Consider the following 115,343-nt stretch of genomic DNA (forward strand, 5'->3'; position numbering starts at 1 on the left):
CAATGCCAGTCCGGCCTCTACCGAGACGCGGGCACGCACTGCTGCGGGCAATACCGACTCGCGGTAAGCCTCGTCCTGCTTCTGGAACCACTCAACACACGGAACTGAAACAACACGGGCTGCAATACCTTCAGAAGCCAATGCTTCGCGAGCCTGTACGGCAAGCTGCACTTCAGAACCGGTACCCAAAAGGATGACGTCAGGGGTGACGTTCGCGCCGTCGCGAGTTGCCTCGGCAAGAACGTAAGCTCCCTTTGCGGTTCCGGCTGCGGACCCGAAGGTCTCGCCGTCGGCAACACCTTCACCACGTGCATACGTGGGGATGTTCTGACGCGTCAAGACGATGCCAGCAGGGTTGGAGTGGTTCTCCAGCATGGTCTTCCACGCTACCGAAACCTCGTTGGCATCACCCGGACGGACGACGTCGAGACCTGGGATTGCGCGCAGCGACGCCAACTGTTCTACCGGCTGGTGTGTGGGTCCGTCTTCACCCAAACCGATGGAGTCGTGGGTCCATACGTACAGGGATCCGATCCCCATCAACGCGCCGAGGCGGATAGCCGGGCGCTGGTAGTCAGAGAAGATCAAGAAGGTGCCAGAGAACGCGCGAGTGTCACCGTGCAAGCTGATGCCGTTGACGATGGAAGCTGCTGCGTGCTCGCGAATACCAAAGTGCAGCACACGGCCGTACGGGTTACCGGACCATGCATCCGTCTGACGGGACACCGGAATGAAGGAGGCTGATCCTTCAATAGTGGTGTTGTTGGACTCTGCAAGGTCAGCGGAACCGCCCCAAAGCTCGGGGAGTACCGGGCCGATGGCGTTAAGGACCTTTCCTGAAGCGGCACGAGTGGAAACTTCCTTGCCAGCTTCGAAGACCGGCAAAGCGGCATCGAGTTCGGCCGGGAGCTCGTGGGCCTTGGTGCGCTCAAGCAGTGCGGCGCCTTCAGGGTTGGAGCTCTTCCATGCTTCGAAGGACTTGTCCCATTCGGCGTGTTGTTCCGCACCGCGAGCGATTGCCTGGCGGGTGTGGTCCAGGACTGCCGGGTCAACGTCGAAGGACTTCTCCGGGTCAAAGCCAAGCACCGTCTTCAGCCCGGCTACTTCGTCAGCACCAAGTGCCGAACCGTGAATCTTGCCGGTGTTCTGCTTCTTCGGTGCAGGCCAGCCGATGATGGTGCGCAGGGAAATGATGGACGGCTTGGTGGTCTCAGCCTTTGCTGCGGCGAGAGCTGCGTGCAATTCCTGTACGTCTTCGACGTACTCTCCGGTGCGGGTCCAGTCCACGCGCTGAGTGTGCCAGCCGTAGGCTTCGTAGCGCTTGAGTACGTCTTCGGTGAAGGCAATGTCAGTGTCGTCTTCGATCGAGATGTGGTTCTCGTCGTAGATCACTACGAGGTTGCCCAATTGCTGGTGACCAGCGAGCGAGGAGGCTTCAGAGGTGACGCCTTCCTGAAGGTCTCCGTCAGAGGCGATAACCCAGATGGTGTGATCAAAGGGGCTGGTTCCTTCAGCTGCGTCTGCGTCGTAGAGGCCGCGCATACGGCGCTGCGAGTATGCGAACCCAACCGAGGAAGCCAAGCCTTGGCCCAAGGGACCGGTGGTGATCTCTACACCTGCAGTGTGCTTGTATTCGGGGTGTCCGGGGGTCAATGAGCCCCAAGTACGCAGTGCTTCAAGGTCCTTGAGCTCCAAACCGTATCCGGAGAGGAAAAGCTGAATGTAGAGCGTCAGTGACGTGTGACCGGGGGAGAGGATAAAGCGGTCACGGCCCAACCAATCCGGGTTCTTAGGATCGTGGCGCATGAACTTCTGGAACAGCAGGTAAGCGGCCGGGGCCAAGCTCATTGCGGTACCTGGGTGGCCGTTGCCAACCTTTTCAACCGCGTCCGCGGCCAGAACGCGAACGGTGTCAACCGCGCGCTGGTCCAGATCTGTCCAGTTCAATTCCTGCTCTTGCATGTGTGGCACGTAAACCGAGCCCCTCTCTGTGCTGACGGACTGCCACATTCTCGCTACACCGAGGTATGAACTCGGCACTGCGTCCCGCTTTGGGCGCGTGACAGCCGTTCACCATTGAATCGTTGATCGTTGACCAGGGCGGGCACCAGAACCTTCAACTCGCGAGTCGAATAGGATGCCGCCTGCTGTTCTGCAATTCAGCTTACCCCTACACATTAGAAGCGCACATCGTGTATTCCAGCAGTTGGACGAAAATTCGCCAGTATGAAGTAAAAAGTGCTGGTGAAACGTTCACTATCGGCGATATTCCAAAGATCTCACCACTTTCAAACAGGGACTGTGAGGTTTTGAAATCTTTCCCCCAAGAGTGCGCGCGGTATGATATTTAAGGCTGCGGTCTGCGCCGCCAACCTCTTGACGTAGAACTGAGTGAGAACCACAGTGAGTGCCACTAAGACGCCTGCCGGCGTCGCCCCTGTCTCTGCTGGAATGTCTGTGGGACGAAAGGTCCGCGCGTATTTTGCGCTCACCAAGCCCCGGGTTATTGAGTTACTGCTGGTTAGTACCTTGCCGACCATGATTTATGCACAGCGAGGCTTCCCCTCGATTGGGCTCATTTTGGCAACCCTTGTTGGTGGGGCATTTGCTGCTGGCAGCGCCGGAGCATTCAATTGCTACATTGACCGCGACATTGACAAGTTGATGCACCGCACAGAAAACCGGCCGTTGGTCACCGGCGAAGTCACGCCTCGCGAGGCCCTCATTTTCTCTTGGGCGCTGGGCATAGCAGCTATCGCCATCCTCTGGTTCGGGGCCAACCCGCTCGCCGCGCTTCTGGGCGTAGCAGCTATCTTCTTCTACGTAGTCATCTACACGCTGATTCTTAAGCGCCGCACAGCCCAAAACATTGTGTGGGGCGGCGCCGCGGGTTGTTTCCCAGTTTTGATCGCTTGGGCTGCCGTCACCAACACCGTGGAATGGCCCGCCTTCGTACTGTTTATGGTGATTTTTCTCTGGACCCCGCCGCACTACTGGCCGCTGTCCATGCGTTACGGCGAGGACTACCGCAACGCTCAGGTTCCGATGCTGGGCGCCATTGCCGGGGCAAAGGTTGTGTCCGTTCAGGTGGTTCTCTACGCGTGGGCCATGGTGGCTTGCTCGCTCTTGATGATCCCGGTAGGTGGGGCGGGCTGGGTTTACACAATCGTGGCGCTTGGTGCCGGCGCCTGGTTCCTGTACGAGTCGCATGCGCTCTACGCCCGTGCACAGCGTGAAGATATCGAGAACAAGAAGGCTATGAAGGTCTTCCACGGTTCTATTAGCTACTTGACCTTGCTGTTTATTGCACTCGCTGTGGATCCCTTTATTGGTTCAGCAATAGTCTCTCACTAGCCAAACTGTTCCGGCAGACCAGCAAGTCAAGAGCAACCTGACGTTCCAGTACACGCGCCGTACTAAGAACAACAAAAAGACTTTGGGTCCCCAGCCACTGGCTGGGGACCCAAAGTCTTTTTCGCATCGGGAGATTTTAGCTCTTGGGGCTATGGCGGGCTATGTCGGCGGTATTGGTCGCTGCAGCCATCAGCAGCGCTGCGCACACCATGTGTATACCCACCAATAACGCCGGAATCCCATTGAAGTACTGCGTGAATCCGATAACGGCTTGAAGAACGGTGACCACAAGAAGCAGCAACACCGAGGTGCGGAACTCTCCGCGAATCCCACGGCGGAGCACCACGTAAAAGGCAAACAGTGTTCCGGCGGTGATCACGTATGCAGGAACTGCGTGGAAGTGGCTCACCAGGTCCCAGTCCAGGCCGTTGCGTGGCGCATTCGCGTCACCAGCGTGCGGGCCGGCACCCGTAACAACAACACCGAGGATCACCGCAAGCGCCGAGAATCCCGCCACTACTCGCATCAACGGTGCCATGACTGCTGGGACGGCCGTGAGTCTGCGATTCATTGCCTGTCCGGTTCTACCGTAAGTGCGGTTGACCAGCAGCGTTGCGAATACTACTAAGGCCATGGAGACCAAAAAGTGCAGCCCGACGATCCACGGGTTTAGACCAGTGAGGACAGTGATACCGCCAATGATCGCTTGGGCAGGGATGCTCGCCAGCAGTCCAACGGCCAGCAAAAACAGGTCTTTGCGTTCTTTGCGAAGATTCCATAAATAAACAAGCATGAGCCCGGCAATAAGTGCCAACACAAAGGTGAGTGTCCGGTTGCCGAATTCGATAACACCGTGAATACCGCTTTCTGGGGTGTTTACAAGCGAACCGTCGGTGCATCGTGGCCAGGTGGGGCAACCAAGACCGGATGACGTCAGACGCACAGCACCACCAGTGCCAATGAGTACGGTTTGCCCAATCAAGGACAACACCGAAAGCCGGCGCACCGTGGTGTTCACTTCACGAGGCAGTCTTGAGGAAATCTTCTGACCGAGGGTGGGCTGGGGAGAAATGATGGTCACCTGTACTTCTAGTTTTTCGTACCGCTGATGAACTGAGCTGGGAAATTCCGAAGGTCACATAATGTCTAGTTCCATTTGAACCATTTGGCTGCCGCGATTCCAGCGCCGACTGTCCAGAGGAGCAGTACGACGACGGCGCCGACGTTGAGGGAACCGTGCAAAAGTGCGTCACGCAAGGCGTCGCCCAAAGCGCCGGAGGGTAAAAATGGCACCATTGCGCCGAGCAGGCCAGGCAGATGGCTGCCGGGAACAATCATTCCGCCCATGGCTCCCAGCAGGATCCAGAGGAGGTTGGTGATGGCCAGTGTTGCTTCGGGCCGCACTGTACCGGCGACCAACAGCCCTAGGGCTGTGAATGCAGCAGCGCCGAGCACTAGAACGGGGATGCCGATCAGCAAGCCCCAACCGTTGGGGTGCCAGCCCATCAGTGCACCACAAAGGCCAATGATGATGACTTGCAGGGCAAGCACCGCGAGGACTGCAAGGATCTTTCCGCACATTAAGCCAAGGCGGCCTAATGGTGTGGTGGAGAGAAACCGCAATACGCCGTAACGCCGGTCAAAACCGGTGGCGATTCCTTGCCCGGTGAAGGCCGTGGATAGCGCACACAGAGCCAAGATGCCAGGAACGGCAACATCCACACGAGCTACACCCACGTTGTCCAGGAGGGGGGTAAATACCAAGGCGAAGAGTGCCAAGAGCGGCATCACAACGGCAAGCACCAATTGCTCACCATTGCGGAGCATGGTTGAGGTTTCGTACAGTCCTTGGCGCAAAATCCTGACGGGCAGAGGTGCCGGAGTCTGGATACTAGTGCCTAAAGGTGCCGAAGTAAGGCTCATGATTTCTTCCCGGAGATATCGAGGAACACGTCTTCAAGATCACGTGCGTCTAAGCGAATGGAAGTAGGCATAACCCCTGCTGCGGCCCACGCTTCTGCAAGGCGCAGCAAATCCGCGGGAGTTAATTCGCCTCGAACTAGGTAGTGTCCTGGGCGGGTTTCTTGCAGCCCAATGTCTGGGCGCGTAACTGTGCTGAAGTCCATGGCCGGCGGCGCTGCAAACTCCAAGCTCCGGTGGGATGTGCTGGAGCCTGGGCCTGTTTCTTGACGAGCGAGCAGTTCGGAAACAGTGCCTTCGGCAACGATCCGGCCAGCATCCACAATGTACACGTAGTCAGCCAGACGTTGTGCGTCATCCATTAAGTGGGTGGTCAGGACAATGCCCATGCCGGAATCCCGCAGCTCGCGGATCAGTTCAAAAACTAGTTGGCGTGATTGTGGGTCTAGCCCTGCGCTCGGCTCATCAAGGAACAGCAGTTCAGGACGGCCAACAAGCGCAGCTGCTAGGGCCAAGCGCTGTTTCTGCCCGCCAGAAAGCCTGCGAACGCTGCTTCGGGCGAAGTCGTTGATACCAAGGCGTTCTACAAGATCTTCAACCGGCCACGGGTTGGTGTACATCGAGGCGATGTGACGCAAGAGTGGAATGGGGTGCGCAGCTGGCGGGAGACCACCATCCTGAAGCATCACACCAATCCGGGCGCGCAACTCGGCACCGGCAGTGTCTGGGTCTTGTCCCAACACAGTGATGGTGCCACCGGTACGTTTTTGCAGGCCTTGCGCGCATTCAAGGGTGGTTGTTTTGCCCGCGCCATTGGCGCCAAGTAGAGCCGTTACTTCACCTGCGCGAGCTTGCATAGACAAGCCAGCGACCACGCGCATCATTTTGGAATCGAGGGCGGGAACCGGGCCAACGTCCTTAATGAGCGAGTCGATAATAAGCACGGGAGGGGCCTCAGAATCCACAGAAACATTCTACGCGATGTAGTAGTGGTGCCCCTTACCGCTTACACAGCCAAGCCTTACTGGAGTTCGGGACTAAATTAGGACATGCTTGTGTTGTGTATTCTGTGAAGAAGTCCGCATCTGCGCTTGCCGTAGATCCTGAATTGAGTGCCCCTGCGGGCGCCGGCTTAGCAGCCAGCGCTCCATATGGCGCCGAGTCAGCTGACTCTGAGGACCGCACCAGCTCCGAGGAGCGGACCAGAGACCGGGTCAGAATCGCTGTTCTTGAACATGGTCCAGTGACCGCGGCCGAACTTGGCCGTCGCTTGGGTTTCACACCCGCAGCTGTTCGCCGCCACTTAGACCACTTGTCTAGGGCTGGCGTTATTGAAGTGAAGACTTCCGGCCGTTCCCGTGTTGGCACACGAGCCGGGCGCCCCGCACGGCACTATGTTTTGAGCCAGCAAGGCCAGTCAGGCCTTGGTGATGACTACTTGGACATTGCCCGCACTGCGCTCAAGCGCCTTGCCGAGCTCTCTGGTCCAGCTGCTGTTGAAGCCTTCGCAGAAGAGCGCTTCGCCGCAATGGAAGAGCGGTACCGTCCCATCGTGGAGGCTGCTGGAAGCGAAGTCGGAGACCGCGCCAAGGCACTCGCTGTAGCACTTAACGGCGACGGTTTTGTAGCCTCCACCACCAGCATCGGCGCTAACGGTTCATTGCCGGCCGCTTTGGCGGCGGAGCAACTATGCCAGGGACACTGCCCAGTGCAGCAACTGGCCGCTGAGTTCCCCATTTTTTGCGACAAAGAAACGGAAGTGTTCGCAAGACTCGTGGGTGTAGATGTTCGTCGGCTTTCAACATTGGCCGGTGGCGGACACGTCTGCACCACCCACATACCCACCGGAAGGCCTGTAGGAGCGCAACAAGCTGTGCTGCTTCAGTCCCCGGCGATTAATCAGGTAAGTAATCATCAGCAAGAAAGGCCGTGATGACGGACCAACTAGCAGAGAAAGCAGTGGCGGAAGGTACGGTGATTTCGGAGATTCTCGAGAAGAATCCCGAACTAAACGGTATTGGAACCTACGAGTACGGCTGGGCCGATAAGAACGACGCCGGTGCTAACGCGCGGCGTGGACTTAGCGACGAAGTCGTCAAGGACATCTCGTCCAAAAAGAGCGAGCCTCAGTGGATGCTCGATCTGCGACTCAAGGGTTTGAAGTACTTCGACCGTAAGCCCATGCCCACTTGGGGTGCGGACCTTTCCGGCATCGACTTCGACAACATCAAGTACTTTGTGCGCTCCACCGAGAAGCAGGCAGCCACATGGGAAGACTTGCCTGAGGACATCCGGAACACCTACGAGAAGCTGGGTATCCCGGAAGCTGAGCGTAGCCGTTTGGTTTCTGGTGTTGCAGCACAGTACGAGTCTGAAGTGGTTTACCACCAGATTCGCGAAGATCTGGAACAGCAGGGTGTTATCTTCTTGGACACCGATACCGCGTTGAAGGAACACCCGGAGATCTTCCAGGAGTACTTCGGCACTGTCATTCCGGTAGGCGATAACAAGTTTGCTTCGCTCAACACCGCGGTGTGGTCCGGCGGATCCTTTGTCTACGTACCTAAGGGCGTACACGTAGACATCCCTCTGCAGGCGTACTTCCGTATCAACACGGAAAACATGGGACAGTTCGAACGCACGCTCATCATTGCTGATGAGGACTCTTACGTTCACTACATTGAAGGTTGCACGGCTCCGATTTACACCTCGGACTCGTTGCACTCTGCAGTGGTGGAAATCATTGTGAAGAAGGGCGCACGCGTCCGCTACACAACCATCCAGAACTGGTCTAACAACGTGTACAACCTGGTAACCAAGCGTGCTATCTGTGAAGAAGGCGCCACCATGGAATGGATCGATGGAAACATCGGTTCCAAGGTCACCATGAAGTACCCGGCTGTTTACTTGGTAGGCGAGCACGCCAAGGGTGAAACCCTGTCCATCGCATTCGCCGGTGAAGGCCAACACCAGGACACGGGCTCCAAGATGGTCCACATTGCACCGAATACCAAGAGCTCGATCGTTTCCAAGTCGGTAGCCCGCGGTGGCGGCCGAGCTGCTTACCGCGGTTTGGTTCAGGTTCGCGAAGGTGCCAAGCACTCAGCAAACACCGTCCGCTGTGACGCACTCTTGGTGGACACCATCTCTCGCTCTGACACCTACCCCTACATCGACATTCGCGAAGACGATGTAGTTATGGGCCACGAGGCGACAGTTTCTCGCGTCAGTGAAGAGCAGTTGTTCTACCTGATGTCCCGCGGTATGCCCGAGGACGAGGCCATGGCCATGATCGTACGTGGATTCATTGAGCCAATCGCTCGTGAGCTGCCTATGGAGTATGCCCTTGAGCTCAACCGCCTCATTGAACTTCAGATGGAAGGATCCGTCGGTTAGCGATGACTGAAATCACTACAGAAAAGGCGCGCATCGGCGCCCCCTCAGCACAGCCGTTTATTGACGGTTTTACCGAAGAAGGCGAGAGCCTTTCTCCGATCAACGTGGACAAATCTGCGGACGCTTCGGCACCGGCGGCTAATGCCCCCGTGGCAGGCCCTCTAGGTGGCGCATCGTCTAAGAGCCACTCCCACGGTGGCGGCGTTGGAATCCCGGACAGCTCACGCGCTGGCCGCCTGACGTCCTACAAGCTCAACGACTTCAAGGCGTTGACTGGTATGGAAGAAGACTGGCGCTTTACACCGTTGAAGCGTCTGCGTGGTTTGCACACTGATGCTTTGACAGGTGCTGCACCTGTTGTTGAGGTAACAGCACCCGAGGGTGTCATCGTGGAAACGGTTGACCGCACGGACGCTCGCATTGGATCAGCGGCAATCCCGGAGGACCGTGTCTCAGCCAATGCGTGGGAAAACTTCGCTCAGGCAACCGTCATCACCATCCCTAAAGAGCACGTCGCCAGCGGCGAGGTCTCCGTGGTGGTTACCGGTGCCGGCACTGACCCCGCGGCTTCGCACCTGCTGATTGTTGCTGAGCAGTTCTCCAAGGCCACCATCGTTCTTGAACACCATGGCTCGGCAGTTTTGTCCGAGAACGTGGAAATTCTGGTTAAGGACGGTGCAGATCTGACCGTCATTTCCTTGCAGGAATGGGAAGACGATGCTGTTCACGCGTCTTCGCAGCAGGCCAAGCTAGGCCGTGATGCCAAGTTCAAGCACATTGTGGTGAGCTTGGGCGGCGATCTGGTTCGCCTGACTCCTTCAGCTCGTTTCACTGGTACTGGCGCAGAGGCACAGCTCTTCGGGCTGTACTTTGCTGATGCTGGCCAGCACTTGGAACAGCGTTTGTTCGTTGATCACGCAGTGGCTAACTGCAAGTCCAACGTTTTGTACAAGGGTGCTCTTCAGGGCCGTAACGCCCACACCGTATGGGTTGGCGACGTGCTCATCCGTAAGGAAGCTGAAGGCACTGATACTTACGAGGCAAACCGTAACCTGGTCCTGACGGATGGGGCGCGCGCCGATTCGGTACCTAACCTTGAAATTGAGACGGGTCTCATTGAAGGTGCCGGACACGCAAGTGCAACCGGTCGGTTCGACGACGAGCACTTGTTCTACCTCATGGCTCGCGGTATCTCTGAGGAAGTTGCACGCCGCTTGGTGGTACGCGGCTTCTTGAACGAGATCATTCAGCAGATCCACGTCCCGGCGCTTGAAGAACGACTCACCGAAGCCGTAGAGCGCGAACTCGCCGCAAGCGAAAACTAGAACAGGCAAGGACTGCGATTATGGGCGAAAAGCCAAGCGGTGAGTTGGTCTGCAAGGCAAGCGAGATTCAGGTAAAGCAAGCGTTGCGCATCCTGATCAATGACTTCCCGGTAGCAATCGTCAAAGATTCCATGGGCCAGATCCATGCCATCGGCGACACTTGCTCGCACGCAGATGTTTCGCTCTCCGAGGGTGAAGTTGAAGGTTGCACGATTGAATGCTGGGGCCACGGTTCACAGTTCGATCTGCGAAGCGGTGCTCCGCTGCAACTTCCTGCCTATGATCCGGTTCCTGTTTTCGCCGTCGAAATTCTCGACGACGAGGTGTACGTGGACGTTACAAGTGTCCTCAACGGCGCACCGCTCACGAACTTCTAGGTGACCGCCGAAGAGGCGATCACCAAGTTTTCAATATTTTTCGACTGACCCAGAAGAAAGAACAGCATGTCTACTCTTGAAATCAAGGACCTGCACGTCAGCATTGACGTCGAGCAGGGCACCAAAGAAATCCTCAAGGGCGTTAGCCTCGTCATCAACACGGGCGAAACCCACGCAATTATGGGCCCCAACGGCTCGGGCAAGTCCACCTTGGCATCCACCATCGCCGGACACCCGCGCTATAACGTCACTTCCGGTTCCATCACTTTGGATGGCGAAGACGTTCTGGCAATGAGCGTTGACGAGCGTGCCCGGGCTGGCCTGTTCCTCGCCATGCAGTACCCGGTTGAGGTCCCTGGCGTTTCCATGACCAACTTTTTGCGCACCGCCAAGACTGCTATCGATGGCACGGCTCCGGCTCTTCGTACCTGGACCAAGGACGTCAAGGCTGCCATGGACAAGTTGCGCATCGACGCTGACTTTGCACAGCGCAACGTCAACGAGGGTTTCTCCGGTGGTGAGAAGAAGCGCGTTGAGATCTTGCAGCTTGAGCTCTTCGGCCCCAAGTTCGCCATTCTGGACGAGACTGACTCTGGCTTGGACGTTGACGCACTCAAGATCGTCTCGGAGGGTGTGAACCGCGCTCACTCCAAGGGCGAGATGGGCACCTTGCTCATCACCCACTACACCCGCATCTTGCGCTACATCAAGCCCGAGTTCGTCCACGTATTCGTAGACGGCAAGGTTGTAGAGCAGGGTGGCCCCGAGCTCGCAGACCGCTTGGAAGACGAAGGCTACGACCGCTACCTTCCCGGTGCCGGCGCTGCGAGCGTTCCCGAAGCTGCTGCGGCTCAGGCCTAAGGAACTGAGATGACTGAAGTCAATGCAGCGCAGACGTCCCTTGAGGACGTTGAAGAAGCGCTAAAGGACGTGATTGACCCCGAACTCGGTGTCAACGTGGTGGACTTGGGCCTTCTCTATGGCCTCAAGTACTCCGAAGAAGACGGCGCTCTGCTGATCGACATGACACTCACCACTGCAGCATGCCCCTTGACCGATGTGCTCGAAGAGCAGGTTGGTAAGGCCCTTGAATCCATCGTGGATGATTGGCGCCTGAACTGGGTATGGATGCCGCCTTGGGGTCCGGAGCGGATCACTGATGACGGCAAAGACCAGATGCGGGCCCTCGGCTTCAACATCTAAGCATCACCAGCGTTAAAGTACGACGGCGGCCTGTGACCAAAGATTCTTTGGTCACCGGCCGCCGTCGTACTTGTTTAAGTTTCCTGCCTAGAGCGTTGTGGTGCTGAAGGTGTTGCACTTGTTGATATCGCCAGTGCTGTAACCCTGGTAATACCAACGCTGGCGCTGAGCACTTGACCCGTGTGTCCACGACTCCGGGTTCGTTTGGCCGGTGGCTGCCTTCTGAATCCGGTCGTCACCAACTGCCTGTGCTGCCGAGAGCGCGTCGTTGAGGTCTTGCTTAGTGAGCGCTTCCAAATAGGGGGTGCCAGTATTGGGGTCTTTTTGAGTGGTTGCGTAACGCGTCCAGATTCCCGCGTAGCAATCTGCTTGGAGTTCTGTGCGAACGGCAGCCGACTGGGCGCCCTGAGGATCCTGCTGGGCCGCGCCCAAGTCACCCAGAATGTCCTGGACGTGGTGCCCAAACTCATGTGCCACCACGTACTCCTGAGCCAATGGTCCACCTGAGGAACCAAAGCGGGTGACCAATTCGTCAAAGAAGCCTGGATCAAAGTACGCAGTGACGTCTGTGGGGCAGTAGAAAGGTCCCACATCTGAGGTAGCCGCTCCACAACCGGTGTTGGTTTGGCCGTCAAAAATCACTGTCTTGGGTTGCGTGTACTTCACGTTGTATTTCGCTAGGTAGGCCGGCCAGAAGGCGTTGAGGCTGTTCACCGTGCCAGTGATACGGCAGTCCACGCGCTGATCGGCTTGGGCGCCGGTTTTGCACTCAGCGGTACTGCCAGCACCGGTGTTTTGTACCACCGGACCGGAATCGCCAGAACCAGTGAGGCCGTCTAGCAGCCCTGGGTTAATACCGAGCAGGCTCAAAACAAGCACCAGAATGCCGCCACCAATGCCACCGCCGATCTTTGTCCCGCGGCCCATGCCGCCACCACCACCGCGTCGGTCTTCCACTTGGGTTGGGTCCAGTTGGACCCCGTCATTGAAGCTCATAAAGTCACAATAGCCGGTGGGCCCCACTGAGCGCGTTACTCTGCAGCTAAAATTGCGGAATGCCTTTCCTGAACCGCCTCCGGCGCTGGAGCCAAGAGCGTGCAAGCGCGCCAGCCGTGGCCATTGGCGATTCTCGTTGGAGCTGGGAGCAATTGGTTGAGCAAGCCACTCTGCGGCTGAGTTCTGAGCCGCTGACTATCCTTGAGTCAGAGAACTCCCTAGACTTTGTGGCCCGCTGGGTCGCTGGGGTAGCAGGAAGTGGTGTTTGCGCTGTTCTGGACCCCAAAAGCCCTGCTACAGTGACCGAACAGATACGCGTCAAACTTTCCGAGGTCAGGGCTTCAGCGGATGGTAGCTCTCCTGGGAATCCACCCACAGGAACGTTTGAAGATGGTCCCGCGGGAAGCCCGTTTTTGATTGGTTTGACGTCCGGAACTGCCTCGGTCCCCAAAGGGTTTTTGCGTTCACGCGGTTCATGGCAGGCATCGTTTGACTCGTCGATCAACTTTTTTGGTCTGCGTGACAGTGACAGGACTCTCGCTCCGGGCCCACTGTATTCAAGCTTGAATCTTTATGCGCTTTCTGAGTGCCTTTATGCTGGCTCACCGTTCTTTGGGCTCGATGTCTTTGATGTTGGCGAGGCGCATGCGTCAATTGTTTATGACGGCATCACCCGGCTTGTTGTGGCTCCCACGGCTCTGCGCCTTTTGAGCGAGCGCGGCATTCAAGGTTCTGTTGACGCTTCTTCGCTGCGCACCATTGTGTGTGCCGGTGCCAAACTTGATGCGCGCACCCTGGATGCCGCACGCCGCTGGGCACCCAACGCCGACATCTTTGAGTATTACGGTGCAGCAGAGCTGAGCTTTGTCAGCGGTACCCGAACACCGGCGGGCCCAGCGGGGGATGGCCCCGTGCCGGCGTCGCTATTGGGCGAACCTTTCCCCGGTGTTGAGCTTCGAATTCAGGACGACGACGGGACACCAGTACCGCCTGGCACTGAAGGCAGCATCGCGGTGCGTAGCCCAATGATCAGCGACGGTTATTTGTGGGGCGATGACGGACGAGCCTTCCGACGAAACGGTGACTGGGCCACAGTAGGGGACAGAGGCTACATAGGCGAGGATGGTCTCCACTTTTTGGGCCGATCATCAGACATGATGAACTCCGCTGGGCGCAATGTTTATCCGCAAGAAGTGGAAGTGGCACTGAGCTCACTTCCGGGTGTTGAAGCAGCCGTTGTGACGTCAGTCAAGGATGAAATGCGCGGCGAACGCATCATTGCTGCGATTGTTCCTTCGCACGGCGCCGTGAGTGCCGCGCAACTGCGCCTTGGGCTCGATTCGGTTCTGGACAAGTCCAAACAACCACTCCAGTTTTATTCGCTGAGCACCTTGCCGTTGACCGATCGAGGCAAAGTCAGCCGTGCTATTTTGCGCGAGTGGGTTACTAACAACGCATCATTACTGAGGCTCCTGTTGTGACGCGGTTCCCTGCTGCTGTTCAGCAACCTTTAGCTGGGGACCCGCAGCGAATCCCTGTAGTGGTGGCCGGACTACGCACTCCCATCTGCCGCGCCGGCGGCCAACTGCGGAACGTCAAGGTCCACGAGCTTATGGCAGCCGTGTGGGAAGGACTCCTCAACACCACTGACATTCCCGGCACGAGCATCACAGAAGTCCTTATGGGCAATGCTGTGGGCGGCAGCGGTAACCCGGCCAGGCTGTCACTTTTAGAAGCCGGGATACCTCCATCAGTTCCTGCTCTCACGGTAGACCGGCAGTGCACCTCCGGGCTGGACGCGATCGTTATGGCTGCCCGGTACATTCAAGCTGGCGCTGGGGAAATCTACCTGGCTGGTGGCGGCGAGAGCATCTCAACTGCTCCACTTCGTGCCACACGCGGAGCAGACAATTCTTTGACGCCGTATTCGCGGGCACAATTTGCACCAATTGCCGCCGATGGAAGCGGGGATCCAGACATGGGCATTGCTGCGGAGAACGTTGCAGTATTTTCGAAAATCTCGCGGCAGTCCCAAGACGAATTCGCTTTGAGGAGCCATCAGCACGCTCTTGAATCGATCACTCGCGGTACGTTCGCGGGAGAAACTACCCAGGGTCAGTGGTGCCTCGCGCATGACGACGGTCCACGAGCGAGTCTCACCGCTGGAATTCTCAGTCGTTTTCCGCCCGCTTTTGTTTCAGGCGGGACGGTAACAGCAGGGAACTCATGTTTTGATGCCGACGCTGCTGCTGGCGTTCTGGTGATGTCCCTTGCACAAGCTCAACAATTTGGGATCAGTTCCGGCATGGTCTTTGTTGAAGCTGCAAGTGCCGGAGTTAGCCCGGAACTACTAGGCCTAGGCGCAGCTGCAGCCGCCAAAAAACTTAGGGTCAGTGGGGGAATGGAGGACGAAAGTCATTGGCCGGCTGGTTCTCTGATCGAGTTCAACGAGGCATTTGCCGCTCAGACACTTGCTTGTTTGTATGAACTGGGCCTTGATCCTTCGCAGGCCAACCGTAGCGGTGGCGCTCTTGCCCTAGGCCACGCCTACGGTGCATCAGGAGCCATCCTTGTAGTGCGATTAATGTCCCAGCTCCACCACAACCGTATAAACGGTCAGGAAGCACTCGCGTTGATGAGCGGGGCAGGTGGATTGGGAGTGGCCGCCCACTTTCAGTACGCACTGGATCTCGCTGCGATCTAGTCACCCAAACTGCTAGTCACCCAGACCCCGGGCGGCGAGTGCTTCGCCAGTACGCCGTGCGTAAGCCACAGCAGTAATAAAGGTGGGAAGCAGAAGAGCACGCGGGCTGCGTTCAAGCCCCCGAGCACGAGCTGCATCCCGCACCTGGGCAAACGTTCCTAGTAGGTAGGGGATGCTGCGGAGCATAATCGCAACGGCCAGGGCGAACCTTTCTGGGTCTGCACCGAGGCGTTGAAACGGCTTCGCAGCGGAGACCAACCCATCAATCAGCACTGTCAAAGGCGTTGTTGCTGTCAAAATCGCAGCGCACACCACACACAGAAAAATGTTCAGCACTATGGTGGCAGCCGCGGCTAAGCCGATCTGCCACCACTGGATCACACCAATCAACACCAGCACCACCCCAGAGGTCACAACTAAGCGCCCTAAACTACGTAGCCCCATCCCGGAACTCAGAAACGCTAGCAGAGCAAGCAGCACTAGTCCGCCGCTGATCAAGGGATCCCGCACCACAAAAGTGCACAACCCGGCCGCCACGCAGCCCAAGACCTTCGCCCACAACGGTGCTCTGTGCAACCAAGACGTGCCAGGAACGTAGTTGCCTATAGCTAAAGAGCGGGGGTTCATCCAGCACCACACAAGTGACGGTAAAAGTCCACGCCTGCTGAAGGGACGCCGTCGAACACTACGGTTCCGTTCTCAACCACCAGAACCCGATCCATATCAGTAGCGAGCTCCAAATCGTGAGTGGAAACGATGAGTTGTTGGGGGAGCGCGGACAGTGTTCGGCGAAGTAGCTCACGGTTGCGTAGGTCTAGAAGTGTGGATGGTTCGTCCAAAACAACCACCTCAGGTTCGGTGGCCAACACTGAGGCTAGCGCCATGAGCTGGCGTTCACCTCCGGAGAGTTCATACACGCTCTGATCGGCGAGCCGGCTGAGCCCAAAACGCTCCAGAACGGCCTTTGCTTGTTCACGCCTATCGTCAATGCGACGGTGCTTTTTCCGTAGAGATAATTCGATATCTTCACGCCCAGTGGGCATCACCAGTTGAGACAGAGGATCGGTGAAAACAAAACCAACAACTTCCCGTATGGCGCGCCCGTGCCGTTGTGTGTCCAAGGAATCCACCATCACCCGCCCGGACGTTGGCAGTACCAAGCCGTTGACCATACGCAGGAGCGTTGATTTGCCGGAACCATTGGCCCCAATCACGGCCGTCCTAGAATTGCTCAGTTCCAGTGAAATCTTGGACAAAACGGTTTTATACCCCGCGTAAACATCTGAGGCTGCTGGTCTTTTGTTGGACGCAGGGTCCAGCGGAATACTCAGCGAGATGTCCTCAAAGGAAATTTTCGGCATAGATTACTGGGCGTCCTGAGCAAGCCTGGCGTTTTCGCCATTACGGTGTTGCTTGCTTTTCCGCAACGAAGGCTGGACCAATACATCCGGGAAAGCCCTGTGCAGTGCTGTGGCAACCACTGCGGCGAGAATGTTTTTGATCACATCGCCCGGGTAAAAAACAAGGTCGGAAAGAAATGCCTGGCCAAGAGTCGCTTTGGTATTGATAGCGATCCCTAGAGAACCCAAAGTGTGGATCAAAAGGATGCTGCTAAGAATGCCGCAGGCGAAGAGCCACAGCACCCTAGGGGTGAGGCCGCGGCGGAGAACATAGCTGGCAAAGAATCCGGCCAGAGCAGCCGCAAAGGGGAAAGCGATGATGTAGCCAGCCGACGGGCCTGCTAGAACGCCTAAACCTGCGCGGCCCATACTGAAAATTGGCACCCCTGCCAGTCCCAGCAAAACATAAAGACACACGGCGGCAAAAGCCCGCGGTCCGCCCAAGACCATTCCCGTTAACAACACGGCAAAGGTCTGCAGAGTGATGGGCACACCTACTCCCCCCAGGGGGATGCCCGGAACGGCAACTGAGGCGGCAACGATGGCAGCAAAGACAGCGATAAGCGCCAAGTCTTTGGCACGAGAAGTGGAATCGGTCACGGAAGTCCTGTCCAAAAAAACTGTGTTCATGGGGTAAAAACGTTCTAAACACGAGGTTATGTGGCTATGACACAACGCACTTTGTAGAACAACTACTAAGGGATGGTCCCCAGTCTGGAGTGAACAGACACATGTGGCCGGTAGACTTGTACAGGCCGTCCTCCGGCACCATCCCTTTGAAAGGCTCGTTCTGTAGTGATTACTGTCCAAGATCTTGAATTGCGCGCCGGCGCCCGGCTGCTGATGGATCAGGTCAGCTTCCGGATCGACAAAGGCGACAAGATTGGTCTGGTGGGCCGTAACGGTGCCGGTAAGACCACATTAACCAGGGTGCTCGCTGGTGAAGGTCTTCCCGCGGCAGGAAAAGTCACTCGTTCCGGCGAAATTGGCTACTTGCCGCAGGACCCACGTACGCCTGACATGGAGCAGCTGGCCCGGGATCGTATTTTGGCAGCCCGTGGCTTGGATGTTGCGGTGGCCAAACTGCGGGTTGCACAAGAGGAAATGGCCAGCGAGGATGAGGCAGTCCAGCGCAAGGCCATGAACGCCTACGACCGTCTGGAATCAGAGTTCCTCTCGGCTGGTGGATACGCTGCCGAGGCTGAAGCCGCAGCCATTTGCTCTAACCTTGCTCTGCCGGACAGGATCCTGAACCAGCCGCTGAAGACGCTCTCTGGTGGTCAGCGTCGCCGCGTGGAATTGGCACGGATTTTGTACTCGGATGCTGAGACAATGCTTCTTGATGAACCAACTAACCACCTTGATGCTGACTCCATCGCTTGGTTGCGTGATTTCCTCAAGAATCACCAAGGTGGTCTGATTGTGATCAGCCACGATACTGAGCTCCTTGAAGCCACTGTTAACAAGGTTTTCCTCCTGGACGCTAACCGCGCTCAGATCGACTTTTACAACATGGACTGGAAGCGTTATTTGCTCCAGCGCGAGACTGACGAACGTGCGCGCCGTCGCGAACGCGCCAACGCGGAGAAGAAGGCTCAGGTCCTCTTTGACCAGGCCAACAAGATGCGTGCCAAAGCCACCAAGGCTGTTGCAGCGCAGAACATGGCCAAGCGCGCCGAGCGTTTACTCAGCGGTTTGGAAGCAGTCCGGGAAAACGATCGGGTTGCAGCGTTGCGCTTCCCTGATCCTTCACCCTGTGGCAAAACACCTCTCACCGCTGAAGGCTTGAGCAAAACCTACGGTTCGCTTGAAATCTTTACCAACGTGGATCTTGCGATTGACCGCGGTTCCAAGGTGGTCATCTTAGGACTCAATGGTGCCGGTAAAACCACTTTGCTGCGCATGCTTGCAGGGGTGGACAAGCCGGACACCGGCAAGGTGGTTGCTGGTCACGGCCTGAAGATCGGCTACTACGCTCAGGAACACGACACTCTGGACGTAAACCGTTCCGTGCTTGAGAACATGCGCTCCTCGGCGCCGGATATGCAAGACTCGGAGGTGCGAGGCATCCTAGGTTCCTTCTTGTTTTCCGGAGACGACGTAGACAAACCCGCTGGCGTTCTCTCCGGTGGTGAGAAAACGCGTTTGGCACTGGCCACCATTGTGGCCTCGAGCGCAAACGTACTACTGCTCGATGAGCCTACTAACAACTTGGACCCGGCCAGCCGCGCCGAGATCTTGGGCGCGCTGCGGAACTATAGTGGCGCCGTCGTACTGGTTAGCCACGATGAAGGCGCTGTTGAAGCCCTTAACCCAGAGCGTGTGGTCCTCCTGCCGGACGGTGTGGAAGACCACTGGAACCAGGATTACCTGGATCTCATCACCCTGGCCTAAAGGCCGCTTTCAGGAACTTTTAGAACCCCTGCGCGTCGAGGAGAGCATCTTCTTCTTCCTCGGCCGTGGGGCGTTTTCCTTTACGAGCAGATGACGGCTTTGAATTCCAGTTCCGTGATGCACGCGCCTCATGGACGTACCCAGTCTTGCCATTGGCTGCTTCTTCAGCGTCCAGTGCATCCAGTGCTGCGTTTTTGACCTGCTGACGCGCCGCATAACCAAAGGCAACAAACATCAGCACACCAAAAGCGAACCACTGCAAGGAATAGGACAAGTGCGTTCCCTCATCCACGGATGGCATGGGGAACGGTGAAGGCATCTGCGCAACCGCAGGGGATTCGCTAGCCAGCTGCCCGTAGGCTCCGGTCAGTACCGGGTAGCCCAGTTGGCGGGCGTAATCTGGCAGGTCAATTGAAGCGATTTGGCCAGCTGGTGCGCCGCGGTTGAGTGCCGGCTCGCCGGGTTTCAAACGTACGACGACGGTAACCTCGCCTGAGGGCGGTGCTGGAATCGAGTCCGGGCGGCCAGCCTCACGGTTACCGATGGGCAACCACCCACGGTCCACAATCACTGTGTTGCCGTCAGCGGTCTTAAATGGCACCACTACTTCGTAGCCAGGCTGGCCATTGAGCGGACGGTTGCGCACCACGCGGGTGCCGGCAACGTCATAGTGACCCTGCAATTTAACTTGAGTCCATTCCCGGGCGGGATCTAACTGCTTGAACTGCTCTTTAGCGGCGCTGAACTCGATAGGAGTTGCCGAATAGTTCTGGGTAATACGTTCAATTCCGGCAAGCGTCTCGGCGCGCCGGTCCATTTGCCAACGGCCCAAAAAGACACAGGCTGTGGCGAAGATCAGAGCAAGCACAAAGTAGCCCACCCACTTGCTGGAAAAAAGAAAGCGGTACATTCAGGCCTTCGACTCTTGCGGGGTCACAGGAATTGTTTCCTTCCATAGCCCCCGGGTTTGCAAATAATCTTCGAGCCATGCGCGGTGATCCTGGCATGCCAGCCAAATCTTACGACGCTCAGGTGTGTGAATCTTGGGGTTATTCCACAAGAGTTGCCAATCGGCCGCAGCCTTGCAGCCTTTGCGTGAGCAACGTTGATCTTCAACGGCCGTTCTGCCCGCTGAAACGGATGACTTGGGCTGGCCGCTCGGAGGCAGCATGTCGAAGAGGTTCATAGCCCGGACTTCCCCGTGGTCTTATCCGTGATCTTATCGGTGGTCTTATCCGTGGGCTGGTCGTCGCTGGGCACAATTTCACCAATGAGCGTCTCGGGAGTGGGTATGGGCTCGTCCGTAAAAGATGTTGCAGTGGGGGTCAGTGGGGAATCGAGTTCCCGCTGTGGAACCGCGTCAAGGAGGGAGTCGCTAAGCACTTCGGCTTTGTCTCCACCGTTGGCAATAACCACGGCGAACCATGGCAAAAACACGGCGCCAGCTACCATCAGAATCTTGAACCAGCCGTCCACCACAAAGATCAGGCCGAGGCAAACGATACGGATTCCCATGGCAAGTGCGTAACGAATCATTCGTTGGCGCATTTCCTCGGAATGGGCTGTGCCGGCGTCGGTAATTGTGTGGACAGCAATTTCTGGGTTGCCAGAATTGCCACTGCTCTTGTTGAACCTGCTGTGTTGCGGACTCACGACTAAAAATTCACACTCCAAAGGACATGTTCATTCTCTCACCAGTGACCTTGAGGCCAAAAACCCGTGGGCAGATAGGATTCAGTGCGAAAGACTTTTCTGCTGGGACCATGCCAAGGGCATAGGTTTCGGTGGGCACCATGAACACAAGAGTTGGAGACAGGTATGTCAGAGGCACAGCAAACGGGCCGGAGTGTATTGATCACTGGCGGCAACCGAGGGATCGGGCTAGCCATTGCCAAAGAGTTTTTGGCCAACGGTGACAAGGTTGCTGTGACCTTCCGCAGCCCCAGCGAATTACCCGAAGGCATTCTGGGCGTTCAAGCTGACGTTACGGACCAAGCGTCATTGGACGCTGCGTTCACTGAGGTTGAGGCTGCTCATGGCCCTGTAGAGGTATTGGTGGCCAACGCTGGCATCACCAAGGACACTCTCCTGCTGCGCATGAGCGAGGATGACTTCACCTCGGTGATCGACACGAATCTCAGCGGTGCATTTCGAGTGATTAAGCGCGCTTCCAAGGGCATGATCCGTATGCGCAAGGGAAGGGTTGTGTTGATCTCGTCCGTTTCCGGGTTGTATGGAGCACCCGGCCAAATCAATTACTCCGCTTCCAAGGCCGGGCTCCTAGGAATCGCCCGGTCGTTGACTCGCGAGCTCGGTTCCCGTGGGATCACCGCAAACGTGGTTGCTCCAGGCTTCATTCGTACTGATATGACTGCCGAGCTACCTGAGGAAACTCAGAAGCAGTACCTCTCCACAATTCCCGCTGGCCGCTACGCCGAAGCTGAAGAGGTGGCCAAGGTGGTGCGGTGGATCTCAAGCGATGAGGCTTCGTACATTTCCGGTGCTGTGATCCCGGTTGACGGTGGCCTTGGTATGGGTCACTGATTTCAAAAACTAGCTCAATACAATCCAAAACTTTTCAAGCCAACACGAAGGAGCCCACATGGGACTGCTCGATAACAAAACAGCAATTGTCACTGGATCATCTCGCGGAATTGGCGCCGATATTGCCAAGATCCTCGCCGGTGAAGGCGCTGCCGTCGTCGTTAATTACCGGCAGAAGGCACCGCGCGCCAACAAAGTTGTTGCCGAAATTCAGGCCGCTGGCGGCCGCGCTGCTGCTGTTGGTGCAGACCTCACCACCCAAGAGGGTGTTCAGGCTCTGGCAAGTGCCGCTATGGAGAACTTCGGTTCTTTGGACGTGCTGGTGCTGAACGCGTCTGGCGGTATGGAAACTGGTATGGGTGAGGATTACGCACTCAAGCTGAACCGTGATGCACAGATCAACATGCTTAACGCTGCTGTGCCGCTGATGCAGGAAGGCTCACGAGTGGTGTTTGTTACAAGCCACCAGGCGCACTTCATCAACAGCGTCCCCACCATGCCGGAATACGAGCCTGTGGCCCGCAGCAAGCGTGCAGGTGAAGACGCACTGCGTGAGCTGGTGCCCAACCTTGAGGACAAGGGCATCTCGCTAGTTGTGGTCTCCGGCGACATGATCGAAGGAACCGTCACGGCAACACTGCTGGACCGCTCCAACCCGGGTGCAATCGAAGCTCGCCGCGCACAGGCCGGCAAGTTGTATTCAGTTCAGGAATTCGCCGCCGAGGTAGCCGCAATGGTTACGGCAGACGTTGAATCCGGTCACACGGAATACGTCGGCGGAAACGATTACCGCGAAGCTGCAGCCGCCGCTGAAGCCGAAAAAGCAAACAGCGATGAGAGCAACTCAGACGCCAGCTAGGTAACGAACAACATCCAAGTCAGGGATGTTGATGGCAGCATCGGCGGCCGCGCGGACAGCGGGTTTAGCGTTAAACGCAACCCCCAGTCCCGCGGCCGCAAGCATATCCAAATCATTGGCGCCGTCACCAACGGCAATGGTGTTCTCGGCCGCGATACCAGCCGCTATTGAGTACTCGCGCAACATCCGTGCTTTGGTAGCGCGGTCAACGATGGCTCCACTGACCTGCCCGGTTAGCTGACTGTCAACGATCTCAAGGTCATTCGCTAGGTAATTTGTGATGCCCAGGTCTGCGGCGATCGGTGCCAAAATTTGGCTGAAGCCGCCCGAAACTAGTGCCACCACATGACCAGCCTGGTGGAATGCTTCAACCAGGCTCCTGGCCCCACGACTCAATACCACTTCATGGCGGACTTGATCCAGCACACTTTCAGGCAGGCCCGCCAAAACGGCAACCCGGGCTCGCAAGCTCTCCGCAAAATCAAGCTCTCCTTGCATGGCAGCTTCGGTGACTGCGGCAACCTCTTCCCGTTTGCCGGCGTAGGCGGCAATGAGTTCGATCACTTCTTGTTGGATCAGTGTGGAGTCCACATCCATGATCAAAAGTTTCCGCTCAGATTGACGCAAGGTGTTTGCCACCAAGGCAACATCAACCTCGCCAGTTGCGGAAGGTGCGACGGCGGAACGCAGCGCTGCGAGTGCTGTTGCCTCGTCTTGGGGGTGCTTGAGTTCCATGCTTACAAGGTCAAAAAACTCTGTTCTCTGACGCTTTTCCGGTTCAACAGTGGCCCCGGAAGCCATAAAAACAGCTTGAATCTGATTAATGTCAGCGGGGGAGACGGACGGACCATAAACGAGAGCGGTGAGCACAGAGGGCATGGCTGCAATCTTAGCGAGCGTTGCGGTTATCAAAAGAACCGAGTTTTAACCTAGTGTCTTCTGTTATGAGTGATGTTTTGGAACTGGCTGGCGTCAACGTTGTTCGTGGATCGAAAAAATTGTTGGCGGGGATCAACTGGCAAGTCAACGAAGGCGAACGCTGGGTAGTGCTTGGGCCCAACGGTGCAGGTAAAACCACTCTTCTCCAAATTGCTGCGGCCCGGCTGCACCCTTCTTCCGGCGAAGTGGGCATCCTTGATGAGGTGCTTGGCGCCGTCGACGTTTTTGAATTGCGCCCCCGTATCGGCTTGTCCTCAGCAGCACTGGCCAACAACATCCCAGGCGACGAAACTGTGCTGAACGTGGTGGTGACTGCCGCTTACGGCGTGACCGGCCGTTGGCAAGAAGGCTACGAGAAGGACGACGAGCGTCGAGCCTTCGCTTTGCTCAACGACTGGGGAATGGGCCCCATGTTGAACCGAAAGTTTTTTACCCTCAGCGAAGGTGAACGTAAGCGTGTTCAGATTGCACGTGCGCTGATGACGGACCCTGAACTTTTGCTCCTGGATGAGCCCGGCGCAGGCTTGGACTTGGCCGGTCGTGAAGATTTGGTCCGTCAGTTGAGCGAATTGGCCAAGGATCCGCTGGCGCCTGCGATGGTGCTTGTAACGCACCACCTTGAAGAAGTACCGCCAGGATTCACTCACGCACTGCTTCTGCGCGACGGCGAAATTGTCGCCGCAGGACCGTTGGCGCAGACCCTCTCGCAAGAAAATTTGAGTGAGACTTTTGGTCTTTCTCTGACGTTAGTGGAGAACAACGGGCGTTACACCGCCACAGCCAGCAACTAATAATGGAGTTGTGGCACTCCTTACTGGTATTTTTCGCTGGCCTTTGGGCCGGAACCATCAACAGCGTGGTGGGCTCTGGAACGCTTGTAACGTTCCCCGTGCTCGTAGCCATTGGGGTGGCCCCGGTCTCAGCATCGGTGAGCAACGCCATGGGGTTGGTGGCCGGGAACGTCTCCGGCGCATGGGGTTACCGGAAACAACTCGTTGGCACGCGCAACGTTTTATTGAAACTGATGCCAGCGTCTGTTCTCGGTGGTATCACCGGCGCTTGGCTCTTATTGCACCTACCTGAAACTGTTTTTCAATATGCTGCACCAGTTCTGATTGTTGTGGCACTTTTAATGGTTCTCTTTCAGCCACGGCTCCAACGGTGGGTTCAGCTGCGCAGGGATGACCCCAAGGTTGTCAGCGAGCAGGGAAAGCACGGCGTTGCCCTCGTGACGTTGGTGTTCCTCGCAGGCGTCTATGGCGGGTATTTTTTTGCTGCTCAAGGCATTCTGCTCGTTGGCATCCTGGGCATTTTTATGGCTGGTTCCATCCAAGTCGCTAACGCAATGAAGAATGTTCTTGTTCTAGCGGTGAACATGGTGGCTGCCATCTCTTACCTGCTTTTCGCCTTTGGCAGGATCAATTGGCACGTAGTTCTTTTGATTGCTGTCAGCTCCCTGATCGGCGGCATTGTGGGTTCTAAGGTGGGACAGAGGTTGAAGCCTTCTGTGCTGCGCGGGGTCATCTTCGCTTTGGGCGTGGTGGCCCTTGTGGTCATGATTTCAAAGTTGCTTGCCTGAGCTGGCCGTAGCGTGGCGTGCGGATGAAATAATCAAACGTGCCTTTTCACTATCTTGACTCTGCCGATGACCCACGTGTTCGTGACTACACACAGCTGACTGACGTACATTTGCGGAAAATTCGTGAACCACGCGAGGGCCTTTACATCGCAGAATCCTCGCGAGTCTTACGCCGCGCCATCGCCGCAGGCCACACTCCGCGTTCGTTTTTTCTTGCGGAAAAGTGGAAAGAGGATTTGACGGATCTCTTTGAGCAGTTCCCCGATGTTCCCGCCTATGTGGGGAGCCCCGGATTGCTCGAAGAGATAACCGGCTTCCATTTGCACCGGGGCGCCATGGCGGCCATGGAACGTCCCGAGGCTTTGAGTCTGGATGATGTTCTTGCCAATGCCTCGCGAATTGCCATCTTGGAAGACATTGTTGATCACACGAACGTGGGAGCTATCTTCCGCTCCGCTGCAGCGCTGGACGTTGACGCTGTGCTGGTTAGCCCTCGCTGTGGCGACCCTTTGTACCGGCGCAGTATTCGGGTGAGTATGGGGACGGTATTTCAGGTGCCGTGGTTGCGCTTGCTGGACTGGGAAGCTGACTTAGCGGCTATTAGACGGCGGGGCTTCACTATTGCGGCAATGGAGCTGGCGGACGATGCGATTGATCTGGATGACCTCGCAGCTCGTCGCCCGGAGCGGCTTGCCCTGGTCTTGGGCACGGAGGGCGCTGGGGTGAGCGCGGAAACCTTGAGCATTGCCGACCTGGCTGTCAAGATTCCTATGCGAAATGGCGTGGATTCTCTCAACGTCGCTGCTGCCTCAGCCGTGGCGTTTTGGGAACTGAGGCCGAGAATTTGATCTCCGAACTTTGAGCTTTAGGGCTGCGTGTTTGTCCCATAGTGGGGCATTTGGAGGCCATGTGACTTTCGCCCCAAGCGAGGGCGTGCTACAACCGAAGAAGCCTGTGGATAACTTCTACATCGATTTTCCAAATTGATTAGGCTGAGTGAAGCTAGGCCAGAGCCGACGACCGGGGGACTCCTCTTATGACCACATTCGCACCGTTCACCAAGGGATTGACCAGTAAGCGCACGGCACTCGGGGCCGCTGCTGTTGTACTGATGATGGGCCTGGCTGGCTGCAATAGCCCGGCACCGTCGCCGTCTAGTTCGGGCTCCTCGGCTTCTTCGTCTAGTTCGGCTACTACTGCCAGTACGACGCCGACTGCCGCACATACCGCTACTGCCGTGTACAAGCCGGCCACCGCGAAGGGCAAAGCGCAGAACGTACCGTTGCCCGTTCTGCCATCCGAGGGAAAGACGAACACCAAAGAAGGTGCCGAGGCGTTCGTGAAGTACTGGTACTCGCTCCTGAGCTACGCATATGAGACGGGTGCTACGAAGCCTTGGCGGTCACTGGCTGCGTCGACGTGTCAGGCCTGCGACATTGTTACGGATGGCATTGTGACGAATTCAAAGTTAGGGAGGTGGATGACGGGCGGAAAGATTACCGTCCCGTCGGTATCGGCGAAACTACCGGACGGCTCCCCGACCCAAAAGGTAGTGGTGCAGATACTCCAGGCTTCTGTTGGCTACTACGACCCAGACGGCTCAGTAGCCGCAAAACCTTCGCCGGCCTCAAATAGTGCGTCCGGTCTAGATCTTTCCTACGAAAATGGCTCGTGGCGAGTCGACGATTATGGCCTTCTTAAGTAAGTTATCGAGACTACCCCGCGGGCTCCTGGCAGTGTTCGTTGCTGCGTCGATGCTCGGGGTGGCCATTCCTGCATCGCATGCGGACTCTGACATCCGAGGTGGTGCGGCTTATGAGGAAGGCGGTGCGAAGGCAGCGATTTGGATGGTTGATCCAGGTAGCGATCTGCCAGTCTCCGCAACCCCTGGCTACGTTCCTGCTGACCCGTATCAATACAAGGCGGATCTTCACTGCCAAAGTCAAACGGATGAGCTCGACGTCGGGTGCCTGCCAAATCAACTGAAATGCCCAAAGAGACCGGGCGATGAAAAACCGGGTGTCCCGGTCGTTTGGAAGTATGCGCCCAAATCGATCGTTAACCCTGCATGGACAGATTGGTCTTCAAAGGGGGAAGCGTCATGTCTTTACGACATCCGACCTGAAGAATTGCTAAAGCTTATTGCTGCGCGAATCTCGAGCGCCTTTGAGAAGCTGCCTTTCTCACCTTCCAAGGTATCGCTTCAACCCGCGCCACACACCCTCAAGGGCGCCGAGACCAACATCTATGCCGAAGCAAGTAAGCAAGACTTCGATATCACTTTGCTTGGCCAGTCCGTGCACCTAACAGCTACACCCGTTGAGTACACCTATAACTACGGCGATGGCTCCACGCTTGGTCCCACGCCAGTCTCCGGCGGACCGTTGCCGGAAGACGAGTGGGGAACCAAAACCCGGACCAGCCATGTGTACACGGCTACGGGCAATTATCCCGTCAGTGTCACTACCTCCTTTACCGGTACGTACTCGGTGAACGGTGGTCCACCGCTACCCATCACCGGCCGAGGTTCTGCCACAAGTGCTCCTCAAACCATCCAGGTCTGGCGTTCCATCACCAAGAACTATGCGGATAACTGCATCCAGAATCCCCACGGCGAGGGTTGTTGAAACCAAAGCTGTTCTAAGCGCCGCGATCAGGACTCCAAGAGACGAAGCGCCCTACTTCACTGGTTCGCGAGCAACGTCTACATCCGGTAGTATTAGTAGCTGGCCTGCGGGCCATCCCATTCATACCTGGCGGCTGGCCAAATCCAGTTGCGTGAACAAAGGTCCACTTATGAAGTCTGATACACACCCGAAGTACGAAGCAGTCGTTTTCAATGACTTGGCTTCTGGCGTTAAGTTCCTCACCCGCTCCACCGTTTCCTCGAGCAAGACCATCGAGTGGGAAGACGGCAACACCTACCCGGTAATCGACGTCGAAATTTCCTCCGAGTCCCACCCGTTCTACACGGGTAAGCAGCGCATCATGGACTCCGCCGGTCGTGTGGAGCGCTTCAACGCTCGCTTCAAGGGCTTCGGCAAGAAGTAATTCCTTCGCCTCAAGCTTTTCTCACAAACCCCGCACCATAGGTGCGGGGTTTGTTTGTTTTAACACCCAGCCGAGTGACCTAGGCTTGAACTATGGTTATGCGTCATGGCGAATACAAGGTACCCGGCGGCAAGCTCGTGGTGGTGGATCTAGACGACGACGGCGGTCAGCTCAGCAAGGTATCGCTGAGCGGCGATTTCTTCCTAGAACCGGACGAAGCTCTCGACACCATCAACGCAGCCCTTGAGGGCTTGCCCAGTAACTCCAGCAACGTCCAGCTCTCCAAAGCAGTGAGTGATTCTCTCCCTGCAGATGCACATCTATTTGGGTTTTCACCCGAGGCTGTTGCCATCACCATTCGCAGGGCCTTGGGCTATGCCAGCTCATGGGCTGACCACCAGTGGGAAGTTATCCGCCCCACCGTGCAGCCAACCAACATCAACGTTGCACTCGACGAAGTACTCACTCAGGCCGTAGGAGCCGGCAAACACCAGCCCACGCTCAGGTTCTGGGATTGGGAAGAGCCCTCGGTTGTGATCGGCAGCTTTCAGTCCTACCGGAATGAGTTGCACCCCGAAGGCGTTCAGAAGCACAACATCTCTGTGGTGCGTCGTGTTACCGGCGGTGGCGCCATGTTTATGGAAGGAGGAAACTGCATCACCTACTCGCTCTACCTGCCGCAGACGCTCGTGGACGGGCTCAGTTTTGAAGAGTCGTACGCTTTCCTTGACGCCTGGGTGATGGCTGCGCTCAAACGGCTGGGGATAGAAGCGTTCTATGTTCCGCTTAATGACATTGCCACCGATCAAGGAAAAATCGGGGGAGCGGCCCAGAAGCGTCTCGCCAACGGTGGCATGCTCCACCACGTGACGATGAGCTACAACATCGACGCTGACAAGATGGTCGAGGTCCTGCGCATCGGCAAAGAGAAACTCTCCGACAAGGGCACACGCAGCGCCAAGAAGCGCGTAGACCCGCTCCGCCGCCAAACCGGCCTAACTCGCGAAGAGATCATCAACACCATGATCGAAGTCTTTAAGGAACGCTACGGTGCTACTGAAACAACTCTGTCCGAAGCAGAGTTTTCTGCAGCGCAACAACGCGTCATCGAAAAATTCGGCACCGAGGAATGGCTGCACCGAGTCCCTTAAAGAACACCTGCCAGGGTTTCTAGACCAGAGCGCTTAAGCTGCGGCCTGAGCCGTTAGCGCCCGGAGCAAGTGGCTCCGCTGCTCTACGATGATTCGAATCAGGGCTCGTGGAGCATCGGTGTTGGCGGCAAGCCACTCATCGCTAGCAACAATGACCGGGTGTTCCTCGGGGCTAGCAGCGGAACCCAAATCCTGGTGCGCCGGGTACAAACCGCGAACAATCCGGCTAGCCAGTTCAATGCTCAACGAAGCCCACACAGATCGAAGCTGCGCAAAGTACGGTTCCTGATACGGTGCGAGTAGTTCGCTCCTTGACGTCATAAAGCCAGCAATCGTGGCGCTCAGCAGGCTATTGGACAGGCTAGTGGACGCTCCCAGTTCTGCCCATGCCGCAGCTTTGACGGATGAATCCGGACGAGCTGCCAACGCGGTTGCAAGACCAGCTTGGCCCGAGGCAGTTTTGTCCAGGGCTGCCTCAGCTTGAAGCTGAGCTTCGGTGGCCTGGCCATGGGCGGCCAGTGCGTGCCAGAACTGCCAGCGAAGCTCCGAATCTACCACTAGTCCCGGAAGCTCTGCCGAACTGTCTAGGAGGCCGTGCAAGGTGCTCAGAGCCACTGCAGAGGAACGGCTCACAGAGCCCAGCGCACGTGCCCACGCCAATTGGGCATCGGAGCTGGGCTCCGCAGCTTGAAGCTGTGCCAGCGCATGAGCAGCAAAAGCGTCCTGCAACTCGTGTCGTCGCGCTGCAGGAACGTAATTATCAAGGGCAACCTGGGCGTTAGCCAACACTGCTTGGAGTACCCCAACCCCGGTTTCGTGATGCGCAAAACGCGTCACCGCATCCACATAGAGTTCGGCGGGTGTGACGCCATCACGGGCAGAATCCCACAGTGCGTTCCATGCGAGGGCACGGGCCATGGGATCTTCAATCCGGTCCATGGCCGAACGTACTGTGGCCTCAGAGGCAGCATCCAAACGAATTTTGGCGTAGCTTAGGTCATCGTCGTTGAGTAACAGTAGCGGTGCAACGTCCTGTCCGGTCAGAGCATCCACTGCAGTTTCGGGGCCAGCTGCATCTAATTCAATGCTCTTGGTGCGCAGCAACGCCCCAGTTTCATCAAAGTTATAGACGCCAATGCGCAGGCGGTGGGGTCTCTCTGCCTTGCGTCCTGTTACCGGGTCGGTAGCCGTCTGAACGATTCCGGCTGCGGTGATGACGCCGTCGTTCACGTCCATCTCCAAACTCAGGGTGGAAATCCCGGAGGTCTGCAACCACTGCTGCGCCCACTGTGTTAGGTCCCGGCCGGATGCCTTTGAGAGCTCAACCAGCAAGTCCGTCAATGTGGTGTTACTGAACTCATGGGCGCGGAAGTAGCTGCGGGCCCCAGCAATAAACGCCTCAAAACCCACAAACGCCACGAGTTGCTTGAGAACTGAAGCGCCCTTCGCGTACGTGATTCCGTCAAAGTTTTGCTTCGCCGCTTCCAAGTCAACAATGTCAGCAACAATCGGGTGGGTAGTGGGCAGCTGGTCCTGGAGGTAGGCCCACGCTTTGCGTTTGTTGGCAAAGTTCACCCAGGCGCTATCCCAATCAGTTGCCTGGTCCACTGCCAAAGTTCCCATGTAGTCGGCGAACGATTCCTTGAGCCACAAGTCATCCCACCAGGACATAGTGACAAGGTCGCCGAACCACATGTGCGCCATCTCGTGCATCAGAGTGTTGGCTCGGCCCTGGTACTGAGCGTCGGTGGCACGGGAGGTGAAAACGTAGTCCTCGGTGAAGGTGACAAGTCCCGGATTCTCCATGGCGCCAAGGTTGTACTCGGGCACAAACGCTTGTTCATACTTGCCCCATGGGTAGGGGTAGTCAAAGAGTTCGTTGAAGAACGTCAACCCGCTTTTGGTCAGGCGGAATAGTTCTTCGGTGTCAAAAGATTTAGCGAACGACGCGCGGCAGTACAGTCCCAGCGGAACCTGCAACTCCGTACCGTCAGACATCGTGCCAACCCACAGGTCCGTGGCCTTGAAGTACGGTCCAGCCAAGAGCGTTGTGATGTAAGTGGACATGGGTTTTGTTTCTTCAAAGTCCCAGCGGCTAACGTCCGGGGCTGAGTTTAGCGAAGTTCGCTGAACTTCCTCACCGTTGGAGGCCACCTCCCAATGGCTCGGGGCAATCACGTGGAACGTATAGCGGGCCTTGAGGTCAGGCTGTTCAAAGTTGGGGAAAACCCGGCGCGCATCGGCTGGCTCATATTGTGTGTACAAGTAGGTCTTATTGTCTGCCGGGTCCACGAACCGGTGGAGTCCTTCACCCGAGCGGCTGTACAGAGCCGACGCAATAACCGTTACTTGGTTAACTGCCTGCAAGTCTTTGAGTTCAATGCGAGCGTCTTGAACGGCTGCGGCTACGTCCACACCCTTGCCGTTGAGGAAAATGCTATGCACTTCGGCGCCAATAAAATCCAGAAACGTGCTGCTGCCGGGCTCGGCATCAAAGGTAATCACACTTTGGGTGTGGAAGCTTTCTACGGTGGGGTCCTCAGCCTGACGAATATCGATTGATACGTCATAGCTGTGAGTGGAGATCACGAATGAACGAGTAGCGGCAACGTCACGAGCAAGATTCTGATTAGACACCACGTTATTTAACCACGCTGGCCTCAAATGCCCGAAGGTCCACCGATTTTATCCAAGCGTGAACACCCGTTTATGTACCAATCTTGTTGCCGTTGTGTTCCAGCGATGTTGCGGAGTAGCTCAGTTGATGATCCTAAGTATTTTTTGGTGCCCCAGCATCTAAATATCACCTGACTTTCCGTAGAACAAACAACACGCCACAAAGCCGACTTTGATGCAAAGAGACGAAAAAGGTGGTTGTCTTTTCTTCATGTCAGAGCTATTTCAGGATTACTCCACAGCGGTAGACCGCACCGGTGCCTTCGACGAAATGTTTGCGCCGGGCCAAGTAACGCGAGAGTCCTACGGACAAGTGGCAGGGGCGCTTCGCGAACTCAGCCTTGCCGACGTCAGCTCACGCGCCGATTCAATGGCACGCACCTTCCTTGACCGCGGTGTCACCTTTGACTTCGCCGGCGAAGAGCGGCCTTTTCCTTTGGACATTGTGCCCAGAATTATTCCGGCCGATGACTGGGTGGATCTCGAATCCGGTGTTAAGCAACGTGTACGCGCGCTGGAAGCATTTTTGAATGACGTCTATAGCAACATGAAAGTTGTCTCCGACGGGGTTATCCCGCGGCAGCTCGTCACCACTAGCGCCCATTTTCACCGGCAGGTCCACGGTTTTGAACCGTCTGGGGGAGTCCGCGTTCACATCTCCGGTATTGACGTGGTGAGGGATGCTGCTGGAACCTTCCGCGTGCTCGAGGACAATGTCCGGGTTCCCTCCGGTGTGAGCTACGTGATGGAGAACCGGCGAGCTATGGCCAAGGGACTTCCAGAGGCCTTTGGACAGCAGCACATCCGGCCCGTGGAGGAATACCCGCGGCGTCTTCTCTCGGCATTGCGTAAGACCGCCCCAGCGGGCGTTGATGACCCCACTGTTGTGGTGTTGACTCCGGGCGTTTTTAACAGCGCCTACTTTGAGCACACCCTCTTGGCCGGTTACATGGGTGTGGAATTGGTTGAAGGGCGCGACCTCGTCTGCCGCGGCAACCGTGTTTATATGCGGACCACCGCCGGTGAACAGCGAGTTGACGTGATCTACAAGCGCATTGACGACGAATTTTTGGACCCTTTGCAGTTCCGTTCAGATTCCATGCTCGGTTGTCCCGGACTAGTGAATGCTGCGCGCGCCGGGGGCGTGACCATCGCTAACGCGGTGGGTAACGGTGTTGCCGATGACAAGCTTGTTTACAGCTACGTGCCGGATCTGATCCGCTACTACCTGAACGAAGAACCGATTCTAGCCAACGTTGATACCTTCCGGCTCGAAGAAAAAGAAGCACGCGAGCACGTCTTGGATCGCCTCGATGAGCTTGTGGTTAAGCCCGTGGACGGTTCCGGCGGAAAGGGCCTGGTCATTGGCCCTGACGCCACCAAGCAGGAGCTAGACGCTTTGCGTCAGCGCATTCTTGAAGATCCTCGTGGTTGGATTGCGCAACCGGTGTTGCAGCTGTCCACAGTTCCCACCTTGAGCGGGGACCGCTTTAGCCCTCGCCACGTGGATTTGCGTCCTTTTGCCGTGAACGACGGCGACGACGTTTGGGTTTTGCCCGGTGGACTGACCCGGGTGGCGCTCAAGGAAGGTTCATTGATTGTGAACTCTTCTCAGGGCGGCGGGTCCAAGGACACGTGGGTACTCGCAGATTCACCACAAACACCAGTGGAAAAACTTCCGCGGCAAAGCATCACCATTCACGAACGTGTTTCGGTATGGCCTGTGGAGTCTAATTGGCGTGACCGGCAGACGGAGCAACAGCAGTGAACCGCACCCAGGACACTATTCGCTCCCGTTTTCAGGAGGTAGCACCCCATGCTTAGCCGAATTGCTGAATCACTCTTTTGGATTGGCCGGTATGTAGAACGTGCTGACGGCACCGCTCGAATCTTGGACGTTCACCTCGAACGTTTGAACCATTTGCCCCTCGAAGAGCAGCGCAGCGTTGCTCAAGAACTTCTCGCCGTGATGGGCGCGCGTCCTCAGACTGAGGAATTTGGGCTCAACGAGTTACTCCATGCTTTGGCCTATGACAAGACCAGCGCAACGTCCATTGCTGGTTCTCTTGGCGCAGCTCGTGAAAATGCGCGCCGTGCTCGCGAGACAGTGTCTTCAAGCTTGTGGGAGAGCTTGAACACCACTTACTACGGACTGAATCAGCACCGCAAGGATGTTGTGGGGACGTACAGATACTGTAACTGGGTGCTGGAACGTACAGCGATGGTTCGTGGTTTGGCGGATACCACTGTCAGCCATGATGAGAGCTGGCAATTCTTGGCGCTAGGCCGTTCGTTGGAACGCGCGGACATGACTGCCCGGATGCTCTCCACACGCGACGTCCTGTCCGCAGGAATGTCGTGGGTGAATATGCTGCGGTGCGCTGGTGCCTACGAATCATTTTTGCGCACGCGCAGGGCCGCATTTGGCGACGAGCATGCGGCGGAATTTTTGCTTCTGGACCGTTTGTTCCCACGATCCATTGTGTTCGCCTTGCGTGACGCCGACGAGTGCTTGTCCAAGCTGGACCCCTCTGCCCAACGCGTTGGCTTTATCAACGACGCTCGGCGCATTGTGGGCCAAGCACGTACATTCTTGGAGTTCCACCGCACGCATGACTTGATGTCAGAGCTGCCCGAACACATGGAACGTGTGCAGAAAGCAGTGGCCCAGGCCTCGGACGCAATTTCCCGTAAGTACTTCAATCAGGCTGATGAACATGCCTGGGTGGGAGAAGTATCATGACCCGGTTGAGCATTGTTCACCGCACTAATTATCAGTACAAGAATCGAGTCTCACTCTCGTATAACGAGGCTCGTATGACGCCTTTGACCGATGCGCAGCAAGTGGTGCTCGAGTCTTCGATCAAGGTGTTGCCCTCGCAGGCCGCAGTGAGCACTTACCGCGACTACTGGGGCACTCGAGTGACCGCTTTTGATATGCAAATGCCACACGATCAGCTGGACGTTTTGGCTACTACCACTGTTGAGGTCCACCGCGCCGAACGCGTCCCCACGTCTGCGGACATTGTTCCGTGGGAAACGCTGAGCTCATATGAGGTGCTTAATCAATTCAGCGATTGGATCCCGCAGTCGCAATTGTCTAATCCTGGCGAGGAAGTTCTCAGCATCATTCCCGGGGTTGTGGAAGCGCGGTCCCCGCATGATGCAGCATTGGCGATCTTCGAGTGGATGCGCGGTGAGATGACTTATATGAAGGGCACCACTGGGGTCACTACCAACGCTGAAGAAGCGTGGAACCAGCGTCAGGGTGTTTGCCAGGACTTGGCACATCTGGCCATTGGGGCACTGCGTAGTTGTGGCATTCCAGCCCGCTACATTTCTGGGTACATCCATCCACGGTCGACGGCGGAAATTGGCGAGACGGTCGCCGGCCAGTCACATGCGTGGCTAGAGTTTTGGGACGGTGACTGGCGTAGCTGGGATCCCACCAACCACAAACCAGCTGGGGACTTTCACGTTACGGTGGCCCGCGGCCGCGACTACCGCGACGTGCCACCGCTGAAGGGTATTTTGGCCGGGCGTGGTGGTTCTGAGCTGAGCGTCAGCGTGGAGATCACGCGGCTCGCCTGAGACAAGGGCTGGAGCAGAGTATTGAGGACCGGTCTTGAGGCCGGTCCTCAATACTTTAAATCTTGTGAACTCTCCTTCGATGGCAGCTATAAGTCACCAGGGCGAAGGCTTGTAGTCCTTGAGAAAGACTCCGTATTGGTCCTCGCCGGCCTCACCCATCACAATCGGATCGTAGACTCGGGCAGCACCGTCCACGAGGTCTAACGGAGCATGGAACCCTTCTTCCATCAGTCGAACTTTGGTGTAGTGCGGGCGTTCGTCAGTGATCCATCCGGTGTCAACGGCAGTCATCAAGATACCGTCAGTCTCCAGCATCTCTGCTGCGCTGGTTCGCGTCATCATGTTCAGAGCAGCCTTGGCCATGTTGGTATGAGGGTGTCCGGGGCCCTTGTATGCGCGGCTGAACTGGCCTTCCATGGCAGATACGTTGACGATGTATTTGCGCCGTGCGGTGGAGCGCCTCATAGCTGGGCGGAGGCGGCTAACCAACAAGAACGGTGCTGTTACGTTACACAACTGCACTTCAAGCATCTCGAGCGGATCAACTTGGTCGACTACTTGAGTCCAGCTGTTGATGCTAGCCAAGTCCGGGACAAGTCCGCCTGCGTCAATAGCCGTTCCGGCCTTGATGCGTTCTAGCGAAGCTGAACCGGTGGAGAGAGCCAAAGATGTGATCGAGTCGCCAGCGAGGACCGGGTGTTCCAAAACGCTCGTGGCAAGCGCCAAGGGGTGCTTGTCATGTGCATGGCCAAAGGTGACCAATTCAGGACCACCGTTGGCCGGTTGCAATGCTGCGGGGAGCTCTTCATCTTCTGCGTCCACCAGCGGGCCGTAAGCGTTGGGGGAGCGGCGCACCGTTTGGGCGGCATTGTTAATGATGATGTCCAAGGGGCCAGCTTCATCCAACGAGTCAGTCAGGGCCATGACCTGGGACGGATCACGTAGGTCAATGCCCACAATCCTCAGCCTGTGCAGCCAGTCTGTGCTGTCCTCCATCGCTGCAAAGCGGCGTGCAGCGTCCTTGGGGAAACGGGTAGTGATGGTGGTGTGGGCACCATCACGCAGGAGTCGAAGTGCAATGTACATACCAATTTTTGCCCGGCCGCCGGTGAGCAGTGCTCGGCGCCCAGTCAGATCGGTACGGGCGTCACGTTTGGCGTGGCTCATCGCTGCACAATCAGGGCACAGCTGGTGATAGAAAGCGTCAACTTGGGTGTAGTGCTGCTTGCAAATGTAGCAAGGACGCGAACGGAGCAAGTGACCGGCGACTTCACCGGTCACTGAACTGGATAGTTTATTGCCGCGCGTCTCGTCATCGATCCGGTCCGGGGCAGCTGTGGCCGTTTTCGCTAGAACCGCACGGTCGGCGTCGTTAATGGCATCACGCTTGGTGACGCGGCGGTGACGCTTGACTGCCTTAAACATTTTTCCGGTTGCGCGCCGCACAGCAATGTAGTCCGGGTCCTCCTCGTCATAGACGTGGATGGCATTCAAAACCTTAAGACAGGCTTGAATTTCCTCAGGCGATAATTCTGGAGCGCTCATTGGCCCCATTTTACCGTGCTACTCAGCTGCGCGACGCGCGGAAAACTGTGTGGAGCTATTTGGCTGCTTTCGGAAGGTCTGCAGCGGCTTCCTGAACGGTTGCCACCTTATTGATTTCGGTCTGAAGGCCCTCAAAGGTCTTGGCTGCCGCTGCTACCGCTTGCGGAATTCGGCCGCGTTCGGCTTTAGAAAGCGCCAGTTCTTTTTCATCGGGTTCTGGCACTTCTTGTCCCTTAGCCAGAACAGTAATTCCAGACTCGGTGACTTTAAAGCCGCGAGCCTCATCCAGTGCCCTGTCTACACCTACTGTGGCGCCTGCTGGGATTTGGACATTTTTGTCAATAATGGCTCGCTTAACAATTGCTCCAGCACCGATCCGGACTTTGTCCATCAGAATGGAGTCCAATACTCGTGCACCAGCGTCCACGAACGTATCAGGGGAAAGTACCGAACCCTCCACAATGCCACCGGAAATGACCACGCCATTGGACACAATCGAGTCCAATGCGGCCCCAACGGTGTTGTGCTCTCCACGGACAAACTTGGCCGGCGGGGAAATGCTTTGCCGTGTGTAGATTGGCCATTCTGAGTTGTAGAGGTTGAACACTGGCATCGGTGAAATGAGGTCCGTGTGGGCGTCGTAGAACGAATCGATGGTCCCTACGTCTCGCCAGTAGGTACGGTCGCGATCAGTAGAGCCTGGAATGTCATTGGTGGTGAAGTCGTAGACAGCGGCTTCGCCCCGAGAAACAAAGTAAGGAACGATGTCTCCACCCATGTCGTGCTTGGTGTCCAGGCGTTCGGCATCCAGCGTAAGAGCTTCAACTAAAGCATCTGCATCAAAAACGTAGTTACCCATGGACGCCAAGAATTGGTCCGGCGCGTCAGGCAGCCCTGGTGTGCTGGAAGGCTTTTCAACAAAAGCGCCAATCCGGCCGGTGTTTTCTGGGTCAACTTCAATGACACCAAATTGGTCCGCCATGCTCAGCGGCTGCCGGACTGCTGCAACTGTAGCTTTTGCACCAGATGCTGTGTGGAATCCCACCATCTGTTCAAAGTCCATCCGGTAAACGTGATCGGCACCAACCACCACCACAATGTCTGGCTGAGCGTCATGGATCAGGTTCAAGGACTGATAGATGGCGTTGGCGCTGCCCAAGAACCAGCTCTTGCCCACACGTTGCTGCGCCGGCACCGAAGCGACGTAATTCTGCAACAAAGTGGACATACGCCACGTTTCGGAGATGTGCCTGTCCAAGCTATGCGACTTGTACTGCGTCAACACCACAATTTGCAGATAACCAGAATTGACCAAGTTGGACAACGCAAAGTCAATAAGTCGGTATCCTCCGGCAAAAGGGACGGCAGGCTTGGCGCGATCGGCCGTCAACGGCATCAATCGGTTACCTTCTCCGCCTGCAAGGACAATTGCCAGGACTTTCTTCAACGCCATCGTGTGAACTCCCCTGCATCAAAACTGTGGCAACAAAGATCCGGATCATGTCCGGACACTTTCACACTAGATCACATAACGTGGAAGGACTACGTTAGAACCGTGCGAATCGACATTGTGACCAAAGAATTTCCGCCCGAGATTTACGGCGGCGCCGGAGTACACATAGCGGAGCTCAGCCGTGTGCTGGCGCAACACGTGGAATTGAGGGTTCGGGCCTTTGGTGCGCCCCGCCCTGAGGACTACCATGGTGCCACTGTGAACTCCTATAACGTGCCGGCAGACTTAGCCGACGCGAACCCAGCGATTCAAACCCTTGGTGTTGATCTTTCGATCGTCCCTGACATTGCTGGCGCTGATGTGGTTCACTCACACACCTGGTATGCCAACATGGCCGGGCACCTTGCCTCGCTATTGCACGGTATTCCGCACGTACTCAGTGCACACAGCCTTGAGCCGTTGCGACCGTGGAAGGCAGAGCAACTCGGTGGCGGTTATGCAGTGAGCTCATGGGCTGAAAAGGCCGCCTATGAAGCAGCCGCTGCGATTATTGCCGTGTCCGACGGAATGCGCCAAGACATCCTCAAGAGCTACCCGAACGTTGACCCGGCAAGGGTCAAGGTGGTTCACAACGGAATTGACGTCTCTCAGTGGACGCGTGATGAAGGCGAAGACGCCGTCCGTACTTTGGGCATTAACCCAGAAAAACCGAGTGTGGTGTTTGTTGGGCGTAATACTCGTCAAAAGGGTGTCCCGTACTTGCTCCAGGCCGCTGCAAAGCTACCGGCTGACGTTCAGCTAGTCCTGTGCTTGGGCGCTGCAGACACTCCAGCTCTGGCCGAGCAAACGAACAAACTCATTGCGGAACTTCAGAGTCAGCGTGAGGGTGTGATTTTGATTGAGCGAATGTTGCCTCGTGCAGAGCTCATTCAGGTTCTCAGCCACGCAACGGCTTTCGCTTGCCCCTCCATCTACGAACCGCTGGGCATTGTGAACCTAGAAGCTATGGCCTGTGGTGCTGCTGTAGTTGCCAGTGCCACCGGTGGTATCCCCGAGGTAGTTAAAGATGGCGAGACAGGCTTGCTTGTGGCCATTGAGCAGCTCACCGACGGCACCGGTACCCCCTTGGACCCAGACAAGTTCGTTAACGACTTCGCTGACGCACTGATCAAGGTAGTTGAAGATCCAGCCAAGGCCCGCGCCATGGGTGTTGCCGGGCGCGCCCGGGTGGAAGAGCACTTCTCGTGGGAATCCATTGCTGAAACGACCCTAGAGGTTTACCGCTCGGTCCTAAAGTAAGGGTTCGCCCTAGCTAATAGATGTTTTGCTGCGTTAATGTCCGACGGCGGTACTCGCCATCCGTGAGAATCTCACCGATGGCGAGTACCGCCGTCGTTCTTCTAGCACCCTAGAGGCTGGCTACTTAGCTGCGCCCTTGCTCTTTGCTTCGCGGCGCTTACGCTCGAGCAGCACCTTTTCGTCGATCGGGGCAGTACCACTGGCGCGCTGTGCACGGAAGTACGCAGCGGCCTCGTCCTGACGGATTTTTTCGGCTCCCGTGGAAACGGCTGTCCGCAACTGATCGGGGCCGTAACCGAATGCGTCAACCAAGTCCAAAGCATGCGGACGAATCTTGGTCAGGAGACGGTTGATGTAGTCGCCCACTGTGCGAGCGCGCTGCATTGACAGCCGGCCGTTCATCAAATACCAGGCCAAGTTCTTTTCAATCAAGGACAGGCCAAAGAGGTCACGAACCCAGGTCAGGACTTTTTTGGTTCCTTCGTCTTGAACTTCAGCAAGCGCACGCGTGAACGCTTCCCACTGGAGGAGCTCAGCGTGGGACTTGGCTGCTTCAATGATCTCGTTCTGGTGGGCATTGAACAATGCAGCTGCCTTGGCCTGGGGCAGCTTGGGGGCGCCGCGCAACGCCGACCCAACCTCGGCCACCATGGACTGAACACGATCGGTGAGCAAGGCACGCTGGCCTTCTTCAGAACGCAGAGCGTTAGCAGATTTCTGGGCAAGTCCAGTGTCAGCCACAAACTGGGCTACTTGGCGCAGACCAGTGCGGTTGACGGCAAGGTCAGTTGCCTGGCCTACCGCGTACCGGGCCAGCACACCAAAGTCCACGTTGCGGAATTCTTTGGCGTAGTCGCCCAAGAGCCGCTTGGCCACAAGCTGGAGCAGCACCGTGTTGTCGCCCTCGAACGTCGCATAGATGTCAAGATCCGCGCGTAATGAACCAAAACGGTTCTCGGCCAGGAATCCGGCGCCGCCGCACGCTTCGCGGCACTCCTGCAACGTGTCCAGCGCGTGCCATGTGCTCAATGGTTTCAACGCTGCTGCCAGAGTTTCAAGATCTTCACGGTCAGCATCCGTGTCTGTGCGGCCTGAGAAAACGCCGTCGAACTTTTCAAGCAGTTCTTCGTGCGCAAAGCTTGCGGCGTATGTGGTGGCCAAACGGGTAAAGAGGCGGCGCTGGTGGCGCTGGTAGTCCAGGAGGACTTCTTCCTCGGTGGGGGAGGAAGCATTGAACTGACGGCGCTCAGTTGCGTACTGGATGGCCGTTTTGAGAGCAATCTTGGTAGCCGTCACGGCCGCACCGTCCAAGGACACACGGCCCTGGACTAGGGTTCCGAGCATCGTAAAGAAGCGACGTCCTGGGCTTTCGATGGTGGAGCTGTATTCACCGGCTTCGTTGACGTCACCGTAGCGGTTGAGCAGGTTGGTGCGCGGAATACGGACATGGTCGAAGTGCAAACGGCCGTTATCGATGCCATTGAGTCCGCCCTTGATGCCGTCGTCCTCGCCGCCGATACCCGGCAGGAACTCTTTGGTTTCGGGATCGCGAAGATTTACGTAGAACGCGTGGACACCGTGGTTAACGCCCTTGGTGATGAGCTGGGCAAATACCACTGCCGCCAGGCCGTCAACGGCTGCGTTGCCAATGAATTCTTTCCATGCGGCACGGAAGGGGGTGTTGATAACAAATTCTTGTGTTGCTTCGTCATAGGTGGCCGTGGTGGCGATGCTAGCAACATCAGAGCCGTGACCAATTTCGGTCATGGCGAAGCAGCCAGGGGTTTCAAGGCTCATAATCCCCGGCAACCACGCCTTGTGGTGTTCCTCGCTGCCCAAGTGCATCACTGCGCTACCGAAGAGACCCCACTGGACGCCTGCCTTGATCTGCAGTGAAGGGTCGGAGGTCACAAGTTCTTCGAACCCGGCAATGTTTCCGCCGTTTTCGTTTTCGCCACCCACGCTCTTGGGAAAAGCGCGCAGCACTGCTTTTTGTTCAACGAGGATCTTTAGTTGCTCAAAAACGCGCTTGCGGTGTTCGGTGTGAGACAGGCCCTCGATTTTGTGAAGTCGGGTGTCCGCAGCGAGCACTCGTGCAGCCTTGCGGTAGTCAGCCCACTTCCCCAAAAGCTGTTCGCCCAATGCTTCAACGTTGACTTTGGGCTCGGAGCTAGATGCCGGGTGCTGCTTAGGGGGAGTGTGTCCGGCTGATCCCTTGGTGATGGGACGGTCAGATACTTCAGTCATTGTCATTCCTTCGTTGGTCATGATGGCTGATTAGTCATCGCAGGGTTGCTGAGGGGAGTGCTAAGTTCGTGGGCTATCCCGTGCAGGAGCCAGCCGGTAATCCGAGTAGCCATGGAGTCCGGGTCTGCTTGTGGCTGGCTGGCCGTGGCGGAAAGCCACTCTTCACCAGCGGCCCGTACTAGCCCAATGGCTGCCGTGGGCCAGTAAGCAATGAGCGCGCTGCTATTGCCGGAGAAATAGTCCTGCATGGGTTTTGCCAGCATTTGTGTGATCGCATCGAAGAAATGACTGAACGCACCGCCCAAAGGGCTTCCAACCGTTGAGGAACTATCTAGATTTCCAGGCTTTGTTACAAAGGTATAGACGTTCGGCGAGGTCTGGGCCATGTGCAGATAAGCACTGACCATGGCATGCAGTGCCTCTTGAGGACCCTCTGCACCCTGTGCTGCGTCAACAATTTTCTGCCGCATCTGGTGTAGGACCACTTCCCCGACAGCTTGCTGTAAGCCAGCTTTGTCACCGAAGTAGCGGTAGAACACCGATTTGGAGGTGCTGGCCGCGTTGGCAATGTCATCCATTGACGCTTCTGGACCCAAGGTATGGACCGCGCGGCGGGCTGCACGGATTAATTCACGACGGCGTTCCTCGCGGTGGCTGGTCCAACGAGCCGATCGCCCGTCTGCCACTGCTACTGCCGCCGTTGTGGACGCCGCAACCGAAGTGTCGGTAGTCGTCGTCGTAAGTGTGGTCCGAATGTTCACGATACTCAGCGTATCAGGTACGCTGAGTATCGGTAACCGCCATTGCTTCTTGCAGTCGGGCGGCGTCAACATGGAGTCAGCGTGCATCTCGTCGCGTTGGCCCGAACCGGACCTTGTGTGCCGGACAAAGGAGAGTCAAAACGTGAATGATCTGCGTAATGCCGTAGTAATCGGTGGAAACCGAATTCCCTTCGCCCGCTCTAATGGCGCCTACATCAACACTTCAAACCAAGACATGCTTACAGCGGCATTGGACGGGCTTGTCGCTCGCTTTGGTCTCCAAGATGAACGAATTGGTGAAGTAGCAGCTGGTGCCGTCCTGAAGCACTCAAAAGACTTCAACCTCACGCGTGAAGTTGTTTTGGGTTCGGCGCTTTCGGCCGAAACCCCGGCCTACGATCTTCAGCAGGCATGCGCCACAGGCTTGGAAGCGGTCTTGGGGCTGGCTAACAAAATCAAGCTGGGCCAGATCGATTCAGCGATTGCTGGGGGAGTGGATACCACCTCAGACGCTCCCGTTGCAGTCAGCGACGGTCTGCGCAACATTCTGATGGAACTGAGCCGGTCAAAAACTCTCGGCCAGCGCGTACAGGCTCTGAGTAAATTGCGTCCCAAGGACCTGGCTCCCAACGCTCCGGGCACGGGTGAGCCGCGGACTGGACTGTCCATGGGCGAACACCAAGCACTCACCACTGCACAGTGGAAAGTCACTCGTGAAGCACAAGATGAGTTGGCCTACAACAGCCACAAGAACCTTGCGGCTGCCTATGAGCGTGGCTTCTTTGACGATTTGATGACCCCGTACCGCGGCTTGAGCAAAGACTCAAACTTGCGTGCGGACACCACCTTGGAAAAGCTCGCCAAGCTGAAGCCAGTATTCGGCAAGCAGCTCGGTGCAGAGGCCACCATGACGGCCGGCAACTCCACCCCGCTCACCGATGGCGCGTCCACAGTGCTTTTGGCCTCCGAGGAATGGGCTGACGCTCACGATCTGCCCAAGCTCGCCCGTGTGGTTGATGGCGAGGCAGCAGCAGTTGACTTTGTCCACGGCAAGGATGGCCTGCTAATGGCGCCAGCCTTTGCTGTGCCACGCCTTCTGGCTCGACTAGGCCTAACCTTCGATGACATCGACTTCTTTGAAATCCATGAGGCCTTCGCAGGAACGGTTCTGAGCACCCTCACGGCCTGGGAAGACGACGCCTTCTGCACCGAACGTCTCGGTCTGGACAAAGCCCTTGGCACCGTTGACCGGTCCAAACTGAACGTCAACGGATCATCCTTGGCAGCAGGTCACCCCTTCGCTGCCACGGGTGGTCGCATCGTTGCCTCCCTCTCCAAGATGCTCCACGAACGCGGCACAGTCGATGGCCGGCCTTCACGCGGGTTGATCTCCATCTGCGCCGCCGGCGGCCAGGGCGTCGTCGCCGTCCTCGAATCTCTTTAGGAGGAACTGATTGTGACTGACAAATACACAGAATTCGTTAGCAAAGGTTTCGGTAAAGACCTGGCAAAAAAACTGGGCCTACCGCAGCCGGTAGTCCTTCGTCGCCACACACCAGGTGATCCATTGGTCACTGGTCCGGTTCTGGTTCAAGGTAGCTCCTCGGGCGCTGAAGAACTCGCCCAAGAACTCCTCTCATGGGGCCTAGACATCCGCCGTCACGTTACGGCCAAGGAAAAATTCGGTGCCATCGTTTTGGTATTGGACGACGTTCAGCACCCCACCGATCTAGAAGAGTCAGTATTAGCCACGGGGTCTGCCCTGCGTCATCTAGCCGCAAACTCTCGAGTGGTCACCGTATTCCGCTCCCCAGTCAGCGCCGGCGCCCCGGCTATAGCGGCCGCACGTCAAGGCATCGACGGCTTTGTGCGTTCACTGGCCAAAGAACTCCGGGCCGGGTCAACCGCCAACGGTATTGTGCTGGCGGAAGATGTCTCCCCGGTCAGCCCTGGAGCATTAGGTGCACTGCAGTTCTTCCTCTCCGGTCGCTCGGCGTTTGTTGACGGTCAGTTCCTGACCATTGGAAATAACGACGGCGCCCTGCCGCCCAAGCGCGACAGTCCCCTCGAAGGTCGGGTAGCCGTCGTGACCGGGGCAGCACGTGGAATTGGTGCGGCAATTGCTCGCACCCTGTACCGGGACGGCGCAACACTGATTTTGGTGGATATTCCTGCTGCGGGAGATCACCTTGCCAAGATCGCCAACGAAGTACACGGCAGCGCACTGCAATTAGACATCAGCCGTGAAGATGCAGGACAGAAGATCCTGGAACACGCAAAAAGCCGCCATGGCCACCTGGACATTGTGGTGCACAACGCAGGTATCACACGGGACAAATTGCTAGCCAACATGGATCCAGCACGCTGGAATTCGGTACTGGCCGTGAACATCGCAGCCCAATTGCGCATCAACGAGGCCCTATTGGCTTCCGACGTTTTTGCCCAACGTCCGCGCATAGTTTCGGTGGCCTCCACCAGTGGCATTGCCGGTAACCGCGGGCAGACCAACTACGCAGCATCCAAGGGTGGCGTGATGGGAATGGTTCGCTCCACCGCCGCAGCCATGGAAACTAAGGGAGGTGCCATCAACGCCGTCGCACCAGGATTCATCGAGACCGAAATGACAGCACGCATCCCCTTCGCAACCCGTGAAGTGGCGCGTCGCCTGAACTCTTTGCAACAAGGTGGCAAACCCGTTGACGTTGCTGAGGCGATAGCATTTTTGGCCAGCGACGCCGCCGCAGGGATCAACGGCGAAGTGCTTCGTGTCTGCGGGCAGAATCTGGTGGGAGCGTGAGCACCCCCAGCGTTCAAGTGCTCGGCGAGACGCCGTCATTGTCAAAGCTGTATCTAAATGCAGCAGCGCTCGCCGCACGAAAAAAGCTACTGGGTCACCACGAGAAACCAGAACTTCCAGCCGTTGCCCACGAAGTGGCTGACGTGGAAATCGACCTAGAAAAGCTCACCGCCTACCAAAAGCTTTTTGGGCTACCGGTTAGCGATGCAGTGCCTTCTGGTTACGTACATGTGTTGGGGTTTCCACTCGCCGTGAGCTTGATGACCAAAGACGAGTTCCCACTACCACTATTGGGAATGATCCACCTGCAAAATCGGGTGGAGCATTTCGGCAAGATAGAACGCTCTCAGCGGATGGATATTCGCAGCTGGGCTGAAAATCTCTCGGGTCACCGGGCTGGAACCAAAGTAGACCTGGTGGTGGAAGTTCGCGCAGCCCACAGCGACGACCTCTTATGGCGCGGTATTTCAACCTACCTCGCCAAAGGCGTGTTTCTTCCGGGCATCGATAAGCCCACCACGCAGCCGCCCAAGACCGACTTTGCGCCACCGAACCCCACAGCCGTATGGCGACTCGGAGCCGATGCGGGGCGAGCCTACGCAGCCGTGAGCGGGGACTTTAACCCCATTCACTTGAGTTCTCTCTCTGCTAAAGCGTTGGGACTGCGAACCTCGATTGTGCACGGCATGTACGTTGCCTCGCGTGCACTCGCAGAAATTGGCACTTCGGCATCCGATTCTTTTGTGTGGAACGTTTCATTTGAGGCACCAGTATTTTTGCCGGCAACGGTTGGCGTACGCATCGAAGCCGAAGAAGAAAACGGACCCGCAGCGGACGCTGCTGCACTCGAGGGAAACGCCCCAAAGATGCTTTTTGTGGGGTGGAACCAACGAAGTGGGCGACGTCACTTCACGGGATCTGTAGAACCGATCCTGCCGAACTAATCGGACAACAAGGCCCGTCTGACGGGCAGTGGTGGTCTCTCCCAGAGCTGGGCGAGACCACCACTGCCCAGCCCTTTAGCGGGAAGTTTATGAGCCTATGTTTCGGCGAAACAAAAATGGCCCTGATCCGAAGATCAGGGCCATTTTTGCTTTGTGCGCGGAGGGGGACTTGAACCCCCACCCCCTTTCGAGGACTAGCACCTCAAGCTAGCGCGTCTGCCATTCCGCCACCCGCGCAGGGTGTATTTTGACGATTCGACCCGCTGTAAAACCGGTTCGTTTCCTTCAAAAGCAGCGAGAAAAACTCTAACACGAACTTTGCGGAAACTAACAATCGGGCCAGCTCGGGGGTCTTTTGAGGCCAAAAATCTGGAAGTTTGCCCACCACAACTGGGTAGTCTGAGAAGTGGCACTCTCGCCGATCCGAATAACAGGAGGACACGTGACTGAGCAGACCAGGCCCGAAGACGAAGTCGTCAGGATTTGCCAAGAGTTAATCCGGATGGACACCAGCAACTTTGGTGATGGAACTGGCCCGGGGGAGCGCGCAGCTGCCGAATACACTGCGGGATTGATTACCGAAGTTGGTCTGGAAGCAGAGATCTTCGAATCCGCCCCAGGCCGGGCGAGTGTCATCACCCGCATGGAGGGCTCAGACCCCGCAAAGGGAGCTTTGGTGGTCCATGGCCACCTTGATGTTGTGCCCGCGTTGAGAGAGCAGTGGTCAGTTGATCCCTTTGCCGGGGAACTGCGGGACGGTCTCATCTGGGGACGAGGCGCAGTGGACATGAAGGACATGGACGCGATGATCCTTTCGGTGATGCGGGACTTCGCCCGGAAAGGCATCAAGCCCAAACGAGACATCATTTTTGCGTTTTTTGCCGACGAGGAGGCTGGCGGAAGTTACGGCGCCGGTTGGGCAGTAGAAAACCGTCCTGAACTCTTTGAAGGCGCTACTGAGGCCATCTCAGAGGTTGGTGGATTCTCTGCGAACATTGGTGGTCAGCGAACCTACTTGCTCCAAACTGCGGAAAAGGGGCTCTCGTGGTTGCGCCTCGTGGCCCACGGCCGCGCTGGCCACGGCTCACAAATCAACACAGACAATGCCGTGACCAAACTGGCCTCGGCCGTGACACGCATTGGTGAGTACCGTTGGCCCATTGAGCTCACCCCCACCACACGTCAATTCTTAGATGGCGTAACGGAACTTACCGGTGTGGAATTCGATCCGGACAATCCCGAACTCCTGTTGAAGGAACTGGGCACGGTTGCTCGTTTTGTGGGAGCAACGCTGCAGAACACGTCCAACCCCACGCTGCTCAAGGGTGGCTACAAGCACAACGTGATCCCTGAATCAGCTGAGGCTCTCATTGACTGCCGAACTCTGCCCGGCCAAGAGCAACAGGTTCTGGAAAAGGTTCGCGAACTTGCCGGAACCGATGTGGCCGTTAGCTACGTGCAAAAGGGAGAGTCCCTGGAAGTTCCGTTCTCAGGAAACTTGGTGGACTCTATGATCGATGCCCTTCACAGCCAGGATCCGGGCGCAAAAGTCCTCCCGTACACACTCTCCGGCGGTACGGATAACAAGTCGCTGAGCCGTCTGGGCATCACCGGTTACGGCTTCGCGCCCCTGATGCTTCCTGATGACCTCGACTTCACCGGCATGTTCCACGGCGTGGACGAGCGTGTCCCCGCGGAGTCACTCAAGTTCGGCACCCGGGTGTTGGAACAACTCCTCACCAACTACTAGATTCGCTGTTCCAGCCGGTCAGGTGGAACTTCTGCCACTGACCGCTTCTGCGACTGACCACTTCTGCCTCTGAACAAAGGTCCATTGAAAGGACTTAGCTGCCGTGAATGACCAGCAAAACCTCTACAAAGCACTCCTGAACGATGAACTTTTGGAGCGCATCCGTTCACGTGCTGCAGGCTATGACAAAAATAACCAGTTCTTCCACGAGGATCTTATGGAACTTCAAGACTCTGGGTACTTGAAGATGTTCGTTCCAAAGGACGACGGCGGATCGGGTCTGGGGCTCGAAGCGGCGGCGTTGCTTCAGCGCCGCCTTGCAACGGCAGCCCCGGCCACCGCGCTCGCGGTGAATATGCACTTGGTGTGGACCGGCGTCGCACATTTGCTGGCTCAGCGCGGAGATACGAGTCTGGACTTTGTCCTGCACGAAGCAGGTCAAGGCGAAGTTTTTGCCTTCGGCAATTCTGAAGCAGGCAATGATTCGGTGCTCTTTGATTCCAGGACCGAAGCCGTCCCCTCAGATGACGGAAGCTATTCCTTCACAGGAACTAAAATTTTCACGAGTCTTTCGCCAGCATGGACCCGCTTGGGAATATTCGGGAAGGACTCTAGTGGCCCTGAACCTGTTTTGGTCCACGGGTTTATCACCCGGGACACACCAGGATATCGAATCCTTGATGACTGGGACACTGTGGGGATGCGAGCCAGCCAGTCCAACACCACCGTCTTGGAAGGGGCAATAGTTCCCTCCAACCGTGTGTTCCGTAAGCTGCCTGTAGGCCCCAACGCTGACCCGTTGATCTTTGCCATATTTGCCTGCTTCGAAACCCTCTTGGCAGCTGTTTACACAGGCGTAGGGGATAGGGCTTTGGAGCTGGGGGTTGCTACGGCGAAGCGTCGCACTTCCTTTAAAAATGGTGGCCGAAGCTACGCGCAGGATCCGGACATTCGGTGGAAAGTGGCCGACGCAGCGATCGCGATGGACGCCATACTTCCTCAGTTACTCACCGTGGGCCGTGACGTTGATTCACTCGTTGATCATGGCAGTAAATGGTTCCCCAAGCTTGTAGGTCTGAAAGTGCGTGCCACTGAGACAGCCCGGACAGTTGTTGACTTGGCCATCAGGGTCTCTGGAGGCGGCAGCTACTCGTCAAGCAGTGAGCTGGGGCGCCTGTATCGTGACGTTTTGGCCGGGATGTTCCATCCATCTGATGACGAGTCAGCGCACGCCACGGTGGCCAATGCGTGGCTGGGGCCGATAGAAAGTTAGCACCGGGAGGCTGACTCGAGCATTGACCCTAGATGGTCCGTTGGACGCTGAGGACTTTGCGGCGGAGCCAGAAACGGCGTGCACCACCCATGTACATCACTGTGCGCTCCAATTCCCATTTGCCGTACTCCGAATGTTCAACAAGGCGTTGGCGCGCATCACCGATTGACTCGCTGCGGGGGACTGTAAGCACCATGTATTCGTACTGGCGCGCGAAGTCCCGGCTGCGTCGTACAGCTGCTGCTGGAAATTGTTCCTTCATAGCCCTCCATTTTGTTACTTTTCCGGCTAACGTGAACGTATGAGCATCGATCCGCGTGTCGCCTTACAGTCTTTGACGGCCGCCCTCGAGGAACACCTCGCGGCGGCCGCCAGTCGCCGAAGCGATGGAGACCCAGCCGTTGAAGCAGCCTTTTTCGCCGTCGCAGACGCTTTTGAAGTCTACGAAGATGCTCTTTATGAAGCGTACGGCGAAGTTACACCGCTTCAAGTCTTCGAAGAAGACGATGACGACTTTGATGACGAAGATTCAGACGAAGATTCACAGGACGAGGACGACTTCGAACCCGTCGAGGACTAATTCGCCCGTTCAGACACTTCGCTGAGCACCTGTGAGATTTGCTCGGGGAGCCGAACCTCTTCAGCACCCAGTAATTGTTGCAATTGTTGCGCAGAGCGTGGCCCCACAATTGCCGAACTAACGTTTTCTTGAGCCAATAACCACGCAAGAGCTAATTGCGCCGGTGAGCTATCCAAACCCTGCGATGCAGTCCACAGCGCCTCAACAATGCGCGATGGCCTTGTGGCTAAATAGGGCTCCACATAGTCGGCCCACTCTTCATTGGCGGCCCGCGAGTCGGTGGGAATTTGGCCACGATACTTGCCTGAGAGGACACCACGGCCCAACGGCGCCCAAGCCAAGAGTCCCAGACCAGCGTCATAGGCAGCGGGAATCACTTCGGCCTCCGCTTGCCGCTGAAGTAACGAGTATTCAATCTGGTGCGCGACGGCGGTGAAGGGTGCCTGCACCGCAGCTTTGGCTGATTGCCACCCAGTAAAGTTGGAGAATCCCACATAACGAACGCGCCCCGTGTTCAGGGCCAGGTCCATGGCGGAAAGTGTCTCCTGCAGTGGGACGTGCGGATCCCATGCATCTACTAGCCACAGGTCCAAGTAGTCAGTGCCTAGCCGCACTAATGAAGCATCCAGCGAACTCAACATTGCACTGCGGGACGTATCCACCACTCGGTGTCCGTTCCGGTATTCCAGCCCAGCCTTGCTCACAAGGACTAGATCCTGACGCGCCACAGTGTGGCCAAGGTGCTGGCCCAAAATAGCTTCCGCCGCTCCGTTGGTGTATCCGGCGGAGGTGTCAACTAGGTTGCCACCGGCATCGCAAAAAATCCGCAAAAGATCCGCGGCCACGTCCTCGTCTATTCCTGAACCCCATGTCATGGTGCCCAGTCCCAGTGCGGAGGCACGGAGGCCACTGTCGCCGACAAATCTTTGCTGCATGTCTGCAAGCTTACGGCTGAAATTGGTGGCCTATGAAGTAAGGTCAAATCTGTGAATTGGATTGAAGCTGCCTTCCTCGGCCTAGTACAGGGACTGACTGAGTTCCTCCCCGTTTCCTCAAGCGCACACTTGCGAATTGTGGGTGAGTTTTTACCCAACGCATCGGATCCAGGTGCTGCGTTTACCGCTATTACCCAGCTGGGCACCGAGACAGCTGTACTGGTTTACTTCTGGCGGGACATCGTCCGGATTATCAAGGCCTGGTTTGGTTCACTCACAGGCCGTATCAGTCGCCAAGATCCAGACGCTCGGATGGGCTGGCTGATCATCATTGGTAGCCTTCCCATCATCATTTTGGGCTTGCTCTTCCAAGACCAGATTGAAAGCGTTTTGCGCAGTATGTGGATTGTTGCCACCATGCTGATCGTTTTTGGTCTTGTCCTAGCCGTAGCGGATGCAGTGGGAAAGCAGACTCGTGAGCTGAGCGACATCAGCGTTAAGCACGGCATCCTGTTTGGCTTGGCGCAGGCTCTGGCACTTATTCCGGGTGTTTCACGGTCTGGTGGCACCATCTCAGCAGGTCTATTGATGGGTTACACACGCGAAGCCGCAGCCCGTTATTCGTTCCTTCTGGCCATCCCCGCCGTTTTTGGTAGTGGCCTTTACCAGCTCTACAAGGTCCTTTCCCATGACGGGCTCACCGGCCCTTATGGTTTGGGCGAAACTGCGCTGGCAACTGTTATTGCGTTTGTGGTGGGCTTCTTTATCATCGGCTGGTTCCTCAAATACGTCAGCACCCGTAGCTACCGCCTTTTTGTCTGGTACCGAATTGCCCTGGGCCTTATGCTTTACATCCTGTTGGGTTTCAACGTCATTGCCGCGTAGCACTAGGCTTGAACAGTGAAAGCTTGGAAATCCCGTCCTGTCCCTGAAATCCCCGGCTCCATGCCAGCGGTTCGCATTTTTGATACCGCTAAAGGTCGCTTGGATGTGATCGAACAGACCGGCTCGCAGTCGATGTATGTCTGCGGCATCACCCCCTATGACGCAACTCATATGGGTCACGCTTCGACCTATCTCGCCTTTGACCTGTTGAACCGTGCATGGCGAGATGGCGGTCAAAGCGTGAGTTACGTGCAGAACGTGACGGACGTCGACGACCCACTCTTAGAGCGCGCCACTGCGACCGGCGTGGACTGGCGGGACCTTGCTGTAGAGCAGACTGAGCTGTTCCGCGCCGACATGGAAGCTCTCAACGTGATTGCTCCGGCTCACTACGTTGGTGCCGTTGAAGCCATCGAGTGGATTGTTCCCGAGGTAGAGCGGCTGATCGCGGCCGGACTCGCCTACCCCGTGGTTGGTACTGATGGCGCCCCCGATGGCGACATTTATTACGACACTGTTGCTGCTTCAGCGGCCGGGCATGCGGTTCACTCTTGGGAGCTTGGCTCGGTGTCCGGGCTCAGCGAAGACCAAATGCTTCCGTTGTTCGCCGAACGCGGTGGAGACCCAGACCGCGCCGGTAAGCGTCACCGGCTGGACCCACTGTTGTGGCGCGTGGCCCGGTCTGGCGAGCCCCATTGGGATGGCGGAACTCTAGGCAACGGCCGTCCAGGTTGGCACATTGAATGCACCGTTATTTCCCAACGCTTCCTCCCCACACCGTTCACGGTTCAAGGCGGAGGTTCCGACCTGATCTTCCCTCACCACGAGATGGGGGCTGGCCACGCATTCTCTTTGAGCGGCAAGGACATGGCCTTGCACTATGCCCATACCGGGATGGTGGGTCTCGACGGCGAAAAGATGAGTAAGTCACTGGGTAACTTGGTCTTGGTTTCGGCTCTGCGGAAGGCAGGGGAGGACCCCGCTGCTATCCGGCTTGCTGTGATGAGTAACCATTACCGTCAAGACTGGTTCTGGACGGATGCGCTCCTAACCCAGGCCCAGGAACGCCTAGCACGCTGGCGCGGCGCTCTCACGAGCACGCCAGCCGGCAGCGCTAACCCACTCATTGCTGCTATTCGCGAGCACATTGCACACGATCTAGATGCGCCCGGCGCCTTGGTGGCCGTTGATGCTTGGGCTGAACAAACACACAGTTCAAGCGCCACAGCTGAAAATTCTGAAGCTGACGCCACTCTGATTAGCTCCGCCATCAACGCAATTTTGGGAATCGAACTCTAAGGGTTTTCTTGCCCGCGGCGTTTGAGGTACCGCTCAAACTCGCGGGCGATCGATTCCCCGCTGGCCTCCGGCAACTCGGCGGTATCTTTCGCTTCTTCAAGTTGCCGGACGTAGGCAGCGATTTCTGGATCGTCCGTAGCAAGTTCGTTGACACCGCGCTCCCAGGCTTCCGCGTCTTCCGCCACGTCAGCGGTGTCCAGAGGAATCTCCAAGAGATCCTCGATCCCGTGCAGTAGGGCGAGCTGGGCTTTGGGAGACGGGGACTGAGCAACATAATGCGGCACGGCTGCCCAGAGAGAAATCGCTGGGATTCCAGCGAGTTTCGCCATTTCGCCGAGAACACTCACAATGCCCACCGGCCCCTCGTAGTTGGAGGCTTCGAGGTTCAGGCGCTCACGTACTTCCGGATCATCACAAGTGGTAGTGATGGGGATGGGCCGGGTGTGGGGGACATCGGCTAAGAGCGCGCCCACCAAGATCACATAGTCCACGTTCAATTGTTCAGCCTGAAGCAGGACTTCGGCCGTGTAGGCCCGCCACTTGTATGAAGGTTCTGTGCCGTGAACAAAAACCACATCTACGTTGCGGTCAGGCAGTGACGCCTTGGAAATTTTGGTGGACGGCCACTTGATTTTCCGGGCGCCCGAGGCCGTTGTACGAATAGTGGGTCGGGTGAACTGGAAGTCGTAAAACTCATCAGCATCGATGACCGCGATCTTTTTTGCGTTCCATGCATGAATCAGATGGCGCAAGGCATCGCTGGCAGCCTCACCGGCGTCGTTCCAGCCCTCAAAGGCGGCCACCATGACGGTGACCCGCTCGCCGTCGGGCACGTTCTTCAGAAGCTTTGCGGCCACGGAGTCCAGATTCTCTTCGAAGCTGTTCATTTCATTACCCTACGTCGAAGCATGGCGCTGGTAACGGTACGGCGTTCAAGACTGGCAAATATTCGCCCATGGCGCATTTGTGTTCAACACCCGTGACTCATCAGCAGCTCACCGTAGACTGGAGGGCATGCAGACTTCGGCCCTCAATGCCAATCATTTTCCTCAGCTTAAGGCAGTTCTTTGGGATATGGATGGGACACTCGTGGACACCGAGCCCTATTGGATAGCTGCCGAACACGGCCTCGTTGAACGATTCGGCGGAAAGTGGTCTCACGAGCAGGCTATGCAGCTTGTAGGGCAGTCTTTGGTCCACTCCAGCAAGATCCTGCAACGTGCCGGCGTGGAGATGGAATCACGCGAGATCATCGACCACCTCAGCGGCGAAGTCATTGAGCGAATCCAACAGCGTGTTCCATGGCGTCCCGGCGCACGTGAGCTCCTGGACAGCCTGTACCAAGCAGATATTCGCTGCGCAATGGTGACCATGTCTGAGCGGCCCATGGCCACTGTGGTTGCTGAGAGCCTGCCCGAACCCTATTTTGAGTTCCTTGTGACTGGCGATTCGGTAACGCACGGCAAACCACACCCGGAGGCCTACACCACGGCAGTGGAACGTTTGCGCAGGACCGATCCAGAGCTAGGTACCGAGCACTGTGTGGCATTGGAAGATTCCATCCCCGGAATTCAGGCCGCTGTATCCTCGGGCCTCGTCACGGTCGGCGTGCCCCACGTGATCGACATCCCGGAGGGATCCGCATCGGTCCTTTGGGATTCGCTCCACGGCAAGGACGTCCATGACCTCCACGCAGTGCTGCAAGACTTTAGGGTTGCCCAAGCGAAAGCAGGTAGCCACTAAATGTCTGCCCCCGAACACACTACAAACTCACGCGAAGGCATCCACCTCGGTCGTATCGCCGGGGTACCAATCATTCTGGCCTACTCGTGGTTTATCATCGCAGCTCTGACAGTCATTATGTTTGGCCCAGTACTGCAGCGCGGAATGCCTCATCTCGGTGCCGGCGCTTATCTAGTTGCCTTCAGTTATTCAGTGTTGCTTTTGCTCTCAGTGTTGGCGCACGAGCTTGCTCACGCACTGACCGCCCGGATTTTTGGCTGGCCCACCGAAAAGATTGTCCTCAACCTTTGGGGCGGCCATACACAATTTGATGTTTTCACGGCAACTCCCGGCAAATCGGTGGTCGTTGCCCTCGCTGGGCCAGCGGCAAACTTCATTCTGGCTGGTGGGGCATGGCTCTTTGTCAGCACTGCCAACCCAAGCGGTGTTGCTGGTGTTTTGGCTAACATTTTTGTCTGGGCCAACTTTGTGATCGCTATCTTCAACGTACTTCCCGGTATTCCGCTAGACGGGGGCCGGATTGTTGAATCCATCGTGTGGAAAACTACCGGTAGTCACGAACGCGGCACCATTGCAGCTGGCTGGGCCGGGCGCATTATCGTAGTGGGCATTTTGCTGTGGTTTGTGGTCCTACCGTTGCTCCGCGGCGATGGTCTGGACTTCAGCTTCGGGATCATCTCCATTCTGGTCGCTTGGTTCTTGTGGAGCGGCGCCAGCGCCGCCATCAACCACGCAAAGATGCGTTTACGTTTGCCTGCCATTTCGGCAGCCTCGCTCTCCGTGCCAGCGATCGGTGTACCGAATTCGGCGACCGTCGCGGACGTTTTGCGAATGAACGACGGCGGTTCACTCGCCGTCGTACTATGCGCGCCTGACGGAAAGCCTCAGGGAGTGGTGGATGACGCGGCTCTTGCGGGCGTTCCAGCCCAATCCCAAGCATCTACCCCGGTGACGGCAGTGTCTTTTGCGCTCTCGCCAGGAGCCTATGTGCCCGGCGCTGCTGCGGGCGAAGACTTGGTGCACTATCTGGCAAAACTTGAGGGCCGTGACTATGCGGTGATTGACGACGCCGGACGGGTCACTGGTCTTTTGCGCCAACAGACGGTTGTCAGTGCCATCACAGGAAAAACTGTTGGCAAACGCAACAATCAGGCGCGACGCTAAACCCGTCGAATGTCGGCCTTGCAGGCCATTCACGGTAGAGTTACCAGCCGGTCCACCACTCAGCAAAGCAGCAAGGAACGTTTATGACCAGCGCCAGCGAAACCCCGGAATCCACCCACGAAACTGTGAGCGATTCGGCACCGGTGACAGGCACTCATCTGGCGTCCGGGAATTCCCGGGTTAGCACTGCAACTGGCGCTGCCCGCCGTCGTGGTCCGTTCCGCGAAGGCGAACGAGTTCAATTGACTGACGAACGCGGACGCATGAACACCATTTCCCTTGAGGTGGGTGGGGCCTTTCACACACACCGCGGCTTCTTGAACCACGACCTCATCATTGGTTCTCCGGACGGTTCTGTAGTCACCAACAATGTGGGCCAGCAGTACCAGGCCTTGCGGCCCCTGCTCAGTGACTTTGTACTGTCAATGCCTCGCGGTGCGGCAGTTGTGTACCCGAAAGATGCTGGTCAGATTGTCACCATGGCGGATATTTTCCCGGGTGCGCGCGTGGTCGAAGCTGGTGTTGGCTCAGGTGCATTGTCTATTTCTTTGCTGCGTGCCGTCGGCGATTCCGGGTACTTGCACTCTTTTGAGCGTCGCGAAGAATTCGCTGACATTGCCCGCGGGAACGTCGAAACCATTTTTGGTGGACCGCATCCGGCTTGGCAGATTTCCTTGGGTGATTTCCAAGACGAAGTCGTCAAAGCTGAAGCACCCGGCAGTGTTGACCGCGTTGTCCTAGACATGCTGGCCCCATGGGAATGCCTTGATGCAGTAGCCACAGTTCTGGCCCCGGGGGGCGTCTGGATTAACTACGTTGCCACCGTCACCCAGTTGTCCCGCACCGCTGAAGCCATCCGTGCCGATGGCCGCTTTACTGAGCCTGACGCATGGGAGTCCATGGTCCGCGGCTGGCACCTTGAAGGTTTGGCCGTCCGCCCGGACCACCGGATGGTAGCCCACACAGGCTTTTTGCTGGTGACGCGGCGCTTGGCAGACGGAGTCACTGGTATTGGTCTCAAACGCAGGCCATCCAAAACCGAATTCAGCGAAGAAGACTTGAATGCGTGGACACCAGCGAATGTGGGGGAGCGTCCGGTCTCGGACAAAAAACTTCGCCGTGCAGCTCGGGATGCGCAAGCCGGTACCAACGTTGTAGACGGAGACTAAAATAACTTGCTTTTTTGGGCATCCGTATGCTGACCGTCAGCGCCAGCATACGGACGCAGGGAAGCAACTGAGCGGCACCACGCGTTAGGGTCTATATAGGTACCCAAGTCGAGAGGCGCACACACCGTGAACGATGCTGCATCAGGAAACGATCCGAGCGCTGAAAACGCTGCCCAGTTGTCCGTGGCGGACCGGCAGGTCAACGTTCTTCGTGACAAGCTGCGTAGCCTAGACCGCCAACTAGCTGCGGCCACGGGAAACAACAGTAAGTTGGTGGCCACACTCGAGGCCGCACGCACCGAGATTCAACGTCTCAAAGCAGCCCTTGAGCAAGATGGCCAACCCCCTTACACCTTTGCCACCGTCCTGCAAGTAAACCCACGTTCTGCAGCTGGAATTGGCAAGGCCGCCACCGAAGAAAGTGTTGACGTGTTCAACGCTGGTCGCAAAATTCGGGTGGGCATCAGTCCACTCTTGAACATTGCACAGCTCGGCGCGGGCCAAGAGGTACTTCTTAATGAAGCCCTCGTCATCGTGGCTGCTCTCGGTTATGAACGCGCCGGCGACATCGTCACTGTCAAAGAGCTACTTGGCAAAGACCGCGCGCTTGTTGTTGGCCGCACCGACGATGAAAAAGTGGTTCGGATTTCCGCAGCGCTGCAGAGTGTAGGTGTTCGTGTGGGAGACGCACTCTCACTGGAAACTCGGACCGGGTATGCCCTCGAGAAGATCCCACGCTCCGAAGTGGAAAATTTGGTGTTGGAGGAAGTCCCGGACATTTCCTACAAGGACATCGGTGGGCTTGGTCCGCAGATCGAGCAAATCCGGGACGCCGTTGAGCTGCCCTTTTTGCACCCGGAACTATACCGCGAGCACGGACTCAAAGCGCCCAAGGGAATTCTGCTCTACGGCCCGCCTGGTTGCGGCAAAACACTCATTGCCAAAGCAGTGGCGAACTCGTTGGCGGCCCGGGCTGCAGAACGTGCCGGTACAGCAGACCTCAAGAGCTATTTCTTGAACATCAAGGGCCCTGAGCTCCTCGATAAATACGTGGGCGAAACCGAACGGCACATCCGCTCCATCTTTGCCCGAGCTCGGGAAAAGGCTTCAGACGGCAGCCCCGTTGTGGTGTTTTTTGACGAAATGGATTCGCTCTTCCGCACCCGCGGAACCGGTGTCTCCTCCGACGTCGAAACCACCATTGTTCCGCAACTTCTGAGCGAAATTGACGGTGTTGAACGTCTGGACAATGTCATTGTTATTGGTGCGTCCAACCGTGAAGACATGATTGATCCAGCCATCCTGCGCCCGGGACGATTGGACGTCAAAGTCAAAATTCAACGGCCCGACGCAGAAGCTGCCGCGGACATTTTTGCCAAGTACGTGACCACTGATTTGCCCTTCCATGAGGCTGATCTTGCTGCGCACGGCGGCGATGCCCAAAGCACCGTTGATGACATGATCCAGCGCACCGTTGAATCCATGTATTCCACTGACAAGTCCAACGAGTACCTGGAGGTTACCTACGCCAACGGTGACACCGAAATGCTCTACTTCAAGGATTTCAACTCCGGTGCTGTGATCCAAAATGTGGTAGACCGGACCAAAAAGTACGCCATCAAGGACCTGCTCACAACCGGCCAACGTGGTATCCGGATAGAGCATTTCCTCCGCGCTGTGGTGGACGAATTCCGTGAACACGAAGACATGCCCAACACCACCAATCCTGATGACTGGGCACGAATCTCCGGCAAAAAGGGCGAACGTATCACCTACATCCGCACCATTGTTCAGGGTAAAGGCGGTCAGGAGCCGGGGAAGACTATCGAAACTACAGCCAACACCGGGCAGTACTTGTGACCAACAGTTCCGCCGCCGCTGAGTTTGCAGCAAGCGCATCTTCACTGCCTGTAGGCGGCGCGGTGCGCGTGATGGGCTCTGAAACCGAGTACGGCATTCATGCGCCAACAGCGCCGTACTCGAACGCCACCATGATGTCTGCCCGGGTAGTGCAGGCTTACGCGAAGATCTCCCGCGAGCACGCCTCCAGTCGTGCAGCCCAACGTGCGGGGACTGCGTGGGACTATGCAGACGAGAGTCCTCTGCATGATGCTCGTGGCTACACGATGGCTCGAGAAGACGCAGACCCAAGTCAGCTCACTGATCAACCGCCGGTGCTAGATGCCACGGCTGTGGCGATGGCTCATGGACGTCCCGGCCTGGAGCAAGATGGATCTGACCCACAGGGTGAGTTGTTGATGAACATGGTTTTGGCCAACGGCGCACGCTTGTACGTTGACCATGCGCATCCGGAGTATTCCAGCCCAGAGGTTACTAACCCCTTGGACGCGGTCCGGTGGGATGCCGCCGGTGACCTTGTAGCTTTGGCAGCTGTCCGTTCACTGGCCGCTGATCCTGAGCTGCCAGCGATCAACCTCTACAAAAACAACACAGACAACAAAGCCGTTTCCTATGGTTCGCACGAGAACTATTTGATGCCCCGAAGTGTGCCGTTCAGCAAAATCGTTGAGGGTCTCACACCTTTTTTTGTTACTCGCCAGGTGATGTGTGGTGCCGGACGTGTAGGTGTGGGTTTGGAACCGGTGGAATCCGGTTTCCAATTGAGTCAGCGGGCAGATTTTTTTGAAGCGGAAGTTGGACTTGAAACCACCATCCGTAGGCCGATCATCAATACGCGCGATGAGCCGCATGCAACAGCCGAAAAGTACCGCCGGCTCCATGTCATCACTGGTGATGCCAATCTGTCCCAGGTGGCTAACTACCTAAAATTTGGCACAACGGCCATGGTTCTGAGCCTTATTGAGGCAGACCGCGCCCCTAAGATTCAGGTTTACGAGCCCGTTCAGGAACTGCAAGAAGTCAGCCACAACACATCCTTGACGCATGCCGTCAGACTCATTGATGGCAGGCGGTTGACCGGGATCGAAATTCAACGGATCTACCTTGAAGCTGCGCAGAAATTGGCTAATGACACCGGTGTTGGTGCTGTACAGGGTGGCGATGGACACACACATCGGGTTCTGCAGCTCTGGGAATCAACGCTTGATTTGTTAGAGACTGACGCTCAGGCAGCCGCAGGTCGAGTTGAGTGGCTCGCGAAGTTACAAATCCTAGAAGGGTACCGGGAACGGGATGGACTCGGTTGGGATGATCCCCGCATTGCTTTGATTGATCTGCAGTGGTCTGACATTCGGCCAGAACGCGGTTTGTACCATCGGCTCGCGCAACGTGGGCGGATGGAAAAACTCGTGGACGACGCCGCTATCGCGGTTGCCGTCACAGAGCCGCCGGGAGATACCCGTGCATTTTTCCGGGGCAAGTGCGTCAGCCAATTCGCTGAAAGTGTGGTCGGTGCGAGCTGGGACTCGGTGATTTTTGATGTGAACGGACGCTTACGGCTCCAACGCATCCCGATCCTCGAACCGCTACGGGGGACTGAGGCACTGACCGGGCAACTTTTTAGGGATCATCAAGATCCGGAAAACTTCCTCTCTGCGCTCTTAGGAAGCAGATAATGTAGCTAAGACCTTTTCCGCATTTGTTGGAACAACACGAAGGAACTGACATGGCAGCCCAGGAACAGCATCGTCCTAACGCACGGCAAGATGAAGAGGTTCAGGAACCCGCACCCGTAGCACCCGCCGTTTCCGCCCAAACGTCTGAGGCCACCCAAGGTGTCGACGATCTCCTAGACGAGATCGACGGCGTTTTGGAGACTAACGCTGAAGAGTTTGTTCGCGCGTTTGTGCAAAAGGGTGGTCAGTAACTCTTGTCTGAGGGGATCATCCGGGCGGTAGGTGCGGCGGCGACGTCGTCCTTTTCTGAGTACCTAGCTCAATCACGGCCTGATCTGTTGCCCTATGGCCAACAGTTGCCGGCCGGTGTGGTGCCGCCCGTTCCCCATGCGACAACGATTGTTGCTCTGGCATTTGCCGGCGGTGTGCTGATGGCGGGGGACCGCAGGGCCACCATGGGAAACGTGATCGCGAGCCGAAATATTGAGAAAGTTTTTCCAGCCGATCAATACTCAGTCCTTGGAATTGCTGGCACTGCTGGCATCGCTATTGACATCACCAAGTTGTTCCAAGTTGAGCTGGAACATTACGAGAAGATCGAGGGCGCACTTCTCAGCCTTGAAGGCAAGGCGAATCGTTTAGGAGCCATGATTCGCAGCAACTTGCCCATGGCTTTGCAGGGCATGGCTGTTGTGCCGCTGTTCGCTGGCTTTGATACCACCTTGGGCGTTGGGCGTTTATTCTCCTATGACGTTACGGGCGGCCGCTATGAAGAGGTTGAACATCATAGCGTTGGTTCAGGTTCAGTATTTGCCCGCGGCGCCCTGAAGAAGCTCTGGCAGCCCAACTTAGATGAGGCCCATGCCTTTCGGGTTGCCGTCGAAGCCCTATACGACGCCGCCGATGACGACTCAGCCACCGGGGGACCGGATGTTGTTCGTAAATTGTGGCCGGTTGTTTACACGGTGAATCGACAAGGTGCTCGGCGGGTCACCGATCATGAACTTGCAGAGGTTGCAGCAGCGGTACTAAGCGACCGTGCGGCTGCCGGGCGGGAGGCTTAGATGTCACAGCAGTTTTATGTTTCGCCCGAACAGCTAATGAAAGACCGCGCTGACTTTGCGCGGAAGGGTATTGCTCGCGGACGATCAGTGGTGGTAATCAGTTGCACCGAAGGTATTGCGTTAGTCGCTGAGAACCCCTCACCATCGCTGCACAAGATCGGTGAGATTTACGACAAAATCGCTTTTGCTGCGGTTGGCAAGTACAACGAGTTTGAAAGTTTGCGTCAAGCCGGTGTGCGTTACGCGGACGTTCGCGGATATTCATACGACCGTGCAGACGTTACTGCCCGAGGCCTCGCAAGCGTTTACGCGCAAAGTCTGGGCACCGTTTTCACTGCCGAGCACAAACCCTTTGAGGTAGAGCTTGCAGTGGCTGAAGTGGGCCGCCACCAAGGTGATGACCATCTATTTCGCCTGAACTTTGACGGTTCCATTGCAGATGAAACGGACTTTGTAGCCATGGGCGGGCAAGCCGATGTTGTGTCTGCCGCTCTGGCTCAGGCATGGCGGCCGGACCTCGATTTTTCTGCTGCGCTGTCATTGGCTGTCAATGCTCTGCTCACCGATCGCGAGGGCGAAGAGCTCACGTCGGCTTCCTTGGAAGTGGCGCTTTTGGAACGGAACTCAGAATCGGTTCGTGGCACCCGGCGAGCGTTTAGACGTTTGCCAGCGGCCGACGTCGACCAACTTCTCAACGGAATTAGTGGCGCCGTTGGCGCAGCCGAAGAAACCGACAAACAGGTGGGTACAAACTCAGATGGATAGGCGTATTTTCGGCGTTGAAACCGAATTCGGAATCTCTTACTCGAGCCCAAACGGGCGTCCACTGGCGCCGGAAGAAGTAGCACGCTACTTGTTCCGCAAAGTGGTTAGTTGGGGAAGATCCTCCAACGTCTTCCTGACCAACGGCTCACGGCTCTATCTCGACGTCGGGTCCCATCCCGAATATGCCACGGCCGAGTGCGATGATTTGGCCCAATTGGTGGCCCATGACCGTGCCGGTGAGCTGATCCTCGAAGACCTGGTGATTGAGGCAGAACGCAAACTTGCTGCCGAAGGGTTCGACGGACAGGTTTACCTGTTCAAGAACAACACCGATTCCGCCGGGAACTCCTATGGGAGCCACGAGAACTATCTCATCCCTCGCAAAGGAGAGTTTGCCCGTTTGGCGGAAGTCCTGATTCCTTTTTTGGTGACTCGCCAATTGCTCGTCGGAGCAGGGAAAGTTCTCAAGACCCCGCATGGGGCCACCTACGCCTTTTCACAACGAGCAGACCACATTTGGGAAGGAATCTCCTCGGCAACAACGCGTTCGCGGCCCATCATTAATACCCGCGACGAGCCACATGCGGATGCAGAGTTCTACCGCCGGCTTCACGTCATCGTGGGCGACTCAAACATGTCTGAAACCACCACCATGCTCAAATTGGGCACGGTGGACCTCTTGTTGCGAATGGTTGAGCGCGGGACGATCATGCGGGACATGCGCTTGGAAAACCCCATCCGCAGCATCCGTGAGATTTCCCATGATCTCACCGGCCGGGCTCTGGTTCGCCTCGCCAATGGCCGTCAACTGACTGCCTTGCAGATCCAAGAAGAGTACTTTGCCAAAGTGTCCGATTTTGTGGCGGCGGAGGGTGCACACACCCCGCACGTTCCGCTCATTATGGACCTGTGGCGCCGGACCCTGGACGCCATCGCGAGCCAGAACACCAGCCAGATCGACACGGAAATTGACTGGGCTATCAAAAAGAAGCTCATCGATTCCTACGCTGCCCGGAATTCGATGGCCCTCGATGCCCCACGTATTGCTCAATTGGACTTGACCTACCATGACATTTCGCGCAAGCGCGGACTGTTCTACTTGCTCGAAAACCGAGGTGCCGCAAAACGCGTGGTTACGGACCAAGATGTTCAGGCTGCAGTGGACACACCGCCACAAACCACCAGGGCAAAATTGCGGGGTGAGTTTGTCCGCCGGGCCCAAGCTGCCGGTCGCGATTACACCGTCGATTGGGTGCATCTGAAGCTCAATGACCGGGTGCATCAAACCATCTTGTGTAAGGACCCATTTTTGAGCACCGATGAACGAGTTGACGCGATTTTGGAGTCCATAGGCTGATTTTCAGCTTCGTTCGGTACCCTTGTCTGGGCAGTCTGCTGTCCCAGAACGTTGCTGCAGTGCTGTGAGCACGTGGCGGCAACCCCTATCGTCGAAACGAAAGTTTTCTTGTGCGCCGACTTTTATCCATAGTGATCCCTACCGCCTTGCTGCTTACAGCGTGTGGTGGTCAGGCGTCGACTCCGGAACCAACTAGCCAAACGTCCGGTGACATCTCCAAGCTTGATTCGCTCAAGCTAACTGATCAGGGAGACAAAAAAGCACCGAAGGTTGAGTTCAAAACTCCGCTGGAGGTCACTCAACCCACCATCAAGGTTGTTAAGGAAGGCTCTGGCGATAAGGTCAAAGCCAACCAAGTTGCCGACGTGAGCCTATTAGCGCTGAGCGGCAAGGACGCCTCTGTCCTTGAGGACACCTACCCAGACGAAACCAAGACGCAAAAGGTTGATCTCAGCGACGAGATGAAATCCGGCAATTCGGTGGTCTACAACGCATTTGTTGGTGCCAAGATTGGCTCCGAGCTTGCCTACGCAGTGCCGGGCACCGCGACTTCCACACAGGCTGCAGGTCCTACTCAGATTTTGGTTATTAAGATCCTGAGCGCCAAGGATTCCCCGAAGCCTTTGGAGAAGCCTGAGGGTGATACCGTAACGCCGCCCGCTGGTTTGCCAAAGGTAACTTCCGATGCCAAGGGCGTTCCGAGCATCGATGTAAAGGGAGTAGCTAAGCCCACCAAACTCATTGCTCAAGACCTCATCAAGGGCAAGGGTGCGGTGGTCAAGGACACTGACACCATCGTCGCTAACTACCGCGGTGTAAACCTCTCCGACGGTGTCACTTTTGATTCAAGCTTTGAGCGCGGGCAGACCGCTAGCTTCGCTTTGAACCAGGTCATCAAGGGTTGGAGCCAAGGCCTAGCCGGTAAGACGGTTGGTTCACGTGTTCTTCTGGTGGTCCCGAAGGATCTCGCTTACGGTGACACAGCCCAAGGTAAGGCGAAGGGCGATCTAGTCTTCGTCGTCGATATCCTTGGTGTGAAGTAACCCTTATATCCCCTTTTTCTCACTAGCCAATCTCTAAGGAGTAGCCATGTCTTTTGGTCAGCGCGACTACGACCGCACCAAACCGGAAATTGATTTCCCCGAGGGTGACGTTCCTAGCGAACTAGTAATTACCGATCTCATCGAGGGCGACGGTCGCGAAGCACAAGCAGGCGACACCGTCTCCACGCATTACGTTGGCGTTGCCTGGTCCACCGGAGAAGAGTTTGACTCCTCTTGGGGCCGTGGAGCACCTTTAGACTTCCGCGTAGGCGTTGGTCAGGTTATCCAAGGCTGGGACCAGGGCCTTTTGGGCATGAAAGTTGGCGGCCGCCGTCGCCTTGAGATCCCCTCCGAGCTGGCTTACGGCTCGCGCGGTGCCGGTGGAGCCATTGGCCCCAACGAGGCATTGATCTTTGTGGTTGATTTGGTGAACGTTCGCTAAGTAAACCTTTAGAACTCAGCGCGGCCGGAAGCTGAAAATCATCAGCATCCGGCCGCGCTTTTCGTTTCCCAGCCTGCACTGAGTACCCTAAGGAACGTGTCAGCAGCCAAGACCGAACGCCTCCTCAAATTACTCATTGCGTTACTCAGCACAAAGTACGGGTACACGCGTGAATATCTGCGCCGTAAGCTCTACGCCGAGGCGAGCTCGGAAGAAGCATTTTTGCGAATGTTTGAGCGAGACAAAAGTGATCTTCGAACTATGGGTATTCCCATTGAAATCATCGGCGACGCGGGCATGCAGGGCGAAGAGTCTGAGGCCACAAAGTACCGTATCCGCCAAGACCAGTACCGTTTGCCTGATGTTACTTTCACGGCCCAGGAACGTTCAGTATTGGTACTCGCAGCTCAACTGTGGGAACAAGCTTCCCTAGGCCAAGCTGCCCTTAGCGCCGTACAAAAAATTGCCGGCGGTCTTCCCGCTACCAACACGTCGTCGGAGCCTGAGGAGGCGGAGACGGCCTCGGCTGTTCTTCCTCGCATTCGTACCGCTGGCCCAGCGTTCGACGCCGTGATGACGGCAATGCGCGGTCACTACGCCATCACATTTGCTTACCGCAGCCGCGGCAGCGAAGACGTTAAACAGCGAATGGTGGAACCGTGGGGGCTCGGCAATCGATTCGGGCAGTGGTACCTCGTGGGCCGCGACGTTCAGGTGGGGGAGCAGCGGACTTTTAGGCTCTCCCGCATGGCCTCTGCCGTAACCTCAAAGCCGAACGTCAATTTCCTGCCGCCGGAGAACTTTGACGTGACGGTGGCGCTAGATCAGATGGAGGAACTGCCTGCCATCACTGCCACCGTTGCCGTAGCACCGGCTAAGGCACTGGCTCTCCGTAACCGTGCGCTGAGCGCCACTGAGAGTATTCCTTCAGGACAGCGGCCAGCGGCTGGCTCACAGCCGGGCGCAACGGACTTGGTTTGGGAAGAACTCCAGCTAGAGTACCGAGACCACGAAGTCTTCGCCGAAGAACTCGCTGCTTTGGGCCCCAATGTAAGGGTTCTAGAACCTGCGCCTTTGCGGGCGGCTACCGTCCGGCGTTTGAGTATGGCTCGGGCAGCGTCAATGACCAAGGCACCGAGTCCCGCAGCCTTCGCCGGCCTCAAGGCTGGCAGTGTTACTAGACGTACCCGAAGCAGTTCTGAAGAACGGCTAAAGCGCTTACTGGGTTTGGTGCCCTTTTTGGTACGAAATCCAGGAATGCACAAGCGGGACATCGCAGCGAACTTTGGCATCACTGAACAGGAGCTAGATGCTGATCTGAACATTGTGATGTGTTCTGGCTTGCCTGATGGGTATCACAACGATCTGATGGACGTGCAGTTCGATGATGGGCACGTCTATTTAGAGAATGCTGAAGAGCTGTCCAAACCTGTCCGCTTCACTATGGAAGAAGCCTGCGCGCTCTTGGTTGGTTTGGAATCTCTGAGCGGCCTACCGGGTTTGGCGGATCGCGAAGCCCTAGACTCAGCAACGGTGAAGCTCACCGAAGCAGCCGGGGACGTCGCCGCCCTGGCGCCAGCCGTTGAGGCTCGACTGACTCCAAGTGCCTCACCTGAAATCTTGGAACGCATCCAGAAGGGTCTTGGCGGCCGGCGTCAATTGAGACTGAAGTATTTGGTTCCTAGCCGGGACGAGGTCACAGAGCGCACCGTGGACCCCTTGCGCCTGATCTCTCAAGATGACTCTTGGTACCTTGAGGCTTGGTGCCACAGCGCTGAGGCAAACCGTAATTTCAAGCTGGAACGCCTTTTGAGCGTTGAGGTGACCGAGAAGCCCATCGCTACGCACTCACGCACTGACGATGGGTTTCCAGCCACGCTTTTTACCGCCCACGACACCGACCAGGTTGTTACGCTGGCGCTCAGTGATGCCGGCGCATGGCTGGCAGAGCACTATTACGCGGAGGCCACAGCTCCACTGCCCGATGGCGGACTTCTAGCTAACATTCGTGTTGCATCCACAGCGTGGCTACCCTCAGCTGTGGCCCAACATGGCGGTTCACTTCGCGTGGTGGAACCGGCGTCTGTGGCTGCACAGACGCTGGGATGGCTTGATGAATCAGTCCAGTTGTATCAATCCGAGCAATAGTCCAGCACCCATACAAGCGTGTGGATCGAGGAAGGTAGACTGCTCGAATGCCTTGGTGGTCATGGATTCTGTTGTGGGTAGCCCTTGTGGCTATCGCCTTGCTTATTTTTGTGGTGCTAGGCATTCGCTTGTTCCGCGGTTTTATGGCGTTGCTTAAGGAGTTCGAGGAGTCCAGCGCAAAACTGGGAAACTTTTTGGACTCGCGCAGCGTTGAAGGCTCGTCTGATGATGCATCGGCGGAACGTCCCGGCTTGGGAATTTTCGCTGATCCGGATACTGTCAGGGCCGAATACCGCGCCGGCAAGGCAGAACGCCAAGAACTACGTCGGGTTAAACGTGTGGCCCGCAAAGTGGCGCGTCACCAACCGCGGACACTGCACGACATAGGTATGAGATAGACGTAGGATGTACGCAGAGGAAAGGACTTCCAATGGGACGACTCTTTGATGGCCCGTGGCCCATCGTAATTATTATCATCGTGGCACTATTGCTTTTTGCTGCCCCCAAGCTGCCCCAAATGGCACGCAGCCTGGGCCAGTCAATGCGCATCATGAAATCTGAAGTTAAGCAGATGAAGGATGAAGGCAAGAGCGAGACCAAGAGTGACGTAACTGATCCTGTTGAAGGCAAGATAGTTAACCACTCTGATGCTCCGACTCAGAACGGCAACACCAACGGCGGAACTGACGTCCCGCCGTCGAACCGCGCCTGACTCAAGTGGCAGTGACGAAGGGCCGAAAGTCCAACCCAGAGGGTCGTATGGCCCTCTGGGACCACCTCAAGGAACTTAAGAACCGGCTCATTAAAGCTGGCATCGGGATTATTCTCGGTGCCGTTGCTGGGTGGTTCCTTTATGATCCGGTGGTTAACAGTCTTTCGGACCCACTGATCAGGATTGCGGCGGAGTCTCACCGCACAGCGGTGTTGAACTTTGCCTCCGTAGCTTCGCCATTCGATTTTAAGATTCGAATCGCGATCCAAATTGGTTTGGTGATCTCCAGCCCCATCTGGATCTACCAAATCTGGGGATTTATCACCCCTGGTCTGACCAAAAAAGAACGCGGCTACTCGCTTGGTTTTATGGCCGCAGCTGTGCCTCTCTTTTTGACCGGTGTGTTCGTGGCTTGGACCGTTATCCCCACTGTGGTTCGTGCCTTGCTGCAATTCACTCCCCAGAACGGTGCTAACAACGTTGACGCCTCTGAGTACCTGACCTTTGCCACCCACATGCTCCTCTTTTTGGGCATCGCCTTCTTGGTGCCTGTGGTGCTCGTCGGTGTCAACATGGCAGGCATAGTTTCGGGACGAACCATTTTGAAATCTTGGCGCATCACTGTATTTCTGGTGTTTGTCCTGGCGGCCGTCGCCGCTCCTGGTGCCGACGCCCTATCCATGTTTATGTTGGCCGGACCGCTTTTGATTCTCTTTTTTGCTGCCATCGGCCTGTGCATTATCAACGACAAACGCCGTGCAGCACGTGTGGCCAAGGCGCAGCAAGAGTCAGACGCCACTGCAGATATTGCCACGCCATTGCAGGATCTGGAGAACCTCTAGGCCTACGGCTATTAGGCTGGAAGTATGTCATCACCATCGGAGACTTTCTCGCCGTCCCAACGATACGAAGCGGCGGCCAAGAGACAAGAGATGGCACGCACCAAAGTTGGACAATTTGCGTCCACTCTTGAGTTTGCCTTGGACGATTTTCAGCTCAAGGCCTGCCAGTCCCTTGAAGCGGGCAGGGGAGTGCTCGTTGCTGCTCCCACCGGGGCCGGAAAAACAATTGTTGGCGAATTCGCCATCTACTTGGCGCTAGAACGCGGGCTGAAGGCGTTTTACACCACTCCCATCAAAGCCCTGAGTAACCAGAAGTTCACAGAGCTCGGCGCCAAATACGGGATTGAAAATGTAGGTTTGCTCACCGGCGACACGAACATCAACAGTGACGCACCGGTGGTGGTCATGACCACTGAAGTTCTGCGCAATATGCTCTACGCCGGTTCAGAGGCTCTCGATGACTTGGGCTACGTGGTGATGGATGAAGTCCACTATCTCGCTGACCGATTCCGTGGTGCAGTGTGGGAAGAAGTCATCATCCACTTACCCACAGAGGTCCAACTTGCCTCGTTGAGCGCCACCGTTTCTAACGCTGAAGAATTTGGCGCATGGCTAGATACCGTGCGCGGTGATACTGACGTGATTGTCTCTGAAACGCGCCCAGTGCCCTTGTGGCAACACGTGATGGTGGGCAAAGAAGTTGTAGACCTGTTTGGGACCGATACCCCCTTTGACGAGGTAGCGCCAACGGGCCCGGCCATCGATTCGAAAACTACATCAGAAGACGTTAAAGACCGTTTTGTAGTCAATCCGGAATTGCTCAAAATGGCCCGGAATGAAACGCAGATGAACCACCGTGGCCGCTTTGGTCATGGCGGACGGAGCCGGCGCCAGCAAGATCGGCAGAACCGCTACAAACAAAGCAACATTTCAGGGCAGGAGCAGCGCAGCCCCGTTCGCCGTGCCACACGCCCACAGATTGTGGCCAGCCTAGACCGCCAAAACTTACTACCCGCTATCAGCTTTATTTTCTCCCGCGCAGCTTGCGACGCAGCTGTAGAACAGTGTGTAGCTGCTAATTTATGGCTCACTACAGAGCGTGAGCAACAAATTATTGCTTCAAGAGTAGATGAGGCTGCCCAGGAGATTCCTTCAGATGACCTAGACGTCCTTGGCTTTTGGGGATGGCGCGAGGGCCTGCTGCGCGGAATCGCCGCACACCACGCTGGGATGTTGCCAACCTTTAAGGAAGTCGTCGAGAAACTCTTTGCCGACAACCTCGTGAAGTTGGTTTATGCCACGGAGACCCTCGCGCTCGGCGTTAATATGCCAGCCCGCACGGTGATTCTGGAAAAGCTCGAGAAATACAACGGCGAAGCGCATGTGAACATCACAGCGGGGGAGTACACGCAGCTGACCGGCCGTGCGGGCAGGCGAGGGATCGACGTTGAAGGTCACGCGGTTGTTCTATGGCAGCCTGGCACGGATCCCACCGCGGTGGCTGGTTTGGCCTCTCGCCGTACCTATCCACTGAACTCGAGCTTCCGCCCCACTTACAACATGAGTATCAACCTCATTGCACAGTTTGGTAGGCCACGAGCGCGCGAAATATTGGAATCCTCCTTTGCCCAGTTCCAAGCTGACCGCTCAGTCGTAGGTTTGGCCCGGCAGGTGCGTAGCCGCGAAGAATCGTTGGCCGGTTACGAAAAATCCATGACCTGCCATCTGGGTGATTTCAGCGAGTACTCCAAACTTCGCCGTGATCTCTCGGATCTTGAGAACGGTGCCTCCAAGGTCAACAATCGGATGAAAAAGTCTCTGATTGATGATTCACTCACCCGTCTGATGCCGGGGGACGTGATAGACATTCCGCACGGAAAAAACGCTGGTGTCGCCGTCGTTCTTAACGCTGACTTTAATGCTCGGGAACCGCGGCCCGCCGTCCTTACGGCGGACCACCAATTGCGCCGGATTGGCTTTCAGGACCTCGACGCCCCCGTTACCCCCATTTTCACGGTCCGGATATCCAAGTCGTTTAACGCTAAATCTCCCAAGGATCGGCGCGACCTTGCTTCAGCGGTTCGTAACGGCTTGCGCGAGCGTCCGGACCAGGAAAAGCGCCGTAAGCCCCGGAGCCAATACGCCTTTGCTGATGGTCTTGCAGACACCGAGCAGAAGATCGTCGCACTTCGCAAGCAGCTGCGCCAGCATCCTTGCCATGCGTGCGCCGAACGCGAAGACCACGCGCGTTGGGCGGAGCGCTGGTGGAAGTTGCGCCGCGAGACTGACACGCTGGTCCGGCAAATTCAGGGACGGACAAACACCATTGCCCGCACTTTCGACCGTGTTTGTGACGTTCTGACCCGTTACGAATACTTGGTCACGGACGACGCCGGCAAAGTCACCATAAGTGCCGAAGGTGCGAGTCTGCGCCGCATTTACGGTGAGAAGGATTTGCTTATCTCCCAGTCGATCCGGCACGGCGCATTCGACGATGTTGACGCCCATGAGCTTGCCGCACTGGCGAGCGTTATGGTTTACCAAGCCAAGCGCGAAGAGCGCGGTATGCGGCCAAAGATGCCCAGCGTTTCACTTGAATCGGCAGTGGACGTGGTGGTCCGGGAATGGTCAATGCTTGAAGACGTCGAAGAGCGCAATAAGCTGCCGTTAACGAGCGAACCCGAGCTCGGTTTGGTGTGGCCCATTTTTAAGTGGTCCAAGGGCCGGCACCTGCTCGAAGTTCTCAAAGGCACCGAATTAGCTGCTGGGGACTTTGTGCGTTGGGTCAAACAAGTTATTGACCTCTTGGACCAGCTGGCAAAGGTGCCAGGCATTGACGACCGTTTGCACCGATTGTGCAAAGAGGCCATCCGAAATTTGCGACGTGGCGTAGTGGCCTACTCCGCTGTCGCGTAACCGATCATTGGCCCGTCCAATTATGCACCAACGAGAAAGACTGTAAATGAGCACCCCTACGCCTGCCCGGAATCTCACCTTGTACCGGAACGGATCCGTCTATTCAGCAGCTGACCCCTTTGCTTCGGCGATGCTTGTGGATGGTGACACCGTCGCGTGGATTGGCTCCGAACAAGCCGCCACATCCATTGCCGACTCTACGATGCACATTGTGGATTTGCAGGGTGCACTTGTTACCCCGGGTTTTGTTGATTCTCACGTGCATCTGACTGAGACAGGCGCAGCGCTGGCCAGCCTAAACCTCGCAGAAATCGGCTCCGCGCAAGAGCTTCTCGCCACCATTGAGGCCGGAGCTACTGCGAACGGTTCAGCTGTGCTCTTGGGTCACTCGTGGGACAATTCAGCCTGGCGTGATCATACCTTACCTACTTCGGAGCAATTAGCGCGCGCCGCCGGTGGCAAGGACTTCTATCTCACTCGCGTTGATGTTCATTCAGCGCTGGTGTCCCAGAAACTCGCTGAACAATCAGGGGCAACTTCACTGCCCGGCTGGGATGCTGTTCACTCACTCGTCACCCGCGAAGCTCATGCTGCTGTACGTCCCTTGGCCCGAAAATTTGCGCCTAGTCAGCTACAAGAGTTTCAGCGCGCTGCCCTCCACGAAGCTTCACGCAATGGCTACGTAGCCTTGGCCGAAATGTCCTCACCACAAATAGCGGGCATGGATGACTTCCGCTTAGCTACGTCATGGACCAGCCAAGCTACAGCCACACCCTCGGTTTACGGATATTGGGGCCAATTAGTGTCCACCGAAGCCCAGGCTCGCGAACTTGTAGAGGCACTCGGTTCCAAGGTTCGCGGCCTTGCAGGCGACTTGAATATGGACGGAGCTCTAGGTTCCCGCACGGCTGCGCTACGGACCGACTACGCCGACGCTGCGGGGGAGAGGGGCGCCGCTTATCTCAATGTGGAACAAGCTGCACAACATTTGGCTGCCTGCACACAAGCTGGCCTCCAAGGTGGATTCCACATGATCGGGGATGCCGCGTTGGACACAGCCCTCGAAGCCTTGGACAGAGTAGCTACGCAGCTTGGAGGCGGAGCCGTCCGGGCCGCCGCCCATCGCTTTGAACATGTAGAAATGGCTGACGCGCAGGCGATCGAACGCCTTGCTGCCCATTCAGTTACGGTGAGCGCCCAGCCTTCCTTCGATGCAACATGGGGAAGCGCGGACGGTATGTACGCTCAGCGTTTGGGTGAACGCCACGTTGGGATGAATCCTTTCGCTTCGATGTTCCGCGCCGGAGTGCCACTAGCTTTTGGTAGCGATTCACCGGTCACCGCTTTGCGCCCCTGGGACAGTATTCGTGCATGCTTGAACCACAACACCGCCTCAGAACGTATTTCTGCGCGAGCAGCATTTATTGGCCACACTCGTGCTGGTTGGCGGGCATTACGTGAATCAAATCCCTTGCTGGGACAGTTGGTCCCTGGTGCGCCAGCCAGCTTCGCCGTGTGGGAAGTGGAAGAACTGATGGTTCAGGTAGCCGACGAGCGCGTTCAATCGTGGAGTACCGATCCGCGTGCGCGTACACCCCTCTTGCCTGCACTCGATGGTGACGCAGAACCGATCTGTCTACAGACTGTGGCCAACGGTACGGAAATTTACTCTGCTGAACAGCTCGATTCCGCAGGAAATCATGAGGCATCCAAATGGCTCTGAACTGGGCCGATAAGAGTTATCCCAGTTCAGTGCATGGTTGACATGACTGTCACAGCACGTAGCATATTTGTTCAACGGGTTCCCGCGAGATGATCGTAGGAACTTGGCCACTCGCATCACTCGGGGCTACGTATTTTTCTCATATTCCTGCTGATGTAGCGGCACTTTAGGGCAGGTCCCACGGCAGCAGAAAACAGTTTCCCGGCTTTGGCTGGGCTCTTACTGGCCCGAAGCCGTGTGGGCCTGCCCTCTTTTAGTAAAATTTTCCATTGCTAATCTCACCTATAATGGAGAGTTGCGCCGCTTGCCGCCGGTTTTTCGACTGGGCTGCTGTGGCGCGAATATCGACCGCTCCTGCCAGGAAGGGCCACCGCGTGCGCGTACTGACCATCATTCCGACCTTCAACGAACTCGAATCGTTGCCAAAAACATTGGGCCGATTGCGTGCCGCCGTTCCGGCGTCGGATGTTCTGGTTGTAGACGACAACAGCCCTGACGGTACCGGGCAATTGGCAGATTCCTTGGCTGCAGAAGACAGCCAAGTCCATGTCCTGCACCGAAAAGGTAAAGAGGGGCTGGGCGCCGCCTACATCGCAGGCTTTAAGTGGGGGCTCGAAGCTGGCTACGACGTACTGGTTGAAATGGATGCAGATGGCTCTCACAAGCCTGAACAGCTGCCCTTACTCCTAGACGCCGTTGAGCAGGGGGCAGACCTTGCCATCGGATCTCGGTGGGTCAAGGGCGGCTCCGTAGTGAACTGGCCCTTGTACCGTCAACTGATCTCTCGCGCGGGCAGCACCTACGCCCGTTTGATGCTTGGCATGGGCATCAAGGACATCACGGCCGGCTTCAAGGCATTTCGGCGGACAACGCTGGAAGCAATTGGTCTGGACCAAGTTGCCTCAGTTGGTTACGGCTTTCAAGTAGACCTGAAATGGCGTACCGCAAAGCTCGGGCTGAAGATCGTAGAAGTACCGGTGACTTTTGTAGAGCGAGAATTTGGCTCTTCCAAGATGAGCGGCAACATTGTTGTTGAAGCCATGATCAACGTCACAAAGTGGGGTCTGGCCGATCGTTGGAAGCGCTTGAACAAGCGAAGCAACAAAGCTTAGATCTAGCACAAGACTAAAAGAGCGGGCTGGCACCATATGGTGCCAGCCCGCTCTTTTAGTCCCCAGCCTCTTAGCCAAAGACGTTAAACGTTCTGCTCAGGAAAAACCCCTAGGCGGAGGTACGCTCGCCGCGACGTTCGCGCAAGATATCAAGACGGTCCTGAAGGATGGTCTCGAGCTCTTCCAAACTACGACGCTCAAGCAGCATGTCCCAGTGAGTACGGACAGCCTTCTCATTGCCGTCCGTGGGCTTCTCGCCATCAACCAGCAGAGCCTCTTTGCCCGTCTTAGATGTCCAGACCGGCGGGATCTCAGCTTCCGCGGCAAAGGTCACAAAAACTTGCTCACCATCTGCACAGCGGTACTCAATGCGCTGGCGTGGAGCTGGCTCAACGCCGGACTCGGTCTCCATGCTCTGGGCGCCAAGTCGCATTCCTCGCAGGCTGCGGTCGCTCATATTTACTCCCTCATGTTGATGTGCGCGTTAGCTCAAACCGCGCAGGTGTTGCAGCTCAGACCGCATCTCGGCCTGCAAAACAACACCAAAATTCTTGCATTTAAAACAACGGTGGACGCTGTCCTTTTGTTCCGCGTAGTTGATCTAGGCGGACAAAGACTTAATCATACCGTTCTTAGAACTGATTTTCAGTTCCAGGGCCCGCTTCGGTAGGCGGTGTTGCCGGTGGAGTGGGAACTGTTGCCGGCCGAACCGGGGTGGGGGAGGCTTCGACGTCGGGCGTTTCGGTTTCTGAACCAAAGTCGAAACCGGGCTTGCCGCCTAAGGCGCTGCCAATTCCCTTGAGTGCTTCGCCCACCTCGCTGGGAATGATCCACAGCTTGTTGGAAGTACCTTCAGCCAATTTCGGTAGGGTCTGCAAGTACTGATAAGCGAGAAGCTTCTGGTCTGGTTTGCCCTTGTGAATGGCGTCGAAGACCTTCTGAATGGCCTGCGACTCACCGTCGGCTCGGAGGATCGCTGCTTTCGCGTCACCTTCGGCCTTAAGAATGGCTGCTTGGCGTTGACCTTCAGCGGTAAGGATCGCGGACTGCTTGGTACCTTCAGCGGTAAGAATCGCCGCACGGCGGTCACGCTCGGCACGCATCTGCTTCTCCATCGAGTCCTGGATGGAGTGGGGCGGATCAATGGCCTTGAGCTCAACACGGGAAACGCGAATGCCCCAACGGCCAGTGGCTTCATCAAGAACACCACGCAACTGACCGTTGATCTGGTCTCGAGACGTGAGCGCTTCTTCAAGGTTTAGGCCACCAACAACGTTACGCAGCGTAGTGGTGGTTAACTGCTCCACGGCCTGGATGTAGTTGGCGATCTCGTAGGTGGCTGCGCGCGGGTCGGTGACCTGGAAGTAGACCACTGTGTCAATTGAGACCACGAGGTTATCTTCTGTGATCACCGGCTGCGGCGGGAAGGAGACTACTTGTTCGCGAAGATCCAAAAGCGGCAGCAAGCGGTCAACAAAAGGAATCAGGACGGTAAGACCTGGGTTCAAAGTGCGCTGGTACTTACCCAAACGCTCCACCACACCAGCACGTGCTTGGGGAATAATGCGGACTGAGCGGACAAGTACTATGACCACCACAATGACGAATACCAACAGCACCACGGTGAGCGCGGTGCCTCCTGCTGTGTCCATACGTTTTTCTCTCCCCTGGTTGAATAACGAAATCTAGTGGTTGTTGTGCGCGCTGCCTGGAGCTGCGGGAATAACCACCGCGGTGGCTCCCTCAATGGCAGAGACCAGCGCCCGTTGACCCGGTTCTAGTTGAGGACCAGCGCTCCTGGCGCTCCACGTATCGCCACCAATTTTGATCAAGCCGCCGTGCTCGCTGACGCTTTCGATGATCACTGCTTCCAGACCAATCAGACGATCAACGTTACTGAGCTGCTCAGTTGGGCTTTTGCGGAGGTGGCGCAGGGCGATGGGCCGTACGAGGGCGATCATCAAGAGTGAGATCAAGCAGAAAATAATGACTTCGAGCCACAGCGGGGCCCCAAGGAAGTCGCTAATCAGCGCAGCAATGGCGCCGCCGCCGAGCATAATAAAAAACAAGTCGAGGGTAAGCATTTCTACTGCGGCACAAATCAAGAAAACAGTGAGCCATAACGCCCACCAGTTATTGCCGAGCCATTCAAACATCACTTCCCCCTAGATTTTAGGTGCAATGCGTGACTGCCGGTTGGAGCCGCGTTGCACCTGTTAAACATCCTAGCCGGATGCGGGCTCTGAATCTGGGAGCGGAAGATACGTACTGATAACAAACTCAGCATGCACGGTGGTGCTAGATTCCAACCGTCGTGTCAGTTCCTCGGCCCGCGAATCGTCCAAATGGTGGCCTGCCGGACCCATGCGGGCCAGATCTACAGTTTGGGCTGGTGAGAGCTCTAGGGGAATGCAAAGTTCCTCGCGAGACTGCAAGCTGAATGCCTGGTTCATGGTGGTGTCAAGGCGTTTGAGTTTGTCGTGTTCAATCCCTAACAGGTCCGCGGCCTGCGCTATTTCACGCAGGTGATTCGGCCCCGGTGTAACTACCACCAAGATTCCATCAGTTCGGAGGACACGAGCAAACTCACTCGCGTTGCGTGGCGCGAACACCACCATCACCATGTCCACGCTGGCTGCCTCAAGGGGGAGTGGCTGCCAGATGTCCCACACCACGTTGGCCGCTTGCGGGTTTAGCCTGGCAGCTCTGCGAAGGGCGAACTTTGAAATGTCCAAGGCAACGGCCGTTGCGGCGTGGTTCTGGAACACTTTGTGCAGATAGTAGCCAGTGCCGGTTCCAGCGTCCAAAACTACTGGTGTGTGATCAACGGTGATTGGCACTTTGGTAGCAATTCGCTGTGCGAGCTCTTGATAGTGCCCTGCTTCAAGAAAGTTTGCCCGGGCTGCAGCCATCACCGCAGAATCTGCAGCGAACGCAGTGCCTTTCCCGGTAAGAAAATTAACGTATCCCTGTTTTGCTAGGTCAAACCGGTGCCCGGAGCCGCAGCTCAGTGAGCTCTCCTCCGTTTCGGCGGAGAATCTTGCTCCGCAGAGTGGGCACAGCAGGAGTGAGAACGCAGTGGAGGGCATGGTTTATATCCTAGAAGCCCAGTGAGGCTCGCGCAGTATCAAAACCTAGTTCGGCCCACTGCCCGTATTGGGAGTCAGCACACAAGGAACGAATAGAACAGCGGTCTATGTAGAGGGTGCCGTTCAGGTGGTCCGTCTCGTGTTGGACGATTCTCGCTTGCCAACCGTTGAACGATGCCTTCTGCTGGCGCCCCTGAACATCGAAGTAATCGAGTTGAACGTCCACGGCTCGCTTCACAACTGCTTGAAGCCCTCGCACTGAGAGGCAACCTTCGTAGTGTTCGGCGTAGTCACCGCTGGTGGCTGTGTACTGTGGATTTACGACGGCGAAGAAGTCCAGCGGGTGCCGCGACCGCGCGGCAACAGCCTCCGGACCGACGTCGAACTTGTCTTCCAAAACAGCCAGCCGCAAAGGCACTCCGATCTGTGGTGCTGCGAGGCCCACGCCGGGGGCGTTGTGCATCACTTGGCGCATGATGTCGATCAAAGCGCCCAATTCTTCAGAAGTGAGTTGGCCATCAAACGGCAAACTCTGCTGGCGCAGTGCTGGATGTCCCACTTGCACGATCGGTGGCAATGCCTCTGCTTCGAGGATGGGCAGTACAAGTGAGCGGACTTGCTCAGGAGTGAACGCAGAGACTGGTGCGGCTGGGTGAGGTGATGAGTCAAAGGAGGACATGCATGGATTTTAGCCTTGCACTAGGCTTCACAGCATGACTGAACTGTCTCCGTTGGAGCTCGCAACGAAATTTGTCCAGGCCATGGAAGCCGGCGCAGGAGCCGAAGAGATTCGCCCACTCTTGGCTGAGGACTTTATTCTCACTGAGTGGCCCCACGCGCTTAATCCTGAGGGCGGAACGCGGAATCTTGAGCAGACTCTTTCCGGCGCCGAACAAGCTCATCAAGTGGTGTCTGAACAGAGTTACAGAATTAAACGCTCCACTGTTCAAGGCGAACGGGTAGTACTGGAAATTGAGTGGAGTGCCACAGCCATGATGGACCTCAATTTTTGGAATACCGGGCAAAAAATGCGCGCCCGAGTGATCTCCATCTTCGAAGTAAAAAACGGACAAATTCAGAGTCAAGATAGCTACGACTGTTACTTCACCAATGACCACCCCGAGCCTGTGATCGACCTTGGTGATTTGTCATGGCTGAGTTAAAACAAATTTCTAGCCGATCCACGCGACGGAGTGCCACTAAGCATGAGTAAGAGTTCCAACGCAGCGGAGCTCGCTTCCGCCGATTCCCACAACATCATTCGTGTAGAAGGTGCTCGGGAGAACAATCTCAAGAACATCAGCGTTGAGCTACCAAAACGCCGCCTAACGGTGTTCACCGGGGTTTCTGGGTCAGGGAAGAGCTCCCTGGTCTTTGCAACTATCGCTGCTGAGTCTCAGCGGATGATTAATGAGACATACAGTTCCTTTGTCCAGGGTTTTATGCCGAGTCTCGCGAGGCCCGAAGTGGACCATCTTGAGGGCCTGACCACTGCAATCATCGTTGACCAAGAACGGCTAGGTGCTAATCCACGCTCCACCGTGGGTACCGCCACGGACGCCCATGCGATGCTGCGAATTCTATTCAGTCGTCTGGGCAAGCCATTTGTTGGACCGCCCACCGCGTTCTCCTTTAACGTTCCCACTCGCCGTGCAGGCGGAGTTATGAGCACGGAGAAGGCTGGCCGCGTTGAGAAACACGTGGTGAAAGACGCTGTATACCTCGGAGGCATGTGCCCACGCTGTGAGGGTATGGGCAATGTCAGCGACATTGATCTCACGGCCCTCTACGACGATTCTCTATCTCTCCAAGAAGGAGCGCTCACTGTTCCCGGCTATTCCATGGATGGCTGGTACGGGCGGCTCTTCGAGGGCATGGGTCTGCCCATGGACAAACCGATCGCCAGCTTCACCAAGCGGCAGCTGGAAACCATGCTGTATTCAGAGCCCACCAAGATCAAAGTTGAGGGCGTTAACCTCACCTTTGAAGGCATCATCCCTAAGATCCAGAAGTCGATGCTGTCTAAGGACCCGGAGGCTATGCAGCCTCACGTACGTCGCTTTGTTGAACGGGCTGTGACCTTCCAACAATGCCCAGAGTGCGGCGGTACCCGTCTCACCAAGGACGTCCTTGGTTCCAAGATCCAGGGCAAGAACATTGCCGAACTGTGTTCCATGCAGATCAGTGATCTGGCAGAGTGGATGCGCCAGATTGATGAGCTGTCGGTGGCGCCTTTAGTCCGTGGGCTGCAGCACTTGCTGGATTCATTCGCTGAAATTGGTTTGGGTTACCTGTCACTGGATCGGCCCGCTGGGACTCTGTCCGGCGGCGAGGCGCAGCGCACCAAAATGATCCGCCATTTGGGGTCCTCGCTAACGGATGTCACGTACGTTTTTGATGAACCCTCTATTGGCCTACATCCGCACGATATTGAGCGGATGAATAACCTTTTGCTGCAGCTACGGGACAAAGGCAACACTGTCTTGGTAGTGGAGCACAAGCCCGAAATGATCGGCATTGCCGACCATGTGGTGGATCTGGGGCCCGGTGCAGGTACTTCTGGCGGAACCATTTGCTACGAGGGAACAGTTGACGGGTTGCGGGGGAGTGACACTATCACTGGCCGGCACCTTGATGACCGTGCCAGCTTTAAGGCCTCGGTACGCAAGTCCAAGAGTGTGCTTGAGGTACGCGGGGCCAAGGAACACAACCTCAAAGACGTCTCAGTGGACATTCCTCTGGGTGTGCTCACGGTGGTGACCGGTGTTGCAGGTTCCGGCAAGAGCTCTTTGATTCACGGATCGGTTGCCGGCCGCGATGGCGTCGTGGTGATTGATCAAACGGCTATCAAGGGCTCACGGCCCAGTAACCCGGCCACCTACACCGGCCTACTCGAGCCGATTCGCAAAGCGTTTGCCAAGGCCAATGGCGTGAAACCTGCACTGTTCAGTTCAAATTCCGAGGGGGCCTGCCCCACCTGCAATGGTGCCGGGGTCATCTATACAGAACTCGGCGTTATGGCGACAGTTGAATCGGTGTGTGAAGAGTGCGAAGGCCGCCGCTTTCAGGCGTCTGTGTTGGAGTACAGACTCGGTGAGCGCAACATCGCTGAGGTGCTGGCGATGGGCGTTAGTGAAGCATTGGACTTTTTTTGCGGGGGAGAGGCGGCGTTACCTGCGGCTCAGAAGATTCTGGAGCGGCTCAAAGACGTTGGCCTAGGTTACCTGTCACTCGGTCAAGCTCTCACCACGCTATCGGGTGGTGAGCGCCAAAGACTTAAGCTGGCTACGCAGATGGCTGAGAAAGGCGAGGTCTATATCCTTGACGAACCCACCACGGGCCTGCACCTAGCCGACGTCGAGCAGCTCTTAGGGCTCTTGGACCGACTGGTTAATTCGGGCAAGTCTGTAGTGGTGATTGAACACCACCAAGCAGTGATGGCACATGCCGACTGGATCATCGATCTGGGTCCAGGTGCAGGTCATGAGGGCGGCCAGGTGGTGTTCGAAGGCACGCCTGAGGATCTAGCGAACGGCGGCGGGACCCTCACCGGGCGCCACCTTGCCGCTTATGTTGGGAAGCGAATCAATTAGAACTCGAACTCGTCAGTCTTCGGGATGCAGGCTCGCATCAGCATCTGTAAAGCGCCAAAAGCAAATTGCGCAGAACAGGTGGCGTCGTCCACGAACCTGATGTCCAGTCGATGTCACCCCTCCTGCACACCTCACACTAACGCCGATAATCTACATTATGTAAAGTAAGGTCAAGTTGGGACTCCCTCACTTGATTTCAACACTTGCTTTCGGGCAGTTTCGGCGTAGACCTCCCGCTCGCGATCGCCCGTCGATGTTCACGCCATCAGCTACGCTGACGTTGATCACATGCAGAGGAAACTCTTTGGGGGAAAAATGAATGACGTAGTTTTATCCGTGATTTTTGCAGCCATCTTTTTCTACATCCTGTATGGCGTCATCCGAGCGGCAACTAGGGACGGCATTATTGCGGCACGTAAGGCGGCAGCAGCTGACTCCCGGAGTGATCGCAGGGCCGATCACGACCAGCCCGCATCTTGACGGCTGGCCTTCACCAGGCCACGGGTACCTCCGCTCTGAGGCGTCGGCATTGATAGGAACTGGTGATTTGGCGTGGCAGCGTGCATCGGAAGAAGTGCTCTTGTGGAAGGTCAAAACACGTTTGACCAAGAGCTCGTCAGCGGCATTAGATCCAAGACGTCCGCAGAACGAGCGCGCTTGCTCAGACGGCGACAAAACAATCCTGGCGGCCGTAATCGTCTGAGAGAACTCGATCGCAGCATCCATCAGCTGACACCCAACTCGCAGGTGGGACGTGCAAAAGTACATTGGGCTTGTCCCCCGCGTGTCTGCACACGCATCGGTCTAGAACACCGCCGAACAACAACCGCCTACTACAACTCCACCTGCGAGTTGTTTGTCAGTCCGGAGAACTAGCCTGCCATTCGTTTAGCCAATGCCATCGTGTCACCTGTCTGCTGTAGTTACCCGGTGTAATCGGCGCCATTACGCGTTGTGACGGTGCCGCTGACATTCCATGCGGCTGTGGTGGTGGCGGAAAATCACGCGCTCAGCATAAGCTTGCCCGCGGCGTTCATTTCATTGGCCTTCTTTTCGCCTCACCATCTCGTTGATCCACAAAGGCGCAAAGGGCGAAGTGCAATTGGGGGGCGTCGGATAATCTCGCAAAACGCCAAGTCTCTCGCCAATTGTTAGGGCCCGCTCACGCAACGCGGTGTGCTCAATACCAATCTGCGCCAAGGTGTGATTCATCGCCCACTGCAAACGCTCCGGAGCAGCACCCATCCGAGCTTCAATCTCATCCAACAGTCCGGGCAAATCCAGACCCTCCGATGATTTGACCACCCGTTCGCTAGTCAGTGCCCAGCCCGCACTTTCCACTACGGGATCATGATCCCCGCGCCAGCGCAGCCGAAGGTCCTCCACGTGGGGACTCTTTTTAACGATGTAGTTCACCAGCCAGTCGTGCACCTTAGGCGCGGCAGCTTCGCGCAGCATTGAGTCCAACTGCTGAGCCGAAAAGTCCTTTGGTTTAGCCATAAGAATTGCGAGCAGCCGCGAAGCCACGTCCCCGGTCCCCCACAATTCAGTAACCAGCCCTGGCTGCCCTTTGAACTTCTTGGCAAGGGTCCGCAACGCCGTGAGATTTACTCCGTGATCATCACCGCGGCGCAAATTGGCTTCACGAACCTTCGGATTCTGCAGAACGTCAAGTTGCGCTTGAACGTCCTCTAGTAGAGCTTCAGTCATCAGAGTTCCCTTCTAGGCCTGCACTCCAAGATATCCGAGTGAGCAGAACCACATCCGGAATACCAACCGCGCGGGTTTAGTTGCATAAGTGAAAAGAATTATTACGGAAGGTACTTCATGCTGTTTACTCCCCTTACCTTAGGTGAGATTAGTCTCTCCAACAGAGTTGTTATGGCTCCGCTAACTCGCTCCCGCACCGACGTTGACGGAGTTCCGAACGACTTGCTGGTGGAACACTACAAACAGCGTGCTTCGATTGGTCTTATTGTCACTGAAGGCACGTACCCCAGCCAAGCAGGCCGCGGCTTTGTTGGACAGCCCGGTTTGGTGACTGACGAGCAGCTCGCGGGTTGGGCCCGCGTCACCGAGGCAGTCCACGCCGAAGGCGGCAAGATTGTGGCTCAAGTTATGCATGCTGGCCGTGTCACTCACCCTGACACCAATGGCGGCCTCGACGTCGTTGCACCCAGTGCCATTGCTGTTCAGGGTGAGACGCGCACTTACAAAGGAAAGCAGCCATACACGGTCCCTGTCGCCCTCACTCAAGAGGGAATCTCTCAAGTCATCAATGACTTTGTGACGGCCTCAAAGGCCGCCATCAATGCAGGATTCGACGGCGTGGAGATGCACTCCGCCAACGGTTACCTCCTACACGAATTTTTAGCACCGTCTTCCAACCACCGCGATGACATTTACGGTGGATCCCCGGAAAACCGCGCCCGCTTCGTCATCGAACTGACCAAAGCAGTGGTTGCAGCCGTTGGCGCTGAGAAAGTGGGCATCCGCATCTCCCCCGCCCACAACATTCAGGGCGCCGTCGAAGCTGACCTAGAAGATTTGCGCGCCACGTACCTGCACCTGGTCAATGAAATCGCACCCCTGGGGTTGGCTTACTTGAGCGTCCTCCATGCTGAGCCAGCTGCTGAACTTGTCCAAGAGCTGCGCTCCAACTTCGGCGGTCCATTCTTGGTCAATAGCGGTTTTTCTACCATCACCACCGCAGAAGAGGCCCGGGAAATCGTTTCGACCGGTCTCGCCGATGCAGTGGTTGTTGGCCGTCCGGCGATTGCCAATCCGGATTTGCCTCGTCGTTGGCAGGAAAACCTTCCGCTCAACGAACCGGACTTCAGTACTTTCTACACACCCGGCGCTAAGGGCTACACGGATTACCCCTTCTACCAAGGCTAAACCTCAAGCTAGTTAGTTCTCCAGGCACTCCGTAGCCATGTTTTGGCGGTCAGGTCTTTTGGCCTCCGAAACATGGCTACGCTGTTTGGGTGACTTCTTATTCTTCCAACAAGACCCATGCAATTTACGCTGGAATCGCTGATGCAGTGCTCATTCTGTTGTTCGCAGCCTTGGGCCGCAGCGCCCATGAGCACTCCGAAACTTTTTTTGGCATTGTTGCCACCGCATGGCCATTTCTCCTTGGTGCCGTTCTAGCTTGGGTAGTGCTCGGCATCTGGAAGAAGCCATTGCGAATCTGGAGCAATGGCGTATTTCTCGTGGTGATCACAGTCGCTGTGGGTATGGTCTTGCGCGTCCTTACCGGAGCCGGTACAGCTGTGGCGTTCATCATCGTCGCGCTCGTCTCATTGGCAGTATTCCTCTTGGGACACCGGGCCATCGCGTTACTAATTCTGCGACTACGCGGGCGTTCGAATCGCTGACTAGTCAGAACTAGTGGACTAAGCTTTCTGCACAAGCACTGCAATCGATTTTCCCGAGAGGTAACCGTGATCACCGCATTTGTTTTGATCAAGACTGAAGCAGCCCATATCCCTGAGGCGGCTGAAGAAATCGCCGCCCTCGAAGGCATCAGTGAGGTCTACTCAGTCACTGGCGAGTGGGATTTAATTGCGGTTGCGCGGGTTAAGCGCCACGAGGACCTTGCTGACGTCATTGCCGACCGTCTTTCTAAGGTCCCGGCAGTGGTTCACACCACCACCCACATCTCTTTCCGCTCGTATTCCAAACACGATCTTGAAGCGGCGTTTTCACTGGGTCTAGACGGCTAGTCTTCGCCGCTTTGCCCTTAACCGTTAGTCGGCACTTGCCGCTATCCAGTTCTGCAGCACATTTTCTGCAGCGCCTGAGTCGATTGATTCGACGGCGCGAACCATCCCCGCCGCGAGTCTGTCCAACAACGGGCCGTTGTGGTCCGGATCTGCAGCGACCAAACCTGCAGCGGTATTGAGGACGACGGCGTCACGCACCGGGCCAGACTCCCCCGCCAGTGTCCGGCGTACTATGGCCGCATTCGATTCAGCGTCTGAGCCCCGCAGCGCATCCACGCTGGCAAGTTCGATCCCCAAATCGCGGGGATCGATGACCGTTGAAGTCACGTGGCCGTTGCGTACTTCCCACACTTGGGATGTGGTCGAGGTGGTGAATTTATCCCGCCCGTCGCCGCCGCGAATAACCAATGCCCTAATCCCCCGCTGAGCCAATACACCAGCCATCTTGGGAGCCATGGATTCGTTGGCCACGCCCAACGCTTGTGCTGCAACGCCGGCAGGGTTCGCCAAGGGACCTAAGACGTTGAAAGCAGTTGGGACGCCGATCTCCCGCCGAGGAACCGCGGCGAATCGCATCGACGGGTGGAAAACCTGCGCGAAACAGAAGGTGATACCCGTGGCGTTAAACACTTCCACCACCTTCGCGATGGGCTGATCCAGGCGGACACCGAGTGCCTCTATAACGTCGGCCGAACCGGACTTGGTGGAAGCCCCACGATTTCCGTGTTTGACCACTTTTGCGCCAGCACCTACGGCGACTAAGGAAGACATGGTGGAGATGTTAACCGTTTCAAGGCCGTCACCGCCAGTACCAACAATGTCCAAGGTCTCCCCTGGGATGGTGATGGCGTTCGCTTGCGCCAACATGGCGTTGACCATACCCGTCAGCTCATCAACTGTCTCACCCTTGGCTCGAAGACCAACCAAGAACGCAGAAATCTGTGCTGGCGACGCCGCGCCGGTCATGATTTCTTCCATGGCCCACTGGGCGGCGCTCACCGGCAAGTCCTTCGACTCAATGAGGGCGGAAATCACCGTAGGCCAGCTGGAGGGAACTTGCTGTACTTCTGCTTCGTTGGTCACACATAGATGCTATCGAGGCACAGGTTGATCTGCCCAATGTGTTGAGCAGAAGAAACTTTTCCGCGCAATTTCGCGACTTTGTAGAAAAAGTCGGCAGAAACGCGTCTTTGCATTGGGCACAGGCGACTTTTATAGACATAATGTCTATGTGACATCCGCGACCCATGCCCCCAGTACCCCGGCGCACCCGACGCTGAACCGACCCAACATGGTTTCCGTAGGAACCGTTGTGTGGCTGTCTAGTGAATTGATGTTCTTCGCAGGACTCTTTGCTATGTACTTCACACTCCGTTCTACTTCCGGTGAACTTTGGGCGGAAGAAACCTTGAAGTTGAACTTCCCGTTCGCTTTGGTTAACACGATCGTCCTGGTAGCCAGTTCCTTCACTTGCCAGATGGGCGTTTTCGCCGCTGAGCGACTTCAACCCCGCCGCACCGGTGGCCCTCTGCAGTTTGCGCGCTGGGGCATGACCGAGTGGTTCGTACTCACCTTCATCATGGGGGCCTTCTTCGTTGCAGGCCAGACCACTGAGTACGCAATGCTCGTCTCTGAGCACATTACTCTGTCGGCCAACGCCTATGGCTCTGCTTTCTACATGACCACCGGCTTCCACGGTTTGCACGTGATCGGCGGTCTAGTGGCCTTCTTGTTCATCATCGGACGCGCATTTGCGGCCAAGAAGTTCGGTCACTTCGAAGCAACCTCGGCAATCGTTGTCTCGTACTACTGGCACTTCGTAGACGTTGTGTGGATCGGCCTGTTCTTGGTCATCTACGTTTTGAAGTAGAAGCACAGTTTTATGTACGCCCACTCAATTTTCACACCGGTTTCACCAACCGGCGCAGGATCGAATAAAGGAACCACCAAGTGAAGGCACTTTCGCAAAAGCGACGTCATCCACTGGCAGCAATGGCACTGCTGCTTATGGGTCTGCTGATTACTGGTGGGCTTTATGCGGCCGCAACCACTGTCAACCAAGCCAAGGCTGAAACTCAGAGCTACAGCGCTGCGGACACCGAAGAGGGTCAAAAAATCTTCGCCGCAAACTGTGCGACGTGTCACGGCATGGGTGCTAGCGGAACCAAAGACGGACCATCATTGGTCGGTGTTGGCGCTGCTGCTGTCGACTTCCAGGTTGGTACCGGCCGTATGCCCATGCAGTTGAATGGCCCGCAGGCACAGAAGAAGCCGCGCCAGTTCAATGACGAGCAGACCAAGCAGCTCGCCGCTTACGTTGCTTCGTTGGCCCCCGGCCCCTCCGTCCCCGATGCTTCGGCGCTCGACGAAAAGGGCGATGCTGCCAAGGGTGGAGAGTTGTTCCGCGTGAACTGCGCCATGTGCCACAACGCTGCCGCTGCCGGTGGTGCTCTGACTCGAGGTAAGTTCGCTCCGTCTCTTGCCGGTGTTTCTGGTCAGCACATTTACGAAGCAATGGCCACCGGCCCACAGAACATGCCCGTATTCAGCGACGCAAACATCTCCCCTGAAGGCAAACGCGACATCATCACCTTCCTGAAGCAGATCGAAGCTAACGGCTCCCCTGGTGGAAACGACCTCGGCGCCTTGGGCCCGGTATCCGAGGGCTTGTTTGTTTGGGTCGCTGGTCTGGGCGTAGTTATTGCGTTCACCATCTGGCTGACGTCTCGCACGTCCTAGATGTATCGCGAACACAGATTTTCCGCTTGTACCCAAAGCGGTTTGATATTGAAAACTAACTCGGCACCCGCCGATTTGAGAGAAGGATGAGGGGAATTATGGGCAACCATAGTGACGGCAGTCCGGAACCTTCGGGCACCGTAGCTACGGCTGGTCAAGATGATGCAGAGAAGTTCCAGGATCCTGGAATTCCCCCGCACCGTTTGCGCCTAGCAGATACGAACCCCAAAGCAGCCAAGCGGGCAGAGAAGCAGGTGGCAATCCTCTTTTTGATTTCCGTCGTAGGCACCCTGCTCTTCTTGGGCGCTTACTTCGCTATCGATTTGGGCCAAGACACCAGCATCGCCACCATTCGGACTCAGAACCTGTTGTTGGGTCTGGGTACGGCATTCGCCATGCTGGGTATTGGTACTGGAATTGTTCACTGGGCCAAGGCCCTTATGCCGGATCACGAAGTTGCTGAACTTCGCCACGAGATTCGCAGTGAAGAGGACCGCCAAGCAGCAGTTCGTATTGTTGATGAGATCGTAGAAGAAACCGGCATCAAGCGCCGTCCGCTGATCCGTAACACCCTGTTAGGGGCTGTGGCTTTGGCGCCGTTGCCTGCATTGGCAGTGTTCGGGGATCTGGGACCGCGCCCGGATGACAAGTTGGCTCACACCATGTGGGCACCGGAGAACGGCAAGCTCAAGCGTTTGACCCGCGATCCTGATGGCACCCCCATCAAGGCTTCTGATGTCACCATGGGTTCTGCATTCCACGTTATTCCTGAAGGTCTCAACGAACTCCACGAGGGCAAGCTCAATGCAAAGGCAAAGGCAGTTGTTCTGTTGATGCGTTTGGATCCTGCTTCCTTGCACCCGTCACCGGGCCGTGAAGACTGGGGTTACAACGGCATTGTTGCCTACTCTAAGATTTGCACCCACGTTGGTTGCCCCGTGGCTTTGTACGAACAGCAGACGCACCACCTGCTGTGCCCCTGTCACCAATCCACATTTGATCTCACCAACGAGTGCGCTGTGATCTTCGGACCGGCTAGCCGCCCGTTGCCCCAGTTGCCGATCGCTGTTGATGCCGAGGGTTACCTCGTTGCCACGAGCGATTTCCATGAACCTGTAGGACCGAGTTACTGGGAGCGTGACGAGCATGAGCGCAACAACAACAGCTGAAAGCTCTACGTTCACCCCAACCACCAAGGCTGGCAAGTTCACCAACTTTGTTGATGAGCGTGTGGGTGGGTCCGGAATTCTTCGAGAATTCGGTCGCAAGGTCTTCCCAGACCACTGGTCCTTTATGTTCGGTGAAGTGGCGCTGTACTCCTTCGTCATTTTGTTGCTCTCGGGCACGTTCTTGACGTTCTTCTTTGACCCTTCCATGGCGGAAACCCACTACCAGGGCAGCTACACTCCGCTCTACAACGTGGAGATGTCTGTGGCATACAACTCCTCCTTGAACATCTCCTTTGATGTTCGCGGTGGTCTGTTTATGCGCCAGGTACACCACTGGGCAGCACTTTTGTTCTCTGCCTCAGTTGCTGTTCACATGCTGCGCGTGTTCTTTACGGGTGCGTTCCGCAAGCCGCGTGAACTCAACTGGGTTGTTGGTGGCGTTCTGTTGATCCTGTCTTTGGCTGCGGGCTTCACCGGTTACTCACTCCCCGACGATCTGCTCTCTGGTAACGGTCTGCGAATCATTGACGGTGTTATCAAGTCGATCCCGGTCATCGGTACCTACATCTCGTTCTTCCTATTCGGCGGCGAGTTCCCAGGCACCGCGATCATCGGTCGTCTCTATGTTCTTCACATTCTCTTGGTTCCGGCCATGATCTTGCTGATGATCGTTGTCCACCTCTTTATGGTTGTGGTTCACAAGCACACGCAGTACCCCGGCCCGGGACGCAATGACGGAAACGTTGTTGGTTACCCATTGGGTCCGGTTTACGCAGCCAAGGCTGGTGGATTCTTCTTCATCGTCTTCGGCGTCATCGCTTTGATGGCAGCTATGTTTACCATCAACCCAATTTGGAACTATGGTCCGTACGACCCCTCCCCCGTTTCCGCCGGTACTCAGCCTGACTGGTACATCGGATGGGTTGATGGCGCCTTGCGTCTGATGCCTGGTGTTATTGGAAATGTCGGAGGCTTCCGCCAGCACCTTGAGTTCATCATCTTTGGCCACGTGCTGACTTTGAATGTTCTTCTGCCGGCGCTAGTGCCAGCTGGATTGGTATTCACCGCTCTGTTCACCTATCCGTGGATCGAACGTTGGGTCACCAAGGACAACCGTGAACACCACGTTCTGGACCGTCCTCGTAATGCACCCACCCGTACCGCGATTGGTGTTGCAGGCTTTGTGTTCTACTGCGTCCTCTGGGCCGCAGCTAGCTCTGACTTGATTGCAACTCACTTCCACGTTTCGCTCAATGATGTTACGTACTGGCTCCGCGCCCTGTTCTTCATTGGCCCGATTCTTGGATTCATCGTGACAAAGCGTGTTGCCTTGGCCCTTCAGCGTAAGGACCGCGAGATTGCTCTGCACGGACGCGAGACTGGCCGCATTGTGCGCTTGCCTCACGGTGAGTTCATTGAGGTTCATGCACCGTTGGATGACTACAAGCGGTACAAGCTGGTGGGCTTTGAGTCCCCCAAGCCGCTTCCTGCTCAGCCCAATGAAAACGGTGTTGTTGACCGCAAGGAGCGTCGTCGTGCGGCTCTGTCCAAGTGGTTCTTCGAGGACCGTGTAGCGCCGGCTACACCGGCAGAACTCGAGGCATCACACGGCCATGGTCACGATGCAGTTGAAGCTGGCACAGACGCTAAGAGTCTGAGCCACTAGTTCAGCAAGAGTTCACAAAAGGGAGGGTGTCCTGGTTCGCAACCGGGACACCCTCCCTTTTGTTTGCCTCGGGTTCCAATAGCTATCCCCAGAATGTCTTCTAGAACCGCGTCGAACCGGTAGCCGAATACGGTCGGCTCGAACGAACGCCAGGCCGTTGGAGCGGCACCCAGAGCTTGTAGCGGTCAGCCCTGTAATAAGAGACCGAGTAGTCGACCATCGTTTTTGATACAAAGGCATGTCGTTGGATTTTTAGTAGCGGCGCCCCTATGTCTACCTTGAGCAAGTGCGAAATCGACGCTGAGGCCGCAGTAGCCTCGATCATGTCCTCTCCCCACTCCATCACCAGCCCATATCTTTCATTGAGTACGTTGTAGAGAGAGTTTGGCGGTTTCTCATCCAGAATGCCTGGCACACGGTGTGCGGGGATAAAGTTCTCGTCCACGCTCATCGGCTCCCCGTCAGCGAGAAGAAGACGACGAAACCTGACCACGGGCGTGCCCTCATCTACTTCAAGTTCCCGGGCTAGGAGTACACTCGCCGCTATCTGTTCGAAACTCAAAACGCGAGCGGCAGGGACCATTCCGCGGCGTTGCATTTCTTCGCTGTAGGAAGTCAGTTTTACTTGTAGATCGAGTTTGGGGCGGGTCACAAACGTCCCCAAGCCTACAACGCGCTCCACTACTCCTTCAGCAACCAATGCGTCGATGGACTGGCGTACCGTCATCCGAGCAAGGCCAAATCGTTGGCAGAGGTCGCGTTCTGAGGGGAGCCCGGCACCTGGTGAACACTCGTTGAGAGCATAGTTACGCAGAAGCTGACGCAGCTGCAGGTGGAGAGCTGTGCCAGAATTTCGCTCGATTTCTCCGTGGATGCGGCGGGGATCAGTAAACACGGCTACTCCCCTGCGTGTGGCTCATGGCTTCAGTTTAGAACGAAAGCAGCCTGGTCTAGTCCACTGCCCGACCGCGAAATTCAACCCGTTACGGATAGTCGACTGCACATCATGGGCATATTGGAACCGGAGCACACCTTACGTCCACCCGCTGGCCACTGCAGTAACACTTATCCGCCACGCTTCGGTAACCTAGCTAGGAAGACATTTTCGCGGCCGTAGCGCCGCACGTTCTAGGAGTGAAGTTGCCCTCAGTAAAGGCACGCGTTGCGGCTCAGGTGGGACTTCATGCCCGCCCAGCTGCGTTATTTGTCCGTGCAGTCAGTGAGACTGGCCAAGCTGTAACCATTTCTAAGGCAGGGCGTCCACCGGTGGACGCCCGTTCGCTCTTGGAGGTTATGACTGAAGACTTTCCTCACAATTGTGAGGTGGAATTACGTCTCGAGGACAGTGGCGCGCTCTCAGCTGAAGCGGGCGTAGAACTACTAGAAGGCCTCGCAGAAGTACTGGAACGCCCGGAGCAATAACTAGCCACTGTAATTGCCATGCGTCACTGGATCGGCACTTGAACAACAAATGACGACGGCGGTTCCCACCAATGGTGGAAACCGCCGTCGTCATTTGTCTTATGGGGCTAAAGGCGCTTAGTGTGCGTGGTCCCCTCGGCTGTATTCAAAGACCCAACCAACGAGTCCAACGATTGCCAGACCGCCTGCAATGAAGGTCACCCAAAAACCAACTGCCAAGCCCAGGAAACCTCCTGCACAAGCCAATCCGAGCACCAACGGCCACCAGCTCCAAGGGCTGAAGTGCCCTTGCTCGCCAGCGCCTTCGTGAATTTCTGCGTCGTCACGGTCTTCCGGACGGGCACCCACACGGCGACCGGTGAAACCCAAGTAAGTTCCAATCATGCCGGCGAGTCCTCCGACGAGAAGGATTCCCAGGATACCCACCCATTCAGACCAGTTGCTCAAGAAACCGTAAATGATGGCCACGGGGACGAAGAAGAGGACACCTAGTCCGAAGAGCCTAGATTCGATTTTCACTTTGCGTTGTCCTTCTGATCGGCATTACCCAGAACGGCTGCTGCAACGCCAGGCTGCTGAACTGTGTGGTTCTGAGAGAGCTCCGGGTGGTGCAGGTCCAATGCCGGACGCTCTGAACGAATGCGGGGCAAGGAGGTGAAGTTGTGACGTGGCGGCGGGCAAGACGTTGCCCACTCAAGAGATGCACCGAAGCCCCAAGGGTCATCTACCTCAATCTTCTGGTCACTGCGCCAGGTGATGTATACGTTCCAGAAGAACGGGATCATCGAGGCACCCAACACGAAGGAAGAGATGGTGGAGAACTGGTTCATCCATGTGAAGTTGTCTTCAACTAAGTAGTCAGCGTAACGACGCGGCATACCCATCACTCCAAGCCAGTGCTGGATGAGGAAGGTGCCGTGGAAGCCCAGGAACAGCATCCAGAAGTGGATCTTACCCAAACGTTCGTTGAGCATCTTGCCAGTCCACTTTGGCCACCAGAAGTAGAAGCCTGCGAACATCGCGAAGACCACGGTACCGAAAACAACGTAATGGAAGTGAGCAACCACAAAGTAAGTATCAGACACGTGGAAGTCCAAGGGCGGTGAAGCCAAAATGATTCCGGTCAGACCACCAAAGAGGAAGGTGATCATAAAGCCGAGGCTCCAGAGCATCGGGGTCTCAAAAGTGATCGAGCCGCCCCAGAGCGTTCCAATCCAGTTGAAGAACTTCACACCAGTAGGTACTGCAATCAACATGGTCATAAAGGAGAAGAACGGCAACATCACAGAACCGGTCACGTACATGTGGTGAGCCCACACAGTTACGGAGAGCGCAGCAATAGAAATGGTTGCGTAGACCAAGCCCTTGTAACCGAAGATCGGCTTGCGGCTGAAGACCGGGAAGATCTCCGAAACGATACCGAAGAACGGAAGCGCAATGATGTAAACCTCAGGGTGACCAAAGAACCAGAAGAGGTGCTGCCATAGAACGGCACCGCCATTCTCAGGATCAAAGATGTGAGCACCAAAGCGTCGGTCTGCACCCAAAGCGAACAGAGCCGCTGCCAACGGCGGGAAAGCCATGAGAACCAAAATGGCAGTAACTAGTGTGTTCCAGGTGAAGATCGGCATACGCCACATGGTCATGCCCGGAGCACGCATGCAGATGATGGTGGTGATGAAGTTAACTGCACCGAGGATGGTTCCAAAACCGGACAGAGCCAAACCGAAGACCCAAAGGTCCCCACCAATGCCTGGGCTAAAGGTGGTGTTAGACAGCGGCGCATATGCGAACCAACCGAACGAGGCAGCACCTTGAGGGGTGATGAAGCCGGAGACGGCAATGGTGGAACCAAAGAGGAAGAACCAGAAAGCCAATGCGTTCAATCGCGGGAAGGCAACGTCGGGAGCACCAATTTGCAGTGGCATCATCACGTTTGCAAAACCTGCGAACAGCGGGGTTGCAAACATCAAAAGCATCACGGTGCCGTGCATCGTGAACAGCTGGTTGTACTGCTCTTTGGTCTGCAGGATCTGCATACCGGGTTCAAAAAGCTCAGCACGAATCAGTAGCGCCATAACGCCACCGAAGCAGAAGAATACGAACGAGGAGATCAGGTACATGTAACCGATCGTCTTGTGGTCCGTAGACGTGATCCAGTTGACGACGATGCGTCCCTTGGACTTGGGCACAACCGGAGCGTCTAGCACTCCGGCGGATTGGGTATAGGTTGCCACGAGCGTCCCTTACTTCTTCTCGTTCAGATTCGGGTTGCGGTCGTACTTCGAGCCCAAGAGTCCGGTGTTGCCGTCAGCACGGAGCTGGTCCATGTGTGCCTGGAACTCGGAATCGGAGACCACCTTCACGCGGAACAGCATCTCAGAGTGGTACTCGCCGCAAAGTTCAGCACACTTACCGTCGTAGGTGCCTTCTTTGGTGGGCGTGAAGTTGATGTAGTTGGTCTTGCCTGGAATCATGTCTCGCTTCTGCAAGAAAGCAGGAACCCAGAAAGAGTGGATAACATCACGGGAGTTCAGCTGAAGCTCAACCGTCTTGTTAACCGGGAGGTACAAGGTTGGCAATTCTTCTTTGTCAATCTTGTCGCCGGTCAAGTGCGCCTGAACACCTGCTTCATGCAGGTCCTCAGTGATCACATTGCCCTTGGTGTAGTTGAAGTCCCAGGCCCACTGCTTACCTCGAACGTCAACAACGACGTCGGCTGGCTTGGAACGGTCATCAATGGCTTGCTGATCCTGATCCGTGAAGTAGAAGAGAACCAAAACCATAAAGAGCGGGATGGTTAAGTAAAAAATTTCAAGCGGCAGGTTGTAACTGACCTGCTTGGGGAAACCAACGGTTCCCTTGCGGCGACGGTAGGCAATGATGCACCAAATGATGAGGCCCCACGTCACGGCACCAACGGCAATAGCCGCAATCCAGGAGTTAACCCAGAGGTCAATAATGGAGCCAGTGTGATTGGTGGTATCCCTATCAGAAGGGAGCCAGCCTTTCTCAGCCTCTGATGAACACCCGGTCAAAACCAACGCGCCGGCTACCGCCAGACCCGAGATCCCTACGATCTTGTTGCGTCGGCTGCCGGTTTGGTTCTGCGAACTCACGGACGGCCCTTCCTCTTCATAACTTCGCGCCAGCAGCACGACGTGCCACCGTTGCTTACTAAGTTTTACTACTCGGTGTAGAGCTTACCGCTATCAAGAGTTTTTCGCCCACATAACAGCCGTGTGCGTCGAAGCTTCTTAGGAAGCTTCGACGCACACGGTATTTTGCTTTGAAATTTGAGGCTTTTGAGACTAGTGGAAGGAATCTCCACAAGCGCAGGAGCCGCCTGCATTCGGGTTGTCAATGGTGAAACCCTGCTTTGAAATTGTGTCTTCGAAGTCAATTGACGCGCCGGACAAATACGGCACGGACATTTTGTCTACAACAACTTCAACACCATCGAAGTCGCGAACAGCGTCTCCATCCAAAATTCGCTCATCGAAGTACAGCTGGTAGATCAGTCCTGAGCATCCGCCGGGCTGAACGGCTACGCGCAGACGCAAGTCAGTACGGCCCTCTTGTTCCAAGAGGCTACGAACTTTGCCAGCAGCAACATCAGAAAGCTGGACGTTATGTGTGCCCAAGCCGTCATTGTCAGTGGTGGACTCAAGGTTGGCAGTTTCACTGGTGGTGGTGCTCATGGCTCATACCCTCTTACGACGTTCTGGCGGTCCCGGTGAATTTCACCGGGTTGCCTTGAAAAAGTTTTTTCGGCTACATCCATGCTACGGCTCGTAGCTTGCGTACCGTAACTACTTACTCAACCGATGGGGCACGGAAATTGTTCCCGCGCCCCACCAAGTTCTCATGACGCTGGTCAGGAGAGTCTGTTCCTGTGGCTAGTCTCGCTGTGTTTCCGTATTCAGTCCAGCCAACAAGAGCGCCTCAGCTACCACAGTGTTTTTGAAGTCTCCAATGTGGAGGGACTCGTTGGCGCTGTGAGCGCGAGAGTCGGGATCTTCCACACCGGTCACGAGGATCTGCACGTCCGGGTACAGTTCCTTCAAGTCCGCAATAAAGGGAATGGAGCCACCAATGCCGGTCTCTACGGCCGGAACGCCCCACGCCTCCCCCAAAGCCCACAGGGATAATGACGCCGCCTTGGACTTGGTGTCGGTTTGAAAAGCCGTCCCCATTTCGCCAGGGGTGAAGGTCACTTGTGCCCCAAAGGGAGCATGCGCAGTCAAGTGTTTCTCGAGTGCGTCCATGGCTGCCTGCGGGTCCTGCCCGGGTGCCAGACGCATACTGAACTTCGCGCGCGCAGAAGGAATCAGTGTATTGGATGCAACATTCACAGCCGGGGCATCGATACCAATGATGGATAGTGCAGGCTTGGTCCACATTCGCGAGGAGATTGACCCGGTGCCTGCAAGCTGTACACCGTCAAGAACCGAAGCGTCGCGACGGAATTCTTCCTCTGTCAGATCAACATCAGCTTCGTCCCGGAAAACGAGGCCTTCGATCGCGACTGATCCTTCGTCGTCGTGAAGTGTGGCGATAAGCCGGGCTAAAAGCGTCGGCGCGTCCAATACGGGACCACCGAACATTCCGGAGTGAACAGCATGCTCGAGAACCCGCACTTCAAAGGTGCCGTCCACCAGCCCGCGCAAACTGGTAGTCAAAGCCGGTATGCCCACCTGCCAGTTGCTTGAATCCGCAACCACAATCACATCTGCACGTAATTCTTCTTGATAGGTTTCCAAGAACGTGCGGAACGTTGGTGAACCTGCTTCTTCCTCGCCTTCAATAAACAGCGTCACGCCCAAGCCAAAATCTTCGCCAAGCACTTCCTTCGCTGCGGCAAAAGCACCAAGGTGGGCCATCACGCCTGCCTTGTCATCGGCCGCCCCGCGGCCGTATAAGCGGCCATCGCGTTCTTGGGCTACAAACGGCTGAGTTTCCCAAAGCGCCGAGTCGCCGGGGGGCTGGACGTCGTGGTGTGCGTAGAGAAGGATTGTCGGCTTGCCGGCGGCGGCCGGGCGGCGTGCGACGACAGCGGGGCCACCGGGCGTTCCGTCCTCTTTGTTACAACGCAAGATCCGAACCTCTGGGAACCCGGCTGCAGTAGCCAACTTGGCAACAGCATCGGCGCTGCGATCCAGTTGGCTGGCATCAAAACTAGACCACGCAATACCTGGGATCGCCACGAGGCTGCAGAGCGTATTGAGGGTGGAATCAAAATTGTTTTCAACTGCAGCTCGAAGTGCATCTACGGGCACTGCAGTTGCTGGCCCGGTGGGTGTTCCGGCAGCAGCTGAGGGGCGGGAGTCACTGGATAAAGTCATGACCCACAGCCTACCGTTCGGTCTTGGGAACAAGGCCTTCCAAGGTAGTCTTATGGGGTGTTTGGACGAAAAAATGAAGCGCCATCTGCGCAGGACGTAGTAGACAACCTTTCAGCCTCCTCCTCGGCGACGCCGGAAGTTCAGGGCAAAGGCGCACCGACGCCTAAGCGTAAGCAGCAGGTAGCAGCGCGCAAGCGCCCCTTGGTCCCTACCGACCGGAAGGCCTCCAAGGCTGCTGAGCGTACCGCAGCAATGGAGCAGCGAATGAAGGTGCGCAACGCCTTAGACACCGGCGACGAACGCTTCTTGCCAGTCCGCGACAAAGGCCCACAGAAGCGCTTTGCTCGCGACTTTGTGGACTCCCGCTTCAGCCTTGGCGAGTTCTTGATGTTCGGCGCACTCGTTTTTGTGCTGGCATCGTTGGTAGTTCCGCAGACAAGTAATGCTCAGTTTGTGGTGCTGGCCGTCTTCTGGTTGATGTTCTTGGCCGTTTTTATTGACACCTTTTTCTTGTCACGTCGTCTGAAAAAGGCGTTGACTACCAAATTTGGCGAGGTGGAGCGTGGCACCGTTTGGTACGGATCTATGCGCGCCCTCCAGTTCCGCAAGCTACGTATGCCTAAACCTCAGGTTGCTCGCGGCGAGCACCCCAAGGTCTAGCGACCGCAATCTGGCGACTGGCTCGTACTGCACTAACGTGCGGTGCGGGCCAGTTCTTTGTTAATGGCCCCGGCCCAGAACGGACCTTCATACAAAAACGCCGTGTAACCCTGCACCAAGGTGGCGCCAGCGTCCAAACGTTCGCGCACGTCCGCCGCGGTTTCTACCCCGCCTACAGAGATCAGCGTGAGCTCTGATCCCACCGTGGAACGCAAACGCTTGAGCACTTCCAGGGAACGCTCCTTCAGCGGCGCACCTGAGAGTCCCCCAGCCCCACACGACTGAACCTTTTCATCCGTGCTTTTCAGCCCCGAACGAGCAATGGTGGTGTTGGTGGCAATGATGCCATCGAGCCCCAGTTCCAGTGCAAGCTGTGCTACGTCGTCTATATCTTCGTCACTTAGATCGGGGGCGATCTTGACGAGTAGCGGCACGTGCCGGCCCGCGCTCTCATCTGCTTCTTTAGCAACAGCGCTCAGGAGAGGCCGCAAAGTCTGAACATCTTGGAGCAAACGGAGTCCCGGCGTATTAGGGGAACTAACGTTCACCACGAGGTAGTCAGCAGCGGGAGCTAATTCACGGGCACTGATCAGGTAGTCAGTAACAGCATCTTCCAGCTCAACCACTTTGGTTTTACCGATGTTAACCCCAATGATTGGCCGGCTTGCACCGAATCTACGTTGCAAAGCAGCCCGGGCTGATTTGAGCCGCGGCGCTACAGCACGGGCACCATCATTGTTAAAACCCATCCGGTTGATGACGGCGCGGTCCTCAATCAGCCGGAATAGCCGCGGTTTCTCGTTTCCTGGCTGGGCCGCACCTGTGATTGTGCCAACCTCTATATGCCCGAAGCCCAGATTGGCCAGCGCCTCAATCCCTAGGCCTTCTTTGTCGAAGCCGGCCGCCAAACCAAAGGGAGAAGGAAATTCAATGCCCATCGCCGTGGTTTTTAGGGATTCTTTGGGGCCGTTGAGACGGCGTAGCAAAGAACCGGCACCAAGGCTGGTGGACCACCGGACTCCCTGAAACCCAATCCGGTGAGCCTTTTCGGCGTCCATCCATGAAAAAGCCAGCCGGAAGAAAGTTGGGTATACGCGCATGTCTCTAGTTTTCCTGTTCTGAGCCCGGCTACCAAACTGTTGCGGCCTCAGGTGGTTGGTTCCGTGCCTCAGAGCACGCTGCTTTTGCTTTTCTCTGCCTCTGCTTAGCCGCGAACTCTTAGCGGCGTTTACTTCGCTGCATCGACTGCTCCGCCATACCGGCGATCACGTTTGGCATAGATTTCAACAGCTTCATACAAAGTCCGGCGGTCCACGTCCGGCCACAAGGTATCCATAAATACGAACTCCGCATAGGCGGACTGCCACAACATAAAGTTGGACAACCGTTGCTCACCAGAGCTTCGCAAAAACAAATCAACATCGGGGAGATCAGGTTCGTCCATAAAACGCTGGATAGTCTTCTCAGTTATGGCACCTGCTTTGAGCCGGCCTGCAGCCACTTCATGAGCAATTGCGTTCATAGCATCCGTGAGTTCAGCCCGGCCGCCGTAGTTAACACACATGGTCAGCGTGCACGTGCTATTTCCTCGCGTGTACTCCTCTGCGGCTTCAAGCTCTTTGATAACCGAACCCCACAAACGCGGCCTACGCCCAGCCCAGCGGACCCGCACACCCCAGTCGTCCAGCTGCTCTCGCTGACGACGTAGCACGTCCTTGTTAAAACCCATGAGGAACCGAACTTCCTCCGGGCTCCGGCGCCAGTTCTCCGTGGAAAAAGCGTAGACAGTGATGTATTTGACGCCCAGCTCAATCGCGCCAGCCATCACGTCCAACAGTGCAGGTTCTCCGGCCTTGTGCCCTTCAATGCGCGGCAAACCACGCTGGTTGGCCCAGCGACCATTGCCGTCCATCACAATAGCCACGTGCTGGGGAATCAGTTCGCTTGGAATCGCTGGCGGAATCGCACCCTCTGGATGCGCGTAGGGGCGCACCACCGGTGTGGTGGGAGTACGCGCGCGGGTGTGGCTAGAGTCCTTGGGCACAGTTCTTGTCCTTAGAGTCGTTCAACGTGTCGAAGCGATTTGAGCGTCCGCTCGAGATGCCATTGTAGATACGCCGCCACCAGCCCGGAGGCTTCGCACCGAATCTGCAGGGGTGAGGCGTCCGCCGTCGACCATTCACCAGCAAGTAAAGAAGCGAGCAGGGTGACGGTCTCCGGAGCCGGTGCAGGAGAACCTGGCGGCCGACAATCATGACACACCATACCGCCCAAAGCCGCAGCAAATGCAGAGTGCGGCCCAGGAGCTGAACACCGTGCACAGTCAGTAAAGCTCGGCGCCCAACCACCCGTGGCAAGAGCCCGTAAAAGGTAGGAGTCCAAGATCAGCTCAGGAGCGTGAGCACCGCGGCTCAGCGCGGCCAACGCGCCAACCAAGAGGTTGTACTGGGCCGTACCGGATTCGGAATCCACATCCGTAAGTTTCTCTGCTGTCTCAGTCATGGCTGCGGCCACGGTGTAACGAGAATAATCCGAGGCAATAGCACTGCCGTAGGACCCGCGCGCGATCGCCTGCGTCACGATGTCCAAAGAGCGCCCAGAAATTAGTTGAAGATCTGCCACCATAAATGGTTCCAAGCGGGCGCCAAACTTACTCGAAGTCCTCCGGACGCCTTTGGCCACGGCACGAACCTGGCCGTGATGTTTGGTGAGCAAAGTAATGATTCGGTCCGCTTCGCCCAACTTGTGGGTGCGCAAAACTACCGCGTCGTCACGGTAACTTCGTGCTGCAAAGGAGGATTCGGCCACGACTAATTGTCCCACCATCAGATGTAAATGCCCCGTACCGGCGCGGAGCCTGTACGGGGCATTTACATGCTGGGAGCCCTAGATTGAACTGGCTCGCACTGCGCGGTTGACGGCGGAAATTACTGCCTTGAGCGAGGACATGCTGGTGTTGGAGTCAATTCCCACACCCCACAAGACTCGCTCCCCCACAGCGCACTCAACGTAGGCTGCTGCTCGAGCATTGCCGCCTTCAGACAGCGCGTGCTCGGTGTAGTCCAGGACGCGCACATCCACGCCGTCTTGTTCAAGAATGTTTAAGAACGCTGCAATAGGACCGTTGCCTGTACCAGTGCGACGCTGCGGCGTGCCATCGATGCGCATGTTGGCTTCGAGGGTGATCTTGCCCGACTCATCAGATTCAGTGTTGGCCGAGATGATCGAGTAACGGCCCCACTGAGAATCGCTCTCTTCACTGGGCAAGTATTCGTCATGGAAAATCTGCCACAACTGCTCGCCACTAACCTCGCCACCAACGCTATCCGTTTGACGCTGGATCACCCCGGAGAATTCAATCTGCGCACGACGCGGCAAGTCCAAGCTGTGCTCGTTTTTGAGCAAGTACGCTACGCCCCCCTTGCCCGACTGAGAGTTAACCCGAATAACTGCCTCGTAGCTGCGGCCCAAGTCCTTGGGGTCAATCGGCAAATAGGGAACCTGCCATGTGAAGTCTTCAACTGACTTGCCAGCTGCCTTGGCGTCACGTTCAAGAGCTTCAAGGCCCTTCTTGATGGCGTCCTGGTGCGAGCCGGAGAAAGCCGTGAACACCAAGTCGCCACCATACGGTGAACGCTCCGGAACGGGCAATTGGTTGCAGTATTCAACCGTGCGGCGTACTTCGTCGATGTTGGAGAAATCAATCATCGGGTCAACACCCTGTACAAACATGTTCAGGCCCAGAGTCACCAGGTCAACGTTGCCCGTGCGCTCACCATTGCCGAACAAGCAACCTTCAATACGGTCCGCTCCGGCCAAGTAACCCAACTCAGCTGCTGCCACGCCGGTGCCACGGTCATTGTGCGGGTGCAAGGACAAGATAATTCCGTCCCGCGGGTGCAGCCTACGGCTCATCCATTCAATGGAATCGGCATAGACATTGGGGGTTGCCATTTCAACAGTGGCGGGCAAGTTGATGATGACCTGTTTGTCAGCAGAAGCCTCAAAAACATCCGCCACTGCATTGCAGACCCGCAAGGCGTACTCAAGCTCGGTGCCTGTGAAGGACTCCGGCGAGTACTCGTACGTAATGTGAGTGTCCTCGAGGGTTTCCTCGTATTTCTTGCACAATCTGGCGCCCTGGAGTGCAATGTCCAAGATGCCGTCTTGGTCTTGGTTGAACACCACACGGCGCTGCAACGTTGAAGTGGAGTTGTACAAGTGGACAATTGCCTGCTTGGCGCCAACCAGGGATTCGTAAGTACGTTCAATCAAGTGTTCGCGGGCCTGGGTCAGGACCTGAATGGTGACATCCTCGGGAATGTGGTTGCCCTCAATCAACTGACGAACAAAATCAAAGTCAGTTTGAGAAGCCGAGGGGAATCCCACTTCAATTTCCTTGAAACCCATCTGTACCAGCAAGTGGAACATCTTCATCTTGCGGGCAGGGCTCATCGGGTCAATCAACGCTTGGTTTCCGTCACGCAGATCCACTGCACACCAGCGAGGGGCTTTGGTGATGACCTTGTCCGGCCAAGTGCGGTCAGGCAGCTCTACGTTGATGAGCTCTTGGAACGGCAAGTACCGGTGGATGGGCATTCCGGAAGACTTCTGTGCGTTACGCATTGTTCTGGGCCTTTTCTCTAAAAACATTCTGTACCGGAGGCCGGGCAACACAAACTCCGCAGCGAGGGGGGCCTTGCGCTAGATCGCGTCTTTGGCCTCGCCGCGGCAGCTAAGAAGAAGCAGTTCTGCACGCACAAATTCACCCTAACACGATGCGTAAGATGAAGGTGCCACACGTCACTAATCGTCCAGCATTCAGACTCTGCGGCCCACATATGGCCGTAGCCGGGGTCACAATGACCCGTTTGCTCAGTTGAAGGAGCGCCCATGCCAAACTCGGGAATTAACCTGTCCAACGTCAAAGCCTCAGTCCGTCCTCAGGATGACCTCTTTGTTCACGTCAACGGAGCTTGGCTGGACTCCACCGTAATTCCTGATGACCGTTCATTGCAGGCAACATTTACCGAACTTCGGGATGCATCGGAACTAGCGGTGCAGGAAATCATCCTGGACGCTGCCAAAAAAGCCGGGAAAGCAAGCGAGATTGAACAGAAGATCGGCGATCTCTACAACAGCTTTATGGATGTAGCTGCAGTGAATGCTTTAGGCGTTACACCTATTGCCACACGACTTGAACGCGCCATGAGTGCCCAGAGTGTTGAGGAAATCGTCGCCCTCAGCGGCGAACTGTTCCGGTCCAATGTGGGCGGGTTTTTCTACGTCTACCCCTCCCCCGACGCCGGTGACCCTGAGCGGGTTTTGCTCTACATCGGCCAGTCGGGCCTGGGCCTACCGGACGAGTCGTATTACCGGGAAGAGAAATTCGCGTCGATTCGTCAGGACTACGCAAAGTACTTGACCACCGTATTTTCCCTCGCGAACATCTCCCATCCCGAAGCCGCCTCTGCCCGTGTACTCGCGCTTGAGACAAAGCTCGCCGGTCACCATTGGGACAAGGTCACGCTCCGGGATCCTGACAAAACGTACAACCTGAAGTCTCGTCAAGAAACCATGGATCTGCTCCCCGAGATCGAATTGTGGTTTGACGCTGCTGGAATAGATGCCAGCGTCCGGGAGGAACTTGTTGTCAGCACTCCGGACTTCTTCACCGGCGCCCGCGAGCTGCTGCACAGTGAAGGCATCCAAGCCTGGCGTGAATGGTTGGCGCTGCGGATTATCAATGCTGCGGCTCCCTACCTCAGTGCAGAATTTGTTGATGCAAACTTTGCGTTCTACGGCACCGTTTTGAGCGGGACCCCGGAGAACAAAGAGCGCTGGAAACGCGCAGTAGCCGTGGTCGAAGACGCCCTGGGTGAAGCTGTGGGGCAAATTTATGTTCAACGCCATTTCCCGGCCAGTCACAAGGACAAAATGGAAGAGCTAGTTGCCTCACTCATTGAGGCTTACCGGCAAAGCATCAGCACCTTGGAGTGGATGGGCGCGGAGACAAAAAAACGTGCCCTGGAAAAACTCGATGCTTTCCGGCCAAAGATCGGTTATCCCAGCAAGTGGATCGACTACGCTCCGGTCAGTATTGACCCGAATGACCTTTTGGGGAATGTGGAGCGCGCTAATGCCGCGGACATTGACCGACACTTGGCCGAAGTTGGCCAGCCTGTAGACCGTGAAAAGTGGTTAATGACGCCTCAAACCGTCAATGCTTACTACCACCCGGTGATGAACGAGATAGTTTTCCCCGCCGCCATATTGCAGCCGCCCTTTTTCACTGCCGATGCAGAAGACGCTGCGAACTACGGTGGCATCGGGGCAGTGATCGGCCACGAAATCGGCCACGGCTTTGACGATCAAGGTTCCAAATATGACGGCAGAGGCGCACTTCGTGATTGGTGGACTGCTGAGGATCGCGCTGCCTTTGAGGAGCGCACATCAGCGTTGGTGGCTCAGTTTGATGTTTTAAGTCCGACGGCGGCGCCTGGCAACAACGTCAACGGTCGCCTGACGCTGGGCGAAAATATCGGTGACCTCGGTGGGCTGACGATCGCCTTTAAAGCCTATGAGATCTCTCTCAAGGGCAAGCAGTCACCGGTTATAGACGGTCTCAGCGGTGCTCAACGTTTGTTCTTCTCATGGGCCACCGGTTGGCGCCAAGTGATGCGTAAAGAAGAAGCGATCCGCCGACTGGCCACCGACCCGCACTCCCCGAATGAATTCCGAACGAATGCGATCGTCAAGAACCTCGACGCGTTCCACAACGCCTTCGAAGTTAGCCCCGAAGACGGTATGTGGCTCGCACCCGAGGACCGGGTGAGCATCTGGTAAGGGTGCTCTACCCGACGTAGGCGCTCTGGCAGGTCTGCTCGGCAGCGGTTTGGCCAACGATTCCCGTTGGTACGGTGCTCACCTTGTAGGAGGTGCCATCGGTGAAATCGCTGCCGAGGTAGACCTGGACACCACTAACGCTGGCCGACGGCTCCACCTGAGCCGTAGGAATCCCTAGGGACACAGCGACGTCACGAGCCACGTCAGCAAAACCAGTTCCGTAGTACACGGTGGTTTGCGTGGTTTCATCGACGGCCAGTTCACTTATTTGGGTGAATCCACCCTTGGCCAAGAAAGTCGTGATCTCTTGACTGCGCCCCGGCACGGTGGTTCCGTTAGCCACCACAATCGGTTGGACGGCTTTGTCATACGTAGGCGCTGCGGTGGTGGAAGTTGGCGTGCTTGCCGCGGTGCTAGAAGTAGCAGAAGGTGTGCTGCTGGGAGTAGCGGAAGGGCTCGTCGTAGCTTTGGGATTAGTGAGATCTAAATCCTCGCGCATGGCCTTGAAGAGTTGAGCGGCCTCGGGTTCCTTGGGCTGAATCCACGCATCAGGGTTGAGCGGTGAGGGCTCCCAGGGGACGGTAATAAAAGCGACCTTATTCAAGTCCACGTCTTTGAGCCGGTTCCCGATGGTGAGGAGTGACTGCGCGTTGGCCAAGCCATCGTCCACCGTGAGGTTCTTTGTCACAGTGTCAGCAATCTCGAGCATCTTGGGGACATTGGTCAGCGTTCCGTCGCTGCGAATCTTGCGCACCAGGGAGGCTAGGAAAGCTTGTTGGGACTTGATGCGGCTCAAGTCAGAACCGTCACCGACGCCGTGGCGGTTGCGCAAGAATGCCAATGCCTGCTCGCCCTTCACCATGGACTTGCCAGCGGGGAGCTTCAACCCAGAGTCAGGATCATCGATGGCTGCGTTGACGCAGACTTGAACGCCACCCACCGTGTTGGAGAGTTCCTTCACAGCAGTGAAGTCCGCCATCATAAAGTGGTCAATCTGAAGCCCGGTCAGCTTGTTAATAGTGTCCACTGTGCATCCTGGACCTACGTCCTTCATGGAACTGTTGATCTGACCGGCTGGTACCCCTGCTTTGATCTTTTTTGTTTTCCAGTCGTAGCAATCGGGGATCTTAACAATCAAATCTCGGGGAAAGGAGACTACGGAAACGCGTTTGTTGTCCGCAGAGATGTCTAAGAGCATCATCACGTCAGAATTGCCGAAGCCCGTGGAATCTGACGTAGAACCATACTGGCTGTTTTTGCCGTCACGAGTGTCCGTACCAATGATCAGGATCTGCAGACGATCCTTGCTGTCATCCACCCCGGAGGTTGCGCCATCGCTCGAGGCGTTGAGCGGCGCTTTGGAAATATTTCCTTGAAGTCGAATGAACCAAAATGCTGCAAAGCAAAGGGCGGCAAGCAGTGCCACGCCAACCACAATGGCCGTCCAGCGTACCCAGCGCGGAGCCTTATGTTCCTTGCCCAAATGCCGTCCGCTGGGGATGACCCCTGAGTCCGAATGTCGCGCGGCCGTGGCCACGGCCGGGGCGGAATTCACGGTATTTTTCCGCCGACCGGAATCACCTCGCGTCACTCAGGCTGCCTTTCAAAGGGGTTGAAGTCTGTTTATCTTAGGTGGCTCGGCTGGGAAATTCCTGCATCCGTGCCACCCTGAACCACGCAGTTGGGGAGCAATGCTGAAAGCTAGAAGCCCAGCTTGCCTAGCTGCTTGGGATCGCGTTGCCAGTCCTTGGCTACTTTGACATGCAGGTCCAAGTAGATTCGGGTACCCAAGAGCGCTTCGATCTCCAGCCGGGCTCGCGTGCCAACATCTCGCAGACGCGCGCCAGCCCGGCCAATAATGATTGCCTTTTGGGACGGCCGCTCCACATAAAGGTTCACCCGAACGTCGAGGAAGGGGTTGTCTTCGCTACGGCCCTCACGGGGAACAATTTCATCAACCACAACAGCCAAGGAGTGCGGAAGTTCATCGCGAACGCCTTCTAACGCTGCCTCACGAATAAGCTCAGCGACCATAATGGCCTCAGGTTCGTCGGTGAGTTCACCGTCCGGGTACAAAGGCGGGGACGGTGGCATGTGTTTGATCAACACGTCAGCAACAGTTTTAACTTGGAAACCATCCACCGCTGATACAGGGACGATGTCCCTAAAACCGTCTTCACCGAAGATTTCCTGGCCCAGTTTGTCCACTGCCATAAGTTGGTCGCTCAGCGCCTGCCGGTCAACGGTGTCAGTTTTGGTGATAATCGCGATCACCGGCTTATTTCCGACGGCGGCGAGTTGGGCAGCGATAAAACGGTCACCCGGACCGATCTTCTCGTTAGCCGGCAAGCAAAAACCGATGGCATCAACTTCTGAGAGGGTGCCCGCTACAAGGTCGTTGAGTCGCTGCCCAAGAAGAGTGCGCGGACGGTGTAGACCCGGAGTGTCAACGAGAATCAACTGCGCATCGTCGCGATGAACAATTCCACGGATGGTGTGGCGTGTGGTCTGCGGTTTGGCCGAAGTGATAGCAACCTTCTGGCCCACGAGTGCATTAGTTAATGTTGATTTGCCAGCATTTGGGCGACCAACCAGAACAGAGAATCCTGCACGGTAACCGTTGTACGGGTCACCGTTTTCCTGTGGCTTCGCTGAATTATCCTTCTTGCTCACGGATGGCTCCCTGTTCTTTGACTCTAGCGTCACTAGAGGATTCTGTGTCTTCAGTCTCTGCCTCGCCAACCCAGCGGGCAATGATATGGCTGATTCGATTTCTGCGGCCTTCGATGCGTTCGGCTCGAAGTTCAATTCCTTGAACTTCAACGACTGACCCAACAATCGGCACCCGGCCCAATTCTTTGGCGAGCAATCCGCCCGCGGTGTCAACGTCGTCGTCGTCTATGTCTTTACCAAAAAGCTCGCCGAGGTCTGCGACATTCATCCGTGCACTAACCCGGAAGGTGCCATCCTCCAGGGCCTCCGACTCGGCGGCTTCGGAGTCATATTCGTCAACAATCTCGCCAACGATTTCCTCGATCAAATCTTCTAGCGTCACAAGCCCTGCCGTGCCACCATATTCGTCGATCACGATGGCCAAGTGCGTGGATTCGATCTGGAGCTCTTTAAGCAGCTCAGCGACTTGTTTGGATTCTGGAACATAACGCACGGTTCGTGAAATTGTTTCCACCGCTGGTCCCGGCTCGCCTGGCTGCTTGTCAGTCAGAACAGCAGCTACGTCCTTGAGGTAGAGGATGCCCAGAATGTCATCCGTGCTTTCGCCGATCACAGGCATTCGCGAGTTTCCGGAACGCAAAAACAGCTCCATGGCCTGTTCCGGTGTGGAGCCAGCATCAATGAATACAATGTCAGTTCGGGGCACCATCACGGAGCGGACGAGAGTGTCCCCAAGGTCAAAGACGGACTGAATGAGTTCGGCTTCATTGTCCTCAATCATGTCTGATTCGCTGGCCCGGTCAACGAGTTCTCGGAACTCTTCATTAGTGAAAAACGCTTCATCCCCGGTGGGACCACCAGGGGTGACGGTGCTACCGAGCCGCACTAGCCACGCCGGAATGGGCCCCAGAACCCAGCACAGAAAGCGAATCAGCGGGGCTGTGAGCCGCACCGTGGCTGAGGAGTGAACTCGACCGAACTGCCGCGGTGAAACACCAACCAGAACAAAACCGACACCAGCCATAATGACCGTGGCCGCGAGACCTGCTAACCAAATATTGTCCAGCAGACTCTGGAGCAACAATGCCACTGCCACTGCCGAGGCCATTTCAAACCACACCCGCCAAAAACGGAGCGCCCGGACATGCGGCAGGGGTTGTTCAAGAATCTTTTTGAGCGAACGTAGACGCTTTTTGCTGCTGAAGTGCTCCGCGTCGTGGCGGGGCAAAAAATTGTAGGCAGCTTCTGCCGCCGTAAGAATTGCAGCGATAGCCATAAAAGCCAACGCCATAAGAATGAGGAGCAGTGCAGTCACTGCATAGTCTCCCGCGGAGCGTCCTTACCCAAAAAAGTGGACAACAATTCGCGCTGGAGCCCGAACATCTCTTCTTTCTCTTCAGGCTCAGCGTGGTCATACCCCAACAAATGAAGGATCCCGTGGGTGGTCAGCAAAAGCATTTCCTCATCGGTGCTGTGACCAGCATCCTTGGCCTGTGCTGCAGCTACTTGCGGGCACACCGCAATATCGCCGAGCATGCCCTCTGGTGATTGCTTGTCAGGCGTGCCAGGCGTTAGCTCATCCATGGGGACAGAAAGGACGTCGGTGGGACCCGGTTCGTCCATCAATTCAATGTGCAGCCGTTCCATAGCTTCTTCATCAACAAGCAGGATGGACAATTCAGACTGCGGGTGAATGTAGAGCTCTTCGAAAATGAATCGCGCCATCTTGACCAGTGCGGCCTCGTCAACGGTGACGCCAGATTCGTTGTTTACCTCGATGCTCACGATGGATTTCCTTGCTGCGAAGATTCTTTGGATTCTTTAGTGTCTTTGTCCCGGCTTTTGCGTCGATCCGCGCCGCGTTCGTTTCGAAGCGCGTGCTGCCCTGCGTTTCGTTGCTTCTCGTCCCATTCACCGTAGGCAGTGACAATGTCCGAAACGAGGCGGTGACGCACCACGTCAGTAGCTTCGAGGGTGGCGAAATGAATATCATCAATTCCCTCAAGAATGCCGGCGACAATCCGCAGACCAGAAGCCGTCCCACTGGGCAGGTCAACCTGCGTGGTGTCACCGGTGACCACCATCTTGGAGCCAAATCCCAAACGCGTCAGGAACATCTTCATCTGCTCAGGTGTGGTGTTTTGCGCCTCATCTAAAACAATAAAAGCGTCATTAAGAGTACGTCCACGCATATACGCCAAGGGAGCAACTTCAATCGTGCCAGCGGCCATCAGGCGTGGAATTGACTCCGGATCCATCATGTCGTGAAGTGCATCGTAGAGCGGCCGGAGGTACGGATCAATTTTGTCCGTCAAGGTACCAGGCAAAAAACCCAGCCGCTCCCCCGCTTCAACTGCCGGGCGAGTCAAGATGATCCGGCTGACCTCTTTTTGCTGAAGTGCCTGAACAGCTTTGGCCATGGCCAAATAAGTTTTACCCGTACCTGCCGGGCCAATACCAAAAATCACGGTATTGGCGTCGATAGCATCGACGTAGTTCTTTTGGTTCAGGGTCTTGGGCCGAATAGTCCTGCCGCGGCTCGAAAGGATGTTTTGCGTCAGCACGTCCGAGGGGCTTTGAACGCTCTGCTGTTTGAGCATCATCACAAGCTGCTCCAACACCGCCGGCGTTACTCGGGTCTGCCGATTGGCCAAAGCACGTAGCTCACCAATCAGGCGGACAATCGTGGGCACTTCATGGGGCGGACCGGCAATTGAGAGTTCGTCGCCGCGCGCGTGGAAGGCAATACCAGCAAAGCGCTCTTCAATAAAGTGCAAAGCTTCATCATGACTTCCGAGGGCCTGAACCATCTGCTCAGCTGAATCAAAAATCACCACTTCGGTCCGTGTACCCGGAACCGTATGGGGGAACTCGCTTCCCGTTGCAGCCTTTGAACCGGCGCTTCGTCCTGAAATCGGCGTATCGCTCATAGCGGCGGTCCTGATGACCTAGACTCACTCCCTTAGGTTTGACTGCCCGCTGAATGGACTAAAAATCTGAACACAACACAGCAGACGCGTACCCCTAATACTACGTTAGAGACGGTTCACCGGGACCGGAGCGTCTGCGCGTCACTTGGTGTCAGCTACGTCTCAGAGAAGTATCAATCGGATTGCAGTTGGCGTTCTGACCAACTTCCAGCACGCATTGAACCAGCCCATTGTGTCAAGCTGAATAGGCCGAATCGACTAAAGGAACCCGTATGCCCCGCAAGAGCCGCAGAGGAATGAGCACAAGCATTACCGCCGTGTGCTGCCTCAGTGCTGCCCTAGCGTTGTCAGCATGTACGGCGTCCCGGGAGACTACAACAGTCCCCACATTAAGTCCCAGCACCGCGGGCCAAAGTGTAACGCTCAACTCCTCGAGTGCTCCTTTGGAATCCACGGCGGCGGCCAACGAAGCTCCGGTTTACTGGATTGGCCGAGCCGGCGACGACGCTTTCTTGTACCGTGAATTCCGTACCGTAGACAATGCCGCCAACGCAGAGAATCCCATCACCGACGCCTTGCGAATCATGATGTCGGAGAAACCACTGGACCCTGACTACTTCACTTCGTGGCAGTCTCCGCAAAAACTAGCAACCTCGATTTCCGGCAAGAACATTATTACGGTGGATCTGTCTCCAGATGCCTTTAGCGCCAACATGGATGCTGGAATGGCTCAGCGAGCTGTACAGCAATTGGTGTATACGGCCACTGCAGCTGCGTCCAGCTCAGGAATGATCGACGCCGGACAACAAATCCAGGTAGTGGTCTTAGTTGATGGGCACACCGACTACAACGCCTTTGGCCATGTGAAGCTGGGTCAACCGATGCAACGCGATGCCAGCCTTGTCGCTCCGATTTGGGTGATTGACCCGCAAGAGGGAACCAAGTTCCCCACTGGGAAGGTCAGTTTTAACGGTTTGGCATCAACCCTGGGCGAAGCAGTGACGTGGCAGATCTTGCGAAAGAACGCGTCCGGAAACAACACAGTGGTGCTTAATGGTGAGTCAAAGGTTTCCACCGAGGCTGGCAAAGCCGGACTGTTTTCCAGTTCGGCAGATCTGCCTGCCGGTGAATATGAACTACGTGCGACCATCAAACCCGCAACGGGTGCGCCTGCCACCTCAGCGGTGGTTGATACAAAACATTTCAGCGTTAAGTAGCCAGCTTTAGCCTTCTAGGGCACCTCAAAAGCAAGGCCCAGTCACCAGCGAGAATAAAACTCCGACGCCGAGACAATCGCCGCCGGTCCTGCCGTGGAAGAGCGCAGCACGTGGTGACCTAAGAGTGCAAGTTTCGCCCCGGCGTCGAGCATGTTCTGTACCTCTCGCGGTGTAATACCGCCCTCTGGCCCCACAATAAACAGCACTTCTCCGTCTGCTTCTGGCACGGCGCTTTTCAGCACTTCCCGCAGCGGCTCTGTTGCCTCTTCGTGAAGCACAATCGCCAAGCTCGCCGAGCGGATGGCCGTGAGCAGCCCCGCGGATTCGACGACGTTTCGCACCTCCGGGATCACCGAACGGCGCGCTTGTTTAGCTGCTGCCCCTACGCCAGAGCGCCACTTGGCGAGGGCTTTTTCGCCTCGCTCGCCCTTCCACCGCACAATGGCACGTTCTGATTGCCACGGGATAATAGCGTCCACGCCTAGCTCAGTGGCCGTCTCGATGGCTAGTTCATCTCTGTCTCCCTTGGCGAGGGCCTGGACCAAAACCAATCGCGGGGCTGGAGGTGTCTCATGCAGCAATTGGGCGCATTCAACCTCCAAAACCCCGCCTTCGGTGCTGGCAACCGTGCCGCGTAGGCGAACACCAGCGCCGTCAACCACATCAACCGGCTCCCCCACTGTCATGCGTTTGACGGTGATAGCGTGCCGCGCTTCTGCGCCGCTGAGAGCGAAGCGAGCTCCAATGGCCATGCCATCCAGTTGGCCGGCCTCCGTGAAGAAGACGGGGTTGCTCACCCTAGTGGTTTCCCAAACGATCGCGCAGCTTAGCGAAAACCCCACCACTCGAAGCGAGTTTGCCCTCGGTAAATTGTTCAGAACGCAACTTGGCCAATTGCTGCAGCAACTCTTCCTGAGCCGCATCAAGCTTGGTGGGTGTCTCCACCTGCAAGTGCACCTTCAGATCGCCACGGCCCTGGCCGCGCAAGTGGGTCACGCCTAGCCCACGGAGGGTCACAACTTCGCCGGACTGGGTGCCGGATTTAACGCTGATCTCTTGAGCGCCGTCAAAGGTGTCCAAGGTCACGTCCGTGCCCAAGGCGGCAGCTGTCATAGGAATCGGCAAAGTGGCGTGCAGGTCATCGCCTTCACGAACAAACATGGAGTCATTGTTGACCCGGATTTCTACATACAAGTCACCCGACGGACCGCCCGCAATACCGGCCTCGCCCTGACCAGTGAGCTGAATGCGTGTTCCTGTGCCAACCCCGGCAGGGATTTTGACAGTTAGCGAACGCAAGCTGCGAATTCGTCCTTGACCGTTGCACTCATTGCACGGGTCCTTGATAACGGTTCCAAAGCCTTCACAGGTTCCACATGGAGCAGCCGTCATAACGTTGCCCAAAATGGAGCGGACCGCACGTTGCACTTGTCCGCTACCGCCACAAATATCGCAGCGCTCGGGCTGGGATCCCGCACGGCAGCAGCTGCCATCACATGTGGGACAAACGATGGCGGTTTCAACGTCGATCTTTTTGTTGACGCCAAATACGGCATCTTTGAGGTCAATACGAACACTGATCAACGCGTCCTGACCACGGCGAACCCGCGAGGCAGGACCTGACGCAGCACCACCGCCGAAAAAGCTTTCAAAAATGTCTTGGAACGCAAAGCCCTGGCCTGCATAACTTCCGCCGCCAAAACCATTGTCGGTGCCGTTTTCATTGCCGGTGGTGTCATAAACACGACGTTTCTGCGGATCGGAGAGGACCTCATAAGCGTGGGTGACTGCCTTGAAGCGCTCAGACGCGTCCTCGCCCGGATTAACATCGGGGTGCAAGGTGCGTGCGAGCTTCCGGTAAGCCTTCTTGATCTCCTCGCCACTTGCTTCGCGGGAGACGCCAAGAACTTCATAGTGGTTGCTCAAGTTACTTCTTCACTTCCTCTTCAACTTCGTTTTCGCTACATAAGTCGCTAGGGAAACGACTTCAGCCTGCAAGAATTTTTGACAAATAACGCGCCACGGCTCGGACGGCAGCCATGGTGGTTGGGTAGTCCATCCGGGTGGGACCGAGGACACCAACCTTGGAGACAGCTTCTGGCCCGTATCCGGTAGCCACCACGGACGCCTCAGCCAAAGAATCATTGGCGTTTTCGCGACCAATACTGACCGTGACGCCACGCGGATCCGTTGACATTTCCGTCAGTAGCCGCAGCATCACCACTTGTTCTTCAAGCGCTTCAAGCACGGGACCGATGCTCAACGGGAAATCACCAGTGGACCTGGCTAGGTTTGCTGTTCCGGCCATCACAATGCGATCTTCACGGTTGTTCTGCGAAAGCAGCCGCAAGGCGTTGGAGATTTCAACGGCTACTACTCGTAAGGGCATGGGAACTGTCAAGGGCACTGCCGCGATTGTCTCTGGCAATAGGTTCAGTGGAGTACCTGCAGCCACAGACAAAAACTTTGCTCGCAAAGCAATCAACTGTTCTTCGGGCAGTTCTGTTCCAATTTCAATGACTTTTTGCTCAACCACGCCAGTGTCCACAATCAGGACGATCAATACCTGACGAGGTGCCAGTTGAACGAACTCTAGGTGCCGCAGCTTGGCCCGACTGAGGTGTGGATACTGGACCACCGCAACTTGGTTGGTGATTTGTGAGAGCAACCTCACTGTCCGATCCAAGACGTCATCCAGGTCATCAGAGCCATTAAGTAACGATTCAATGGCCCGACGCTCTGCAGCCGAGAGCGGCTTCACCGACGAGATTTGGTCCACGAAAACCCGATAGCCCTTATCCGTAGGGATTCGGCCAGCGCTCGTATGGGGCGCCGTAATCAGACCTTCGTCTTCAAGGGCTGCCATGTCATTGCGGATGGTGGCGCTGGAAACGCCCAAATGATGCCGCTCCACGAGCGCCTTGGAACCCACTGGCTCACGCGAGTGCACATAGTCCTCCACGATGGCGCGTAATACTTCAAGCCGGCGCGGGTCACTCACATGCATTCACCTCCAAGTGGTATTTCGGTTAGCACTCTGTATGCTCAAGTGCTAAGTCTAGTATGCGTCATTCGCCCCTTGGGGCAGCAAATTTTAGAAGCCACAGCGGAGCTTGATATGTCTTACAGTTCATGGGGTCCGCAGGACCTCACTCCTGCCAAGCAGCAACAGCTTGCTGAAGTTCCTGTGGAACTCGGCATGGTGTTGGAGGACGTGCAGTCAGGTTGGGTGGGCGCCGTAACGCGGGTAGAAAAATCTGGCGGCATGCACGTCGTAGCCCTAGAAGACAACCGCGGCAAAAC

At 56.4% G+C, this 115,343-nt stretch carries 109 protein-coding genes and 1 tRNA gene (2 of these 110 cut by a window edge); 64 read left to right on the plus strand and 46 right to left on the minus strand.

Going from position 1 to position 115,343, the window contains the following annotated elements:
- Positions 1-1,962: the 5' portion of a transketolase gene (gene tkt, locus ACQQCD_RS03825; RefSeq protein WP_430267081.1), read on the minus strand. It extends 156 nt beyond the left edge of the window; only the first 1,962 of its 2,118 coding nucleotides appear in the window; it begins with the start codon at positions 1,960-1,962; the stop codon falls past the left edge of the window.
- A gap of 489 nt (positions 1,963-2,451) precedes the next feature.
- Here tkt and ACQQCD_RS03830 point away from each other — a divergent pair, with 489 nt between their 5' ends.
- Positions 2,452-3,354 (plus strand): heme o synthase, encoded by a 903-nt coding sequence (locus ACQQCD_RS03830; RefSeq protein WP_430267283.1) that lies wholly within the window; start codon positions 2,452-2,454, stop codon positions 3,352-3,354.
- Positions 3,355-3,490: 136 nt separating this feature from the next.
- Here ACQQCD_RS03830 and ACQQCD_RS03835 read toward each other — a convergent pair whose 3' ends face one another.
- The 3 genes from ACQQCD_RS03835 to ACQQCD_RS03845 form a co-directional block, all read right to left on the minus strand.
- Positions 3,491-4,435, minus strand: coding sequence for a COX15/CtaA family protein (locus ACQQCD_RS03835; RefSeq protein ID WP_430267082.1), 945 nt, complete (start codon positions 4,433-4,435; stop codon positions 3,491-3,493).
- Positions 4,436-4,500: 65 nt separating this feature from the next.
- Complete coding sequence (locus tag ACQQCD_RS03840) at positions 4,501-5,277, minus strand: ABC transporter permease (protein ID WP_430267083.1); 777 nt, start codon at positions 5,275-5,277, stop codon at positions 4,501-4,503.
- Positions 5,274-6,239, minus strand: coding sequence for an ABC transporter ATP-binding protein (locus tag ACQQCD_RS03845; protein WP_430267084.1), 966 nt, complete (start codon positions 6,237-6,239; stop codon positions 5,274-5,276). Before ACQQCD_RS03845 ends, ACQQCD_RS03840 begins: the two co-directional genes overlap by 4 nt.
- Before the next feature lie 95 nt (positions 6,240-6,334).
- On the opposite strand from ACQQCD_RS03845, the gene ACQQCD_RS03850 reads away from it, so the two are divergent.
- From ACQQCD_RS03850 to ACQQCD_RS03875, 6 genes are all read left to right on the plus strand, one after another.
- Entirely contained in the window at positions 6,335-7,207 is an 873-nt protein-coding gene (locus ACQQCD_RS03850; RefSeq protein ID WP_430267085.1) for a helix-turn-helix transcriptional regulator, read from the plus strand.
- The gene (sufB, locus tag ACQQCD_RS03855; protein ID WP_430267086.1) at positions 7,207-8,670 is read left to right on the plus strand and encodes a Fe-S cluster assembly protein SufB; all 1,464 of its coding nucleotides are present in this window, start codon (positions 7,207-7,209) and stop codon (positions 8,668-8,670) included. The genes ACQQCD_RS03850 and sufB overlap by 1 nt, the downstream gene beginning before the upstream one ends.
- Positions 8,671-8,672: 2 nt before the next feature.
- Positions 8,673-9,995, plus strand: coding sequence for a Fe-S cluster assembly protein SufD (gene sufD, locus ACQQCD_RS03860; protein ID WP_430267087.1), 1,323 nt, complete (start codon positions 8,673-8,675; stop codon positions 9,993-9,995).
- Positions 9,996-10,015: 20 nt separating this feature from the next.
- Positions 10,016-10,372, plus strand: coding sequence for a non-heme iron oxygenase ferredoxin subunit (locus ACQQCD_RS03865; protein WP_430267088.1), 357 nt, complete (start codon positions 10,016-10,018; stop codon positions 10,370-10,372).
- A 66-nt stretch (positions 10,373-10,438) separates the two neighbouring features.
- Complete coding sequence (sufC, locus tag ACQQCD_RS03870) at positions 10,439-11,233, plus strand: Fe-S cluster assembly ATPase SufC (RefSeq protein ID WP_430267089.1); 795 nt, start codon at positions 10,439-10,441, stop codon at positions 11,231-11,233.
- 9 nt (positions 11,234-11,242) lie between these two features.
- Positions 11,243-11,575 carry a metal-sulfur cluster assembly factor gene (locus tag ACQQCD_RS03875; RefSeq protein ID WP_430267090.1) on the plus strand — a complete coding sequence of 111 codons (333 nt, stop codon included), beginning with the start codon at positions 11,243-11,245 and terminating at the stop codon, positions 11,573-11,575.
- A gap of 87 nt (positions 11,576-11,662) precedes the next feature.
- On the opposite strand, the gene ypfJ is transcribed toward ACQQCD_RS03875, so the two are convergent.
- Positions 11,663-12,571: a KPN_02809 family neutral zinc metallopeptidase gene (ypfJ, locus tag ACQQCD_RS03880; protein ID WP_430267091.1), complete on the minus strand. Its 909-nt coding sequence runs from the start codon at positions 12,569-12,571 to the stop codon at positions 11,663-11,665.
- 59 nt (positions 12,572-12,630) lie between these two features.
- Between ypfJ and ACQQCD_RS03885 the strand changes: the two genes are divergently transcribed.
- Positions 12,631-14,052, plus strand: a complete 1,422-nt coding sequence (locus ACQQCD_RS03885; protein WP_430267092.1) for a class I adenylate-forming enzyme family protein — start codon at positions 12,631-12,633, stop codon at positions 14,050-14,052.
- Positions 14,049-15,275 (plus strand): thiolase family protein, encoded by a 1,227-nt coding sequence (locus ACQQCD_RS03890; RefSeq protein ID WP_430267093.1) that lies wholly within the window; start codon positions 14,049-14,051, stop codon positions 15,273-15,275. Before ACQQCD_RS03885 ends, ACQQCD_RS03890 begins: the two co-directional genes overlap by 4 nt.
- Positions 15,276-15,287: 12 nt before the next feature.
- Here ACQQCD_RS03890 and ACQQCD_RS03895 read toward each other — a convergent pair whose 3' ends face one another.
- From ACQQCD_RS03895 to ACQQCD_RS03905, 3 genes are read right to left on the minus strand one after another with little or no spacing between them, the layout of a single operon-like run.
- Complete coding sequence (locus ACQQCD_RS03895; RefSeq protein WP_430267094.1) at positions 15,288-15,902, minus strand: energy-coupling factor transporter transmembrane component T family protein; 615 nt, start codon at positions 15,900-15,902, stop codon at positions 15,288-15,290.
- Positions 15,899-16,636, minus strand: a complete 738-nt coding sequence (locus tag ACQQCD_RS03900; protein WP_430267095.1) for an energy-coupling factor ABC transporter ATP-binding protein — start codon at positions 16,634-16,636, stop codon at positions 15,899-15,901. Before ACQQCD_RS03900 ends, ACQQCD_RS03895 begins: the two co-directional genes overlap by 4 nt.
- A gap of 3 nt (positions 16,637-16,639) precedes the next feature.
- A complete protein-coding gene (locus ACQQCD_RS03905) occupies positions 16,640-17,305 on the minus strand; it encodes a biotin transporter BioY (RefSeq protein WP_430267096.1) in 666 nt (221 codons plus the stop codon).
- A gap of 165 nt (positions 17,306-17,470) precedes the next feature.
- On the opposite strand from ACQQCD_RS03905, the gene ACQQCD_RS03910 reads away from it, so the two are divergent.
- The gene (locus tag ACQQCD_RS03910; protein ID WP_430267097.1) at positions 17,471-19,069 is read left to right on the plus strand and encodes an ABC-F family ATP-binding cassette domain-containing protein; all 1,599 of its coding nucleotides are present in this window, start codon (positions 17,471-17,473) and stop codon (positions 19,067-19,069) included.
- Between the two features lie 19 nt (positions 19,070-19,088).
- Here the strand turns inward: ACQQCD_RS03910 and ACQQCD_RS03915 are convergent, their stop codons facing one another.
- From ACQQCD_RS03915 to ACQQCD_RS03925, 3 genes are read right to left on the minus strand one after another with little or no spacing between them, the layout of a single operon-like run.
- Entirely contained in the window at positions 19,089-19,979 is an 891-nt protein-coding gene (locus tag ACQQCD_RS03915; RefSeq protein WP_430267098.1) for an SURF1 family cytochrome oxidase biogenesis protein, read from the minus strand.
- A complete protein-coding gene (locus ACQQCD_RS03920; protein WP_430267099.1) occupies positions 19,980-20,255 on the minus strand; it encodes a hypothetical protein in 276 nt (91 codons plus the stop codon).
- Positions 20,252-20,722 (minus strand): DUF3099 domain-containing protein, encoded by a 471-nt coding sequence (locus tag ACQQCD_RS03925; protein WP_430267100.1) that lies wholly within the window; start codon positions 20,720-20,722, stop codon positions 20,252-20,254. Before ACQQCD_RS03925 ends, ACQQCD_RS03920 begins: the two co-directional genes overlap by 4 nt.
- Positions 20,723-20,887: 165 nt before the next feature.
- Here ACQQCD_RS03925 and ACQQCD_RS03930 point away from each other — a divergent pair, with 165 nt between their 5' ends.
- Both ACQQCD_RS03930 and ACQQCD_RS03935 read left to right on the plus strand, forming a co-directional pair.
- Positions 20,888-21,613 carry a beta-ketoacyl-ACP reductase gene (locus ACQQCD_RS03930; RefSeq protein WP_430267101.1) on the plus strand — a complete coding sequence of 242 codons (726 nt, stop codon included), beginning with the start codon at positions 20,888-20,890 and terminating at the stop codon, positions 21,611-21,613.
- Between the two features lie 58 nt (positions 21,614-21,671).
- On the plus strand, positions 21,672-22,472 hold the full coding sequence (locus ACQQCD_RS03935; RefSeq protein ID WP_430267102.1) for an SDR family oxidoreductase: 801 nt from the start codon (positions 21,672-21,674) through the stop codon (positions 22,470-22,472).
- On the opposite strand, the gene serB is transcribed toward ACQQCD_RS03935, so the two are convergent.
- Positions 22,458-23,351 (minus strand): phosphoserine phosphatase SerB, encoded by an 894-nt coding sequence (serB, locus tag ACQQCD_RS03940; protein ID WP_430267103.1) that lies wholly within the window; start codon positions 23,349-23,351, stop codon positions 22,458-22,460. The two genes, ACQQCD_RS03935 and serB, sit on opposite strands and share 15 nt — an antisense overlap.
- Before the next feature lie 65 nt (positions 23,352-23,416).
- On the opposite strand from serB, the gene ACQQCD_RS03945 reads away from it, so the two are divergent.
- The 7 genes from ACQQCD_RS03945 to ACQQCD_RS03975 all read left to right on the plus strand — a co-directional run bounded on the left by ACQQCD_RS03945 (position 23,417) and on the right by ACQQCD_RS03975 (position 29,192).
- A complete protein-coding gene (locus tag ACQQCD_RS03945; protein WP_430267104.1) occupies positions 23,417-24,202 on the plus strand; it encodes an ABC transporter ATP-binding protein in 786 nt (261 codons plus the stop codon).
- 2 nt (positions 24,203-24,204) lie between these two features.
- A complete protein-coding gene (locus ACQQCD_RS03950; protein ID WP_430267105.1) occupies positions 24,205-24,990 on the plus strand; it encodes a sulfite exporter TauE/SafE family protein in 786 nt (261 codons plus the stop codon).
- A gap of 38 nt (positions 24,991-25,028) precedes the next feature.
- Entirely contained in the window at positions 25,029-25,838 is an 810-nt protein-coding gene (locus tag ACQQCD_RS03955; RefSeq protein WP_430267106.1) for a TrmH family RNA methyltransferase, read from the plus strand.
- 188 nt (positions 25,839-26,026) lie between these two features.
- The gene (locus tag ACQQCD_RS03960) at positions 26,027-26,695 is read left to right on the plus strand and encodes a DUF6318 family protein (protein ID WP_430267107.1); all 669 of its coding nucleotides are present in this window, start codon (positions 26,027-26,029) and stop codon (positions 26,693-26,695) included.
- Between the two features lie 31 nt (positions 26,696-26,726).
- Positions 26,727-27,617 carry a PKD domain-containing protein gene (locus ACQQCD_RS03965; protein ID WP_430267108.1) on the plus strand — a complete coding sequence of 297 codons (891 nt, stop codon included), beginning with the start codon at positions 26,727-26,729 and terminating at the stop codon, positions 27,615-27,617.
- A gap of 169 nt (positions 27,618-27,786) precedes the next feature.
- Positions 27,787-28,041, plus strand: coding sequence for a type B 50S ribosomal protein L31 (locus tag ACQQCD_RS03970; RefSeq protein WP_430267109.1), 255 nt, complete (start codon positions 27,787-27,789; stop codon positions 28,039-28,041).
- Between the two features lie 92 nt (positions 28,042-28,133).
- Positions 28,134-29,192 (plus strand): lipoate--protein ligase family protein, encoded by a 1,059-nt coding sequence (locus tag ACQQCD_RS03975; RefSeq protein ID WP_430267110.1) that lies wholly within the window; start codon positions 28,134-28,136, stop codon positions 29,190-29,192.
- A 33-nt stretch (positions 29,193-29,225) separates the two neighbouring features.
- Here ACQQCD_RS03975 and pepN read toward each other — a convergent pair whose 3' ends face one another.
- A complete protein-coding gene (gene pepN, locus ACQQCD_RS03980; protein ID WP_430267111.1) occupies positions 29,226-31,829 on the minus strand; it encodes an aminopeptidase N in 2,604 nt (867 codons plus the stop codon).
- Positions 31,830-32,079: 250 nt separating this feature from the next.
- On the opposite strand from pepN, the gene ACQQCD_RS03985 reads away from it, so the two are divergent.
- The 3 genes from ACQQCD_RS03985 to ACQQCD_RS03995 are packed head-to-tail and all read left to right on the plus strand — an operon-like array spanning position 32,080 to position 35,459.
- Entirely contained in the window at positions 32,080-33,636 is a 1,557-nt protein-coding gene (locus ACQQCD_RS03985; protein ID WP_430267112.1) for a circularly permuted type 2 ATP-grasp protein, read from the plus strand.
- A 48-nt stretch (positions 33,637-33,684) separates the two neighbouring features.
- On the plus strand, positions 33,685-34,611 hold the full coding sequence (locus ACQQCD_RS03990; RefSeq protein ID WP_430267113.1) for an alpha-E domain-containing protein: 927 nt from the start codon (positions 33,685-33,687) through the stop codon (positions 34,609-34,611).
- A complete protein-coding gene (locus ACQQCD_RS03995) occupies positions 34,608-35,459 on the plus strand; it encodes a transglutaminase family protein (protein ID WP_430267114.1) in 852 nt (283 codons plus the stop codon). The genes ACQQCD_RS03990 and ACQQCD_RS03995 overlap by 4 nt, the downstream gene beginning before the upstream one ends.
- Before the next feature lie 93 nt (positions 35,460-35,552).
- On the opposite strand, the gene ACQQCD_RS04000 is transcribed toward ACQQCD_RS03995, so the two are convergent.
- Complete coding sequence (locus tag ACQQCD_RS04000) at positions 35,553-37,004, minus strand: SDR family NAD(P)-dependent oxidoreductase (protein WP_430267115.1); 1,452 nt, start codon at positions 37,002-37,004, stop codon at positions 35,553-35,555.
- A gap of 55 nt (positions 37,005-37,059) precedes the next feature.
- The gene (gene glgC, locus ACQQCD_RS04005) at positions 37,060-38,457 is read right to left on the minus strand and encodes a glucose-1-phosphate adenylyltransferase (protein ID WP_430267116.1); all 1,398 of its coding nucleotides are present in this window, start codon (positions 38,455-38,457) and stop codon (positions 37,060-37,062) included.
- A gap of 102 nt (positions 38,458-38,559) precedes the next feature.
- On the opposite strand from glgC, the gene glgA reads away from it, so the two are divergent.
- Positions 38,560-39,756, plus strand: a complete 1,197-nt coding sequence (gene glgA / locus ACQQCD_RS04010) for a glycogen synthase (protein ID WP_430267117.1) — start codon at positions 38,560-38,562, stop codon at positions 39,754-39,756.
- A gap of 120 nt (positions 39,757-39,876) precedes the next feature.
- On the opposite strand, the gene ACQQCD_RS04015 is transcribed toward glgA, so the two are convergent.
- A complete protein-coding gene (locus ACQQCD_RS04015) occupies positions 39,877-42,003 on the minus strand; it encodes an acyl-CoA dehydrogenase (RefSeq protein WP_430267118.1) in 2,127 nt (708 codons plus the stop codon).
- Positions 42,004-42,020: 17 nt separating this feature from the next.
- Positions 42,021-42,764, minus strand: coding sequence for a TetR/AcrR family transcriptional regulator (locus ACQQCD_RS04020; protein ID WP_430267119.1), 744 nt, complete (start codon positions 42,762-42,764; stop codon positions 42,021-42,023).
- Between the two features lie 142 nt (positions 42,765-42,906).
- On the opposite strand from ACQQCD_RS04020, the gene ACQQCD_RS04025 reads away from it, so the two are divergent.
- The 3 genes from ACQQCD_RS04025 to ACQQCD_RS04035 are packed head-to-tail and all read left to right on the plus strand — an operon-like array spanning position 42,907 to position 46,505.
- Positions 42,907-44,208, plus strand: coding sequence for an acetyl-CoA C-acetyltransferase (locus tag ACQQCD_RS04025; RefSeq protein WP_430267120.1), 1,302 nt, complete (start codon positions 42,907-42,909; stop codon positions 44,206-44,208).
- Between the two features lie 12 nt (positions 44,209-44,220).
- The gene (locus ACQQCD_RS04030) at positions 44,221-45,561 is read left to right on the plus strand and encodes a 3-oxoacyl-ACP reductase (protein ID WP_430267121.1); all 1,341 of its coding nucleotides are present in this window, start codon (positions 44,221-44,223) and stop codon (positions 45,559-45,561) included.
- On the plus strand, positions 45,558-46,505 hold the full coding sequence (locus ACQQCD_RS04035; protein WP_430267122.1) for a MaoC family dehydratase: 948 nt from the start codon (positions 45,558-45,560) through the stop codon (positions 46,503-46,505). The genes ACQQCD_RS04030 and ACQQCD_RS04035 overlap by 4 nt, the downstream gene beginning before the upstream one ends.
- A gap of 154 nt (positions 46,506-46,659) precedes the next feature.
- Here ACQQCD_RS04035 and ACQQCD_RS04040 read toward each other — a convergent pair.
- Positions 46,660-46,742 (minus strand) — tRNA-Leu (locus ACQQCD_RS04040).
- A gap of 205 nt (positions 46,743-46,947) precedes the next feature.
- Between ACQQCD_RS04040 and ACQQCD_RS04045 the strand changes: the two genes are divergently transcribed.
- Together ACQQCD_RS04045 and ACQQCD_RS04050 are read left to right on the plus strand one after the other, a co-directional pair.
- Entirely contained in the window at positions 46,948-48,255 is a 1,308-nt protein-coding gene (locus ACQQCD_RS04045) for a M20/M25/M40 family metallo-hydrolase (protein WP_430267123.1), read from the plus strand.
- Between the two features lie 103 nt (positions 48,256-48,358).
- The gene (locus ACQQCD_RS04050; RefSeq protein WP_430267124.1) at positions 48,359-49,528 is read left to right on the plus strand and encodes an acyl-CoA dehydrogenase family protein; all 1,170 of its coding nucleotides are present in this window, start codon (positions 48,359-48,361) and stop codon (positions 49,526-49,528) included.
- A gap of 28 nt (positions 49,529-49,556) precedes the next feature.
- Here the strand turns inward: ACQQCD_RS04050 and ACQQCD_RS04055 are convergent, their stop codons facing one another.
- Positions 49,557-49,790 (minus strand): DUF5703 family protein, encoded by a 234-nt coding sequence (locus ACQQCD_RS04055; RefSeq protein WP_430267125.1) that lies wholly within the window; start codon positions 49,788-49,790, stop codon positions 49,557-49,559.
- A 39-nt stretch (positions 49,791-49,829) separates the two neighbouring features.
- Here ACQQCD_RS04055 and ACQQCD_RS04060 point away from each other — a divergent pair, with 39 nt between their 5' ends.
- Positions 49,830-50,108 carry a hypothetical protein gene (locus ACQQCD_RS04060; protein ID WP_430267126.1) on the plus strand — a complete coding sequence of 93 codons (279 nt, stop codon included), beginning with the start codon at positions 49,830-49,832 and terminating at the stop codon, positions 50,106-50,108.
- Here the strand turns inward: ACQQCD_RS04060 and ACQQCD_RS04065 are convergent.
- On the minus strand, positions 50,105-51,043 hold the full coding sequence (locus ACQQCD_RS04065) for an aldo/keto reductase (protein WP_430267127.1): 939 nt from the start codon (positions 51,041-51,043) through the stop codon (positions 50,105-50,107). The genes ACQQCD_RS04060 and ACQQCD_RS04065 overlap by 4 nt on opposite strands.
- Before the next feature lie 51 nt (positions 51,044-51,094).
- On the opposite strand from ACQQCD_RS04065, the gene ACQQCD_RS04070 reads away from it, so the two are divergent.
- On the plus strand, positions 51,095-51,928 hold the full coding sequence (locus ACQQCD_RS04070; protein ID WP_430267128.1) for an undecaprenyl-diphosphate phosphatase: 834 nt from the start codon (positions 51,095-51,097) through the stop codon (positions 51,926-51,928).
- Positions 51,929-51,943: 15 nt separating this feature from the next.
- Positions 51,944-53,227, plus strand: coding sequence for a cysteine--1-D-myo-inosityl 2-amino-2-deoxy-alpha-D-glucopyranoside ligase (gene mshC / locus ACQQCD_RS04075; protein WP_430267129.1), 1,284 nt, complete (start codon positions 51,944-51,946; stop codon positions 53,225-53,227).
- Here mshC and ACQQCD_RS04080 read toward each other — a convergent pair.
- Entirely contained in the window at positions 53,224-54,114 is an 891-nt protein-coding gene (locus ACQQCD_RS04080) for a PAC2 family protein (RefSeq protein WP_430267130.1), read from the minus strand. The genes mshC and ACQQCD_RS04080 overlap by 4 nt on opposite strands.
- Before the next feature lie 127 nt (positions 54,115-54,241).
- Here ACQQCD_RS04080 and ACQQCD_RS04085 point away from each other — a divergent pair, with 127 nt between their 5' ends.
- The 18 genes from ACQQCD_RS04085 (at position 54,242) to ACQQCD_RS04170 (ending at position 74,963) form a co-directional block, all read left to right on the plus strand.
- Positions 54,242-54,970, plus strand: coding sequence for an HAD family hydrolase (locus ACQQCD_RS04085; protein ID WP_430267131.1), 729 nt, complete (start codon positions 54,242-54,244; stop codon positions 54,968-54,970).
- Positions 54,971-56,134, plus strand: coding sequence for a site-2 protease family protein (locus tag ACQQCD_RS04090; protein ID WP_430267132.1), 1,164 nt, complete (start codon positions 54,971-54,973; stop codon positions 56,132-56,134).
- 83 nt (positions 56,135-56,217) lie between these two features.
- Positions 56,218-57,303, plus strand: a complete 1,086-nt coding sequence (locus ACQQCD_RS04095) for a tRNA (adenine-N1)-methyltransferase (protein WP_430267133.1) — start codon at positions 56,218-56,220, stop codon at positions 57,301-57,303.
- Positions 57,304-57,429: 126 nt separating this feature from the next.
- Entirely contained in the window at positions 57,430-59,163 is a 1,734-nt protein-coding gene (gene arc, locus ACQQCD_RS04100) for a proteasome ATPase (RefSeq protein ID WP_430267134.1), read from the plus strand.
- A 71-nt stretch (positions 59,164-59,234) separates the two neighbouring features.
- The gene (gene dop, locus ACQQCD_RS04105) at positions 59,235-60,839 is read left to right on the plus strand and encodes a depupylase/deamidase Dop (protein WP_430267284.1); all 1,605 of its coding nucleotides are present in this window, start codon (positions 59,235-59,237) and stop codon (positions 60,837-60,839) included.
- 50 nt (positions 60,840-60,889) lie between these two features.
- On the plus strand, positions 60,890-61,090 hold the full coding sequence (locus ACQQCD_RS04110; RefSeq protein ID WP_430267135.1) for a ubiquitin-like protein Pup: 201 nt from the start codon (positions 60,890-60,892) through the stop codon (positions 61,088-61,090).
- A gap of 3 nt (positions 61,091-61,093) precedes the next feature.
- Positions 61,094-61,903 carry a proteasome subunit beta gene (prcB, locus tag ACQQCD_RS04115; RefSeq protein WP_430267136.1) on the plus strand — a complete coding sequence of 270 codons (810 nt, stop codon included), beginning with the start codon at positions 61,094-61,096 and terminating at the stop codon, positions 61,901-61,903.
- The gene (gene prcA / locus ACQQCD_RS04120; RefSeq protein WP_430267137.1) at positions 61,904-62,668 is read left to right on the plus strand and encodes a proteasome subunit alpha; all 765 of its coding nucleotides are present in this window, start codon (positions 61,904-61,906) and stop codon (positions 62,666-62,668) included.
- Complete coding sequence (pafA, locus tag ACQQCD_RS04125; RefSeq protein WP_430267138.1) at positions 62,661-64,025, plus strand: Pup--protein ligase; 1,365 nt, start codon at positions 62,661-62,663, stop codon at positions 64,023-64,025. Before prcA ends, pafA begins: the two co-directional genes overlap by 8 nt.
- 110 nt (positions 64,026-64,135) lie before the next feature.
- A complete protein-coding gene (locus tag ACQQCD_RS04130; RefSeq protein ID WP_430267139.1) occupies positions 64,136-65,068 on the plus strand; it encodes an FKBP-type peptidyl-prolyl cis-trans isomerase in 933 nt (310 codons plus the stop codon).
- Positions 65,069-65,114: 46 nt separating this feature from the next.
- Entirely contained in the window at positions 65,115-65,510 is a 396-nt protein-coding gene (locus ACQQCD_RS04135) for an FKBP-type peptidyl-prolyl cis-trans isomerase (protein ID WP_430267140.1), read from the plus strand.
- A gap of 96 nt (positions 65,511-65,606) precedes the next feature.
- Entirely contained in the window at positions 65,607-67,658 is a 2,052-nt protein-coding gene (locus tag ACQQCD_RS04140) for a helix-turn-helix transcriptional regulator (RefSeq protein WP_430267141.1), read from the plus strand.
- Positions 67,659-67,705: 47 nt separating this feature from the next.
- Entirely contained in the window at positions 67,706-68,056 is a 351-nt protein-coding gene (locus ACQQCD_RS04145; protein WP_430267142.1) for a hypothetical protein, read from the plus strand.
- A 32-nt stretch (positions 68,057-68,088) separates the two neighbouring features.
- A complete protein-coding gene (gene tatA, locus ACQQCD_RS04150) occupies positions 68,089-68,370 on the plus strand; it encodes a Sec-independent protein translocase subunit TatA (RefSeq protein ID WP_430267143.1) in 282 nt (93 codons plus the stop codon).
- 47 nt (positions 68,371-68,417) lie between these two features.
- On the plus strand, positions 68,418-69,212 hold the full coding sequence (gene tatC, locus ACQQCD_RS04155; protein WP_430267285.1) for a twin-arginine translocase subunit TatC: 795 nt from the start codon (positions 68,418-68,420) through the stop codon (positions 69,210-69,212).
- A gap of 24 nt (positions 69,213-69,236) precedes the next feature.
- Positions 69,237-72,128, plus strand: a complete 2,892-nt coding sequence (locus tag ACQQCD_RS04160; protein ID WP_430267144.1) for a DEAD/DEAH box helicase — start codon at positions 69,237-69,239, stop codon at positions 72,126-72,128.
- A 46-nt stretch (positions 72,129-72,174) separates the two neighbouring features.
- Positions 72,175-73,851 (plus strand): amidohydrolase, encoded by a 1,677-nt coding sequence (locus ACQQCD_RS04165; RefSeq protein ID WP_430267145.1) that lies wholly within the window; start codon positions 72,175-72,177, stop codon positions 73,849-73,851.
- 374 nt (positions 73,852-74,225) lie between these two features.
- A complete protein-coding gene (locus ACQQCD_RS04170) occupies positions 74,226-74,963 on the plus strand; it encodes a polyprenol monophosphomannose synthase (RefSeq protein WP_430267146.1) in 738 nt (245 codons plus the stop codon).
- Positions 74,964-75,072: 109 nt separating this feature from the next.
- On the opposite strand, the gene ACQQCD_RS04175 is transcribed toward ACQQCD_RS04170, so the two are convergent.
- The 5 genes from ACQQCD_RS04175 to ACQQCD_RS04195 all read right to left on the minus strand — a co-directional run bounded on the left by ACQQCD_RS04175 (position 75,073) and on the right by ACQQCD_RS04195 (position 78,731).
- Complete coding sequence (locus ACQQCD_RS04175; protein WP_430267147.1) at positions 75,073-75,420, minus strand: RNA polymerase-binding protein RbpA; 348 nt, start codon at positions 75,418-75,420, stop codon at positions 75,073-75,075.
- A gap of 175 nt (positions 75,421-75,595) precedes the next feature.
- A complete protein-coding gene (locus ACQQCD_RS04180) occupies positions 75,596-76,615 on the minus strand; it encodes an SPFH domain-containing protein (RefSeq protein WP_430267148.1) in 1,020 nt (339 codons plus the stop codon).
- 33 nt (positions 76,616-76,648) lie between these two features.
- Complete coding sequence (locus ACQQCD_RS04185; protein WP_430267286.1) at positions 76,649-77,119, minus strand: NfeD family protein; 471 nt, start codon at positions 77,117-77,119, stop codon at positions 76,649-76,651.
- A 69-nt stretch (positions 77,120-77,188) separates the two neighbouring features.
- Positions 77,189-78,052, minus strand: a complete 864-nt coding sequence (locus tag ACQQCD_RS04190; protein ID WP_430267149.1) for a putative RNA methyltransferase — start codon at positions 78,050-78,052, stop codon at positions 77,189-77,191.
- Positions 78,053-78,062: 10 nt separating this feature from the next.
- Entirely contained in the window at positions 78,063-78,731 is a 669-nt protein-coding gene (locus tag ACQQCD_RS04195) for a peptide deformylase (protein ID WP_430267150.1), read from the minus strand.
- A gap of 34 nt (positions 78,732-78,765) precedes the next feature.
- On the opposite strand from ACQQCD_RS04195, the gene ACQQCD_RS04200 reads away from it, so the two are divergent.
- The 3 genes from ACQQCD_RS04200 to ACQQCD_RS04210 all read left to right on the plus strand — a co-directional run bounded on the left by ACQQCD_RS04200 (position 78,766) and on the right by ACQQCD_RS04210 (position 82,125).
- Entirely contained in the window at positions 78,766-79,215 is a 450-nt protein-coding gene (locus tag ACQQCD_RS04200; RefSeq protein ID WP_430267151.1) for a nuclear transport factor 2 family protein, read from the plus strand.
- 42 nt (positions 79,216-79,257) lie between these two features.
- The gene (locus ACQQCD_RS04205) at positions 79,258-81,645 is read left to right on the plus strand and encodes an ATP-binding cassette domain-containing protein (protein WP_430267152.1); all 2,388 of its coding nucleotides are present in this window, start codon (positions 79,258-79,260) and stop codon (positions 81,643-81,645) included.
- A gap of 315 nt (positions 81,646-81,960) precedes the next feature.
- Complete coding sequence (locus tag ACQQCD_RS04210) at positions 81,961-82,125, plus strand: hypothetical protein (RefSeq protein WP_430267153.1); 165 nt, start codon at positions 81,961-81,963, stop codon at positions 82,123-82,125.
- A 558-nt stretch (positions 82,126-82,683) separates the two neighbouring features.
- Here ACQQCD_RS04210 and ACQQCD_RS04215 read toward each other — a convergent pair.
- A complete protein-coding gene (locus tag ACQQCD_RS04215) occupies positions 82,684-83,355 on the minus strand; it encodes a DNA alkylation repair protein (protein WP_430267154.1) in 672 nt (223 codons plus the stop codon).
- Positions 83,356-83,472: 117 nt separating this feature from the next.
- Between ACQQCD_RS04215 and ACQQCD_RS04220 the strand changes: the two genes are divergently transcribed.
- From ACQQCD_RS04220 to ACQQCD_RS04230, 3 genes are all read left to right on the plus strand, one after another.
- Positions 83,473-84,543, plus strand: a complete 1,071-nt coding sequence (locus ACQQCD_RS04220) for an alkene reductase (RefSeq protein WP_430267155.1) — start codon at positions 83,473-83,475, stop codon at positions 84,541-84,543.
- 89 nt (positions 84,544-84,632) lie between these two features.
- Complete coding sequence (locus tag ACQQCD_RS04225; RefSeq protein ID WP_430267156.1) at positions 84,633-85,025, plus strand: DUF3054 domain-containing protein; 393 nt, start codon at positions 84,633-84,635, stop codon at positions 85,023-85,025.
- A 66-nt stretch (positions 85,026-85,091) separates the two neighbouring features.
- A complete protein-coding gene (locus ACQQCD_RS04230; protein WP_430267157.1) occupies positions 85,092-85,373 on the plus strand; it encodes an Lrp/AsnC family transcriptional regulator in 282 nt (93 codons plus the stop codon).
- A gap of 24 nt (positions 85,374-85,397) precedes the next feature.
- On the opposite strand, the gene trpD is transcribed toward ACQQCD_RS04230, so the two are convergent.
- Complete coding sequence (gene trpD / locus ACQQCD_RS04235) at positions 85,398-86,456, minus strand: anthranilate phosphoribosyltransferase (protein WP_430267158.1); 1,059 nt, start codon at positions 86,454-86,456, stop codon at positions 85,398-85,400.
- Between the two features lie 148 nt (positions 86,457-86,604).
- Between trpD and ctaE the strand changes: the two genes are divergently transcribed.
- The 4 genes from ctaE to qcrB all read left to right on the plus strand — a co-directional run bounded on the left by ctaE (position 86,605) and on the right by qcrB (position 90,947).
- Positions 86,605-87,243 (plus strand): aa3-type cytochrome oxidase subunit III, encoded by a 639-nt coding sequence (ctaE, locus tag ACQQCD_RS04240; protein ID WP_430267159.1) that lies wholly within the window; start codon positions 86,605-86,607, stop codon positions 87,241-87,243.
- Between the two features lie 80 nt (positions 87,244-87,323).
- On the plus strand, positions 87,324-88,112 hold the full coding sequence (gene qcrC, locus ACQQCD_RS04245; protein ID WP_430267160.1) for a cytochrome bc1 complex diheme cytochrome c subunit: 789 nt from the start codon (positions 87,324-87,326) through the stop codon (positions 88,110-88,112).
- A gap of 98 nt (positions 88,113-88,210) precedes the next feature.
- On the plus strand, positions 88,211-89,281 hold the full coding sequence (gene qcrA, locus ACQQCD_RS04250; protein ID WP_430267161.1) for a cytochrome bc1 complex Rieske iron-sulfur subunit: 1,071 nt from the start codon (positions 88,211-88,213) through the stop codon (positions 89,279-89,281).
- A complete protein-coding gene (qcrB, locus tag ACQQCD_RS04255) occupies positions 89,259-90,947 on the plus strand; it encodes a cytochrome bc1 complex cytochrome b subunit (protein ID WP_430267162.1) in 1,689 nt (562 codons plus the stop codon). The genes qcrA and qcrB overlap by 23 nt, the downstream gene beginning before the upstream one ends.
- Positions 90,948-91,047: 100 nt before the next feature.
- Here qcrB and ACQQCD_RS04260 read toward each other — a convergent pair whose 3' ends face one another.
- Positions 91,048-91,842, minus strand: a complete 795-nt coding sequence (locus ACQQCD_RS04260) for a GntR family transcriptional regulator (protein ID WP_430267163.1) — start codon at positions 91,840-91,842, stop codon at positions 91,048-91,050.
- Between the two features lie 245 nt (positions 91,843-92,087).
- Here ACQQCD_RS04260 and ACQQCD_RS04265 point away from each other — a divergent pair, with 245 nt between their 5' ends.
- Entirely contained in the window at positions 92,088-92,369 is a 282-nt protein-coding gene (locus ACQQCD_RS04265; protein ID WP_430267164.1) for an HPr family phosphocarrier protein, read from the plus strand.
- A 117-nt stretch (positions 92,370-92,486) separates the two neighbouring features.
- On the opposite strand, the gene ACQQCD_RS04270 is transcribed toward ACQQCD_RS04265, so the two are convergent.
- From ACQQCD_RS04270 to ACQQCD_RS04290, 5 genes are all read right to left on the minus strand, one after another.
- Positions 92,487-92,888: a cytochrome c oxidase subunit 4 gene (locus ACQQCD_RS04270; protein ID WP_430267165.1), complete on the minus strand. Its 402-nt coding sequence runs from the start codon at positions 92,886-92,888 to the stop codon at positions 92,487-92,489.
- On the minus strand, positions 92,885-94,606 hold the full coding sequence (ctaD, locus tag ACQQCD_RS04275) for an aa3-type cytochrome oxidase subunit I (RefSeq protein WP_430267166.1): 1,722 nt from the start codon (positions 94,604-94,606) through the stop codon (positions 92,885-92,887). The genes ACQQCD_RS04270 and ctaD overlap by 4 nt, the downstream gene beginning before the upstream one ends.
- Positions 94,607-94,615: 9 nt before the next feature.
- Positions 94,616-95,488 carry an aa3-type cytochrome oxidase subunit II gene (ctaC, locus tag ACQQCD_RS04280; RefSeq protein WP_430267167.1) on the minus strand — a complete coding sequence of 291 codons (873 nt, stop codon included), beginning with the start codon at positions 95,486-95,488 and terminating at the stop codon, positions 94,616-94,618.
- A gap of 192 nt (positions 95,489-95,680) precedes the next feature.
- The gene (locus tag ACQQCD_RS04285; RefSeq protein WP_430267168.1) at positions 95,681-96,070 is read right to left on the minus strand and encodes a HesB/IscA family protein; all 390 of its coding nucleotides are present in this window, start codon (positions 96,068-96,070) and stop codon (positions 95,681-95,683) included.
- Between the two features lie 198 nt (positions 96,071-96,268).
- Entirely contained in the window at positions 96,269-97,714 is a 1,446-nt protein-coding gene (locus ACQQCD_RS04290) for a dipeptidase (RefSeq protein ID WP_430267169.1), read from the minus strand.
- 57 nt (positions 97,715-97,771) lie between these two features.
- On the opposite strand from ACQQCD_RS04290, the gene ACQQCD_RS04295 reads away from it, so the two are divergent.
- The gene (locus ACQQCD_RS04295) at positions 97,772-98,374 is read left to right on the plus strand and encodes a DUF3043 domain-containing protein (protein WP_430267170.1); all 603 of its coding nucleotides are present in this window, start codon (positions 97,772-97,774) and stop codon (positions 98,372-98,374) included.
- A 32-nt stretch (positions 98,375-98,406) separates the two neighbouring features.
- On the opposite strand, the gene ACQQCD_RS04300 is transcribed toward ACQQCD_RS04295, so the two are convergent.
- From ACQQCD_RS04300 to leuA, 4 genes are all read right to left on the minus strand, one after another.
- Positions 98,407-99,474: a quinone-dependent dihydroorotate dehydrogenase gene (locus tag ACQQCD_RS04300; protein ID WP_430267171.1), complete on the minus strand. Its 1,068-nt coding sequence runs from the start codon at positions 99,472-99,474 to the stop codon at positions 98,407-98,409.
- A gap of 128 nt (positions 99,475-99,602) precedes the next feature.
- Entirely contained in the window at positions 99,603-100,418 is an 816-nt protein-coding gene (locus ACQQCD_RS04305; protein ID WP_430267172.1) for an isoprenyl transferase, read from the minus strand.
- A gap of 11 nt (positions 100,419-100,429) precedes the next feature.
- Entirely contained in the window at positions 100,430-101,182 is a 753-nt protein-coding gene (gene recO / locus ACQQCD_RS04310; protein WP_430267173.1) for a DNA repair protein RecO, read from the minus strand.
- A gap of 78 nt (positions 101,183-101,260) precedes the next feature.
- A complete protein-coding gene (gene leuA, locus ACQQCD_RS04315; protein WP_430267174.1) occupies positions 101,261-103,000 on the minus strand; it encodes a 2-isopropylmalate synthase in 1,740 nt (579 codons plus the stop codon).
- Between the two features lie 267 nt (positions 103,001-103,267).
- On the opposite strand from leuA, the gene ACQQCD_RS04320 reads away from it, so the two are divergent.
- On the plus strand, positions 103,268-105,220 hold the full coding sequence (locus ACQQCD_RS04320) for a M13 family metallopeptidase (protein ID WP_430267175.1): 1,953 nt from the start codon (positions 103,268-103,270) through the stop codon (positions 105,218-105,220).
- Positions 105,221-105,227: 7 nt separating this feature from the next.
- On the opposite strand, the gene ACQQCD_RS04325 is transcribed toward ACQQCD_RS04320, so the two are convergent.
- From ACQQCD_RS04325 to ACQQCD_RS04345, 5 genes are all read right to left on the minus strand, one after another.
- On the minus strand, positions 105,228-106,775 hold the full coding sequence (locus ACQQCD_RS04325) for an LCP family protein (RefSeq protein ID WP_430267176.1): 1,548 nt from the start codon (positions 106,773-106,775) through the stop codon (positions 105,228-105,230).
- Positions 106,776-106,921: 146 nt separating this feature from the next.
- Complete coding sequence (era, locus tag ACQQCD_RS04330; protein ID WP_430267177.1) at positions 106,922-107,893, minus strand: GTPase Era; 972 nt, start codon at positions 107,891-107,893, stop codon at positions 106,922-106,924.
- Positions 107,877-109,208, minus strand: coding sequence for a hemolysin family protein (locus ACQQCD_RS04335; protein WP_430267178.1), 1,332 nt, complete (start codon positions 109,206-109,208; stop codon positions 107,877-107,879). Before ACQQCD_RS04335 ends, era begins: the two co-directional genes overlap by 17 nt.
- Positions 109,205-109,678, minus strand: a complete 474-nt coding sequence (gene ybeY / locus ACQQCD_RS04340; protein ID WP_430267179.1) for an rRNA maturation RNase YbeY — start codon at positions 109,676-109,678, stop codon at positions 109,205-109,207. The genes ACQQCD_RS04335 and ybeY overlap by 4 nt, the downstream gene beginning before the upstream one ends.
- Positions 109,675-110,823: a PhoH family protein gene (locus ACQQCD_RS04345; protein ID WP_430267180.1), complete on the minus strand. Its 1,149-nt coding sequence runs from the start codon at positions 110,821-110,823 to the stop codon at positions 109,675-109,677. The genes ybeY and ACQQCD_RS04345 overlap by 4 nt, the downstream gene beginning before the upstream one ends.
- Before the next feature lie 272 nt (positions 110,824-111,095).
- Here ACQQCD_RS04345 and ACQQCD_RS04350 point away from each other — a divergent pair, with 272 nt between their 5' ends.
- Positions 111,096-112,040, plus strand: a complete 945-nt coding sequence (locus ACQQCD_RS04350; protein WP_430267181.1) for a GerMN domain-containing protein — start codon at positions 111,096-111,098, stop codon at positions 112,038-112,040.
- A gap of 41 nt (positions 112,041-112,081) precedes the next feature.
- Here the strand turns inward: ACQQCD_RS04350 and ACQQCD_RS04355 are convergent, their stop codons facing one another.
- The 3 genes from ACQQCD_RS04355 to hrcA all read right to left on the minus strand — a co-directional run bounded on the left by ACQQCD_RS04355 (position 112,082) and on the right by hrcA (position 115,041).
- A complete protein-coding gene (locus tag ACQQCD_RS04355) occupies positions 112,082-112,837 on the minus strand; it encodes a 16S rRNA (uracil(1498)-N(3))-methyltransferase (protein ID WP_430267182.1) in 756 nt (251 codons plus the stop codon).
- A gap of 1 nt (position 112,838) precedes the next feature.
- A complete protein-coding gene (gene dnaJ, locus ACQQCD_RS04360; protein WP_430267183.1) occupies positions 112,839-113,966 on the minus strand; it encodes a molecular chaperone DnaJ in 1,128 nt (375 codons plus the stop codon).
- Positions 113,967-114,027: 61 nt separating this feature from the next.
- Positions 114,028-115,041 carry a heat-inducible transcriptional repressor HrcA gene (hrcA, locus tag ACQQCD_RS04365; RefSeq protein WP_430267184.1) on the minus strand — a complete coding sequence of 338 codons (1,014 nt, stop codon included), beginning with the start codon at positions 115,039-115,041 and terminating at the stop codon, positions 114,028-114,030.
- 117 nt (positions 115,042-115,158) lie between these two features.
- On the opposite strand from hrcA, the gene ACQQCD_RS04370 reads away from it, so the two are divergent.
- On the plus strand, positions 115,159-115,343 hold the 5' end (the start) of the coding sequence (locus ACQQCD_RS04370; RefSeq protein WP_430267185.1) for a DUF3097 domain-containing protein. 655 nt of this gene lie beyond the right edge of the window; 185 of the gene's 840 nt are visible here — the first part of the coding sequence; it begins with the start codon at positions 115,159-115,161; its stop codon lies beyond the right edge, outside the window.

The organism is Pseudarthrobacter sp. J1763 (genome assembly GCF_050490295.1).
Taxonomy (GTDB): domain Bacteria; phylum Actinomycetota; class Actinomycetes; order Actinomycetales; family Micrococcaceae; genus JBNPEO01.

What these genes read in the sequence shown, in the direction of transcription:
- ACQQCD_RS03830 (WP_430267283.1), top strand. Translation starts at nt 2,452, where the DNA reads ATGTCTGTGGGACGAAAGGTCCGCGCGTATTTTGCGCTCACCAAGCCC.
- ACQQCD_RS03840 (WP_430267083.1), bottom strand. Translation starts at nt 5,277, where the DNA reads ATGAGCCTTACTTCGGCACCTTTAGGCACTAGTATCCAGACTCCGGCA.
- sufB (WP_430267086.1), top strand. Translation starts at nt 7,207, where the DNA reads ATGACGGACCAACTAGCAGAGAAAGCAGTGGCGGAAGGTACGGTGATT.
- sufD (WP_430267087.1), top strand. Translation starts at nt 8,673, where the DNA reads ATGACTGAAATCACTACAGAAAAGGCGCGCATCGGCGCCCCCTCAGCA.
- ACQQCD_RS03865 (WP_430267088.1), top strand. Translation starts at nt 10,016, where the DNA reads ATGGGCGAAAAGCCAAGCGGTGAGTTGGTCTGCAAGGCAAGCGAGATT.
- sufC (WP_430267089.1), top strand. Translation starts at nt 10,439, where the DNA reads ATGTCTACTCTTGAAATCAAGGACCTGCACGTCAGCATTGACGTCGAG.
- ACQQCD_RS03875 (WP_430267090.1), top strand. Translation starts at nt 11,243, where the DNA reads ATGACTGAAGTCAATGCAGCGCAGACGTCCCTTGAGGACGTTGAAGAA.
- ypfJ (WP_430267091.1), bottom strand. Translation starts at nt 12,571, where the DNA reads ATGAGCTTCAATGACGGGGTCCAACTGGACCCAACCCAAGTGGAAGAC.
- ACQQCD_RS03885 (WP_430267092.1), top strand. Translation starts at nt 12,631, where the DNA reads ATGCCTTTCCTGAACCGCCTCCGGCGCTGGAGCCAAGAGCGTGCAAGC.
- ACQQCD_RS03895 (WP_430267094.1), bottom strand. Translation starts at nt 15,902, where the DNA reads ATGAACCCCCGCTCTTTAGCTATAGGCAACTACGTTCCTGGCACGTCT.
- ACQQCD_RS03900 (WP_430267095.1), bottom strand. Translation starts at nt 16,636, where the DNA reads ATGCCGAAAATTTCCTTTGAGGACATCTCGCTGAGTATTCCGCTGGAC.
- ACQQCD_RS03905 (WP_430267096.1), bottom strand. Translation starts at nt 17,305, where the DNA reads ATGAACACAGTTTTTTTGGACAGGACTTCCGTGACCGATTCCACTTCT.
- ACQQCD_RS03915 (WP_430267098.1), bottom strand. Translation starts at nt 19,979, where the DNA reads ATGTACCGCTTTCTTTTTTCCAGCAAGTGGGTGGGCTACTTTGTGCTT.
- ACQQCD_RS03920 (WP_430267099.1), bottom strand. Translation starts at nt 20,255, where the DNA reads ATGAACCTCTTCGACATGCTGCCTCCGAGCGGCCAGCCCAAGTCATCC.
- ACQQCD_RS03930 (WP_430267101.1), top strand. Translation starts at nt 20,888, where the DNA reads ATGTCAGAGGCACAGCAAACGGGCCGGAGTGTATTGATCACTGGCGGC.
- ACQQCD_RS03935 (WP_430267102.1), top strand. Translation starts at nt 21,672, where the DNA reads ATGGGACTGCTCGATAACAAAACAGCAATTGTCACTGGATCATCTCGC.
- serB (WP_430267103.1), bottom strand. Translation starts at nt 23,351, where the DNA reads ATGCCCTCTGTGCTCACCGCTCTCGTTTATGGTCCGTCCGTCTCCCCC.
- ACQQCD_RS03945 (WP_430267104.1), top strand. Translation starts at nt 23,417, where the DNA reads ATGAGTGATGTTTTGGAACTGGCTGGCGTCAACGTTGTTCGTGGATCG.
- ACQQCD_RS03950 (WP_430267105.1), top strand. Translation starts at nt 24,205, where the DNA reads ATGGAGTTGTGGCACTCCTTACTGGTATTTTTCGCTGGCCTTTGGGCC.
- ACQQCD_RS03960 (WP_430267107.1), top strand. Translation starts at nt 26,027, where the DNA reads ATGACCACATTCGCACCGTTCACCAAGGGATTGACCAGTAAGCGCACG.
- ACQQCD_RS03970 (WP_430267109.1), top strand. Translation starts at nt 27,787, where the DNA reads ATGAAGTCTGATACACACCCGAAGTACGAAGCAGTCGTTTTCAATGAC.
- ACQQCD_RS03975 (WP_430267110.1), top strand. Translation starts at nt 28,134, where the DNA reads ATGGTTATGCGTCATGGCGAATACAAGGTACCCGGCGGCAAGCTCGTG.
- ACQQCD_RS03985 (WP_430267112.1), top strand. Translation starts at nt 32,080, where the DNA reads ATGTCAGAGCTATTTCAGGATTACTCCACAGCGGTAGACCGCACCGGT.
- ACQQCD_RS03990 (WP_430267113.1), top strand. Translation starts at nt 33,685, where the DNA reads ATGCTTAGCCGAATTGCTGAATCACTCTTTTGGATTGGCCGGTATGTA.
- ACQQCD_RS03995 (WP_430267114.1), top strand. Translation starts at nt 34,608, where the DNA reads ATGACCCGGTTGAGCATTGTTCACCGCACTAATTATCAGTACAAGAAT.
- ACQQCD_RS04000 (WP_430267115.1), bottom strand. Translation starts at nt 37,004, where the DNA reads ATGAGCGCTCCAGAATTATCGCCTGAGGAAATTCAAGCCTGTCTTAAG.
- glgC (WP_430267116.1), bottom strand. Translation starts at nt 38,457, where the DNA reads ATGGCGTTGAAGAAAGTCCTGGCAATTGTCCTTGCAGGCGGAGAAGGT.
- ACQQCD_RS04015 (WP_430267118.1), bottom strand. Translation starts at nt 42,003, where the DNA reads ATGACTGAAGTATCTGACCGTCCCATCACCAAGGGATCAGCCGGACAC.
- ACQQCD_RS04055 (WP_430267125.1), bottom strand. Translation starts at nt 49,790, where the DNA reads ATGAAGGAACAATTTCCAGCAGCAGCTGTACGACGCAGCCGGGACTTC.
- ACQQCD_RS04060 (WP_430267126.1), top strand. Translation starts at nt 49,830, where the DNA reads ATGAGCATCGATCCGCGTGTCGCCTTACAGTCTTTGACGGCCGCCCTC.
- ACQQCD_RS04065 (WP_430267127.1), bottom strand. Translation starts at nt 51,043, where the DNA reads ATGCAGCAAAGATTTGTCGGCGACAGTGGCCTCCGTGCCTCCGCACTG.
- ACQQCD_RS04080 (WP_430267130.1), bottom strand. Translation starts at nt 54,114, where the DNA reads ATGAACAGCTTCGAAGAGAATCTGGACTCCGTGGCCGCAAAGCTTCTG.
- ACQQCD_RS04085 (WP_430267131.1), top strand. Translation starts at nt 54,242, where the DNA reads ATGCAGACTTCGGCCCTCAATGCCAATCATTTTCCTCAGCTTAAGGCA.
- ACQQCD_RS04090 (WP_430267132.1), top strand. Translation starts at nt 54,971, where the DNA reads ATGTCTGCCCCCGAACACACTACAAACTCACGCGAAGGCATCCACCTC.
- ACQQCD_RS04095 (WP_430267133.1), top strand. Translation starts at nt 56,218, where the DNA reads ATGACCAGCGCCAGCGAAACCCCGGAATCCACCCACGAAACTGTGAGC.
- dop (WP_430267284.1), top strand. Translation starts at nt 59,235, where the DNA reads ATGGGCTCTGAAACCGAGTACGGCATTCATGCGCCAACAGCGCCGTAC.
- ACQQCD_RS04110 (WP_430267135.1), top strand. Translation starts at nt 60,890, where the DNA reads ATGGCAGCCCAGGAACAGCATCGTCCTAACGCACGGCAAGATGAAGAG.
- prcA (WP_430267137.1), top strand. Translation starts at nt 61,904, where the DNA reads ATGTCACAGCAGTTTTATGTTTCGCCCGAACAGCTAATGAAAGACCGC.
- pafA (WP_430267138.1), top strand. Translation starts at nt 62,661, where the DNA reads ATGGATAGGCGTATTTTCGGCGTTGAAACCGAATTCGGAATCTCTTAC.
- ACQQCD_RS04135 (WP_430267140.1), top strand. Translation starts at nt 65,115, where the DNA reads ATGTCTTTTGGTCAGCGCGACTACGACCGCACCAAACCGGAAATTGAT.
- ACQQCD_RS04145 (WP_430267142.1), top strand. Translation starts at nt 67,706, where the DNA reads ATGCCTTGGTGGTCATGGATTCTGTTGTGGGTAGCCCTTGTGGCTATC.
- tatA (WP_430267143.1), top strand. Translation starts at nt 68,089, where the DNA reads ATGGGACGACTCTTTGATGGCCCGTGGCCCATCGTAATTATTATCATC.
- tatC (WP_430267285.1), top strand. Translation starts at nt 68,418, where the DNA reads ATGGCCCTCTGGGACCACCTCAAGGAACTTAAGAACCGGCTCATTAAA.
- ACQQCD_RS04160 (WP_430267144.1), top strand. Translation starts at nt 69,237, where the DNA reads ATGTCATCACCATCGGAGACTTTCTCGCCGTCCCAACGATACGAAGCG.
- ACQQCD_RS04165 (WP_430267145.1), top strand. Translation starts at nt 72,175, where the DNA reads ATGAGCACCCCTACGCCTGCCCGGAATCTCACCTTGTACCGGAACGGA.
- ACQQCD_RS04175 (WP_430267147.1), bottom strand. Translation starts at nt 75,420, where the DNA reads ATGAGCGACCGCAGCCTGCGAGGAATGCGACTTGGCGCCCAGAGCATG.
- ACQQCD_RS04180 (WP_430267148.1), bottom strand. Translation starts at nt 76,615, where the DNA reads ATGGACACAGCAGGAGGCACCGCGCTCACCGTGGTGCTGTTGGTATTC.
- ACQQCD_RS04185 (WP_430267286.1), bottom strand. Translation starts at nt 77,119, where the DNA reads ATGTTTGAATGGCTCGGCAATAACTGGTGGGCGTTATGGCTCACTGTT.
- ACQQCD_RS04190 (WP_430267149.1), bottom strand. Translation starts at nt 78,052, where the DNA reads ATGCCCTCCACTGCGTTCTCACTCCTGCTGTGCCCACTCTGCGGAGCA.
- ACQQCD_RS04195 (WP_430267150.1), bottom strand. Translation starts at nt 78,731, where the DNA reads ATGTCCTCCTTTGACTCATCACCTCACCCAGCCGCACCAGTCTCTGCG.
- ACQQCD_RS04200 (WP_430267151.1), top strand. Translation starts at nt 78,766, where the DNA reads ATGACTGAACTGTCTCCGTTGGAGCTCGCAACGAAATTTGTCCAGGCC.
- ACQQCD_RS04205 (WP_430267152.1), top strand. Translation starts at nt 79,258, where the DNA reads ATGAGTAAGAGTTCCAACGCAGCGGAGCTCGCTTCCGCCGATTCCCAC.
- ACQQCD_RS04210 (WP_430267153.1), top strand. Translation starts at nt 81,961, where the DNA reads ATGAATGACGTAGTTTTATCCGTGATTTTTGCAGCCATCTTTTTCTAC.
- ACQQCD_RS04215 (WP_430267154.1), bottom strand. Translation starts at nt 83,355, where the DNA reads ATGACTGAAGCTCTACTAGAGGACGTTCAAGCGCAACTTGACGTTCTG.
- ACQQCD_RS04220 (WP_430267155.1), top strand. Translation starts at nt 83,473, where the DNA reads ATGCTGTTTACTCCCCTTACCTTAGGTGAGATTAGTCTCTCCAACAGA.
- qcrA (WP_430267161.1), top strand. Translation starts at nt 88,211, where the DNA reads ATGGGCAACCATAGTGACGGCAGTCCGGAACCTTCGGGCACCGTAGCT.
- qcrB (WP_430267162.1), top strand. Translation starts at nt 89,259, where the DNA reads ATGAGCGCAACAACAACAGCTGAAAGCTCTACGTTCACCCCAACCACC.
- ACQQCD_RS04285 (WP_430267168.1), bottom strand. Translation starts at nt 96,070, where the DNA reads ATGAGCACCACCACCAGTGAAACTGCCAACCTTGAGTCCACCACTGAC.
- ACQQCD_RS04290 (WP_430267169.1), bottom strand. Translation starts at nt 97,714, where the DNA reads ATGACTTTATCCAGTGACTCCCGCCCCTCAGCTGCTGCCGGAACACCC.
- ACQQCD_RS04300 (WP_430267171.1), bottom strand. Translation starts at nt 99,474, where the DNA reads ATGCGCGTATACCCAACTTTCTTCCGGCTGGCTTTTTCATGGATGGAC.
- leuA (WP_430267174.1), bottom strand. Translation starts at nt 103,000, where the DNA reads ATGCGTAACGCACAGAAGTCTTCCGGAATGCCCATCCACCGGTACTTG.
- ACQQCD_RS04320 (WP_430267175.1), top strand. Translation starts at nt 103,268, where the DNA reads ATGCCAAACTCGGGAATTAACCTGTCCAACGTCAAAGCCTCAGTCCGT.
- ACQQCD_RS04345 (WP_430267180.1), bottom strand. Translation starts at nt 110,823, where the DNA reads ATGAGCGATACGCCGATTTCAGGACGAAGCGCCGGTTCAAAGGCTGCA.
- ACQQCD_RS04350 (WP_430267181.1), top strand. Translation starts at nt 111,096, where the DNA reads ATGCCCCGCAAGAGCCGCAGAGGAATGAGCACAAGCATTACCGCCGTG.